General features: G+C 37.0%; 76 protein-coding genes, 1 tRNA gene and 1 pseudogene (1 of these 78 cut by a window edge). 15 read left to right on the plus strand and 63 right to left on the minus strand.

Annotated elements, in window-relative coordinates:
* Positions 1-316, minus strand: partial view of a 2-succinyl-5-enolpyruvyl-6-hydroxy-3-cyclohexene-1-carboxylic-acid synthase gene (gene menD / locus GLP24_RS06180; RefSeq protein ID WP_232615693.1) — the 5' end (the start) only. 1,418 nt of this gene lie to the left of the window's left edge; only the first 316 of its 1,734 coding nucleotides appear in the window; it begins with the start codon at positions 314-316; its stop codon lies off the left edge, out of view.
* Positions 313-1,647, minus strand: a complete 1,335-nt coding sequence (locus GLP24_RS06185; RefSeq protein ID WP_407951492.1) for an isochorismate synthase — start codon at positions 1,645-1,647, stop codon at positions 313-315. The genes menD and GLP24_RS06185 overlap by 4 nt, the downstream gene beginning before the upstream one ends.
* Positions 1,648-2,040: 393 nt before the next feature.
* Between GLP24_RS06185 and GLP24_RS06190 the strand changes: the two genes are divergently transcribed.
* From GLP24_RS06190 to GLP24_RS06200, 3 genes are all read left to right on the plus strand, one after another.
* The gene (locus tag GLP24_RS06190; protein ID WP_101768603.1) at positions 2,041-3,255 is read left to right on the plus strand and encodes a pyridoxal phosphate-dependent aminotransferase; all 1,215 of its coding nucleotides are present in this window, start codon (positions 2,041-2,043) and stop codon (positions 3,253-3,255) included.
* Between the two features lie 181 nt (positions 3,256-3,436).
* Positions 3,437-4,021, plus strand: coding sequence for a 5'-deoxynucleotidase (gene yfbR, locus GLP24_RS06195; protein WP_152653055.1), 585 nt, complete (start codon positions 3,437-3,439; stop codon positions 4,019-4,021).
* On the plus strand, positions 4,021-5,388 hold the full coding sequence (locus tag GLP24_RS06200; protein ID WP_232614104.1) for an anti-phage deoxyguanosine triphosphatase: 1,368 nt from the start codon (positions 4,021-4,023) through the stop codon (positions 5,386-5,388). The genes yfbR and GLP24_RS06200 overlap by 1 nt, the downstream gene beginning before the upstream one ends.
* 286 nt (positions 5,389-5,674) lie before the next feature.
* Here the strand turns inward: GLP24_RS06200 and GLP24_RS06205 are convergent.
* Together GLP24_RS06205 and GLP24_RS06210 are read right to left on the minus strand one after the other, a co-directional pair.
* Positions 5,675-6,819, minus strand: a protein-coding gene (locus tag GLP24_RS06205) for an IS3 family transposase (protein WP_232615694.1) whose coding sequence is annotated in 2 segments (ribosomal slippage) — positions 5,675-6,555 and positions 6,555-6,819 — 1,146 coding nt in all. Because the reading frame shifts where the segments join, the coding sequence is not laid out codon by codon here.
* A gap of 121 nt (positions 6,820-6,940) precedes the next feature.
* Positions 6,941-7,567: a tRNA-uridine aminocarboxypropyltransferase gene (locus tag GLP24_RS06210; RefSeq protein WP_232615695.1), complete on the minus strand. Its 627-nt coding sequence runs from the start codon at positions 7,565-7,567 to the stop codon at positions 6,941-6,943.
* 10 nt (positions 7,568-7,577) lie between these two features.
* Between GLP24_RS06210 and rrtA the strand changes: the two genes are divergently transcribed.
* A complete protein-coding gene (gene rrtA / locus GLP24_RS06215) occupies positions 7,578-8,126 on the plus strand; it encodes a rhombosortase (RefSeq protein ID WP_227990269.1) in 549 nt (182 codons plus the stop codon).
* Positions 8,127-8,197: 71 nt separating this feature from the next.
* Here rrtA and GLP24_RS06220 read toward each other — a convergent pair whose 3' ends face one another.
* The 8 genes from GLP24_RS06220 to GLP24_RS06255 form a co-directional block, all read right to left on the minus strand.
* Positions 8,198-8,500 carry a ComEA family DNA-binding protein gene (locus GLP24_RS06220; RefSeq protein WP_373322839.1) on the minus strand — a complete coding sequence of 101 codons (303 nt, stop codon included), beginning with the start codon at positions 8,498-8,500 and terminating at the stop codon, positions 8,198-8,200.
* Positions 8,501-8,629: 129 nt separating this feature from the next.
* Positions 8,630-10,522 carry a peptidylprolyl isomerase gene (gene ppiD / locus GLP24_RS06225; RefSeq protein WP_232615696.1) on the minus strand — a complete coding sequence of 631 codons (1,893 nt, stop codon included), beginning with the start codon at positions 10,520-10,522 and terminating at the stop codon, positions 8,630-8,632.
* 435 nt (positions 10,523-10,957) lie between these two features.
* Entirely contained in the window at positions 10,958-11,230 is a 273-nt protein-coding gene (hupB, locus tag GLP24_RS06230) for a nucleoid-associated protein HU-beta (RefSeq protein ID WP_045027685.1), read from the minus strand.
* Positions 11,231-11,453: 223 nt separating this feature from the next.
* Positions 11,454-13,817 carry an endopeptidase La gene (gene lon / locus GLP24_RS06235; protein ID WP_101768596.1) on the minus strand — a complete coding sequence of 788 codons (2,364 nt, stop codon included), beginning with the start codon at positions 13,815-13,817 and terminating at the stop codon, positions 11,454-11,456.
* Between the two features lie 197 nt (positions 13,818-14,014).
* On the minus strand, positions 14,015-15,298 hold the full coding sequence (gene clpX, locus GLP24_RS06240) for an ATP-dependent protease ATP-binding subunit ClpX (protein ID WP_101768595.1): 1,284 nt from the start codon (positions 15,296-15,298) through the stop codon (positions 14,015-14,017).
* A 112-nt stretch (positions 15,299-15,410) separates the two neighbouring features.
* Complete coding sequence (gene clpP, locus GLP24_RS06245) at positions 15,411-16,034, minus strand: ATP-dependent Clp endopeptidase proteolytic subunit ClpP (protein ID WP_045027680.1); 624 nt, start codon at positions 16,032-16,034, stop codon at positions 15,411-15,413.
* Positions 16,035-16,139: 105 nt separating this feature from the next.
* Complete coding sequence (gene tig / locus GLP24_RS06250; protein ID WP_101768594.1) at positions 16,140-17,438, minus strand: trigger factor; 1,299 nt, start codon at positions 17,436-17,438, stop codon at positions 16,140-16,142.
* 449 nt (positions 17,439-17,887) lie between these two features.
* Positions 17,888-17,964 (minus strand) — tRNA-Arg (locus GLP24_RS06255).
* 340 nt (positions 17,965-18,304) lie between these two features.
* Here GLP24_RS06255 and folD point away from each other — a divergent pair.
* Positions 18,305-19,162: a bifunctional methylenetetrahydrofolate dehydrogenase/methenyltetrahydrofolate cyclohydrolase FolD gene (gene folD, locus GLP24_RS06260; protein WP_232615697.1), complete on the plus strand. Its 858-nt coding sequence runs from the start codon at positions 18,305-18,307 to the stop codon at positions 19,160-19,162.
* Between the two features lie 79 nt (positions 19,163-19,241).
* Here folD and rfaH read toward each other — a convergent pair whose 3' ends face one another.
* Positions 19,242-19,745, minus strand: a complete 504-nt coding sequence (gene rfaH / locus GLP24_RS06265) for a transcription/translation regulatory transformer protein RfaH (RefSeq protein WP_101768592.1) — start codon at positions 19,743-19,745, stop codon at positions 19,242-19,244.
* A gap of 452 nt (positions 19,746-20,197) precedes the next feature.
* On the opposite strand from rfaH, the gene GLP24_RS06270 reads away from it, so the two are divergent.
* Positions 20,198-21,592, plus strand: coding sequence for a peptide MFS transporter (locus GLP24_RS06270; protein WP_101768591.1), 1,395 nt, complete (start codon positions 20,198-20,200; stop codon positions 21,590-21,592).
* 84 nt (positions 21,593-21,676) lie between these two features.
* On the opposite strand, the gene GLP24_RS06275 is transcribed toward GLP24_RS06270, so the two are convergent.
* Positions 21,677-22,726 (minus strand): response regulator, encoded by a 1,050-nt coding sequence (locus GLP24_RS06275; RefSeq protein ID WP_101768590.1) that lies wholly within the window; start codon positions 22,724-22,726, stop codon positions 21,677-21,679.
* 345 nt (positions 22,727-23,071) lie between these two features.
* On the opposite strand from GLP24_RS06275, the gene GLP24_RS06280 reads away from it, so the two are divergent.
* Entirely contained in the window at positions 23,072-23,956 is an 885-nt protein-coding gene (locus GLP24_RS06280) for a LysR family transcriptional regulator (RefSeq protein ID WP_232615698.1), read from the plus strand.
* 166 nt (positions 23,957-24,122) lie between these two features.
* Here GLP24_RS06280 and purF read toward each other — a convergent pair whose 3' ends face one another.
* From purF to fabB, 11 genes are all read right to left on the minus strand, one after another.
* Complete coding sequence (gene purF, locus GLP24_RS06285; RefSeq protein WP_101768589.1) at positions 24,123-25,640, minus strand: amidophosphoribosyltransferase; 1,518 nt, start codon at positions 25,638-25,640, stop codon at positions 24,123-24,125.
* A gap of 86 nt (positions 25,641-25,726) precedes the next feature.
* Positions 25,727-26,218 carry a colicin V production protein gene (gene cvpA, locus GLP24_RS06290; RefSeq protein WP_152653047.1) on the minus strand — a complete coding sequence of 164 codons (492 nt, stop codon included), beginning with the start codon at positions 26,216-26,218 and terminating at the stop codon, positions 25,727-25,729.
* A 64-nt stretch (positions 26,219-26,282) separates the two neighbouring features.
* Positions 26,283-26,945: a cell division protein DedD gene (gene dedD / locus GLP24_RS06295; protein WP_152653046.1), complete on the minus strand. Its 663-nt coding sequence runs from the start codon at positions 26,943-26,945 to the stop codon at positions 26,283-26,285.
* A gap of 63 nt (positions 26,946-27,008) precedes the next feature.
* Positions 27,009-28,271: a bifunctional tetrahydrofolate synthase/dihydrofolate synthase gene (folC, locus tag GLP24_RS06300; RefSeq protein WP_152653045.1), complete on the minus strand. Its 1,263-nt coding sequence runs from the start codon at positions 28,269-28,271 to the stop codon at positions 27,009-27,011.
* Positions 28,272-28,474: 203 nt separating this feature from the next.
* Positions 28,475-29,392, minus strand: a complete 918-nt coding sequence (gene accD / locus GLP24_RS06305) for an acetyl-CoA carboxylase, carboxyltransferase subunit beta (RefSeq protein ID WP_101768585.1) — start codon at positions 29,390-29,392, stop codon at positions 28,475-28,477.
* A gap of 226 nt (positions 29,393-29,618) precedes the next feature.
* Complete coding sequence (gene truA / locus GLP24_RS06310) at positions 29,619-30,398, minus strand: tRNA pseudouridine(38-40) synthase TruA (protein WP_101768584.1); 780 nt, start codon at positions 30,396-30,398, stop codon at positions 29,619-29,621.
* Between the two features lie 363 nt (positions 30,399-30,761).
* Entirely contained in the window at positions 30,762-33,857 is a 3,096-nt protein-coding gene (locus tag GLP24_RS06315) for a FimV/HubP family polar landmark protein (protein ID WP_232615699.1), read from the minus strand.
* Positions 33,858-34,167: 310 nt separating this feature from the next.
* On the minus strand, positions 34,168-35,181 hold the full coding sequence (locus tag GLP24_RS06320) for an aspartate-semialdehyde dehydrogenase (RefSeq protein ID WP_152653043.1): 1,014 nt from the start codon (positions 35,179-35,181) through the stop codon (positions 34,168-34,170).
* Positions 35,178-36,353, minus strand: a complete 1,176-nt coding sequence (locus GLP24_RS06325) for a 4-phosphoerythronate dehydrogenase (protein ID WP_232615700.1) — start codon at positions 36,351-36,353, stop codon at positions 35,178-35,180. The genes GLP24_RS06320 and GLP24_RS06325 overlap by 4 nt, the downstream gene beginning before the upstream one ends.
* Before the next feature lie 20 nt (positions 36,354-36,373).
* A complete protein-coding gene (locus GLP24_RS06330; protein WP_232615701.1) occupies positions 36,374-37,540 on the minus strand; it encodes a nucleotide sugar dehydrogenase in 1,167 nt (388 codons plus the stop codon).
* Positions 37,541-37,904: 364 nt separating this feature from the next.
* Positions 37,905-39,119: a beta-ketoacyl-ACP synthase I gene (gene fabB, locus GLP24_RS06335; protein WP_101769348.1), complete on the minus strand. Its 1,215-nt coding sequence runs from the start codon at positions 39,117-39,119 to the stop codon at positions 37,905-37,907.
* Between the two features lie 342 nt (positions 39,120-39,461).
* On the opposite strand from fabB, the gene mnmC reads away from it, so the two are divergent.
* Positions 39,462-41,651, plus strand: a complete 2,190-nt coding sequence (mnmC, locus tag GLP24_RS06340) for a bifunctional tRNA (5-methylaminomethyl-2-thiouridine)(34)-methyltransferase MnmD/FAD-dependent 5-carboxymethylaminomethyl-2-thiouridine(34) oxidoreductase MnmC (RefSeq protein ID WP_232615702.1) — start codon at positions 39,462-39,464, stop codon at positions 41,649-41,651.
* Between the two features lie 1,154 nt (positions 41,652-42,805).
* Here the strand turns inward: mnmC and GLP24_RS06345 are convergent.
* Positions 42,806-43,096 (minus strand): GIY-YIG nuclease family protein, encoded by a 291-nt coding sequence (locus tag GLP24_RS06345; RefSeq protein ID WP_232583611.1) that lies wholly within the window; start codon positions 43,094-43,096, stop codon positions 42,806-42,808.
* Complete coding sequence (locus tag GLP24_RS06350) at positions 43,089-44,462, minus strand: MBL fold metallo-hydrolase RNA specificity domain-containing protein (protein ID WP_232615703.1); 1,374 nt, start codon at positions 44,460-44,462, stop codon at positions 43,089-43,091. The genes GLP24_RS06345 and GLP24_RS06350 overlap by 8 nt, the downstream gene beginning before the upstream one ends.
* Before the next feature lie 230 nt (positions 44,463-44,692).
* Here GLP24_RS06350 and GLP24_RS06355 point away from each other — a divergent pair, with 230 nt between their 5' ends.
* Positions 44,693-45,571 (plus strand): alpha/beta hydrolase, encoded by an 879-nt coding sequence (locus GLP24_RS06355; RefSeq protein WP_232615704.1) that lies wholly within the window; start codon positions 44,693-44,695, stop codon positions 45,569-45,571.
* Positions 45,568-46,212 carry an N-acetylmuramoyl-L-alanine amidase gene (locus GLP24_RS06360; RefSeq protein ID WP_232615705.1) on the plus strand — a complete coding sequence of 215 codons (645 nt, stop codon included), beginning with the start codon at positions 45,568-45,570 and terminating at the stop codon, positions 46,210-46,212. The genes GLP24_RS06355 and GLP24_RS06360 overlap by 4 nt, the downstream gene beginning before the upstream one ends.
* A 169-nt stretch (positions 46,213-46,381) precedes the next feature.
* Here GLP24_RS06360 and galU read toward each other — a convergent pair whose 3' ends face one another.
* The 18 genes from galU to GLP24_RS06450 all read right to left on the minus strand — a co-directional run bounded on the left by galU (position 46,382) and on the right by GLP24_RS06450 (position 64,904).
* Entirely contained in the window at positions 46,382-47,332 is a 951-nt protein-coding gene (gene galU / locus GLP24_RS06365) for a UTP--glucose-1-phosphate uridylyltransferase GalU (RefSeq protein WP_331254162.1), read from the minus strand.
* Between the two features lie 30 nt (positions 47,333-47,362).
* A complete protein-coding gene (locus GLP24_RS06370) occupies positions 47,363-47,749 on the minus strand; it encodes an acyltransferase family protein (RefSeq protein WP_232615706.1) in 387 nt (128 codons plus the stop codon).
* A 43-nt stretch (positions 47,750-47,792) separates the two neighbouring features.
* Positions 47,793-48,365 carry an acyltransferase family protein gene (locus GLP24_RS06375; RefSeq protein ID WP_232615707.1) on the minus strand — a complete coding sequence of 191 codons (573 nt, stop codon included), beginning with the start codon at positions 48,363-48,365 and terminating at the stop codon, positions 47,793-47,795.
* A gap of 14 nt (positions 48,366-48,379) precedes the next feature.
* Positions 48,380-49,159, minus strand: a complete 780-nt coding sequence (locus tag GLP24_RS06380; protein ID WP_232615708.1) for a glycosyltransferase family protein — start codon at positions 49,157-49,159, stop codon at positions 48,380-48,382.
* A gap of 9 nt (positions 49,160-49,168) precedes the next feature.
* Positions 49,169-50,212: a glycosyltransferase family 4 protein gene (locus GLP24_RS06385; RefSeq protein WP_232615709.1), complete on the minus strand. Its 1,044-nt coding sequence runs from the start codon at positions 50,210-50,212 to the stop codon at positions 49,169-49,171.
* 15 nt (positions 50,213-50,227) lie between these two features.
* The gene (locus tag GLP24_RS06390; RefSeq protein ID WP_232615710.1) at positions 50,228-51,070 is read right to left on the minus strand and encodes a glycosyltransferase family 2 protein; all 843 of its coding nucleotides are present in this window, start codon (positions 51,068-51,070) and stop codon (positions 50,228-50,230) included.
* Positions 51,070-52,146, minus strand: a complete 1,077-nt coding sequence (locus GLP24_RS06395; protein WP_232615711.1) for an EpsG family protein — start codon at positions 52,144-52,146, stop codon at positions 51,070-51,072. The genes GLP24_RS06390 and GLP24_RS06395 overlap by 1 nt, the downstream gene beginning before the upstream one ends.
* Before the next feature lie 72 nt (positions 52,147-52,218).
* A complete protein-coding gene (locus tag GLP24_RS06400; protein WP_232615712.1) occupies positions 52,219-53,340 on the minus strand; it encodes a polysaccharide pyruvyl transferase family protein in 1,122 nt (373 codons plus the stop codon).
* A gap of 6 nt (positions 53,341-53,346) precedes the next feature.
* The gene (locus tag GLP24_RS06405; RefSeq protein ID WP_232615713.1) at positions 53,347-54,360 is read right to left on the minus strand and encodes a glycosyltransferase family 2 protein; all 1,014 of its coding nucleotides are present in this window, start codon (positions 54,358-54,360) and stop codon (positions 53,347-53,349) included.
* 1 nt (position 54,361) lies between these two features.
* Entirely contained in the window at positions 54,362-55,888 is a 1,527-nt protein-coding gene (locus tag GLP24_RS06410) for an MATE family efflux transporter (RefSeq protein ID WP_232615714.1), read from the minus strand.
* Positions 55,889-55,906: 18 nt separating this feature from the next.
* Positions 55,907-56,464, minus strand: a complete 558-nt coding sequence (gene rfbC, locus GLP24_RS06415; RefSeq protein WP_232615715.1) for a dTDP-4-dehydrorhamnose 3,5-epimerase — start codon at positions 56,462-56,464, stop codon at positions 55,907-55,909.
* A gap of 20 nt (positions 56,465-56,484) precedes the next feature.
* The gene (gene rfbD, locus GLP24_RS06420) at positions 56,485-57,378 is read right to left on the minus strand and encodes a dTDP-4-dehydrorhamnose reductase (RefSeq protein WP_232615743.1); all 894 of its coding nucleotides are present in this window, start codon (positions 57,376-57,378) and stop codon (positions 56,485-56,487) included.
* A gap of 13 nt (positions 57,379-57,391) precedes the next feature.
* Positions 57,392-58,264, minus strand: coding sequence for a glucose-1-phosphate thymidylyltransferase RfbA (rfbA, locus tag GLP24_RS06425; RefSeq protein WP_232615716.1), 873 nt, complete (start codon positions 58,262-58,264; stop codon positions 57,392-57,394).
* 69 nt (positions 58,265-58,333) lie between these two features.
* On the minus strand, positions 58,334-59,392 hold the full coding sequence (gene rffG / locus GLP24_RS06430; RefSeq protein WP_232615717.1) for a dTDP-glucose 4,6-dehydratase: 1,059 nt from the start codon (positions 59,390-59,392) through the stop codon (positions 58,334-58,336).
* 51 nt (positions 59,393-59,443) lie between these two features.
* Complete coding sequence (gene wecA / locus GLP24_RS06435; RefSeq protein ID WP_232615718.1) at positions 59,444-60,532, minus strand: UDP-N-acetylglucosamine--undecaprenyl-phosphate N-acetylglucosaminephosphotransferase; 1,089 nt, start codon at positions 60,530-60,532, stop codon at positions 59,444-59,446.
* Between the two features lie 313 nt (positions 60,533-60,845).
* Positions 60,846-63,023 (minus strand): polysaccharide biosynthesis tyrosine autokinase, encoded by a 2,178-nt coding sequence (locus GLP24_RS06440; RefSeq protein WP_232615719.1) that lies wholly within the window; start codon positions 63,021-63,023, stop codon positions 60,846-60,848.
* Between the two features lie 216 nt (positions 63,024-63,239).
* On the minus strand, positions 63,240-63,680 hold the full coding sequence (locus GLP24_RS06445) for an arsenate reductase/protein-tyrosine-phosphatase family protein (RefSeq protein ID WP_232576600.1): 441 nt from the start codon (positions 63,678-63,680) through the stop codon (positions 63,240-63,242).
* 81 nt (positions 63,681-63,761) lie between these two features.
* Positions 63,762-64,904 carry a polysaccharide export protein gene (locus GLP24_RS06450; protein ID WP_232615720.1) on the minus strand — a complete coding sequence of 381 codons (1,143 nt, stop codon included), beginning with the start codon at positions 64,902-64,904 and terminating at the stop codon, positions 63,762-63,764.
* A 632-nt stretch (positions 64,905-65,536) separates the two neighbouring features.
* On the opposite strand from GLP24_RS06450, the gene GLP24_RS06455 reads away from it, so the two are divergent.
* The 4 genes from GLP24_RS06455 (at position 65,537) to GLP24_RS06470 (ending at position 71,128) form a co-directional block, all read left to right on the plus strand.
* Entirely contained in the window at positions 65,537-66,517 is a 981-nt protein-coding gene (locus GLP24_RS06455) for an OmpA family protein (RefSeq protein WP_232615721.1), read from the plus strand.
* A 57-nt stretch (positions 66,518-66,574) separates the two neighbouring features.
* Positions 66,575-67,462, plus strand: a complete 888-nt coding sequence (locus GLP24_RS06460) for a hypothetical protein (RefSeq protein ID WP_232576597.1) — start codon at positions 66,575-66,577, stop codon at positions 67,460-67,462.
* 92 nt (positions 67,463-67,554) lie between these two features.
* Positions 67,555-69,687: a YjbH domain-containing protein gene (locus GLP24_RS06465; protein ID WP_232615722.1), complete on the plus strand. Its 2,133-nt coding sequence runs from the start codon at positions 67,555-67,557 to the stop codon at positions 69,685-69,687.
* A 451-nt stretch (positions 69,688-70,138) separates the two neighbouring features.
* Positions 70,139-71,128, plus strand: a complete 990-nt coding sequence (locus GLP24_RS06470; RefSeq protein ID WP_232615723.1) for an OmpA family protein — start codon at positions 70,139-70,141, stop codon at positions 71,126-71,128.
* Between the two features lie 382 nt (positions 71,129-71,510).
* Here GLP24_RS06470 and GLP24_RS06475 read toward each other — a convergent pair.
* The 16 genes and pseudogenes from GLP24_RS06475 to GLP24_RS06550 form a co-directional block, all read right to left on the minus strand.
* Positions 71,511-73,424, minus strand: a pseudogene (locus tag GLP24_RS06475) (polysaccharide biosynthesis protein).
* Positions 73,425-73,542: 118 nt separating this feature from the next.
* Positions 73,543-74,721, minus strand: a complete 1,179-nt coding sequence (locus GLP24_RS06480; protein WP_232615724.1) for a DegT/DnrJ/EryC1/StrS family aminotransferase — start codon at positions 74,719-74,721, stop codon at positions 73,543-73,545.
* A gap of 9 nt (positions 74,722-74,730) precedes the next feature.
* Positions 74,731-75,357, minus strand: coding sequence for an acetyltransferase (locus tag GLP24_RS06485; protein ID WP_232615725.1), 627 nt, complete (start codon positions 75,355-75,357; stop codon positions 74,731-74,733).
* A complete protein-coding gene (locus GLP24_RS06490; RefSeq protein WP_107213470.1) occupies positions 75,354-75,950 on the minus strand; it encodes a sugar transferase in 597 nt (198 codons plus the stop codon). The genes GLP24_RS06485 and GLP24_RS06490 overlap by 4 nt, the downstream gene beginning before the upstream one ends.
* Before the next feature lies 1 nt (position 75,951).
* Positions 75,952-77,073, minus strand: coding sequence for a glycosyltransferase family 4 protein (locus tag GLP24_RS06495; protein WP_232615726.1), 1,122 nt, complete (start codon positions 77,071-77,073; stop codon positions 75,952-75,954).
* The gene (locus tag GLP24_RS06500) at positions 77,070-78,167 is read right to left on the minus strand and encodes a glycosyltransferase (RefSeq protein WP_232615727.1); all 1,098 of its coding nucleotides are present in this window, start codon (positions 78,165-78,167) and stop codon (positions 77,070-77,072) included. The genes GLP24_RS06495 and GLP24_RS06500 overlap by 4 nt, the downstream gene beginning before the upstream one ends.
* Positions 78,168-78,216: 49 nt before the next feature.
* Positions 78,217-79,143, minus strand: a complete 927-nt coding sequence (locus tag GLP24_RS06505; RefSeq protein WP_232615728.1) for a glycosyltransferase family 2 protein — start codon at positions 79,141-79,143, stop codon at positions 78,217-78,219.
* A complete protein-coding gene (locus GLP24_RS06510) occupies positions 79,130-80,302 on the minus strand; it encodes an O-antigen polymerase (protein ID WP_232615729.1) in 1,173 nt (390 codons plus the stop codon). Before GLP24_RS06510 ends, GLP24_RS06505 begins: the two co-directional genes overlap by 14 nt.
* A gap of 1 nt (position 80,303) precedes the next feature.
* A complete protein-coding gene (locus tag GLP24_RS06515; RefSeq protein WP_232615730.1) occupies positions 80,304-81,530 on the minus strand; it encodes a flippase in 1,227 nt (408 codons plus the stop codon).
* Between the two features lie 3 nt (positions 81,531-81,533).
* Positions 81,534-82,076, minus strand: coding sequence for a dTDP-4-dehydrorhamnose 3,5-epimerase (gene rfbC, locus GLP24_RS06520; RefSeq protein ID WP_232615731.1), 543 nt, complete (start codon positions 82,074-82,076; stop codon positions 81,534-81,536).
* A 20-nt stretch (positions 82,077-82,096) separates the two neighbouring features.
* Entirely contained in the window at positions 82,097-82,987 is an 891-nt protein-coding gene (gene rfbD / locus GLP24_RS06525; protein ID WP_232615732.1) for a dTDP-4-dehydrorhamnose reductase, read from the minus strand.
* A gap of 13 nt (positions 82,988-83,000) precedes the next feature.
* Positions 83,001-83,873 carry a glucose-1-phosphate thymidylyltransferase RfbA gene (gene rfbA / locus GLP24_RS06530; protein ID WP_232615733.1) on the minus strand — a complete coding sequence of 291 codons (873 nt, stop codon included), beginning with the start codon at positions 83,871-83,873 and terminating at the stop codon, positions 83,001-83,003.
* Position 83,874: 1 nt separating this feature from the next.
* A complete protein-coding gene (gene rfbB / locus GLP24_RS06535; protein WP_232615734.1) occupies positions 83,875-84,954 on the minus strand; it encodes a dTDP-glucose 4,6-dehydratase in 1,080 nt (359 codons plus the stop codon).
* A 28-nt stretch (positions 84,955-84,982) separates the two neighbouring features.
* The gene (locus GLP24_RS06540; protein WP_232615735.1) at positions 84,983-85,852 is read right to left on the minus strand and encodes a Wzz/FepE/Etk N-terminal domain-containing protein; all 870 of its coding nucleotides are present in this window, start codon (positions 85,850-85,852) and stop codon (positions 84,983-84,985) included.
* A 115-nt stretch (positions 85,853-85,967) separates the two neighbouring features.
* The gene (locus GLP24_RS06545; RefSeq protein WP_232615736.1) at positions 85,968-86,225 is read right to left on the minus strand and encodes a YfcL family protein; all 258 of its coding nucleotides are present in this window, start codon (positions 86,223-86,225) and stop codon (positions 85,968-85,970) included.
* A 15-nt stretch (positions 86,226-86,240) separates the two neighbouring features.
* Positions 86,241-86,792, minus strand: coding sequence for an elongation factor P hydroxylase (locus GLP24_RS06550; protein ID WP_101769317.1), 552 nt, complete (start codon positions 86,790-86,792; stop codon positions 86,241-86,243).
* A gap of 314 nt (positions 86,793-87,106) precedes the next feature.
* Between GLP24_RS06550 and GLP24_RS06555 the strand changes: the two genes are divergently transcribed.
* Positions 87,107-87,724: a trimeric intracellular cation channel family protein gene (locus GLP24_RS06555; RefSeq protein ID WP_101769316.1), complete on the plus strand. Its 618-nt coding sequence runs from the start codon at positions 87,107-87,109 to the stop codon at positions 87,722-87,724.
* A gap of 197 nt (positions 87,725-87,921) precedes the next feature.
* Here GLP24_RS06555 and aroC read toward each other — a convergent pair whose 3' ends face one another.
* Together aroC and GLP24_RS06565 are read right to left on the minus strand one after the other, a co-directional pair.
* Entirely contained in the window at positions 87,922-89,007 is a 1,086-nt protein-coding gene (gene aroC, locus GLP24_RS06560) for a chorismate synthase (RefSeq protein WP_045039953.1), read from the minus strand.
* Between the two features lie 29 nt (positions 89,008-89,036).
* The gene (locus GLP24_RS06565) at positions 89,037-90,119 is read right to left on the minus strand and encodes an acyltransferase family protein (protein WP_232615737.1); all 1,083 of its coding nucleotides are present in this window, start codon (positions 90,117-90,119) and stop codon (positions 89,037-89,039) included.
* Positions 90,120-90,413 lie beyond the last annotated feature (294 nt).

Here is a 90,413-nt window from a genome sequence, read left to right on the forward strand (position 1 = left end):
TTAAACCAGTTTCAGCCACCGCGGGTAATAAATTCGCTACCGCTGTACCTGATGTCACAATAACTGCGACCGGAGATTGAGATGCTTTAGCTAAACCTAAAGCTAAAAAACCCAAACCTCTTTCATCAAAATGGGTATGAATGGTCAGTTGGGTTAGTTTTGCCGCCGCCAACGTTAATGGTGTCGAACGAGAGCCTGGTGCAATGCAAACATGTTGCACGCCAAGTCTCATTAATTCTTCAAGCATTAAACTTGCCCAGCAACCATTTAATGCTGCGCGGTATGGTTGGCTGGTTGTTAATGATGGCTGTGTCATGCGCTTTTATATTCCATCTTATCGATACTCTTACCGTCATCAGAACTAGGCTGTTCAAATAAACTGCATAAAGTTGATGTTTTACGATCAAGTTCTTTCCATTCACTATCAGCAACGGATCCAGGCACAATACCCGCGCCAGCAAATAAATGTAGATCATCGCCGCTGATCATTGCACTACGGATCGCAACACAAAATTCACTGTGTTGTTGACCAATATAGCCCACAGCACCGCTATACCAACCACGGGCAAAGGGTTCATGTTCCGCAATAAAATGTAATGCGGCATCCCGAGGTAAACCCGCGATGGCAGCTGTTGGCTGTAAGCTGTCAAGTAAATCGGCGCTCAATACCGCATCATTGAGTTGACCATCAATGCTACGCTTTAAATGCTGCACTTTACGTAACTGCACTAATTCAGGCACAGGAGCAACATTCATCGACTCACACTGTGGTATTAAACGTCCAACAATATCATCAACCACTAAGCGATTTTCATAGCAGTTTTTAGTATCGGCTAACAACCATTGGGCTAATTGTTGATCTTCTTGGATATCAGCGCCACGGCCAATCGTGCCTGCCAGAGCTTCCGTTTGTAAAGCACGATCATGGCGTTGAAATAATCGTTCTGGTGTTGACCCAACAAAACAATGCTCCGCATCTAATGCCATCAAAAAATGAAAACTATTACTATTACTACCACGACTCGCTTTGAGTAGTTGCGCGGGTAATACTGGGTGGTCTAGCTGCAACGTTGTCCGTCGAGCCAACACCACTTTTTCAAATTCATCGTTGGCAATACCTGTTAATGCTTGTTCAATCATGGTTGACCAACCTGCAAAATCAGGGCTATAACTACGGCTTAAAATACGACTATCAATGTCTGTGACCACCGCTGGATTGATGGCGATTTTTTGCAGCATCGCTAACATTCGAGGTTTATCGTCACTCATATTGGCAGCAAGATGCCATTCACCATCGAAACGAATAATTTCAAGTAATGGCAAAAAGAAAAAAGAAGAAAGACAACGACGATTGCGATCAGTATGAACATCAAAAGAACGTCCACCCCAGACTCGCTGATCATCCGTAATAACTTGTTCCGCAATTAACGGATCAGTAAACGTTTTGATCTGCCCTAAAGCAACCACTTCTTCACGACAATCTCGAGATTGCCAATAAAATTTAGGAAATAGAGACTGAGCATCCATCCAATCAATTAAATCAGTATTTGCAGGCAGTTCTAGTTTTACTAGTAATCGTTGAGTTGTTACTGATGCTTGTTTAATGTTAGCAATCAATAATGCAACGGCTTGTTGTAACGCAGTCAAGATAACCTCGCTCAGCTAAATATCACCAATACGGCTCATCCCTGGCTGAAAGATATGCCAATCATGGACATACTTGATTCTTTGCTGAAAAGAATCATTATTTCAATGGTTATCTAACGAGACAAGCATTGATTATCAGCAAAGAATAATGATTTGGGTATTCTACCTCACTCGATAGCATCTGACTAATGAAGTAACGTCATTCCTTTTGGCTATATTTCAGCATAAATAGCTGAACCTTAACCATAACTCTAGTCGATAACACAGCCAGTATGGGTTTGAAATAACACAAAAAACTATTTTACAAAATTTTATGCTAAAAGGTGTTCCTTTAAACTGGTTTTATAGTGTAATTTGTGAGGATACCAAAAATCATCATCAGGAAAGTATTATATGCAAAATTTCGGGATGTCATCCAAGCTCAATAATGTTTGTTATGATATACGTGGTCCCGTTCTTAAGCATGCTAAACGCATGGAAGAAGAAGGCCAAAAGATACTTAAACTTAATATTGGCAATCCAGCGCCATTTGGGTTTGATGCCCCTGATGAAATTCTGGTTGATGTGATCCGTAACTTGCCAACATCGCAAGGTTACTGTGATTCAAAAGGTATTTACCCTGCACGCAAAGCCATTGTTCAACATTATCAAAAATGTGGTTTATTAGACATTGACGTTGAAGATGTTTTTATTGGTAATGGTGTATCAGAATTAATTGTGATGGCGATGCAAGCATTGCTCAATCATAAAGATGAAATTTTAGTCCCTTCTCCTGATTATCCATTATGGACTGCTGCCGTGTCACTTTCTGGTGGTACTGCGGTGCACTATACCTGTGATGAGCAATCTGATTGGTATCCTGATCTTGATGATATCAAGAAAAAAATCGGACCACATACGCGTGGTATCGTACTGATCAACCCTAATAATCCGACAGGCGCTGTTTATAGCCGTGAATTTTTATTAGAAATCGTTGAAATTGCACGTCAGCATAATCTGATTATTTTTGCCGATGAAATCTACGATAAAATTTTGTATGACGGCGCTAAGCACACTTCAATTGCACCATTAGCGCCTGATGTGTTTTGTATTACGTTTAATGGCCTCTCTAAATCATACCGCGTGTGTGGTTTCCGTGCGGGTTGGATGGTACTTTCTGGCGCCAAGCATAAAGCGAAAGGCTATATTGAAGGCCTAGAAATGCTGTCTTCTATGCGTTTATGTGCCAACGTACCGATGCAACATGCGATTCAAACAGCATTGGGCGGTTATCAAAGTATCAATGAATTGATTTTACCCGGCGGACGCTTATTAGAACAACGCGATAAAGCGTATGATTTATTGACTCAAATCCCTGGGGTTTCATGTGTAAAACCTAAGGGTGCGCTGTACTTATTTCCAAAATTAGATCAGAAAAAATTCAATATTGTTGATGACCAACGCTTTGCTATGGATTTCTTACTGCAAGAAAAAGTCTTAGTGGTTCACGGAACGGGCTTTAACTGGAAACAACCGGATCACTTCCGTATTGTTACCTTGCCACGAGTTGATGATCTTGAACTTGCAATGATCCGCTTAGAGCGCTTCCTGCATAGTTATCGTCAATAGCAACGATTACATAACTACTGTCATAATAATAACGGTAGGTAATACCCTATCATTAGCCTCGATTCCTGTCGGGGCTTTTCTTTATCTGTACTGTTAAACCCTACGTAACTAATTCCCCCACCAACGAACCAGTATTGGTATACTCAAGTCATCAGTATTTTAGCTATAAGGGAACTATCCCATGGAAAAAAGCCATTTTTTTGCTCATCTAGCGCGGATGCGTTTAATTCAACGCTGGCCATTAATGCGCAGTGTTGAAACTGAAAATATTTCAGAACACAGCCTTCAGGTTGCTTTTGTTGCTCACGCACTGGCACTGATTAAAAACCGTAAGTTTGGCGGTAATGTTAATCCTGAACGTATCGCTTTATTAGGCATGTTTCATGATGTCAGCGAAGTGATCACGGGGGATATGCCAACACCGATTAAATACTTCAACCCAACAATCGCCGAAGAATATAAAAAAATCGAACTAGCTGCGGAACAAAAGCTGCTGTCAATGTTACCGGAAGAGTTTCATGATGATTATGCACCGTTACTTGATAGCCATAAGCTCGATCCTGAAAATGCAGCCATCGTTAAACAAGCTGATACTTTATGTGCTTATCTCAAATGCTTAGAAGAATTAAGTGCAGGGAATCACGAATTTACTAAAGCAAAGAAACGCCTTGAAGAAACCCTCACTGCGCGTAAAACACCAGAAATGGACTATTTCCTCACCATCTTTGCCGATAGTTTTAATTTGACGCTAGATGAGATCAGCTAATGACGGCCTTTATTATTGATCCTTGCTGGCAACAACGTCACAGCGACGAACAAAAAATGCGTCGTGATGATCACCGTTCTGCCTATCAACGTGATCGCGCGCGAATCTTACACTCAGCAGCGTTTCGTCGTCTGCAAGCTAAAACCCAAGTGCATGGCGCTGGCAATCACGATTTCTATCGTACCCGCTTAACCCATTCCCTTGAAGCTTCACAAATCGGCACTGGCATTGTGGCTCAACTAAAATTAAAACAGCCGCAATTTCATTCGTTATTAGCCTCAACCAGCTTAATGGAAAGTCTTTGTCTGGCGCATGATATTGGTCATCCTCCATTTGGTCATGGTGGTGAAGTTGCATTAAATTACATGATGCGTAATCACGGTGGTTTTGAAGGTAATGCACAAACCTTTCGTATTGTCACCTTACTAGAACCTTATACCGAACATTACGGTATGAATCTCTCGCGACGTACGTTATTAGGGCTACTTAAATACCCAGCATTACTAAGTCAAACCACCGCAACTGAACGCGCCGATGATGTGGTTAATTTCCGTCATTTAAAAGCCAAACTATGGCATCCGGCGAAAGGCATCTATGATGATGACAAAACGGTTTTTGATTGGGTGTTAGCACCATTGTCTGAACATGATAGACAACTGTTTAAACAAATGCGTAATCACGCGCCATTACCGCATCAGCATAATAAAACCCGCTTTAAATCACTTGATTGTTCAATCATGGAGTTAGCCGACGATATTGCTTATGGGGTCCATGATCTTGAAGATGCCATTGTGATGGGTATTGTGAATCGTGATCAATGGCAAGAAGCGGTGGCATCAAAAATTGCTGAATGTGGTGATCCGTGGTTAGAACAACGTATTGGTGAAATAAGCGAACATATGTTTGCTAGCCATCACCAACGTAAAGATGCTATTGGCGCGCTAGTTAATGCTTTATTGACCTCAATTGAAATCGCGCCAACACTGCAAGATGGCTTACACAGTTTTGAAGAGCCACTATTAAAGTGGAATGCATTTCTGTCGCCCGCAATGGAAAAATCGCTTAATGTACTAAAACAATTTGTCAGTGATTATGTGGTTAAAAAACCTGAGATTCAGTTACTAGAATATAAAGGCCAGCAATTAATCATGGAATTGTTTGATGCCTTTGCGTCAGATCCTGAACGGTTATTACCAGAGGCTACTCGTCAACATTGGCAACGAGCAGTAGATAAAGGTGATAATGATATGCGGATCATTGCCGATTATATTTCAAGCATGACCGATGGCTTTTCACAGCGACTTTACAATACCCTATTTCAACCCTCAATCATGATGGAAATAGGCAGTGAGGGGCATGGAGTTTAGTGAGAGACTCTACGACGCGCAGGTAATAGATTCCCTATCTCGTTCGTAACCTCACTGTAGGGAATGACGGGGTTGGGCTTTGCATTCACCAGCCCATTATTCACATCTCGGAAGTTGAAGCACGAAGCTATCCATGATCTACTAAAGGCGTGATTGAGCCTTAAAGACGCCAGTGAATACATAAACGCTACAACACGCGGGTAGTAGATTCCCTATCTCGTTCGTAACCTCACTGTAGGGAATTGTAGTGGTCAAGTAAAACTGTACACCTTTATAGGTGTTTAAATTAAGCGGCGGCTTCCATCATCACTAGTGATAAATAGTTGTTATAACTATGGCCCCGTTTGGTATTGTAATGCTGCAATATATATTTGAGTGTATCTCGTTCTGCTTCTGCATAATTGTTATAGCACTCTTTTGGCATCCACTCCGTTTTGAAACTTCTAAAAAATCGTTCCATTGGGGCATTATCCCAACAATTTCCACGTCGACTCATGCTTTGTGTTAGTTGATATTTCCATAATGTTTGTCTGAATTGAAGACTCGTATAATGACAGCCTTGGTCTGAATGAAACATCACATTTTGTGGTCGCCCACGGCTTTCGTAAGCTATTCGAAGTGCTGCACAGGTTAAATCACTATTTGGGCTATCTGAGCACGCCCAGCCCACAATTCTTCGAGCAAATAAGTCCATAACAACGGCTAAATACAACCATTTATTGCCAGCCCAAACGTATGTCACATCGCCACACCAAACTTGATTCGACGCTTTAACATTAAATTTTCTACTTAATAAATTTGGGGCTATTTTAGAGACATCTTCAGATATTTTATATTTATGTTTATTCGGTTGTTTACTCACAATACCGAGCTCTTTCATTAAGCTAGCAGCTTTATATCGGCCAACATTTTCACCCTGTTGACTAAGTTGACCTGCTATTGTTCTTGCGCCAGCAGAGCCTCTGCTACGACTATGAATATCAACGACTTTCTGACGTAGCAATGCCTGTTCAGGCGTTATTATTCCTCGATATTTAAGTCGATAATGATAGCTACTACGAGGTATTTCAAATAGCTTACATAGTGGTTTTATTGAATGAGGCTCTTTTGATAATGCCGCGATCAAATCTATCGTTTGATGCTGTCCTGCATTAAAAGAGCGGAAGCTTTTTTTAGAATATCGTTCTCCCACTCAATCTGTTTGATTTTTGCTTCGAGCTCTTGAATACGTTTTTGTTCTGGCGTCATTGCCTTCGAACTTGGTGTTATTCCACCATGTTCTTGCTTTAGCTGAGCAACCCAGCGACTCATTGCGGTATATCCGACACCAACAGCATTACATGCTTCTTGTATCGTGTAGCCTTTATCGAGGACTAAATTAGCAGCATCATGCTTGAATGCGACTGAATAAGTTGTTCGAGGTTTTTTCATTATGTACACCATTTTGATATTAGGAGTATTTTATCCTATTTAGATGTACAAGTTCATTAAGCCACAACAATTGACGATTATTGAGCTCTAATACTCGCAAACTCGTTCCTGCTCTTCCTCGTTACTTCTTCCCTCTTTCGCCCAAATAATTCTTCTCAAATACCCCGTGCGGCATATGCTTGATCTGAAAATCTATCATGTGATTAAAGGTTGCTAACAACGGCGCAAATTTATCACCATCAGCTTCAAATGCAGACAAGGCTAAATACCCGGCCTCTACCGTTGATACACCCTGCTCTTTAGATGATTTACGAATACGGTAATTACCGCTATCAGCATTGTCTAAATTAACCAAGGGAAGGTGATGTAAATTTGTTGCAAGCAACCACATCTTATAAGCTTTTTTCCACGTACCATCTAATAAAATAACCGTTTGTAGACGTTGCTTATTCGCTGTTGTTGCAACGGTTGAAATAGGTATTGAACCTTCACCAGGATAAACAACATACACATCACGTTCAGGATCCGCCAATAAGCTGTTGAGTTCATCATTATCAGAAAAATCTTCTCCTACCCAAAGTCGGCTATTTGGTAAGGAAAGTGATAATATTCTTGCGGTACCTATTGCGCGTTTAATTTCAGATGGGTGCTGTAAAATCCAAATTTCCGTTGTTGCTGTGATGTTTTCAATCCAGTGGCAAATACAGGCTTTTTTTGCCTTACCACAGTATTCACAATACCGACTCATTGAGGTTGCCTTGTCTATTCGCAATTACATTATTCTCGCATTAATTATAGGGATTATTGCTCAAATCCCACAACTTCAACCACTGTTAGTATGGGATCGCCAAGCGATACTCAATGGCGAGGTATGGCGGATCCTAACAGGAAATATCACCCATACCAACTGGATCCACCTTGCTATGAATGCAGGTGCATTTGCTATTATTAGCTTTATTTTTCGCGCTCATTTTAATTCACACCATTACAGCTTATTAATTTTAAGCCTCAGTACTATTATCGGCGTTGGCTTATTTGCCACGCAAATTAGCTGGTATGCTGGCTTCTCGGGCGTATTACATGGCTTATTTGCTTGGGGAGCCATTCGTGATATTCAAACTAAAACTAAAGGCGGTTGGTTATTATTCTTTGGTTTGATAGTTAAAATAAGTTGGGAGCAATGTTTTGGTGGCTCTGCGAGTTCAGCTGAACTGATTGGGGTACAAGTCGCAACCCAAGCCCATTTAATGGGTGCTATCTCTGGTGTAATTATTGCATTAATCACAACACCAAGAAATAAAGCCTAGAGAATAACAATAATACAAAAAACGACAGGCGCGATGCCTGTCGTAATAGATAAAACTCGAATTATTAATAATTACAGCTTAATTCGATTACGGTTTTTATCTACTGTTGAAGTACCAATACCTTTCACTTTCTCAAGATCATCAACAGATGCAAACTTGCCATATTTAATTCGATATTGAATAATGTTTTCTGCTTTATCTGGCCCAATTCCTACCAATAATTTATCAAGCTGTTCAGCGTTGGCATCATTTATATTAACTATAATATCAATACCTTTGTGCTGATCTGGATTAGCATAACTTAACGGTGCTAATACTAATGTTCCCGCTACAATGATGGCTTTAAACAACTGATATTTTATTGTCATATTCATTCCGTTTCTCGTTTAGGTGAATACGAATAATATGCAATAAAGCCAGTATTGTAATAACAATCACTAAAATTTAAGCAAAAAAAAGACGGGGCGCACAAGACGACCCGTCTATTTACATTACAATTTCAATTAATCTTTCGATGAGTCTTGCATTGGGTAGCTAATCTCTGCTGATTCACGCAATGTTTTCAGCGTAGCAGCAAGATCTTCTTGAGCAAACATCTGCCCAATTTGCTCTGCAAACTGACCATTTATTTTTTCGCCAGCCAACTTCATGTTAACAACTTTATCAAGTGCGATAATTTCAACATTACCGTTGTTATCACGAGCCATACCATAAGTTGCCTTATCTGCCGTTGGTTTAGGTAAACCAAATGCTACATTTGAAATGTTCACCTTTGGACCTGAACGATTAATTGTTTGTTCGCCAGAGAAGCTTAAACCATCTTTAGCAACAATATCATTCTTACCTTTACGAAGGTCAGCGATAATCTCATCAGCTTTAGCTTGTGCTTGTTGTTCACCTTTTTGGCTCGCAACCATTGCATTCACTTTTGCTGCAACATCTTTAAATGGTAACACTGCTTGAGCACGAGCATCATCAACACGCACCACAATCACATGTTCAGGACCTAACTCAATCACATCAGAGTTCATACCATCATCATGAACTTCTGGACTTTGTAGTGTTTCTTGAACTTGCTTATTAGCTAATGCGCCTTTCTCTTCTGCTGGTGTTATATACCCAGTATGAATGATTTTTACATCTACGGCTTCAGCGGCAGCATCTAATGAATCTGGAGATTCAAAAGCAACTTCAGCTAACTTGCTTTTAAGCTTGTAGAAATGATCAGCGGCTTGCTGCTGTTGTAGTTCAGCAATAATTGTCGCTTTAACATCTGCAAATGGTTTCACTTTTCCGACTTTAATACCATCAAGTAAAATGATGTGGTAACCAAATGATGATTTAACAAGGCCTGACATATCACCCGGTTTTGCAAGAGCAAAAGCTTCTTGTTCAAACGCAGGATCCATCATGCCTTTAGTAAACCATTCTAGTTTACCGCCATCTTTAGCACTGAATGTATCATCAGATGATTGTTTGGCAACTTCAGCAAAATTAGCGCCGCTCTGTAACTTGGCAAGTAGCGCTTCAGCTTTCGCTTTAGCTGCCGTTGTATCACCTTTTACTAAGATATGGCTAACTTCACGCTCTTCTGCAGAACTGAATTTAGTTTGATTATCTTTGTAGTACGTTTCAGCAGCTTGCTCTGATACTTTAATATCTTTAGTTAAGCCTTTATCAGAAAGTTCGACGTAAGATACTTTGATTTGTGCAGGTCGAGTAAACAAGTTAGGGTTTTGGTCGTAGAAATCTTGCGCTTCTTTATCTGTTACTTTTACTTTTTGAGTAAAGTCAGCAAGGTTTAGCGTTAATGTACGAACAACACGTTGTTGTGACTCAAGTTTACGTAACTCATCAGCTTCGTCTGTCAATACAAAGTCACTGCCTTGTAATGCTGCTAGGAATTGCTGACGTAGCATGTCTTTACGGATCGTTTCTGCAAACTGATCAGGGGTAAAACCAGCACGACGTAACGCCATATTGTATTGCTCGTTATTAAATACACCACTAACGGCAAAGGCTGGCATCGCAAGAATTTCTTGTTTAACTTGTGCATCACTGACACTCAGACCAAGTTTACTAGCACGTTGTTGAATTAATTCATCATTCACCATACGGTCTAATACACTTTGACGGAATTGCTTCACGTAAGTAGGATCGCTCATCAACGTTGAAAAATAATCGCCCATACGCTGTTGCATACGGTTACGTTCATTTTGATAAACTTGCTCAAACTGACGTTGGCTAATGTCTTTACCATTAATCTTTGCTGCAATTTGCTCATTTCCACTCGCCAGATAACTACCGACGCCAGCAAATACAAAAGATAAAATAATTAGGCTTAGAATAATCTTAACCCAGATGCTGTTAGCGCCTTCGCGCAATCGCTCCATCATGATCTGCCGTCTCTCCTACTGTTCGATCTGGCTCGGTTTCGAACTACTATCAAATTAATGCACAATGCTACCGACATCACCATGATGACAGCACCATACTATTTACTACATGTTATATAACAACAACTGAATAGATACTGCTATATCAATGACCTTGTTTTAATTAACTTAGCCTTATCAATATAGATAACCTGTGACCGATAAGCCACACACAGCACTGAGAATTGTTACATAAACTCAATTAAACAACATTTATAATGAATATCTCACATGATATTTATTGTGGGCTGCTGTTATGAGGCCATCTTATAAGTAAAAAAAACGCATCAACCGATGCGCTTTTATCGTACCGAATGAGTATACCCTTTTCGGTCGCAATTTTTAAGCCATGAAAACATGACTAAATAATGGCATGCCGCCCATTATTTCTATTTTTTAGTTTACAGAATCTTTAAGCGCTTTACCTGGCTTAAAACCAGGTACTTTTGCAGCTGCAATTTGGATCTCTGCACCTGTTTGTGGGTTACGGCCAGTACGTGCTGCACGCTCACGAACAGAAAAAGTACCAAAACCAACTAACGCAACTTGATCACCCTGTTTTAACGTTTCAGTGACAGTTTCAATCAATGCATCAAGAGCACGGCCAGCAGATGCTTTAGAAATATCAGCACTTTCTGCGATTTTATCAACTAGTTGAGTTTTGTTCACAATTAGATCCTCTTAATGAACCTTGATTACAACGCTATATTCAAATATATACTCACGTAACGTAACCAAATAGAAAAACATTATTACCTTGATAAGCCATTATACATCGCTATCAAGACTTGAAATTAGTTCGCATAACGCGATTAGATGTACCTTATAGCCACACAAAAAAACGCTGACAAGGTTTTTAATCCTGAAAGCGTTTTTTCTTTAATTAATTTAGCTATAGGTCACTATTTTGTACATTAACTAACTCAATGCCTGTTGGATTATTCTGCAATGCCAACATAAGCACTTCATCAATCCAACGTACTGGACGTATTTCCAAATCAGCAATAACATTCTCAGGAATTTCTTCAAGATCACGTTCATTTTCTTTTGGAATTAACACCGTTTTAATACCACCACGGTGAGCGGCTAATAGTTTCTCTTTCAAGCCACCAATCGGTAATACTTCACCACGTAACGTGATTTCACCGGTCATTGCAACATCAGCACGTACAGGATTACCCGTTAAGCTTGATACCAATGCAGTACACATTGCGATACCCGCACTTGGGCCATCTTTTGGTGTCGCGCCTTCAGGAACGTGAACATGAATATCGCGTTTTTCGTAAAAATCGCTCGCAATACCTAATCGGTCAGCGCGACTACGTACTACTGTCATTGCTGCCTGAATAGACTCTTGCATCACATCACCTAAAGAACCGGTGTATGTCAGCTTACCTTTACCAGGCATAGACTCAGTTTCGATAGTTAATAAATCACCACCAACTTCTGTCCATGCAAGACCAGTCACTTGACCAACACGGTTACTTTCATCAGCTTTGCCATAATCGCAACGCTGCACACCTAAATAATCTTTAAGATTATCTTGGCTAATAGAAACGTGCTTGATGTCTTTATTTAATAAAATTTCTTTTACGGCTTTACGGCATAGTTTAGAAATTTCACGCTCAAGACTACGTACGCCAGCTTCACGAGTGTAGTAACGAATAATACCCATTAATGCTGAATCTTCAATCGTCAACTCACTTGGTTTTAATCCATTACGTTGGATTTGTTTATCAAGTAAGTGATTCTTGGCAATGTTTAGTTTCTCGTCTTCGGTATAACCAGAAAGACGAATAACTTCCATACGATCAAGCAACGGCCCTGGAATATTCATTGAATTCGACGTTGCAACGAACATTACATCAGATAAGTCATAATCAACTTCTAAGTAATGGTCATTAAACGAACTATTTTGCTCAGGGTCTAATACTTCTAGTAATGCTGAAGCGGGATCGCCACGCATATCAGAAGACATTTTGTCAATTTCATCCAATAGAAATAGTGGGTTTTTCACTTCCACTTTTGCCATTTTCTGAATTAACTTACCCGGCATCGAACCAATGTAAGTGCGACGATGACCTCGAATTTCCGCTTCATCACGTACGCCACCTAATGCCATGCGCACGTACTTACGTCCCGTTGCAGCAGCAATAGATTGACCTAATGAGGTTTTACCCACACCAGGAGGACCGACAAGACAAAGAATAGGACCTTTAAGTTTATTAACACGGCTTTGAACCGCTAAATACTCAAGAATTCGTTCTTTAACACGATCTAAACCATAGTGATCAGCATTAAGAATTTCTTCCGCCTTGGCTAGGCTCTTCTTCACTTTAGAACGCTTATGCCAAGGCACACTTAACATCCAATCGATGTAACCACGAACAACGGTTGCTTCCGCTGACATCGGTGACATCATCTTCAGCTTTTGTAATTCTTGCTCAGTTTTTTCACGCGCTTCAGTCGGCATCTTAGATGCTTCAATCTTTAACTTTAACGCTTCAAACTCATCTGGCACGTCATCTAGCTCACCCAATTCTTTCTGAATGGCCTTCATTTGTTCGTTAAGATAATACTCTCGCTGACTCTTTTCCATCTGCTTTTTAACGCGTCCACGGATACGTTTTTCTACTTGTAACAGATCGATTTCAGATTCCATCATTGCCATCAAGAACTCTAATCGCTCTGTGATATCAACAACTTCAAGTACTTTTTGCTTATCCGCTAATTTCAATGGCATATGTGCTGCGATGGTATCAGCCAAACGCGCAGCATCATCAATGCCATTTAAAGATGTTAATACTTCTGGTGGAATTTTTTTATTAAGTTTGATGAACCCTTCGAACTGGCTTATCGCTGTTCGAACAAGGACTTCTTGCTCACGCTCATCCATTTCTGGTGTAACCAAAAATTCAGCATTTGCGGTAAAAAACTCATCATCAGCAAGATCTTCAACTTTGGCACGTTGTTGGCCTTCAACCAACACTTTTACCGTACCATCAGGTAATTTCAATAATTGAAGAATCGTTGCAACAGTACCAACATCATAAAGATCAGTGATCGACGGTTCGTCTGTGGCTGCTTCTTTTTGAGCGACCAACAGAATCTGTTTATTGTTTTCCATTGCCGACTCAAGACAACGAATTGATTTTTCCCGGCCCACAAACAATGGAATAACCATATGAGGGTATACCACTACATCACGTAGAGGTAGAACCGGGATCTCAAGGCGCTCGGAACGCTCCAGGTTCATATTCTTCTCTCTTCCTATCCATACTAATCGTATTAAATAACATAACTGGATACAGCATAGTTACTTAATACGATTAGAGTTAGCTTATATTGAGTATATGGGGGTAAAGCATCAAGTTTCAATGTATGAAATGTCAGAAAATAAAAAAGGAGGCAAAAGCCTCCTTTTTTTAGCTTTTATGTGCAGATATTGAACACTTACTCAGCACTTGCCGCTTCTTGTGTTTCTGTATTTTCGAAAATCAGTAATGGTTCTGATTCACCGTTAATTACAGACTCATCAATAACAACTTTACTGACACCGTCTTGAGACGGAAGCTCATACATAGTGTCAAGTAATACTGCTTCAACAATAGAACGTAGGCCACGTGCACCTGTTTTACGCGCCATTGCTTTTTTAGCAATCGCAATCAACGCTTCATCGCGGAATTCTAATTCAACGTTTTCAAGCGCTAATAATGCTGCATACTGTTTAGTAAGGGCATTTTTAGGCTCTCGTAGAATCTGAACTAACGCATCTTGATCAAGTTCACCAAGCGTTGCGGTAACAGGTAGACGACCGATGAATTCAGGAATTAAACCGTATTTCACCAAATCTTGTGGTTCAACTTTCTTAAACAAATCACTTAATGTATCTGTTTGGTCTTTTGAACGTACATCAGCACCAAAACCGATACCAGTACCTGTTGCTACACGTTGCTCAACCACTTTATCTAGGCCTGCAAATGCACCACCACAGATAAATAAGATCTTAGAAGTATCAACTTGTAAGAACTCTTGTTGAGGATGCTTACGACCACCTTGCGGCGGAACAGAAGCAACAGTACCTTCGATCAGTTTCAGCAATGCTTGCTGAACACCTTCACCGGATACATCACGTGTAATTGATGGATTATCTGACTTACGAGAAATCTTATCGATCTCATCAATGTAAACAATGCCACGTTCGGCTTTGGCTACGTCATAATCACATTTTTGCAGTAACTTTTGAATGATGTTTTCAACGTCTTCACCAACATAACCAGCTTCAGTTAATGTTGTTGCATCAGCCATTGTAAACGGAACATCAAGCATACGCGCTAATGTCTCAGCCAATAGTGTTTTACCACTACCAGTAGGACCAATAAGTAGGATATTACTCTTACCTAATTCAACGCCATCACTACTTTTATCGCCATTACGTAGACGCTTATAGTGATTGTATACAGCAACAGCCAACACTTTTTTAGCATGTGATTGACCGATGACATAATCATCTAAGTTATTACGAATTTGTTGTGGAGTCGGCAGCTCGTCGCTATCGCTTTTTGTCATCACTTCTTTAATTTCTTCGCGAATAATGTCGTTGCATAAATCAACGCACTCATCACAAATATAAACAGAAGGACCAGCAATTAGCTTGCGAACTTCATGCTGACTTTTGCCACAAAAAGAGCAGTAAAGTAGCTTGCTGCTACTTCCCTCTTTGCGCTTATCTGTCATTCGCTAACCTCTTTATTGGGGTATCCCATCATTGTCATGTCTTGAGTGTATAACAAGTCGACTTATTTTGCTTTACTAAACCCGCTTCGCGAATTGCAAAATAAAACGCCTTTTAATCACGCTTACTCAATACAGAATCAACTAGACCGTACTCTACTGCCTGATCTGCAGACATAAAGTTATCACGATCGGTATCACGCTCAATAATCTCTAACGGTTGACCCGTATGCTCAGCCAATAATCCATTTAAACGTTGTTTAATCGTTAGGATTTCTTGAGCATGGATTTGAATATCCGATGCTTGGCCTTGGAAACCACCCAATGGTTGGTGGATCATCACGCGAGAGTTAGGTAGGCAATAACGCTTACCTTGAGCTCCGCCTGCCAATAGGAATGCACCCATTGAACATGCTTGTCCCATACATACTGTACTTACATTTGGTTTAATAAACTGCATGGTGTCATAAATTGACATACCTGCAGTTACAGAACCGCCTGGAGAGTTAATGTAAAGGAAAATGTCTTTGTCTGGGTTCTCAGACTCCAAAAATAGCAACTGGGCTACAACTAAGTTAGCCATATGATCTTCAACCTGACCGGTTAAGAAAATCACACGCTCTTTTAGGAGACGGGAATAAATATCGTAAGAACGCTCACCACGAGAAGTCTGCTCGACCACCATAGGTACCAGTGCATCCATAATCGGTGACATGCCGTTTTGTGCTTGGTAGCTCATAATCTTATTTCCCTAAAATAAATGGCCCGAATGAAAATATTCACACGGACCATTGTTAGCAGAAGACTTGAGATAATGTCAAATCTCTACAGCAATTTCAGTAAATTAAGCAGCAGGATTCATTAGATCGTTGAAGCCAACTTCTTTATCTGAAACCTGAGCTTTAGCTAGAAGTGCGTCAATTGCTTGCTCTTCTAGAGCAACGTTGCGCATATTATTCATTAGCTGCTCGTTGCTTGCGTAGTATTTAACTACTTCAGTTGGATCTTCGTATGCAGAAGCCATTTCAGCGATGATTGCGCTAACACGCTCTTCATCTGCTGCTAGTTCTTCAGCTTTAATTACTTCACCAACTAATAGACCAACAACTACACGACGCTTAGCTTGTTCTTCGAACAATTCACGTGGTAGTTCAGGCATGTTCTTAGCATCGCCGCCAAAACGTTGTGCAGCTTGCTTACGTAGTGCTTCGATTTCTTGATCGATAAGCGCTGTAGGAACTGTAATGTCGTTTTGTTCAACAAGACCGTTAAGAACTTGATCTTTAATACGACCTTTAACAGCTTGCTTAAGCTCACGTTCCATGTTCTTACGAACTTCAGTCTTAAGACCTTCAACAGAACCATCTTCAACGCCGAACTTAGCAACGAACTCTTCAGTTAGTTCAGGTAGCTGTTGTGCTTCAACTTTATGAAGAGTGATAGCAAACGCTGCTGACTTACCTTTTAGGTTTTCTGCATGGTATTCTTCAGGGAAAGTTACTTCGATAGTAAATTCTTCACCTGCTTTATGACCAACAACACCTTCTTCGAAACCAGGGATCATACGACCTTGGCCCATAGCAAGTGCGAAACCTTCAGCTTTACCGCCGTCGAATACTTCGCCATCGATAGTACCAACGAAATCGATAGTTACACGGCTATCTGCTTCAGCTGCTGCTTCAACATCAGTCCAAGTCGCTTGTTGCTTACGTAATGTATCTAGCATGCCGTCAACGTCAGCGTCAGTTACTGTAACAACTGGCTTCTCAACAACAACTTTATCTAGACCAACAAGTTCGATCTCTGGGAAAACCTCAAAAGAAGCTTTAAACACTAAATCTTTACCTTCAGCAATTTCTACTGGAGTAAAAGTTGGTGCGCCCGCTGGATTGATCTTTTCTTTAACGATAGCTTCGATAAAGTGACGGTGCATTACTTCACCAAGGATGTCTTGACGAACAGAAGCGCCAAACATTTTAGCAACCATTTTCATTGGTGCTTTACCTGGGCGGAAACCGTCGAAACGACGAGTTTTAGCAATTTTACGTAATTCAGCAGCAACTGCATTTTCAATGTTTGCAGCAGGCACTGTAATAGTTAGGTGGCGTTCTAGACCTTCAGTGGTTTCAACGGTAACTTGCATTATATTTAACCTCAAAACTTACTCAGCTTTTCTGAGTGGTGTTGCCGAACAGCCATTTACTGACGGTGGCATCCTTTCATGTTACAGCTCGAAAACCATAACGCCTAAATTCTTTCTTCAAGATTCTGATAGTAAGTAACCTACTTATCAGAGCGCGCTATTATAACGACACGTAAGCGTGACGTCGAGGTAGATACCTTTAAACGCGAGCGATCTTTTCAACTCATTACAAGATAAGGGCTATAAATATCATTTCAAGGGGAAAAATGAAAAAAATCGCTCTAAAACCGCTTTTTTTAGTTTAAATGTTGGAAAAATGAACTAATTAGGAAAAATTTCAGCAATAATGTATTAGAAAAATAAGAGAAAGATAATTGTAATAGTAGAAAAAAGAGTATTGATAAAACTGAGAAATTACAACGAGAAGAAAGAAAATAACGAGGAGTTAGTGGTGCGCCCTGCAGGATTCGAACCTGCGACCACATACTTAGAAGGTACGTGCTCTATCCAACTGAGCTAAGGGCGCATCATTAATGTAACTTGATGTTACGCCGCGAATTATACGTAGCTATTATATAAGGTCAATCCCTTTAGTCTCTTTTTTATGTTTCAAGCAACTGACTGGTTAAAGATACAACAATAAGCCAATCTTTGAGGATATTTTCAAGGTCAACAAAAGCTCACTCTAATTATTTACCCTCATTCTTATTACAATATTTCCTGACCAATCATCTATAAGGCAACAACATCACAATTCTATATAAAAGATAAAACTAAATAGCAATCGTTTGCTCAATAGCTATTCCATTTATAATCTGCCACAATATTGGCGTTGATACGTTCAACCAATACAACAAAGGATCACCATGAGCGCTCAAATTATTGATGGGAAAATTATCTCCCAAACTGTACGACAGGAAGTTGCCGCTAGAGTAAAAGCACGCACCGATGCCGGATTACGCGCACCAGGTCTCGCTGTTGTTCTCGTCGGCCATGATCCAGCCTCGCAGATCTACGTTGCCAGTAAACGTAAAGCATGTGAAGAAGTCGGGTTTATTTCAAAATCATTTGATTTACCAACTACGGCATCTGAACAGCAATTACTCGATTTAATTGATGAACTCAATCAAGATTCGACGATGGACGGTATTTTAGTTCAATTACCGTTACCTGCAGGCATGGACTGTACCCGTATTCTTGAACGCATTAATCCAGAAAAAGATGTTGATGGGTTTCATCCTTATAACGTCGGTCGCCTCAGCCAGCGAATTCCTAAATTACGTTCATGTACTCCCAAAGGCATTATCACGCTACTTGAACGGTATAATATTGAAGTACGTGGTAAACATGCGGTTATTGTTGGTGCATCAAATATTGTCGGACGCCCAATGACGCTAGAATTATTACTGGCTGGTGCAACGACAACAACGTGTCATCGCTTTACGCAAGATCTAGAAGGTCATATTCGCCAAGCTGATATTTTAGTCGTTGCAGTAGGCAAACCTAATTTTATTCCTGGCAATTGGATTAAAGAGGGGGCAACAGTCATTGATGTAGGTATTAACCGCCTTAAAAACGGTAAGCTATGCGGTGATGTTGAATTTGATGTCGCTTGTCAACGTGCAAAACATATTACACCTGTACCTGGCGGTGTCGGACCAATGACGGTAGCCAGCTTAATTGAGAATACATTGCTTGCTTGTGAGCAGTACCACTCAGCATAAATTAATGATATATAACTAATATATATCATTAATTAATACACAAAAAGCGAGTAATCATATACTCGCTTTTTTATTGTTGTTAATCTTTATTTTTAATTAAATCAGTATTTTCCACACTAACTTTCACTTGTTTACCAAGTAAATTAATCAGCATAAATGACCGTTTTTCACCATCAGCTTCCTGATAAATTGCATCAAGACCTTTAAACTTACCTTGCTCTAAGATTAGTTTATCGCCCTGTTGAGGTAATGATTCAAACATATGTTCATATGAATTATTATCTTCATTGAGCATCAAATTATAAACAAGTTCTTCGCTAACAATTTGTGGCAAGGCTCCTTGACGAATAAAGTCAGCTACCCCACGGGTTGACCGTACGGTCGTAAAACTTAATTGTTCAGAATCAAAAGTAACAAAAACATAGCTTGGAAATAGTGGTTCAAAGCATTCACAGCGCTTACCGCGTACTATTTTTTCTACCACAACCTGAGGGTAATAACATTCAGCCCCTTGACGATCAAGATTGATCACTGCGCGCTCTTGTTCGCTACGCTTACAATAAAGTAGATACCAATCTCTCATTATCAACATCAACCTCAATAAAATCTTAACTTTAATTAGTATATACAAAATCAATACTGATTTATATCTTCACCCAAATCCTATTTTTTACAACACACAACTGTCTTTTTATTCCATAGATATATATTCACACGATATTATTGACTAATATTCGACTCTGAATTTGTAACATATATGAATATTCTCAACTGGTAATATAAGCATCTAACATAAGATCTAAAAACAATATAAAAACCTGAATTAAAGCAATATAATAGTGTAAGATACATCTTTAAGTGATGAAATTTAATTTTTCATAACTGAGCACAAAATACACGAACACTTATTTATCAGTGATTTATAATGTTTTATTATTGTTGGTTAAATGTAAAAACTTGCAGTTAAATATATTGTGCTTTATAAACCTATATGAAATAAGCAAACACACTAATTAAAATAAAATAGAGAATCCTATGAGTCATAATAGTAGTGGTACCCTTCTGGGCCACCCAAAAGGCTTGTTCCTTTTATTTGGAACAGAGCTATGGGAACGCTTTTCTTATTACGCGATGCGAGCAATTCTGGTTTTATATCTAACAGATAAAACCATTAATGGCGGTCTTGGGTGGACCACAGAAGAAGCACTTAACTTATACGGTATCTACACTGGCTTAGTTTACTTTACCCCTCTTATTGGTGGTTGGATTGCCGACAATATTTTAGGTCAACGCCGTTCGATTATCATTGGTGGCATGTTAATGGCGATTGGCCAATTTACACTAGCATTGCCTCACAGTGTGGTTGATCCTCATTCAGTTACCGCCTTCTATGTTGGCTTAGCTTTCCTTATTGTGGGTAATGGTTTATTTAAGCCTAATATTTCAACCATGGTTGGTGACCTATACCCTGAAGGTGATCATCGTCGTGACGGTGCTTTCACTATTTTCTATATGGGTATTAATATTGGTTCATTGTTAGCCGGTATTATTGCAGGTACCGCATCTGCTGTTTACGGTTGGAAAGCAGGCTTCCTATGCGCAGGTATAGGTATGTTAATGAGCTTATTAACTCAACTTTTCTTTGCTCAACGTTACCTGGGTGATATTGGTAAAGTACCTGCTGCCGTACGTGATGCAGCAAACAACGCAAGTGGTAAAAAAGAGCCGTTAACTAAAATTGAACGTGATCGCTTGAAAGTAATTTTAGTGATGTCTACTTTTGTTATCGTATTCTGGGCTGGCTTTGAACAAGCTGGCGGCTTAATGAATATTTACTCGCAAGAATACACTAACCGTATGATTGGTAACTTTGAAGTACCAGCTGCATGGTTCCAATCACTGAACCCATTCTTTATTATTTTATGTGCTCCGTTACTTGCTGCACTATGGGTTAAAATGGGGAAAAGCGAGCCAAATTCACCCGTTAAATTTGCTTTAGCGATGTTCTCTCTTGCGCTAGGTTTTGCGTGTATGATTGGTGCAGCGTTAGAACAAAATGGCGATATGACCGTTAAAACATCAATGATGTGGCTAGTCGGCGCTTATTTCTTCCATACAATTGGTGAACTATGCTTATCACCTATTGGCTTATCAATGATCACTAAATTAGCCCCACTTCGTCTTGCGTCATTAATGATGGGTGCATGGTTTGGTGCTAACGCAATTGCAAACTACATTGCAGGTGTTGTTGGCGCAAGTATCGGTGAAGCAGGTCCACTAGCGATCTTCTCTGGTATTGCGATTACAGCGGTTATTGCTGGTCTATTGTTACTCTTGTTCTCTAACAAGCTAATTTCATGGATGCATGGTGCAGAAGGCGCTGTGGATAACGATGATAATGAAGTTAAACCACAACCTGCTAACGCTTAATTGTGACTTTAACTAAATAAAAAGAGGATGCGTAAGCATCCTCTTTTTTATTTTTATCTTTTCTCTGGTAATACATATATACACTTATGTCACTGTTTCAAAATTAACACTAAAATTAGCATGATTAATATCATTCAGTGACAATCGCCCACCAGCATCTGTCATGGATAAAATCACCAATGGATTATCACAGGCCTGCTCACCCAGCCACTGTCCAGCAGCTATCATTACACGCTGCTCACCAAGGTGTAATTCCCCACCAAGACCTGCCGTAATAAGGTGTAATTGCTTTTCTGCTAAATTAAACACCCCAAATAAGCCTTTTACTGGCGTCGCATAACCTGAAGACTGTAGCCCCAATTCTATTTGCGCCACTAAGTGTTGAACACTGCTTAAATAGTTACCTTGCTGACGTAAGAAATCATTAAAACATGCTCTAATCAATAATGCTGTCGCTGTGCTATTTTCACCACCAGAACTGGTGTCAACCATATAAAATGCTAATTGGCCATCAATCAACCAGATATAATCAAAAATAACCGGTGATATTTCTGCTGCTTGTAAAGCACGATAACTGAGTTTCCAACGTCCACAACGAGATTGAAGATCAGGCATTAACCCCATTAATAAATCGCGAGCGGCTTGGGGATTACTTTTTAATTCTGAAATATGCCATTGTAATTCTTCTTCGACTAAACCTGCATCATCACCATCAATGACCCAACGCTGAGAAAAATCTTGTTGTTTTTGTCTAGCGCTGTCTTGCATTTTTAATACCGACACAATCGATGATTTCAGCGTCATAATATTATCAATAGGCTTAATTAAAAAATCTTTAACGCCCAAGCGTAATGCCTGAGCAACATCAGTCATATCTCCAGTACCTGAAATCACAATCACAGGCGTCATTGGATACTGTAGTGCAACCTCTTCAACAAACTCCATTCCCGTCATTACTGGCATCGATAAATCACATAATAATAAATCAGGGATCTCATCTTTTAGGGCTCTTAATCCGACCAATCCATCTTCCGCTTCTCGCACCTGACAACCTTGGCTATTTAAAAAGCCAACAATCATGGTTCGAAACACAGGATCATCTTCTACGATAAGTATATTTTTCCCTTTAAGCAAAAGTGTCTCCTTTTTCATAACTACATTTATGAGTGTATAAGCTAAAATTAACAACACCAACTACGATCACTAAACTTTATCATCACACCCATTTTTAAAAGCTAGCAACCACTAAAGCATAGCGAATAGTTTACATCTAATAGCTCTTTTCTATGTATTATCAAAATATTTGTTCTATAAATAGAGATGAGTTCAAACTCTATCAAAATTTATAAATAAATCCGCCTCAGGCCAATAACCATAAGAGCTAACATATTTTTATTGAAAATACATAACAAAAGGGGGTGAATTTGACTCGTTTTGTTATACAATTACCCATTATCAGTTTTCACAAATGACTTAGATATGAAACTTGACGATCTAAACCTCTTCCGCATGGTTGTGGAAAATGGAAGTTATACAGCAGCATCACGTAAGACACAGGTACCCGTTGCGACGCTAACACGCCGCATTCAAGCGCTTGAAGAAGGCCTTAACATTCGCCTTTTGAATCGTCATGCTCGAAAACTGTCACTGACTGAAGCTGGTCAGAAGTTTTATCATGATTGTGCCCCATTATTACAACAGTTACTGGATACTACTGAGCATATCAGTGAAGAGTGTAAAGGCGCTGCAGGTAAACTACGCATTGCAGCACCGACCAATATCACTAAGGTGATGTTACAGCCGTTGTTAACTGCATTTATGCTAGAACATCCGGCAATTAGCATTCAACTGTTTATGAGCAATGAACCTGATCAACTTGATCCAACCGATTGGGATGTTATGTTCCGTGTTGGTCCTCAACGCGATTCAACGCTTATTGCACGCCGCATTAACGAAGTAAAAGATATTCTGGTCGCTAGTCCTGATTATCTAAAGAAAAACCCAGAACCTAAGCATGCTCAGGATCTACATGAACATACATTATTGAAAGGTAATCCGCTGTTACGCTGGCGTTTAACTAATCAAAATGGCGAGACAGTTACAATTAACGAACGCGCACGCTTTGAAGCAAGTGAACTTAATGTCATTCGTAAAGCATGTAGTGCAGGTCTTGGTATCACACTAATGCCAAATGTAATGTTAGAAAAACACATTGCAGCGGGTGACGTTGTACAAGTACTTAAAAACTGGTCTGCTAACCCACGTGACGTATATTTGATTTATAACCACCGTGATTACCAACCAGAGAAACTACGTCTATTTATTGATTTTGCAAGTCATTACTTTGATCTTGAAAAACACTAATTAGAAAAATTAGTCCCCAAAAAAACAGAGAAAAATGCCGCCAAATAAATTAGGAGCGGCATTTTCGTTTATGATGACCATTAACTATCAAAAAAACACAAATCCAGACCAACAAAAAAGCGATAGATATTCATCTATCGCTTTTAGCATTATTTAGACTGTAAAATTACATTCCTTCGTTATACATCTCAAGGTTAACTAAATCTTGGTGTAATTCAGACTGCAATTTTGAACCTTCATTGCGTAACGCATCGAGATAATCAAGATAGTGTTGATCAACATCACCCGTCACATAATTACCATTAAATACTGACGTTTCAAACAAAGTAATATCAGGGTTACCTTCCGCGACAGCAGCAACCAAATCACTTAAATCTTGAAAAATCAGACCATCAGCGCCAATTAATTTACTAATTTCATCTACTTCACGACCATGAGCAATTAACTCATTGGCACTGGGCATATCAATCCCATACACGTTAGGAAAGCGAACCTCAGGAGCAGCAGAGGCCAAATAGACTTTCTTTGCACCTGCATCACGCGCCATCTCAATAATTTGCTCAGAGGTGGTTCCACGAACAATAGAGTCATCCACCAGCAGTACATTTTTATCTTTAAATTCAGAACGGATAGCATTTAATTTACGGCGAACTGATTTACGACGCATTTGCTGACCCGGCATGATAAACGTACGGCCAACATAGCGATTCTTAACAAATCCTTGGCGATAAGGTTTATCTAGCGTACGGGCAATTTCAAGCGCGCTATCACAGGATGTTTCCGGAATGGGAATAACAACATCGATATCAATATCAGCCCACTCTCGCTTGATTTTTTCACCAAGCTTAGTACCCATTGCTAAACGCGCACCGTAAACTGACACTTTATCAATAAATGAATCTGGACGTGCAAAATACACAAATTCAAATATACATGGATTAAGCTGTGGATTGAGAGCACATTGCTGAGTATGAAGCTCACCCTCTAACGTAATATAAATCGCTTCACCCGGTGATACATCGCGTACAAAATCAAAACCAACCGCATCTAATGCGACTGACTCTGACGCTACCATGTATTCAATTTTGCCGTTTTCTTCACGCTGACCTAAACACAATGGGCGAATGCCATGAGGATCACGAAAAGCAATTAATCCATGCCCAATCACTAAAGCAACAACAGCATAGGCACCTTTAACAATGTTATGTACGTCGCTAACCGATTTAAATATATCATTTGGGCTAATGGGGTAACTTTCGCTATGCGCAAGTTGATTAGCAAGCACATTCAATAAAATTTCCGAATCGGACGTCGTATTAACATGCCGCTTTGTGTGTTCAAACAGCGTTTCTCTAATATCAGCAGCATTGGTTAAATTACCATTATGCGCCAAAGAAATACCATAAGGAGAGTTAACATAAAACGGCTGAGCTTCAGAAACACTTGAGCTTCCTGCCGTTGGATAACGTACGTGTCCAATACCCACATTACCTTGTAAGCGCTGCATATGTTTAGCTTCAAAGACATCACGAACTAAACCATTCGCTTTACGCAGACGGAAACGATTGCTTTCTAAGGTACAAATACCAGCGGCATCTTGGCCGCGATGTTGTAACACTGTAAGTGCATCATAGATAGCCTGGTTTACCGGGGTTGATCCCACGATTCCAACAATACCACACATTCCCTTAACCCTCGTTCTGCATAAAATAACAGCTACTAACATTACTATTTATAACAGTAACGTCAGCAACCGCAGTTAATCTTGCACTATTTAATGCTATGTAAAAAACTAGAGCTCTCTTTGATATATTCGAAGAACCATTCAATTACAGCACCAAATTGAGGTATTAACTCAGATTTTTTCCACCATTCTGAGCTAGATAATCCTGTAAAGGTGTCAATAAAGAACAATACTGCCGCCACAATAAGCACGCCACGAACGGCACCAAAAACAACCCCTAAAACACGATCTGTACCAGACAAACCGGTTTTCTGTACTAATTGACCAATAACGTAGTTTACTACTGCGCCAACAATCAATGTCGCAATAAACAGTACTGCAATCGCACTACCATTACGCAACATCTTGTCACTGAAATTGGTAAAATAAACCGCCAATTCCATATAAAAATTACTGGCGACAAAAAATGCGGTAAACCAAATTACTAATGACAGTGCTTCTTTAACAAAACCGCGAATCAAACTTACCATTGCTGAGAAGCAGATCACGCCCAATATTACATAATCAATCCAGATCATTGTTGTTATTGCTCGTTGTGTTGATGGGTATTCTAACAGAAAAAACGCTTACGCAAACGTTTACCTAAGGATTTATTGCATCAAATCGGTTCAATTTACCATTTAAGCCAGTAATTTTTTTCAATTCTGCAATTTGCCCCGTTAGCTTAGCTTTTGATACATCAGGACCAACAACAACCTTTACATATTGACCTGGCTTAGCATTTCGAGGGATTAATTGTGCTTGATAACCGTTCAAACGCAGTTTTGCTACCAGCGCATTGGCGTTATCAAAATTACCAAACGTTCCCATTTTAATTACCCATGCCGAACGGGTTGCTGGCGTTGGTTTATTAACAACAGGTGTCGGTTTTTTCACGACTGGCGTTGGCTTTACAACCGGCTTTACGATTGGTTTAACCTCATGCTTGATATTATGTTGTGGCTTTATTTGTGGCTCAGCTGTCGCATTATTATCAGTTTCAATGGTATATGTTTCATCACCCGTTGAAACAGATTTATCTGTCGTTGCTGTTACAGGTTCTTGAGGTAACACAACATCCGCATTTTCAGGTTCAGGGATCGTTTTTGCTTCACTTTCTCCCCCCATTTTGGGCTGTAATGGGATACTCGCAAACTGTTCTTTATAATGTTCTTTTTTACCATCGAAAAAATCGGGTAGAAAAATAACGCCTACCACGACTAAAATAATGGTTCCAATTAGTCGATTTTGAAATTGACTCGCCACAATGACTCCTGTTGATATCTAAAAAGAGAACACTGCACAATCACAATGTACTCTCTGTCTGTTCTACAACTTTAAATGCGTGGTTATTTGACCGACAGTGTAAAACGAGCCAAACACGATTACTATATCGTCAGCGCTTGCTTGTGTTAAAGCTTGGTCAAAAGCCACTGTTGGGCACTCAAATCCACGACAACCTGTTGGTAAATGCAATAATATCTCATCAGCGACAGCCGCACGAGGCCCTTTCAATGACGCAGGATACCAATAATCAACGCTTGATCGCATTGCAGCGACAGTGGCTGCAATATCTTTATCGTGCAACATTGCGACCACAGCATGGACTTTATTTTTACCTTCTTGCGCTTTTATGCAAGCAAGCTGAGTAGCAAAATACTGCGCAGAATGTGGGTTATGTGCAACGTCCATAATAATTAACGGTTGTTCGCTAACACGTTGCATCCGCCCAGGAAGGCTCGCATTACGTAGACCTTCAATAATATTTTCATCACTAATATCAAGATCGGTGACAGCTAATGCCATTAACGCCGTTGCCGCATTAGGCAATGGTAAACTTGGCAAAGGTAAATCAGCCAACGCAAATGCACCTGCTTGCCAATGCCAACGGTCAGCCTCTACTTGATAATCGAACTGATACCCGACTTGATAAAACTCAGCCCCAATATCATCAGCATGTGCAGGCACTGTCGCTGGCGGATGCGGTTGACCACAAATTGCAGGCTTACCACCACGGTAAATGCCTGCCTTTTCATAACCAATAACGTCGAGGTTATCGCCAAGCCAATCAACATGATCAATCGCTAAGCTAGTGATCACACACACATCATGATCAACAATATTAGTTGCATCTAATCGCCCGCCTAAACCGACTTCTAACACCACCACATCGACTTGATGTCGTTTAAATAACGTTAGCGCGGCTAAGGTGCCAAATTCAAACAAGCTTAAACTGGTTTCACCACGCGCCGCTTCCACACTCGCAAATGCCAAGCAATGTTCACTATCATCAAGTTCTTGATTATTAATTCGAACACGTTCGTTATAACGCACTAAATGCGGAGAGCTATATACCCCAACTTTATAACCTGCTGCCAATAAAATGGCTTCAAGCATGGCACAAGTAGAGCCTTTACCATTGGTACCAGCAACAGTAATAACACATGGTGCAGGCTTAATAAGATCAGCCTGTTGCGCGACTAATTGAACTCGGTCGAGTCCTAAATCAATTGCGCTAGTATGAAGTTGTTCAAGATATTTTAGCCATGTTGAAAGCGCGGCTGTCGCTTGCGGAGGGGTCAATCCTGACATTTAAAATCATTCACTTGTAGTAACGTACTGAGTCATTAATTTACCACTGAATGACCAATAATTTAATCATCGAGTACAATAAATTAGTGATTCGGTCTAGAAAACGAAAATGCCACTCTAATTACATCAATTAGAATGGCATTTATTGACATTAATCGTTGTTATTACCGTTAACTAATAACACACGATTAAAGTTGGAATTTTTAGTCTTGTTGTTCTGCTGCAGGTTGTGGCTCTTCAGGTTTACTGTCAATAGAAACCACTAATGGTGATGCTTGATTCATCATTTTCGCCATTAAACCTGCAATACGTTGACGCATTTCACGACGATCAACAATCATATCAATCGCACCATGCTCAAGTAAAAACTCACTACGTTGGAAGCCTTCTGGTAGCTTTTCACGTACAGTTTGCTCAATAACACGTTGGCCAGCAAAACCAATCAATGCTTTTGGCTCACCAATATTAATATCACCAAGCATTGCAAGAGAGGCTGATACGCCGCCCATTGTTGGATCTGTTAATACAGAGAAGAATGGTAAACCTTTCGCAGATAAACGCTCTAACGCAGCACTGGTTTTAGCCATTTGCATTAATGCCATTAACGCTTCTTGCATACGAGCACCGCCACTAGCAGAGAAACAAACCAATGGACAGTTTTTTTCAATGGCAGAATCAACCGCACGTACAAATTTAGTCCCAACCACTGATCCCATAGAGCCACCCATAAAAGAGAACTCAAAGGCACAGGCAACAACAGGTAGACCAAGCAACTCACCGTTCATCGCAATTAAAGCATCTTTCTCGCCTGTTGCTTTCTGGGCGGCTGATAAGCGATCTTTATATTTCTTAGAGTCACGGAACTTAAGCTTATCTTGCGGCTCAAGTTCAGCTGCAATTTCCACTTGCGTATCAGCATCAAGAAATGTTTCAAGACGACGACGCGCTTTCATACGCATGTGGTGGTCACATTTAGGACAAACTTCAAGATTGCGTTCGAGATCTGCGTGATACAGAACCTGATCACAAGACGTACATTTCGTCCAAACGCCTTCAGGGATTGATACCTTGCGCGAAGATACGATGTTACTTTTCGTTAGAATCTTTTCAAGCCAGCTCATGAATGACCTTTCTTTTTTATTCTTCGGCCAATAATGACTGAAGAGACAAATTCATTAAATATTATCTATAGATTAAAACATAATCTTATTAATCTGTAGATAAAAAACTGGTATTACCTTTGATCGTCATGATGATGTTTTTGAGTAAAAACATCAGTACACGTTAAAAACAGCCATAACATTAGTAACTGTAGACTAAACATTTAACCTGTACTGAACAAATGGCTTACAAAAATAACGGACCTAATGCCGAGCGAGGTAAATTATACTCCGCAGGATAATCAACATCGACTAAATATAAGCCGGCTGATTTTGCTGTTGGACCAGCAATACGACGATCTTTTTGTTCAAGTACCCATTTAATCCAATCCGGCTGTTTTTCACCTTTGCCGACTTTGATCAAGCTACCTGCGATATTACGTACCATATGATGCACAAACGCATTGGCTTTAATGTCGATAACAACGTAATCACCTTGGCGAGTCACAGTTAAATGTTCAAGTCGACGCCACGGACTGCGTGACTGACATTGGCTAGCACGAAATGATGTGTAGTCATGTTCACCAATTAAATACTGCGCGGCTTCATGCATTTTTTCTTCGTCAAGATGACCATGGTAATGGCTAACACCTTGTTGAAAAATAGCCGGACGCACTGAATGATTATAAATCACATAACGGTAGCGACGCGCGGTAGCAGAAAAGCGGGCATGGAAATCTTCATTAACTTCATGTGCCCAACGAACAGCAATATCTTTAGGAAGATAAGCATTTACACCCATCGTCCATGCTATCATTTTACGGTCAATATCAACATCGAAGTGAACCACTTGTCCGGTGCCATGAACACCAGTATCGGTGCGTCCAGCACAAAAAACAGCAATCGGCTGATTAGCAATGTGTGACAACGCTTTTTCTAAACGTTCTTGAACACTATCCACATCTACTTGACGCTGCCAACCACAATATTTAGCACCATCGTATTCTATACCTAACGCTATTCGCATAATCTCACTTCGACTTAATTCAACATAAACACACAGGCGATATTATTTAAGCGCCTGTTCAAAACAGAGGGTGAAGTATAGGGGATGGTGCAACAAAGGGGAAGCAATGGCGAGTTCTCAGCCCATTATCCGGGATCTACTCACCGCGTGATTGAGCCTCAAAGACACCAATGAAAACACGCTAAAACGCCACAGAAAATACTGGCTCTACAATGCGTGGGTAGTAGATTCCCTATCTCGTTCGTAACCTCACTGTAGGGAATGACGGGGTTCAGGTACAAAAAAAGCGACAGGCTTTCACCCATCGCTTTTTATCTCGAAACTCGAAACCTCGTCCCTGCTGTTCCTCGTCCCTAAATATGCCTAGTTCTTCACTTTAAACTTATCCAGTAAGGCATTCGCTTCCGCTTTTGTGTCACCCTCACCTTTTAAAACGATATCTTGCAGCAAATCAACTGCACCGCCAATATCATTCATTTCAAGATAGGCCTTCGCCAGATCCAACTGACCCGCATATTCGCCGGCACTGTCGACATCAAATTGACGAATATTAGCAAACATATCAGGAAACTCTTTCAAGCCAACATCAAGGTTTAATGGTTTCTCATCTGGATCTTCTTGATGATAATTAGGATCGTCAGCTAACAATTCATCAATGCTGATATAATTAGATAGCTTAGCCGTCGCTTTAATATCTTCTTGCGCTAAATCCGGTTGTTTAGACCAATCTTCACGCTCAAGTTCAGGCTCAGCGACCATGCTTTGCCAAACAGCAGCGTCATCTTCTGCTAATACATCTTCATTATCAGCAATCGCGCTATCAGCTGTTACTGCTAGTAGCTGATCTCGCTCATCATTATTAAGTCCACGTTGCGGCGTAACCACAGCAGAATCTGAACCATCAAACAACAAAGCATCCATATCTAAACCAGCAGAATCAGCTCGATCTTGTTTAGCTTCAGGTGATTGATCAACCTCAGATGTCACATTTTCAGATGCTGATTGTGATTTGAATCCACATTCAATCGCGTACTGTTCTAACTCATGCTGCTCTTCAAATGAGGCAAATAGCGCTTCATTTTCATCAAACTCCGGTAACGTTCTGACATCAATATTATCAAACGCATATTCCAGATGACGCGCAGTATCAAACGGGGAACAATCAGACTCAGCATTAGCACTATCATTCTCAGTAGCTGCTGGTTGACGATGCTCAGCCGCTTGTGCCGCTAGTTGCAGTTGACGAGCTACATTATCGATAGCGATTTGCTCATCAATATCTGAACGCTCATCCATTTGTTCTAATGGTAATGCTTGCGGATCATCAAAAGCTGAGTTTTCATCAAATTCAGGTAAATCATCCAAACTTAGCGGTGTGTTATGTACAGCATCCGTGGCTGGCAGCGCTGACATTTCATCTTCAAAATGATCAAATGCTGCTTGCTCATCGAAATCAGGCAGATCATCAAGATTAAACGCTGTTGCAGTCGAATCTGCAGCTAACAGTTCATCTAATAAATCGGTACTATTTTCATCAAGCTTAATTTCAGACGTTGTTGCTAATTTATCATTGTCATCAGCAAGCAGTTCATCTAATAAATCAGTACTGTTTTCCGCTAATTCAATATTGCTATCAAATGGCTGATCATCTTCACCCGCAACTAAATCATCTAATAGTTCAGTGCTACCTTCAGCAAATAATGATTCATCATCACGACTCTCTTTATGGGGAGTCATTGACATTATGTCAGGCAGATCATCGTTAAACTGGGTAAATAAAGCATCTAATTCATCTTGAGAGACTACAGTTGTACCCTCTAATTCAGCAGCAGTAGTGCCTTCTAACTTATCTACGTCTTGGGTTGATGTTTGTGCTTGTTGTAAGATCTCATCTAATAACGCTTGATCAGATAATGGCTTATCGATTTCATTATCATCTTCAGCTGATGCTGATGAAATAGTCGCTTCGTCGTATTCAGATAAATCAAAATTAGTATTATCTTCTTCACTCAGGGATTTTTCCCATAACGCAGCAAGTGCTTCATCTGCACTAGGCTCTGGCTTTGCATCAAGCTCATCCAGCGCACGCTCCATGTCTTCCAGACCAATAGCGTTATCGTTAGAGACTGAGATAGTACTAAGGTTATTATCAAATGTATTGCTATCAAAATCAGTATCAGTCGCAATGATTGCTGATTGATCAACATTACTTTCTGTAGTTTTAGTACCGTCAGCTACATCCTCGGTAATAACCGTCGCACTATCGTTTTTATTGATAACCTGATGAGGCTCGATATCTGCGAACAAATCATCATCAGCAAATAAATCATCAAGATCGTCATCATGATCAGTGCCCATCAAGTCAATGGGTGGTACAACAGCAACAGTATTATCACCATCACTTATAGGCGCAGGTAACGTGGGTTGTTCAGGATCTTCTTTCTTACGACGGAACAACAATAATGCTAATAATGCCGCAATTAAACCACCAGGAATAATGCCTGCAGCAGCCAGTGCCCACGGATTATTCGTCAACCGATCAAGCCATGTTTCAGGTGTTGGTTCTACCACAACTTCTGGTTGCTTTTGTTGTTCTAGAAATGACACCATTTGTTGGCGAATACCATCACTTTCAGTCACTTGATCTTTTAATGTCGCCATATCTTGCTGCATAGCAGATAACCGTAACCGTAATGCATGGTTACTTTCTACTAGCGCATTCATTTTAACATCAGCAACATCAACTTGTGGTTGTGCTGGTTTCGCAGGAATAATCGTCTTATTATCCCCATCAATAGCTAACGCGGCACTGTTTACCGCTGATGCCGAAGTCGTATCTTCAGGCTTAACTAATGCTTCAGTTGATTCCGTTTGAGGCGTTGCCACCTGTGGCTTAGGCGATAATTTAATCACTTTCACGGGGGTTTTAACAGCCATTGATGACTGCTCTGCCACTTGCTGATCAGCTAAACGTCTCTTTTTTAATGTAGTCGCATAAGGCGCACGTAATTGATCGGCTGCTAATTTTCGACTAACAGAACTAATACGCTGCTGTTGAATTTGATCCATTGTTGGTAATTTTAAATAACTACCTGGTAATAACGAATGGATATTATTATTTTCAAAAGCATCATGGTTAAGATCGTAGATAGCACCAATAACTTTAAAAATAGAGACATCATTATTTGGCAAATGGCGTGACGCAATACCCCACAACGTTTCATTTTCATACGTTGGGCCATAATTATGTGCCATTGCTGACGATGTCGAAAACTGTTTTGTCGGTACGTCTAGTTGGCTCGTGGCGGTATCTCGGTTAAGAGTTGCGTACGAGCTGTCTTCATTCGCGGGACCTACTATACGTATAGTATTTGCATTCACTACCGGTAAGTAAGAAGAAATAGTAACAAAAGCTACTGGTAGTACCATACGTTTAAGTATTTTTGGGATGTTAGACACTGCCTACATTCCTCTTTGGCAGAGATAAAATTGCTCGACATCGTATACAACGACTTCGAAATAATAGTTTCTTGATGATAACAATGTAGTCATAACGACCACTATCAATAACGCTTAAATAACTACATTTAAGCACAATAAGCGTCATATTATGTCAAGTTATCAGCAAAAGAAAAGCTAGCAGCTAACGAAATAAAAAAGCGACAGGCTTGCACCCATCGCTTTGTTATTTTGTTAGCAAGTTTGCTCGCACTATTCATGTTGATACACAGTAATAACGCGATCTAGACCTTACTTTTAATACGGCTAATTACAAATAATCTGCAATCAGCTTTTCAGCGATTTGAACACTATTGGTTGCTGCACCTTTACGGACGTTATCAGCGACAATCCACATGTTAAGTCCACATGGATGACTGATATCTTCACGAATACGGCCGATCATTACATGATCTTTACCAACGGCATCTGTTACTTGTGTTGGGTATTCATTATTAGGGAATACTTCAATACCGTCAGTATTTTCAAGTAAGTTAATCACATCATCTAATACGATGGGTTGATGCGTTTCAACATGTACTGCTTCGCCATGACCAAAGAATGATGACACACGCACACACGTTGGGTTCACACGAATACTTGAATCGCCTAAAATCTTTTGCGTTTCCCACACCATTTTCATTTCTTCTTTGGTGTAGCCGTTGTCCATAAACTCATCAATCTGTGGAATACAGTTAAATGCAATTTGCTTATCGTAAGCTTTGGTTTCAATTGGCAAACCATTAAGCAATTTTGCTGTTTGCCCTGCTAGTTCATCGATGCCTTTACGGCCTGAACCAGAAACAGACTGATAAGTCGCAACGTTAATACGATCAATACCGTAAGCATCTTGAATTGGCTTCAGCGCAACTAACATTTGAATCGTTGAACAGTTAGGATTAGCGATAATGTTACGGTTACGATAATCTGCAATCGCTTCTGGGTTCACTTCTGGAATAACCAACGGTACATCATATTCGTAACGGAATTCAGAGGTATTATCGATAACGATAACACCTTGTTCAGTGGCAATAGGTGCCCAATGGCGTGATGCTTCCGCACCTGCTGAGAACAAAGCAATTTGCACTTGGCTCCAGTCGAAATCTTCTACATCACGAACGCGCTTTGATTTACCTTTAAAACGTAACGCTTTACCTGCGCTACGATCACTTGCCAGCAAGTAAAGATTGCGAACAGGAAAATTACGTGCTTCTAGCACTTCGACCATAGCTTCGCCTACTGCGCCTGTCGCGCCAAGTATTGCGATATCATATTCCTGACTCATTGAGTGACCTCTACTACTGTAAAACCTAATTTAGCCAGCGACTCTACCGCAAACTCGGCCTTCGCCGCTACTGTAATCGCACTATATTCACGTCGATCCCAGTAATTTTTACGCATTAGATCAAATGCGGTGGCCATTTTGCGGTTATCGTCACCAGCTGCTAACATTTCACGACGGAAAATACCGTCGTCTTTACGGACATCATAAACTAACTGGATCAAGCTAAATAACGTTACTTCGTCCCATTGTCTGCTTAATTGCACTTGCGGTACAGGCGCAATCGGTAATAAATCACTCGCTAACGCATGGTGTTTACTACTCAAAAACTGACAAAAACTGTTAAACACCATCGTGGTTCCACGCGCTTTACCTTCAAGCCCATATCCTGCCACATGGGGAGTCGCAAACGCTAATAGCGGTAATAATTCCAAATCAACTAACGGTTCTTGCTCAAATACATCTAACACGGCGGTTAATGTTTTACCTGAACCATTGGTTGCAGCTTGTAATACTTGTTTTAGGGCCTGATTATCCACCACAGGACCACGCGCTGCATTGATTAAAATCGCATTTGGCTGCATCGCTGCTAGAAAATCAGCATCCACTAAATGATGGGTTGGATAATCGCCATCACGTGTTATCGGAGTATGAGTAGTGATCACATCACACTCTGCCAATAAACGCTCAAGTGAATCAAACTGACGCTTATCACCTTGTGCTTGCTTTAGCGGATCATTTAATAAATAACGAATACCGAGCGCATCAAGACATTTGGCTAAATACGTTCCTACGTTACCCGCACCGATAATACCGATAGTGCGATCAAATATAGAAAAATCCTGTTGCTGGCCTAATACCATCAAGCTACTTAATACGTATTCTGCAACGCCTACTTTGTTACAACCGGACGCTGCGGTAAACGTAATACCCTTTGCGGCTAATAAATCCTGATCGACATGATCTTGACCTGCGGTTGCGGTACCCACAAATTTAAGTTTGTCGGCTTTAGCAATAAGATCTGCATTCACTTTGGTTACAGAGCGAATCATTAAGGCATCAATACCCACTAAATCATCAGCGGTTAAAGTACGTCCAGGTTTTGCAATAACGTCACCTAACTGGCTAAATAATTGCTGAGCATACGGCATGTTTTCATCGATAAGGATTTTCATTAAGGCTTTCCCTGCTTTACTTAATCAGCGCCGAATAAATCTCGGGTATAAACTTTATCTTGTACGGCTTCAAGTTCGATCGCCATACGGTTAGACACAATAACATCAGACATTTCTTTAAAGGCGTCGAAATCTTTTATCACTTTAGAATTAAAGAATTCATCTTCTTCAAGTACCGGTTCAAATACCACTACTTCAATGCCTTTGGCTTTTATGCGCTTCATAATACCTTGAATGCTTGATGCGCGGAAATTATCAGATCCTGATTTCATGATTAAACGATAAATACCAACAATTTTAGGCTGTTTCGCTATGATGGAGTCAGCAATAAAATCTTTACGAGTAGTATTCGCATCAACAATAGCACCAATAATATTATTCGGCACATCTCGGTAATTAGCACGTAACTGCTTGGTATCTTTAGGCAGACAGTAACCACCATACCCAAATGAAGGATTATTATAATGGTTACCAATTCGAGGATCTAAACCAACACCTTCAATAATTTGACGACTATCTAAGTTTAGCGCTTCAGCATAACTATCAAGCTCATTAAAATAAGCGACCCGCATAGCAAGGTAAGTATTTGAAAATAACTTAACCGCTTCAGCTTCTGTTGATTCAGTAAATAACACCGCGATATCTCGTTTTTCCGCGCCTTGCTTTAAAAGATTTGCAAATTTCTCAGCGCGTTCTGAACGCTCACCCACAATAATACGCGAAGGATATAAGTTATCATAAAGGGCACGACCTTCACGTAAAAACTCAGGTGAGAACATAATATTATTAATACCAAATTGTTGTTTGATACTTTCAGTATATCCAACCGGAACCGTTGATTTGATAACCATCATCGCCGTTGGATTTTTTGCTATAACATCTTTAATCACCGCTTCTACTGAGCTGGTATTAAAATAGTTAGTGATTGGATCATAATCTGTTGGGGTTGCAATAATCACAAACTCAGCACCATCATAAGCATGTGTTGCGTCAGTTGTGGCAACAAGGTTCAACATTTTGTGTTGTAAAAAGTCTTCAATCTCCTGATCAACAATGGGAGATAAACCTTGATTAATAAGTGCAACTTTCTCTTCGATAATATCAAGTGCTACAACTTCGTTATGCTGTGATAACAAGACCGCATTAGACAAACCAACATAGCCTGTACCTACGACAGTAATTTTCATTACTCACCCCAATAAATTAATGTGTAAGTAATGATTATTCACTGCTTACTTATTATGACTTAGTTTAACTGAAAACAATTTAGAAAGAAAAAATCTCAAGCTATCTACGATCTATTTACCGCATGATCGAGCCCAAAAAGCACCAGAAAAAACACGCTAATATTCTACGGAAAACACGAACTTTACGACGCGCAGATAGTAGATGGCAGATTCCCTATCTCGTTCGTAACTTCACGGTAGGGAATAACGGGGAGATTTAGACACAAAAAAGCGACAGGCTTTCACCTATCGCTTCTTATTTACGCTGTGATTCTCAAAAAACGAAATCTCGCTACTCGAAACCTCGTCCCTCGAAAACTAATTCTTACGCTTCGTATTTCTTGATGACTAATGTTGCGTTTGTGCCACCGAAACCAAAGCTATTAGACATAACAGTTTTAAGTTCAACATCGCGCTTTTCAGTTACGATATCAAGACCTTTAGCTGCTTCATCTAGGTTTTCAATGTTGATACTTGGCGCAACAAAGCCGTGCTCTAGCATTAACGTTGAGTAGATAGCTTCGTGAACACCAGCCGCACCTAGTGCGTGACCTGTCATTGCTTTTGTTGCAGAGATTGCAGGGCTATGACCACTAAATAGCTCTTGAATAGCACCAAGTTCTTTTAGATCGCCAACAGGTGTTGATGTACCGTGAGTATTGATGTAATCAACAGGACCATCAAGGTCTTTCATTGCCATCTTCATACAACGTACCGCGCCTTCACCTGATGGAGCGACCATGTCGTAGCCGTCAGATGTTGCGCCATAACCTACGATCTCGCCGTAGATTTTTGCGCCACGCGCCAATGCGTGCTCAAGTTCTTCAATAACCACCATACCGCCGCCACCAGAGATAACGAAACCGTCACGGTCAGCATCATAAGTACGTGATGCTTTTGATGGATCATCGTTGTACTTAGTAGACAACGCACCCATTGCATCAAACATCATGGTTAGTGACCAATCAAGTTCTTCACCGCCACCAGCAAACACAACATCTTGCTTGCCTAGTTGAATAAGCTCAACTGCGTGACCAATACAGTGTGCAGATGTCGCACATGCAGAACTCATAGTGTAGCTAACACCGCGAATTTTAAACGGCGTTGCTAAACAAGCAGAAACTGTTGAGGACATAGTACGCGGTACCATGTAGGGACCAACACGCTTAACGCCTTTCTCACGAATAATATCTACTGCATGATATTGGTTGTATGATGATGCACCACCAGAACCAGCAACTAAACCTGTACGCTCGTTAGATACTTGATCTTCAGCTAGGCCAGAGTCAGCAACCGCTTGCTCCATTGATAGGTAAGCAAATGCAGCAGCATCACCCATGAAACGCATTTTCTTACGATCAATGTGCTCTGAAGGAATGATTTTCAGATCACCCCAAACATTTGAACGCAATTTCATTTCAGCGAATTGCTCAGAGTAATTAATACCTGATTTGCCTGTTTTTAGGGATTCTAATACTTCAGCAACGTTGTTACCGATACTAGATACAATACCCATGCCTGTAATTACGGCTCGTTTCATGATGAATTCCTACTGATATTAATGGAAATACCTAGTCATTTTATAGAACAACAACTGCCCTATATCAATGACTAGAATACGTCCCAAACGGCTTTAAAATCTGCGTTCACATTCGCTCTTCGTTAGCTACAGCGAACGAAAACACGCGATATTAAAGATGTTTGGGCCGATAATGCCTAATTTAACTTTCTCATTACAACAAACAAAAAAGTTAATGATTATTTAGTATGAGAACTATAACGGCTTTGCTACTGAAAAGTGGTCAGCTTTCCTGTATTTCAGGTACAATCTAATCAAAATTGCCCTTCAATCGCATTTAGAGCCCATAATTGATGTATTTTTATGCATAAAGTGGTGACAAAATGCTCAGCAGCTAAACAAGAGGTTCGTTTGTCTCGTCCCACTTCTGTAAAGTCCACACTTCGAATTAACAATGCCATCCTTAATTGGAACGACGTAGGTAGCCCATTATCGACTGACTTTGACGATATTTATTTCTCAAATGACGATGGACTAGAAGAATCACGTTATGTGTTCATCAAACAAAATGGTTTACCTAAACGCTGGCATGATTTTGATCGACGTCGATTTGTAGTTGCTGAAACAGGTTTTGGTACTGGGCTTAATTTTTTCGCGTTATGGCAAACATTTAAAGCCTTTCGTGAACAATACCCACAAGCAACCACCAAAGAATTACACTTTATTAGCTTTGAAAAAGCGCCAATCACTAAACAAGATCTGCTCAAAGCACACCAAGTATGGCCAGAACTGGCTGAGTTTACTCAAAAGCTTGATCAACATTATCCACCAGCCGTTGCCGATTGTCACCGTATTGTGCTTGAAGACGGTATGATCACCCTTGATTTATGGTTTGGCGACATTAAAGACTGTATGCCTCAAGTTTGGATCGGCAATGACGGTATTGTTGATGCTTGGTTCTTAGATGGTTTTGCGCCAAAGAAAAACCCTGAAATGTGGAACCAAGCCATCTTTAACGGTATGGCTAACATGGCACGATCTGGATGTACGCTTTCCACCTTTACGGCCGCGGGGTTTGTTCGTCGAGGTTTAAGTGACGCTGGCTTTGATATCAAAAAAGCCAAAGGGTTCGGTATTAAACGTCATATGACAGTGGGCACTGTTATAAAAAACCACCAGCAAGCGAATTTTAAGCCTTGGTTTGCGCGTAGTTCACAACAAGCACCTCAATCTGAGCCCAACGATATTGCAATTATTGGTGGTGGTATTGCCTCCGCCACTACCGCTATCGCATTGATTCGTCGTGGTCAATCCGTCAATTTATATTGTGCAGATAGCGAATTAGCTCAAGGCACATCAGGTAATCGTCAAGGGGCGGTCTATCCCCTCCTTAATGGTGAACATGATTCACTCTCACGCTTTTTCGCACCAGGCTTTATTTTTGCACGTCAATTTATTGAACAAGCAGCCCAACATTGTCAGTTTGATCATGATTGGTGTGGCGTCACTCAATTAGCATGGGATGAAGACGGCAAAAACCTCACCGAGGCTGAAAAACAACACGCACTCACCACTAATAATAAAATATCAGCGCGTCAAACTCAAAAATTGGATTGTATGTTGGCTGGTGGATTTCCAACATCGTTAGTACAAGGTTTGAATGTAGAACAAACACGAGCCATCACCGGTGTTGAAACGAATTGTCGCAGTGTTAATTACCCGCTTGGTGGTTGGTTATGTCCGCAACAATTAACTCAGGCATTAATTGAATCAGCAGTGAAGACAGGCAAACTGACATTACACCTTAATAGTGATATTACGGCACTTGAGCAAATTGAAACCGAGAATAATCACCACCAATGGCAGTTAACGTTAACTAATGGCACAACGGTTAATCACACGACTGTTGTGGTGGCGAATGGTCATCGCTTAGGTCAATATCCACAAACAGCCCCGATTCCAACCTCATCAGTACGGGGTCAAGTTAGCCATGTACCAACGAATACGCAATTATCCAAACTTAAAACCGTACTTTGTTATGACGGCTATTTAACCCCAGCCAATACCAATACTGACATCCATTGTATTGGTGCTAGCTATACTCGTGATAATTGCGATCTTGATTACAATAAAGACGATCAGCAGCAAAACAAACAACGGTTATTGGATAGCGTTCCCGCGACAGCACCATGGGCGAGTAAAATTGATGTTGATGCATTAGATCAACCCTCACGCGCACGCATTGGCGTCCGTTGTGCCAGTCGTGATCATTTACCGTTTGTTGGTAATGTGTGTCGTTATGATGATTTGATTAAGCAATATCGTGATTTAAGAGATAACCAGCTTTACGCTCAGAATATACCTGTTTATAAGAATTTATTTGCGATTGTCGGATTAGGCTCGCGTGGGTTAAGTTCAGCGCCACTGCTAGGTGAGTTATTAGCATCACAGATCTGCGGTGATCCATTACCACTACCACACTCAGTGCTTGATGATCTCCACCCAGGACGAATGTGGGTACGGAAATTAGTGCGTGGGAAAGAGGTTAAATAGCGGTTTCGAGGTGCGAGGACAAAGCAGGGACGTATAAGAGTAGAAGCTAAAACAATACTGCCTATTATTCGTCATCTCGGAAGCTGAGGGACGAAGCTATCCGCGATCTATTTACCGCGTAATTGAGCCATACAGACACCAATGAATACAGTTACTCTACGACGCGCTTATAGTAGATCCCCTATCTCGTTCGTAACCTCACTGTAGGGAATGACGGGGTGAGGCTTAGCATTCATTATTTCAAATACCGTAGCCTATTATTCGTCATCTCGGAAGCTGAGGGACGAGGCTATCCGCGATCTATTTACCACGAGATTGAACCATACAAACACCAGTGAATACAGTTACTCTACGACGCGCTTATAGTAGATTCCCTATCTCGTTCGTACCTCACTGTAGGGAATGACGGGGTGAGGCTTGGCATTCATTATTTCAAATACCGCTGCCCATTATTCGTCATCTCGGAAGCTGAGGTACGAAGCTATCCGCGATCTATTTACCGCGTGATTGAGCCATATAGACGCAAGTGAATACACGCTAAAATCCCACGAAGAACATAAACGCTACGACGCGCGGAGGCAGATTCCCTATCTCGTTCGTACCTTACTGTAGGGAATGACGGGGTGAGGCTTGGCATTCATCATTTCCCATACCGCTGCCTATTATTCGTCATCTCGGAAGCTGAGGGAACGAAGCTATCCGTGATCTATTTACCGCGTGATTGAGCCATACAGACGCCAGTGAATACAGTTATTCTACAACTTGCGGATAGTAGATTCCCTATCTTGTTCGTACCTCACTGTAGGAAATGACGGGGTGAGGCTTGGCATTCATCATTTCCAATACCGCTGCCTATTATTCGTCATCTCAGAAGCTGAGGTACGAGGCTATCCGCGATCTATTTACCGCGTAATTGAGCCATATAGACACCAATGAATACAGTTACTCTACGACGCGCGGAGGCAGATTCCCTATCTCGTTCGTAACCTCACTGTAGGGAATGACGGGGTAAGGATTGGCATTAAAGAAACCAATGAATACAGTTACTCTACGACGCGTGGATGGTAGATTCCCTATCTCGTTCGTAACCTCACTGTAGGGAATGACGGGGGTTGGGTTCGTACATTCACAGTAAAAAATAACAGGCTTGGTTATCACAATAAGCTATCGTACAAATCTAACCACTGTGGATTATTCTCCGTAATTAATTGCTCCTTCCATGAACGACGCCACTTCTTTAGTTGCTTTTCTCGCGCAATCGCAGCGTGCATGGTGTCAAATACTTCATAATGCACTAAGTGGTGTACTTGATACTTTTGCGAAAAACCAACCACCACATTATTTTTATGCAGCCAAATACGGGCAACTAATTGGCTAGTTACCCCTATATAAAGTACTGTTTTCAACTCTGAAGTTAAAATATAAACCGCAGGCTCTCTACTCACTCGCGGCTATAATCACCGTCGCTTCTGGTTTCACTTTTCGTAATTCAGTCGCTAAAGCGGTTTGTGCCTCTAAATCACCATGCACGACTTTAATCACTTGTGGACCTTGCTCAATATCAGCCACAAAACTCACAAGATCTTCTTGCGCAGCATGGGCCGAATAGCCTGACAATTGATGAATCTGTGCCTTAACATCAACTACCTTATCGTCAATTTTAATCACTTTTTCACCATCCACTAATGCGCGTCCGGTGGTGCCTTGGGCTTGATAACCTGCAAAAATCACATCGGTACGTTTATCAGCTAATAAGGCTTTTAAATAATTCACCACTCGCCCACCAGAGCACATACCGCTCGCGGCAACAATAATTGCAGGCTCTCCTGAATGTTGAAGTCGATTTACCAATTCAATATGATCGGCATGGCTATCAATAGTAATGCATTGATCAAAGGCGAGTGGATGCCGCCCCATATAACGCCTTTGCTTTGCTTCTTTGGCCCATAGCTCATGAAAATAGCGATATTGTTCCGTCACCTTTTGTGCCAGTGGCGAATCTAATATTATTGGTAAACGTTTCCAAACCCGTTTAATGGTTTGATCTTCATTAGGATCAACATCAACCTCTGCAATAATATTTTCAAGATCAAATAATAATTCTTGGGTACGACCAACACTAAAGGCAGGAATAATAATCGCCCCACCATCTTGTAATGAACGCTCAATAATCTGTTTTAATACTCGTTGTCGATGTTCAAGCTGGTGGTGAGGTTTATCGCCATACGTACTTTCAATTACCAACGTGTGCGCAGATTTCGGAGCAATAGGATCGGTTAATAATGGCGTATTTTTAGGTCCAAGATCACCACTAAAAACGACAATTTCATTGGTTGGCAATTTGATTTCAATATAAGCAGAACCCAGAATATGCCCCGCAGGTCGAAAACGGATCTTAACTAGCTCGCCAGTCGGTAACACAACTTGCGCCCAGCAATCATAAGGCACAGGACGAATTCGCTGATGTATTAACGCTAATGCCTTTTCACACTGTTTTTTATTGAGCCCTAACTGAATTTTAAGCCCATCTTCCAACATTAACGGCACTAATGCAGCAGTTGCTTCGGTGGTATAAATCGGGCCAGAAAAGCCTGCGGCAAGTAACCACGGCAAACGCCCAATATGATCAATATGGCTATGAGTCAGTAATAACGCAGCCATCTTATTAATATCAAATTCAATATCTAGTGTCTCACGGGCTTCTTTTCCCTGAAATAAACCACAATCAATTAATAAGCTATTATCACCAATAATAAGCTCATGACATGATCCCGTTACTCCTGTTTTCGCACCATGATGAACAATCTTCACCTCTCTCTCCCCTACCTATAATCAATAAGAGTTCTATAATGACAGCGCACAGATATTGTTAGAAATGTTAACAAGTAGAAATAAGAGGCATTCGCGGTTAAAATGTTAATGCAATGTAACAAACATTACGTTGTACTTAATGGATCACAAAAAAACACCTCAACATGTACAATCAAAGACAGATTAAATGTAATAGCCCTCCGATGACATATTAAGAGAGCTTACCGATTATGTACCCGATCATTATTGCGATTCATGGCCGAGGAAATAAACTGCCAACCACAACCTTAAGTGCACATTGGCAGCAAGCACTTAAACATGGCTTACAACGTTATAATCAATCACAGCTACATCCTCAGATTGATTTTAAAATGGCCTATTATGCTGATCACTTTTATCAACAACCATTAGTGCTATCAGCCTCCACGACCACCGCGATTCCACATATTTACACCATTAAACCGTTACCAGCACGTAATAGTAACCATAATAATCAACTGCGATTAACGACCACTAACGCCTCTCTGTGGAGTGCTAAAATTGCAGAATGGATGGAAGATAAATTCAATGTGTTTTCTTTTATTTCAAAACCGTTTTTAAAATCACTGTTACCTGACATTCATCATTACTTTCATGATAAAAACTATCAACAAGCTGTCGAACAACCATTAATAAAACTGCTTAATCAATATCAACATCGACCGATTATTTTACTCAGCCATTCAATGGGTACTGTAATCGCTTATAACGTACTGCATCAACTTAGCCGCCAAACGACGCCACCACAAATTAGCACATGGTTTACGTTTGGCTCACCACTTGGGCTTACCAGTGTCAAAGGCTTTTTACCCAAAATAACCCAACAACAGAGCGTTAAAAAATTAGCGACGCCAGATTGTGTCACCGAGCAATGGATCAATGTCAGTGATAAAACCGACATCGTATGCATCGATCATGATTTAAGTGATGATTACCTTGCTAATCGCCATCAAATAAAACCTCAAGATTGTTATATCACCAATGATTATCCGGGTAATTCACACAAATCATATGGTTATTTATGGAGTGATGTTATCGCGAAATATGGAATACCAAAGGTGACATTATGAAACCCTTTATATTATTAGATCCCGGTCATGGCGGCATTATTAATGGTGTTTACCAAACCGCAGGCAAACGCTCACCATTATGGTCGAACGGTAAACAGTTATTTGAAGGGGAATTTAATCGCGCCATCACCCAAGGCATAAGCCAAGCACTAACCTTACACGACATTGAAAATAAAATTATTGTGCCAGAGCTAGAAGATATCAGCCTTCGCACCCGCGTTAATCGTGCCAACCATTTAGCCACCCAATACCCTAATCACCAATGCTTACTAATTTCAGTCCATGCCAATGCTGGCGGTGGCAAAGGGTTTGAGGTTTATACCAGTCACGGTCAAACCACTAGCGACACCATTGCCGATCATATTGCTCACGCTTTTACGCAAGCATTTCCTAATAAGCCACTACGAAGTGATTACAGTGATGGCGACAGTGATAAAGAGCGCGGCTTTTATATGTTAAGAAAAACTCACATGGCGGCGGTATTAACCGAAAATTTCTTTATGGATAATGAAAGCGAATGTTGTTTAATATTAATGTCACCAACAGGCCGACAGAAAATTATTGATTATCATGTAAAAGGGATTTTGGAGTGGGTACAGCAGGAAAAAGAAAAAAGAAAAAAGGTGAGAAAGAACAAGTAGAGCAAGGGAATACAGGCTAGTTTTTTATAACACCCAAATAATATCAATGTGATAGGTATTAATTCCGACGAGACTCGACTTAAATTCGATAACGTCTTTGATGATCACCACATACAAAAACGCCCATATTAGCGAACCAATACGGGCGTTTAATTAACAATAATCAAAATCAAATTTTCATCGTTGATTTTAACGGTGTTAAATCAAGAGACTCAGCAAACGATACTTCATTTAACGATTGAATATACGCACTAAACGCTTCGCCTAAGACTTTATCACGCATCGCATATTCAACAAAGGCTTTGGCATAACCAAGCTTATCACCACAATCATGCGAACGGCCTGTCATGTGGAAAGCTTCAACGGTTTCATCTTTCATCAGCATATCAATAGCATCAGTTAGTTGGATCTCATCCCCTGCCCCTGGTGGTGTCATTGCTAGCTTATCCCAGATGTTGTGAGATAAAACATAACGACCTACAACAGCAAGGTTAGACGGTGCATCTTCAACCGCAGGCTTTTCAACCATACGTGTCATAGGGCAAGAGTCACCGCCTTTAAGATCAACACCGTTACAGTCAACCACTCCATACTTAGACACATCACTCATTGGTACAGCTTCAACCATAATTTGGCTGGCCCCTGTTTGCTCAAAGTGCGCGATCATCGCGGCGAGGTTTTCTATTTTTTGATCAGCGGTGTATTCATCTAAAATCACATCAGGCAACACCACTACAAATGGCTGATCGCCAATCAGTGGTTTAGCACACAAAACTGCATGACCTAAGCCTTTTGCTTGCCCTTGACGCACATGCATAATCGTCACGTCTTTCGGACAAATTGCTTTCACTTCATCTAGCAACTGACGTTTAACACGCGCTTCTAAAGTCGCTTCTAATTCAAAAGAAGTATCAAAGTGGTTTTCAATCGCGTTTTTAGAAGAATGGGTAACAAGAATAATTTCTTTAATACCCGCATTCACACATTCATTAACAATGTATTGAATAAGTGGCTTATCAACGATTGGCAGCATTTCTTTGGGAATAGCTTTGGTTGCGGGTAGCATACGAGTGCCAAGGCCAGCGACAGGGATGACTGCTTTTTCTATTTTGTTGTTCACGAAAGACCTTCTTTAATAAGTAGATAAATATTAGTTAACACAATGTGATACTCGCCCCTTATTATTAAGAAACTTACTCTCTAATAAATGCCAACTCATGTAAGCTAAAACTAAAACTATCAACAATGTTTTAATAATGGCTGAATTGGGGTTTGAAAATTCATTCATGCTCATCATCATTTGAATAACTGGGAAATGCCATATATAAATACCATAGGATAAATCTCCTATACTACTTTTGACTTTCACAATAGGGATACAGAAAGCGATGAAAAAAACTATAACACCAACAGCTATGGGAATAATAAATTCATAATCAGAATATAATAATAATACAGAAAAAGGAGTCGCTGCAATTATTATTTTTTTATATAATGGATTAGAAATATCGATGAAATTAAAAAAAGCACCAACCATAAAATAAGACATTAAAGAAGGTAATTGATTATTTAATGACTTATTAATATGATAATTTTCGATTAGAAAACAAATAAAATAAAATCAAAGATAGCATATAAAATGCTATTGTTAATTTTTCTTTAGAATAAAACTTATGTAAATATCCATATATAATTGGAACAGATATATAAAACATAACTTCAATTTTTATCGTCCACAGAGAGCCATTTATTGAATTATGATATCCAATCCCACTAAAAACACCAGGCAAGGATGGTTGAAGATAATTAAAGAAAAGCAGATTAGATAACAAGTACTTTACCCCACCGGATAAGTAGTCATCTATACTAGAGGTTGTTAAGAATAAACCTGTAAAAAAAGAAACCATGATAACAGTAAAATATAATGGATATATCCTCATAAATCTAGATTTTATATAAACTTTTAAATCTTTATTTTTAAAATAACTTTTAGTTATTAGATAACCACTTATAACAAAAAAACATTTGACAGCAAAACTACCAGAAAAGATTAGTAAATAATCTATATTAGCTAGTACTCCTATATGATAAAACACTACCATTATAGCTAATAAAAGTCTAAGTAAATTAAAATTATTTTGAACTGACTTCATAATGCACATAAAAATTAAGACTTAATAGTTGACGAAAATTTTGTTATCTTTTTTTTAGATAATAAGAATCTAAGTACGCTACAAATATGCCAATACAAATGCTTTGAAAATAACTTTCTATTAGCATGTTTAGCATAATGTAATGCTTTCACTTCAGGATAATAAATAATTTTACAACCTTGCATATAACTTCGATAACAAATATCTATATCTTCACAGTACATAAAATATAATTCATTAAATCCTTTTAACTTTTTATAATGTTCAGCAGTAAACGCTAAAAAATAACCCGCAGCCCAATCAACATTTTGAGCTTTATTAATTGCACTTTTATCTATGATTGAATCATTACCTAATCCTACAAAAGAGAATATGAATTGTTTAATTGTTGGAAATTTTCTAACCGAATTATCATATATACAAAAATCTTTATCTTTAAACAAGTTTATAGCTGCAAATTTCATCTTATTTACTATCATTAATGACTCTAGCTTATATAACTCAGACTTTTCAATATACACATCTGGATTTACAACATAAAATAAATCATCATCTTTCATATTAAGATTTGATATACAATAATTAAATATATAATTGTTATTACTACCAAATCCCAAATTGAAATTATTATCTATATGGTGAACATTCCTATAACAACTTAAGAATGAAAAATCCTCACCTGGAATATTACTTTTAATGATGATGTTGAAATCATCACTTAGCTTTTCTAAACAGTTTATTTTTCTTATTAAATTTTCATGTCCATGAGAAATAACAGCGATAAAAATAGCCACTTTAACCCCTTACTTATTTACAATATTAATATATAGCTTCTGATATTTTTCAGACATTACAATATCTGTATAATCTTTTGAAAATTTCATATTTATGTTTTTAGATAATGTATCAGAATTATTAACCGCTTTTTCCACTGCTAAAGATAAAGATTCAATGTCACCATAATTATAAAATGATATTTCATCATTACTAAATACTTCTTTTACAACATCTAAAGAAGAACATACGATAGGAAGACTATGTGATGCAGCTTCTAATAACGAAAGAGGCATACCTTCAGAGTGAGATGTCATAATAAAAATATCAAACACACTCAAAAACTTATTAACATCATGTGTTTTTTCTATAAAAATGCAACGTGAGTATACTTTTTTATTTTTAGCATAACTTTTAATATTTTCAAGTTCAGGACCATCTCCAACCAAAATAAAAAAATATTTATCACCACCTTTATAAGTCAATAAATCAATAACTTGATTGAATCCTTTCCTTTTTACAATATTTGCACATGCACCAAGAAAAATACACGTTGAATTGTCTTTTTTTATTTCTAAAATCTGCTTATCCATACTGATATCATCAGTCAAAACAGGCCGGCCATTATAAATAACAGAGTAATTCTTTATGAAATTATACTTTTTCCTTTGGGTATTCGTTAAAAAAACAACTTTATCTGAAAATAAAAGGACACTCTTCCATAAATAACTTATAAAAACACTAATTATTTTCCCATGAGACATTTTTAAATCATTTTCCATATCAGAGTGTAATGTTGATATATGCCTCTGTATAGTCGAACGATTTATGAAACAAAATAAATCAGGTCTTAATAAGTGAGAATGTACAATATCATAATTTTCAAAATTAATTCGTGAGAAAAAGGAGTCAACTTTAATTAATTTCACTTTTGATGAAAAGTTAATTTCTTTTATTTCATCAAAATAAAAAATAGAAACATTCCAAGACATTGGAAGATTATCTATTATATCTTTAATTACTATCACTGGCCCTTTATTAGCCAATGATGTAATAACAAAAGCAATATTCATAAATAAAAACACTTACTAATTATGAGAGAAAAATCCTTTGACTTTTCCAAAAAATGTATAATAATGATACTTAATCATTACAGGGTTAAATTTCAAAATATATAAACCAAATCCTACTATATTCTTCAATAAAGAATAAGAAACAAATATATATGAATACTTATATTTTTTATATAAGTATCCAACACTATACATATGTGTCTTAGCTCTTTCTATGACTAATTTTGAATCTCTTTCTATCGGTATATCGTGCCTAGAGACTAAGTCTGGATCATAAATTACTAGTATATTATTTTCCATTGCACGCAGTGGAAACTCAATATCTTCACCTGCACTAGTTAATGTTCCTGACCCTAAACCTAGCTTTTCATCAAATCCACCTAACTCAATATAAATACTTCTCTTAACACATAAACTTATAGAGGAAACTCTTTTCCATATGTTATATTTATCACAACTACCTTTATTCCTATCAAATCTCGCAATGTTTATATTGTTATGATTTGCAGCACGAAAAGTTAATATATCTAAAGAACCAATTTTTTTATTTAGTCTAGATATAAATGATTTATCGTACCAACAATCATCATCGGGGAATAATAGGTACTCGCCAATAGCTATTTTTACACCTACGTTTCTAGCTCGAGATAATCCTTTAGGACTAGTGGTGAATTTAATTTCTAGTTGATTTTTATACACCTCAAATAAATTATCATCGATTCTAGGTTTAGTTTGATCCACAATAATTAGTTCAAAACATTTTTCAGTTTGAATAAGAATACTATCTAAAAATCTTTTTAATAAATTAATATCAGGATTAAGTGTAGCAAGTATAAGACTATATTTTATTTTTACCATTAAAAAAACCCCAAATAAAGACCATTTGTTATATTTCTAAAAAAAACATTCATAAAAAACATTACAATATATAAAAAAATAAATATCCAGCCAATCAATATCCGATTTTTTACCGCGTTTTGAATTATCATTGGTACTAGTATTAACTCAGAAATAGTTAATATTGAAGATATCCTTGCAGCTAATATTGCGATACTTGAAAAACTGATAAGCCAACAAACTCCAATTAAGAAATAACAATAGTAAGTACTATAAAGCTTGTTATTAGAAAAATAATATAAAGCTAGAAAAATAATTATTATTTGTTTTATTGTATTTGGATTTAAAAGTCCAAGATCATAGTTATATAAATTCCATTCAGTATAGTTATTAACCCCATTAGGAAGGATACCTAACAAATTGGAATATTGAATAATTACTGCTGGTATATTGAAAAAATAAAATGAAAATGATAATAATAAGAGAATAAATGATATTTTTTTAAAATTATCTCCTTTAAAAAACAAACTAAAAGTATATGGAATCAATGCAATAAGAGCGGAAGAATGAAAATAGCCAGATAATACTATATATATAAATGCCATCTTATTCTTTCTATGTGCCTGAGATGATATAGCAACTAAAAGTAAAGCACTTGCTAATCCAGCTCTTATCTGTATCATTTCTTTATTTAAAAATGCATGTGCAAAATAAATAAAAACAGAAAAAAATGCCAATTTACTATCTTTTGTTATAATATAAAAAACAGAAAAAACACTTATAAATGCGAATGTGACAAAAGTTGCATCTAAAGATCCCGTATTACTATAAACAAATCCAGATAAAAGTTTAAATAAAAAATCGCCATGAATATTATTATATTCACTTATTGGTAAGATAGCTGATTGCTTTATAATCTCAGAATATGCAATATAATCATTGCTTGTTAAGTTAAAACCAGCAATTACAATTAGTAAAAAAGCAACGATAAATAGAATGGATTTTGAACTGTAATCAAAATTCTTATCAATTAAATTATATAACTGAAGCAGAGCTCCAATTAGTAAAATAGAAAAAATCAAGTAAAATAATATCATTTATACCGCTTTAAATTAAAAATTGAAAACCGACTAAATAAAATTTATTACCTAATCGGCTAAAATATCAAGCTATATATTTTTCTTTAAATATTCTTTTGTTATATTCCTTAATTTTTCTAATTCTTTTTGCTCATCCTTTATATTATATTTTGGATTTATTTTATCAAACTTATCACCAACTTTAACTAAACAATTTTTTATATTAAGCTTACTTAATAATGATGATTGCCTATCATCCGCGCAACCTAAATCATTTACAACTGAATACATTGGTATACCAAAATTTGCAGCAAAAGCAGTTCCATGAAATGATGATGTAACAACATATGATGCATTTTCAAAAAGTTGTAAAAAATGTTCTACGGAAATATCTGAACAATTCTTATATTTAATACCTTGATTACCTGGGATATCAGTAAAAGAATAAACTTCTAACCCAGTTTCTTTCTGAAGTTTTAACAATAATTCATAGATATATGGACGAGGATCAAAAGAATGAGTTATTAAGTAAAAAATTATGTATTTTTTCCCTTTATATATTTCTTTCTTATTTTTTGAAAAATCAGACCACTCTTTAAAACTTAGAGCCAATGTAGGATCTAAAGTTACCTCAGCAAAGTTACCGGTTAGTTCCTTTATAACTTTATTTGCATTAGAGTCTCTAATTGAAATTTTTGAATATTCTTTTAAATATTTCTTAAAGTCACTTATATATATATCAGAAAGCGAATTATCAGCCATACTTGCTGAAAATGATATTTTCTTTGATTTAGGAGGAGAAAAAGCTAGCAAAAAAGTATTATCTCCTCTTGTATGTTTTACATTCCAAGTCTGATCACTTCCAGTTATATATGTATCATACTCTGGTGGATTATTTAAAATCTCTTCAGGTGAATTATATTCAACAGATAAATCTAAGTAATCGTTAATAGCATTTTCAATACTTTTTCTTTTTCTATGACTCTTTAATAGACCTAATGGATAAATACGGTCATGTATAACAGTCTTAATATTTCTCAAATCAGGTAAACCGTTATTATATTGCCATTCATTCGGAAACTTATAATCTATGATCTCACAGCAAAAACCCATATCATTAATAATTTTTTGAGTGGCATAAGTTTGTAAAAAAGAACCATAATTAATAACACGGTGCATTGTTATTACACCTACTTTTTTTTTTACTTCCATAGTATTTTAAGAATTCCTCTTTAAACGTGATAATAAATTAGTAATGATTAAGCCAAAAGATGGATTTAAAGTATATATAAAAATTATTAACTTATTTCTGATAGAGATATCTGATTTTATAACGCTAAGAAAATTATTTCTTAGATATTTTTTATATTCTTTATACTCTTTAATATACTTTTTCCGTGTATCCGTTATAACTATAGCTCTTACAGTTGCATATATTGTTAAATAACGGTGCAAAAATAATGCTATATCAATCCCATTAGATTTAACAGTTAATTCTTTTTCAATTTTATCAATAGCTTTTAAGGCATTAATATATTTATTAACGTTTAGTACAGTAGTAGCGCTTTGGACATTATCCTTACGATAATAATATACCTTCTTAGTTCCTAAACTTACCTTACTTGATAATTGAGCAACATTAACAATAAAATTTAACCCTTCTCCCATATATAAATTTTCAGAAAAAGATATTTCCTTATCTAGTAAAAACTTTTTCTTATATATTTTATTCCAGCATCCTACTTCTACTTTACCAGGATATAGCAATAACTCAGTTGCATCTTCTGGTGTTAATATCTTTTCTATTTCTGAATTACAACTTTCGCTACAACTCGTTGGATATACATAACAATTCTTTGATAAAGCAAATTCAGAAGAGTCTTTCTGAATTAGATTAAGCATATATCTAATATATTCGCGGTCAAGAAAGTCATCAGCATCGACAAAAACTAGATAATCCCCTTTAGCTTTACTAAGTCCAAAGTTTCTTGCTTTACTAACCCCACTATTAACATTATGATAAACGAAAACTCTTTTATCCATTTCAGAGAAAGAATCAGAAATTTCTCCTGAATTATCCGGACTTCCATCGTTTACTAGTATTATCTCTATATTTTTATGGCTTTGCTCTATTAATGACTCAATACAAGATGCTAAATAATTCTCAACATTATAAATTGGAACAATTATTGATACGAGTATATTTTCATTGTTACTATTATTTATATTCATATTATTTCATTCTAAAAATCAAATTACTAATTGATTTCTTTTCATTCGAATTAAGAGACAAGAAGTAAAAAATAAAAGGATAAGTTATAAACATACTCAAGTATACGAATAACCAACTACTATTAATTAAATAATTATGATAAACATAATATACAAAAATAGATGGTATACTCAATGATAATATTGTTTTTAATATACACACTTTGAAATATTCAATTATTTTAACGTCAGTATAAATAGAAAAATATTTTATCTTGATAATGCCTGTTATTATTTCAACCACAATTAGCATTATAAGTACATCGTTGATATTACCATTATACTTAAGAATAAAATAAGATATTGGTAATATTGTAAAGGCTATACTTCCAATGACTATCTGAAATCTTTTTATATTTCCTATAGCTTGAATAGCTGAATTTATTCCCACTGTTAATTGATTGATCATAGTAGCTATTAATAAATATATACATATGGTTACAGTAAATTCAGGTACTTTCTTCAACCAAATGGATAAAACATCATTCATTACAAATAAGGATGGGATAGATACTATTGAAACAAGAAAAAAGCCTATTTTAGATGCAAACATTGATATATTAATAGTTCTTTTTTTATTCCCCATCCCCTCACTTTTCATAATTTGGGGGTTCATCGCTCGTAATAAAGATAAAGAAAGTTCTTTAATTTGATTATTGACCTGAGATGCAACACCAAATGCAGCATTTACTTTAATACCTAAGAAAATATTAAAAATTACATTTAATCCTTGAGTATTTAAAACATAGCAAATATTAGAGTATATATTCCAAATTGCAAAATGTGACATTTCCTTAATCAAAGGTACATCTAATTTTTTATTTTTTATTTTACATTCATTATATTTATAAAAACAAAATAAAGCATAAGCAATAAAGGCTAGAAAGCTCATTATGAAAATGCCCTTCGAATATATAATAAGTCGTTCTTCTTGTGAACAAAACCCTATAAAATACGCCAAAAATAACTTAAAAATAACTTGTAATAGCAAGATTAATGAATCATAAAGTATATTTTCATTTGCATAAAGAACAGCAACAAACGGAACAGAAATAATATTAAAAAACAGTCCTAACAATAAAAAATCATATAAAATTTTAGCTACATTAATAAAGCTTTTATCTATGGATAACAAATTATTAAATATAATATCTTTTGTTACAAACAAAGTTAATAATGTAATTATAGCTATAAACAAATGTAATATAGCACTACTTTTAAATACATTTCGCTGTTTTTCTTTTAAATTTCCTCCCTGATAATATGACAAATATCTTTGAGTTGAAGTTGCCATAGCAGAATTTACGAATGAAAATAATGTTATCACCCCTGAACTTATAGTAAAAACACCATATCCTTCAACACCGAAATTATTTAATAGTATTCTTATAGTAATAAGAGATATTATTATCTGTATAAACATTCTTATGTAAATAAATATTGTATTTAATGCTACTCTCTTTTTAACATCTACTTTAATTTTTTTCATTTAATTTATATCAATCTATTACAAACACAGATCCAATTTCATAGATAATAATAAAGACGTACTATTTTTATCTTTTTCTGACATTAGTGGCTGACTAGATATTGGCCATTCAATAGAAATCATCGTATCATCCCACTTTATTGAATGTTCAGCACTTGGATTATAGTAATCAGTACATTTATAAACAAACTCGGCTTCATCACTCGTCACATAAAAACCATGTGCAAAGCCTTTAGGGATCCATAACTGACGCTTATTTTCAGCAGAAAGATAAACACCAACCCACTTTCCAAACGTTGGTGAACCTTTACGGATATCAACGGCAACATCGAACACTTCACCCGACACAACTCGAACTAATTTTCCTTGAGTGTTCTCAGTTTGATAATGAAGACCACGCAAAATACCCTTTTTAGATTTAGAGTGATTATCTTGAACAAATTGAGTTGGTTTACCCGTAACTAGCTCTTCAAATTTATTTTGGTTCCACGTTTCCATGAAGAAACCACGTTCATCACCAAAAACATCTGGCTCAATAATTTTTACATCAGGGATATCTGTTTCAATAACTTTCATTGTTATTCTCTATCTTATTTTTAAGCGTAATCACTGAGGTGATTTAATGCTGATTGCCAATCGCTTGCTGGGATATTAAATACTGTTGTTATTTTTTGTGTATTTAACTTTGAATTAGCTGGGCGTTTCGCTGGCGTTGGGTAATCTTCAGTTTTAATCCCCTTTACGTCAGGAGATTTAACTAAAACATTTTGTTCAACTGCTTTATCAAAAATAACTTGCGCGAACTCACACCAACTAACATGCGGCATACCAGAGAAATGATAAATACCATAATTCTCAGTATTAAATGTATTTTTTGAATCAGTGATAGTTTTCGCTATTGTAATTAATGCCACAGCAATATCACCTGCATAAGTTGGTCCACCAAATTGATCAGCAACAATACCTAATGAATCTCTTTGCTGCGCTAAACGAAGCATGGTTTTAACAAAGTTATTGCCATTCTCTCCAAACACCCATGCGGTACGTAAAATAATATGGCGGGAGCAAGCATTAATAACCGCGTATTCACCCGCTAATTTACTTTCACCATATACACCTTGTGGGTTCACTGGATCAGATTCGCTATATAGTCCCTCTTTATCACCCGCAAAAACATAATCTGTTGAGATATGTAATATTGCAGAACCAACTTGCTCTGCAGCTTGCGCGAGATATTTAGGACCATCTCGATTAATAGCATAAGATAATTCAACCTCATCTTCTGCTTTATCAACAGCAGTATGAGCCGCAGCATTAATGATAATATTAGGCTGAAACTCATTAATAGTTTTTATTACGTCTTGCTTAGAGGCAATATCAAGTTCATTTCTATCAACAGCTAAAAATTCAATCTCAGGACAAGATTGTAGCTGTTTGACTAAACAGCTACCTACTTGGCCATTGCTACCTGTAATTAATACTTTCACAATGTTCATTCACTTCTTATTTTTCTTCAGAAACAACACGCATTAAATACTGACCGTATTCATTTTTCATCATTGGTTCAGCTAACAACTGTACTTGCTCTGTTGTTAACCAACCATTACGCCATGCTATTTCTTCTAAACAAGCGACTTTTAAGCCTTGGATATTTTGTACCGTTTCAACGAATGAAGATGCTTGTTGTAAGCTTTCATGAGTACCAGTATCAAGCCATGCAAAACCACGCCCTAATAGCTCTACATTTAACGAACCATCATTTAAGTACATTTCATTAAGTGTCGTTATTTCAAGTTCACCACGATGTGATGGTTTAACTTGTTTAGCCATTTCAACAACACGATTATCGTAAAAATATAATCCTGTTACTGCATAGTTGGATTTAGGCTGTAGCGGTTTTTCTTCAATAGAAATTGCTTTCATATTGTCATCAAATTCAACCACACCAAAGCGCTCAGGATCTTTAACTTGATAACCAAATACAGATGCACCATGTTTACGGGAAGCAGCATTTAATAATGTTTGGCTAAATGATTGACCATAGAAAATATTATCACCAAGCACTAAACAAACACTGTCATCACCAATAAAATCTTCACCAATAATAAATGCTTGCGCTAAACCATCAGGAGAAGGTTGAATCGCATATTCAAGATTAATACCAAAATCAGCACCATCACCTAATAAGCGACGGAAACTCTCATTATCTTCAGGCGTGGTGATAATTAAAATATCTTTAATACCTGCTAACATTAAAGTTGATAACGGGTAAAAAATCATTGGTTTATCGTAAATAGGTAACAACTGCTTTGAAACACCACGAGTAATTGGGTAAAGACGCGTACCAGAACCACCCGCTAAAATAATGCCTTTCATAAATAGAATCCGAAGTTATAAGTCTCAGGTTGAAGAGGAAATATCAACCCAAGATAAAAAATAAATGTATTAGTTACCTAAACGCTCACGGTTATATGAGCCATCTAATACTCGGCTCCACCATTTTTGATTGGCTAAATACCATTCAACGGTTTTACGAATACCAGATTCAAAAGTTTCAGCCGGTTTCCAGCCAAGTTCACGGGCAATTTTAGAAGCATCAATTGCATAACGCACATCATGTCCAGGGCGATCGGTTACGTAAGTAATTAAATTTTGGTATTCAGTTACGCCTTGCGGTTTATTCGGCACTAACTCTTCAAGTAATAAACAAATTGTTTTTACCACTTCAATATTGGCTTTTTCATTATGACCACCAATATTATACGTTTCACCAATTTCGCCTTTGGTCACTACGGTATAAAGTGCTGATGCGTGATCTTCGACATATAGCCAATCGCGAATTTGCATACCATTACCGTAAACAGGCAATGCTTTACCGTCTAACGCATTTAAAATAATTAACGGAATCAATTTTTCAGGGAAATGGTAAGGACCGTAATTATTTGAACAGTTAGTGACAATCGTTGGTAAACCGTAAGTACGTAACCATGCGCGCACTAAATGATCGCTTGATGCTTTAGAGGCTGAATACGGGCTTGATGGCTCATACGATGTTGTTTCAGTGAACAAGTCATCAGTGCCTTCCAAATCACCATACACTTCATCAGTAGAGATATGATGGAAACGAAATGCTGATTTACGGGTTGCATCTAATTGATTCCAGTAAGCGCGAGTGGCTTCTAGAATGGTATAGGTGCCAACAATATTGGTTTCAATAAATGCCGCAGGACCATCAATTGAACGATCAACGTGACTTTCAGCGGCTAAGTGCATAACAGCATCAGGTTGATGCTCAGCAAAGACACGATCTAACTCAGCGCGATCACAAATGTCAACCTGCTCAAAGGCATAACGATCATTACTTTCAACGGTAACTAATGATTCTAAGTTTCCCGCGTAAGTTAATTTATCAACGTTAACAACACTATCTTGAGTATTATTAATAATATGACGAACAACGGCAGAGCCAATAAAACCTGCGCCACCTGTAACTAAAATCTTCACTGATAATCCTTAATGATTGATTTTATATAAATGAGAATTAAACGTTAATAATTAATGCTGTTGAGGATTATTGATTGCCGCTTCTTGACGCCCAAACAACTTATTGACCCAAGTCGTAATACGCCAAATATGATTAATCGCAGTAAAATAGACTGCAAACATCACTAAGAAGCTAATAAACATCGTTGATTCAGCGACACCATTGATATCTGCGACAATACCGACAACGGCACAAATTGAGGCTAATAAACAGATCACAAATAATGTCATCAATGATGATAACCCCATGCGCTGGCAGATATGGTGTAAGTGCTCACGATCAGGTTTGAATGGTGAATGGCCTTTACGAATACGACGGATCATAATGGTTGCCATGTCCATTAGCGGGATCGCAATGATCCATAATGCCGTTACAGGTTTAAAGGCATCAATGCTTGGCTCTTGCGTGCCACGAATGAGCATCCAGATCACCGAAAAACCGATAAACATGCTACCCGCATCGCCCATAAAGATCTTAAACCGACGCCCAAGTGGGTAGCCAAGGTTAAGCATAATGTAAGGTACAAGTGCAGTAACAATTAGAAAACAAATCGTTGCTAAATATTGATTATCACTTAGGTAGAAAACAGTACCTAAAGCGGTAAAAGTAACTGATGCTAAACCGCCTAATAAGCCGTCGATACCGTCAACCATATTAAAAGCATTGATGGCAGCAATTACCGCAATGATGGTGATCAGAGAGCCAAAAAATGCATTAAGCTCAATGCTGTCACTGCCCATCAAGTAACCTAAATAGTGCAGGCTGTGTCCACCGCCCCAAATCATCGCTAATGAAATGCTTGCTTGCACAATTAAGCGAATTTTAAAGCTGATATCAAAGAAATCATCAAACGCGCCAAGAACAATTAAAACCGCCGAGCATAAAAGGTAGAGTTCAAGGTTAGAGCTAATAGGTAAAAAGAACGTCAGGCCGATCAACAATGATAAATACACCGAGATCCCACCGACCAAAGGCACTACCCCTTGATGTAACTTACGGGCATTGGGTTTATCAACTAAACCAATTTTTTTTGCTACTTTTCGCATGATAAATAACGTGACAAACGACGTTATGAAAACAAACAGATAAGCATTATACATAACGGCCAACTTTATAATAATAAGGTGTTAGATAAGATAGTCAGTTGTTGTTACTTTTAATTCAATCTTTGCTTACAATAAAGACCCCTTTTGTTTTTACCCTGTAACCTATTGATAAAATATTGATTTTATGATTTTTAGGCACAAAAAAGCACTAACCGTTAGGCTAATGCTTTTTTATTAAACGCGTTTGTAATATGGATTAGAAGAATGTTTTATTCTCTCGCCCTATAATCTTAAATAAATCTACAACACGTGGTGAGTAGATTTCCTATCTCGTTCGTAACCTCACAGTAGGGAATGACGGCTATATTTACTTCTTATCATTCACATAACTATATTGGTAATAACCATAATTACCATAGTAGCCACTCGCTTTACGAACTACGGCATTGAGTATGAAACCTTTTACTTCAATGCCATTTTGTTCAAAGCGTTGTTTACTTATTTCAACTTCTTTAACGACACTTTTCTCAAAGCGACCAACCATTAACGTAGTACCAACATGTGCGCCCACAATAGCAGCATCGGTTACGGCTAAAATCGGTGGTGTGTCGATTACGATCATATCGTAATTAGCCGATGCCCATACCATTAATTCACTAAAACGTGGGTGCATTAATAATTCAGAAGGGTTCGGTGGAGTGTCACCACGACTGATAAAATCTAAATTATCGATACCCAGTTGTTTAATTATATCAGTAATATTTTTCTGACCACTTAAGTAATCGGACAAACCACACTTATTACTGGTGCAAAATTGTCGTTCCATACGGCCCTTGCGCATATCGGCATCAATCACTAATACACGTTGGCCTGTTTTAGCAATAACCGCTGCCATGTTGGCTGAAACAAAAGATTTACCAATCTCAGGGCTTGGACCAGAAATCATTAGTATATTATTTTTGGCTTCCATCATCGCAAAGTGCAAGCTAGTACGTAAGCTACGTAATGCTTCGATAGATAAATCAGCAGGATTAGATATAGCTAATAAAGTTTGCTTAACTGTCATTGTATGCTGATTTTTATTCTTTTTATTTAGATTTGACTGCCAATCTGACATTGGAATAGACGCATAAACAGGTAAGCCGATTTGTTCAATTTGATCAGGACTTTCAATACCTTTACGTAACGCGGCACGTAATAAAACGATAGCAACAGATAACATACCACCCAGTAATGTTGCTAATACCACAATAAGCGATTTTTTCGGTTTTACTGCTTGTGAATATGCTTGTGCATTATCAAGAATACGGACATTGCCGACAGTGCTTGCTTTAACAATGCTTAACTCTTGTACTTTATTAAGCAGTTGTACATAAATCTGTTGGTTAACTTCAACATCACGCGTTAAACGTAATACTGCGCGTTGTGTCTTTGGCAATTTCTCTATACGTTTATTTAAGCGAGCTTTTTCTGCCAGTAAAGTTTTACGCTTATCCAATAAAGAAATATACGCGGGGTGTTCTTTAGTATAAAGCTGTGAAATATCACTTTCTTTAAAGGTTAACTGGTTTAGTTGTGCCTCTAACGTCACCATGGTATCTAAGGTTGTTTTTGCTTCTAATGGTAAATCAACCGATTCATTCTGTTGGCGGTAACGATTGAGTTTATCTTCCGCTATTGTGAGTTGTTGCTTAATTTTTGGCAGATGTTGCTTTAAAAACACCAGACTATTTTCAGCTTCAGCTGAATTACGAGCCACATTTTGTAGAAAATAGGTTTGACTAATATCAGTTAAAATATTTTTAATTTTCGCTCGGTTTTCACCTGTTATCGATAATTGCAAAATACCAGTTTGCTTACCTTGTTCAGCAATAGATAGCCCTTTTTGTAATCCTTGAATTGCATTCAAACGGCTAATTTTACTAACACTAAATGTTGCGCCATCAGCCCCTACTAACTGGGTTACAAATAAACTATAACCGTTATTTGTTGCTAATGTACCAACTTTGCCATTAAGTAATTCACGGCCGTCACGGTTTGCTAAGCTATATTCACCTTGAGTACTATTAGTGATCGTTAATACATCACTCGTTAACGCAACAGTATTCTCTGGCACAGTAAAACGAGAAACTGAAATTTGATGGCTATCACCTAATAAACGCGCTAAACCTTTACCAAAAATAGGGGTATAAATAGGGGTAGCAACAGTGGTTAAGTTTAGCTTATCAACCGTATCACCCAATACCATCCGCGATTTAATGATTTCAATTTCAGTGGTCGAACTTGATTCAGCACCACCAAACATTTCAGCCATATCTCCACCAAGGGCTGGCATACCTGTGCTTTTTTGTTCAATCTGAATTAAGGCATCTGCTTTATAAATAGGGGTGGCTAATAAGGCGTAGCTGATACCAATGCAGGCAAAAATAAAAGTAGTAATAATAATTAGCCATCGGCTATCAATTAAAATACCAAACAGTTTACCAAGATCAATCTCATCATTTCCTGAAGAAATATTGGATTGGAGATTTTGAGCAATACTCATTAAGTAAAGATTCCGATGTTAAATGTTTAAGGGATGACGACAAGTAAATAATCGACTACCTATAATAATGGAGGTTATTATCCGTCATCTCGGAAGTGAGGTACGAACTATCCGCGATCTACTTACCACGCGATTGAGCCTGAAAGACAACTGTGAAAACAGCGATTCTACAGCCCGTTGATAGTAAATTCGCGATAAAGAATGAAACTTAAAAAACTATATCTTCTTCGCCCAAGCTTCTGCTGCTTGCGCAATCAAGCCATAAGCATGATCAAATGCTTCTTTACTTTGACGATATGGATCGGGAATATCTTGTTGCCTAATCCATTGTCCAAACAGCATCGTTTTACCACGAGCTTCTGGTGCAATACGAGTTACAGCGTCGATATGACCTTTTTCCATAACCAAAATCAGATCATAATCACGACATAATTCACTCGTCACTTGCTGTGCCTGATGACCTTCAAGTGAGTAACCATGAGCCAATGCCACTTCCGCTGCCATTTTGTCAGCAGGTTTTCCCGCTAAACCACTTTTTTCAGTACCAACACCCGCAGAAGCAATCTGTTTATTGGGTAATTTTGCTTGTAGAATACGTTCGCCTGATGGTGAGCGACAAATATTACCCACACAAACAACAAGAATTTTATTGAACATAGAGAAGGTTCGAGTAAATAGGGTTTAAGGGACGAGTAAAAGTAAGATTTAAGGGACGAGGAAGAACTCGTCCCTACACACTTACTTCAAATTCATGTAGTAGTTCATACCTTCAGAAAGGTTATTAAAACTAGTAATAGTTGGTACAAGTTGTCTAATAACACGATTCCAACGAGCAATTGGAGCCGCGGTTACATAAACGATATCGTAAGGCTGTAACTCAAATTCAGTACCAATAACTAATGCCGTTGCATCTTTAATATTCAATTGATAAATATTTGCTACGGGTGCGTCTTTTTTTACATCTGCATTTTTATTAGCTCGAATAACAAATACGCCCGTTGCATCTGCTTCTAATTGATTAATACCACCAACACTACTTAACGCTTCCGTTAAACTCATGCCTACACGATCAATTTTTAATAAGGTTGGTTTATTAACTTCACCCATGACAAATACTTTTTGAGAATCATCACGCGGAACATGAATAATATCGCCACTTTTTAATAATCGATTTTGCATTAAATCGCCACGTTGCATTAATGCATATAATGACAGTGTTTCATCTTTGCCATTGCGCGTTAAAGTGACATGACGCCAATCCGCATCTTTGGCAATACCACCCGCTTTATTAATTGCATCAAGTAACGTTAATGGTACGTTTGAAATAGCTTGTTGTCCGGCAACCTTTACTTCACCAGTAACGTAGACTTTCTGAGAACGGAATGAAGCTACGTTTACATCAACTTGTGGTTTTTCAATAAAAGCGGCTAGACGTTGCGCTATTTCACTACGAATTTTCGTCACTGTTTTACCCGCAACAAACACTTTACCGATGTAAGGATAAAAAATAGTACCATCGGCATGAACCCAGTTACCCGCTTCACTAGCACTTCGATAAGAACCCGCTGGAATAGTCAGTTCGGGATGATCCCAAATAGTGATATTTAAGATATCGCCGGGACCAACATGATATTCATAATGCGATAATTTTTTTTCTAAGGCTGGGTTTGTCTGTGCAGGGATAGATCGGACACGATATTCATTAATATTATTTATCGATAAAGGATAAACATTCACTAATTGAGAAAGATCCTTCGTCGGAATTGTTGATGGCGCAATTATTTTCTTACCATCAAGACTCAAATTAGAACCTGGTATAGCGCACCCTACTAACATGGTTGATGCTAATACAGTTATTATAATTTTTTTTTGTAATGCCATTTTAAATTCACGATAAATAATAAATGATAGATGATAATTAAATCACTATGTCAATAAGTCATTAGCCAAGCTACCGCCCTAAAGTTACAGCTCTTCAATTGCTATAAAAATTCAAATTATGCTGTTTATTGTGAACATTTAAAGACAGAAATAATTAATCAAAATAAACGTGAGTATAGTAATGACATCGGTAGCATAAATAAAGTATTCCTTCTCATATTTCATGATCAATATCACGTTTAAATAGAATTTAATTGACATAAAAAAAACACATCTCACAAACGAACAAAAAACGAACAAAAAACGAACAAAAAGATAATAAAAGACTAATGCCGTAAAAATATAAATGATGATTTATATTTTTTCATATTTTATTGATATAAAAAACAACAATATATATATGCACCTATAATATATAATTAATACCTATACATACTATAAGTAAAATAAAAAACGGTCAAAAATGTTACAAATTTATCACCAGCGCCAAATATATTAGAAGTAAATCACAACAACTACTAATACCATCGATAAGCAACATTATTCATTTATTACATCAACATCTATTGCTTATAATCGCTAATAATTGCTTTGCAATTTAATTTTTTAATTTAACTATGGGTGGTCTTAGAATGAATAAATTACTTCTTGTTTTACCCCTTACATTAGCCATTTCAAATACTGTAAATGCGGCAACGGATAATCCGTTTTATGTAGGTGCGCGAGTTGGTGTAAGCCATATTTCAGATATGGATAAAGCCGTTACTAATGTGACAGGTTTTGATAATGATAATTTCGCTGGCGGTGTGTTCATAGGTTATCAAATCACACCATGGTTCGCAGTTGAAGGCGGCTATACACATTTAGGTAATGCAGAACTTAAAGATGTAAATGGTAGTTATGAAGCTCAAGGTGGCGATTTAGTGGGTAAATTTTCTTACTCATTAAATAATAATATCGATTTATTCTTAAAAGCAGGTACTTATTATTACGATTGGAATGCTATTGGCGCGGGTGTGCAAAATAGTGATAACGACTGGTCAGCAACCGCAGGTGTTGGTGCTGAATACTTTATTAATAAAGACATTTCTACACGCATTGAATACCAATATTACAATGATGTAGGTGGTGTTGATATTCACTTCGGTGGTGTTTCATTTGTTTATCACTGGGGTGCTCCAGCTGCCGTTATCGTTGCTGAGCCTGTTTATATTGACCAAGTAACGGTTGAAAAAGTAGACGCTATCACACTGACGGTACCGTTCGCTTTTGATAGCACATCAATCACAACTGGTGACGCAAAACATCTTGTTCCTTTTGAAACGCGTTTAAATGCACACCCAGATAATACTATTATTATCGTTGGTCACACTGATAGTACTGGCTCAGAAGAATACAACATGGCACTTTCTAAAGAGCGTGCTGAAGCGGTAGCTAAAAAAATTCGTGTTCATCTAAATGTTGATGAAAATCGTATATTAAGTGAAGGTCGTGGAGAGTCAGATCCTGTTGCTTCAAATGATACAGAAGCAGGCCGAGCCGCTAACCGTCGTGTAGATATTATTGCTCCAGCAATTGATGTTGAAACTGTAACTAAAGTTATTGCGGAGTAAGCATTAACTTAAAAAAACCAACTAAATCAACATTATTAATTATATTTAGGGACTAAAATGAAAATTAAATTATTAACAACAATCATTGCTGGCGTATTGCTTGTAGGTTGTGGCGGCAACGATAACAGCGTCGATGATGGTGGAAAAAACACCCAAACATTACAAGCGTTTGATCCTGCAATTATCAATATGATTGTAAAATACAACTGTAATGATCAAACAGGTGCATTAACATCACGTACAGCTCACAATGGTAAAATAACAACAGAAGACAAGAATATTACTGAAGATCCATCAATTTGTTCTTTTACTTTTACTGGTGATGAAAACACGAAAGATGTTACTAATGGTAAAAGTATGGATAAAGTAACATACACTGTACCTAAAGGTTTAGCGCAAAAAGGTCAACTCATCACAGCTTCACCATTAACAACTTACCTAACCAAAAAACTTAATGGTGCATTATTTACAGTTGCTGCTGCAACAGAAGCACTTGAGGAACTTGGTTTAGATGAATTAGTTAATAGTGGTTCAATCACTGATATAACCGCTTTATTTTCAGATACTGAAACTGTAATTAATGCACTACCAAAGGATAGTAAAGATCGTGGCATTCTAATGGCAACCACGATGGTATTATCAGATACCTTAACAGCACTTCCTCAAGATGCACTTATTACAGAGATTGCTGACGTAACAACAAAAATCACAGCATCAGTTACAACTGAATATCCTTTCTACCCAGCAGTTGGTACAGATACACCAACTGATGAAATCATTTTCCTTGACGTAAAAGAAACAGCAACGAATGTACAAAAAGATCCAGAAGCTAGTGTAACGTTACCTCCCAAAGTTCCAGCAGTTCCAGTACCAGATGAAACTAAACCAGTACCGCCACCAACAGGTGGTACGGGTGGCGATGACGGTCAAAATCCTAACGGTTAATTCTTAATATTCACTCTTTATTGTAATAATAAAAAGGCACCTGCATTAGGTGCCTTTCGTGATTTAATTCTTTCTCTACACGGATGTCTGTTATGCGGCCCCAATTGTCAATTCCACTCTCTCTATTAACTCTAGCCATCACAGCGAGCTTTAGCTCTATTGCTCAAGCATCTTCAGTAGATAATTTACCGTCAAGTCAAAGTTATACCGGTTTGATGTTTATCCCCAATGCTCAAGTTATTGATCATGGTGATTTTAACCTCTCTTTTCATCAAGGGATCCCTTATAACAACAGTATTGCTAGCTTAGATGATTGGTTTTTTGCTGCTGGTGTTTTCAAAGGCTTAGAGGCCGGAGGGCGAATTGTAACTAATACTTATGATTGTAATGGTTATTTTGATACTCATTGCGGGATTCGCGATCTTTCGGCATCATTCAAATATCAACTGCCCTTTGTTTATAATTATACGGGGATAAATTTAGCTGTCGGTATTCAAGATTTAGGCGGTGAAGCAAATAATTTTGATACTAAATATATTGTGGCAGATAAAACCTTTGATAATTTAAATCTACGATTAAGTGCGGGTTATGGCCAATCAAATTTAGCCTTTGGAATTATGGATGGTCCTTTTGGTGGCGCAGAATGGCAACCATTACCTTTTATACAAGTCATTGGCGAGTATGATGCCAGTAAATTTAACGCTAATGCTAAATTATTTACACCTGAGGGCTTATTGCCTCATGGTATTCAATTAAGTATTGATTATGAACTTTACACTGGTCATAAAAATAGTGACCAATCAGTATGGGGTGTTAATGCTGCTGTTCCGCTATTTGGCTATAAAACTAATAAACGCCAACACTTATCTGTTGATAATCAGCAACACCTTCAACACGCTATAAACCAACAATTAGACAACCATAAAAACAGTAACTTGCAAAGCTTAATGGCAGCATTAAAAAATGATGGATTTATTAATCTTCAACTTGGTAAACGAGACGGCAAGTTAGTAATAGCTCTTGAAAATCGTCGCTATAACCATAATCCAATGGATGGGGTTGGGGTTGCATTAGGTCTTATTGCTGCAAACACTAGTACAAAAACCTTTGCCGATTTTGCAACAACAGCAAAACTAAAAGAGGAAGATAAGCAACACGTTGAGCTAATCATGTTAACTAATAGTATTCCAATGATGACCATTAACGGTAATATGTCGGATTATCGTCAATTTTTATTAACAGGCGATCATAACCCATCACTATCTTTCAATAGCTATAATGCTAAAAATCAATTTAACCAAACACAATGGTTAACTCAAAAAGAAAATAATGGTTTTGGTCGTAGCCAAATAATATTATCTCCTGAATTAGCACATCGAACAGCAACTGAATATGGCTTTTTTGATTACTCTCTCGCGCTTGGTACGAACCTATATACTCCACTATGGCAAGGTGCAGCACTTGATATTCGTCATACTTTACCGATAAGCGAAAGTGATGATTTTAAAGCAGGCGAAATTTGGGGTAATTCAGCCTACGACAATGAAATAGATCGTATTTTCTTACATCAAGCATTTAAATTATCACAAAATATAATGACTCAATTTAGTGGTGGCTATATGTATGGTAGCTATTGGGGGGGGATGAATGAAACAAATTGGTTCTCACCTGAAGGTAAACATAGCTTAGGATTTAAAATTAGCCAATTTAGTCATAAAGATAAGGATCAATCATTCAATAAAAAAGAAGATAAAGGTGTGCGCTTAGCTCATTATTTATATTCTCAACCTGAATGGAATTGGCAATTAGAACTACAAGGAGGGGAATTTTGGCAGGAAGATCAAGGCATCAAAGTAACATCAAGCCACTGGCTAGGCGATGCTCGTTTAAGTGCTAGTTATTTAACATCAAAAGCTCAAGGTAGTAATGATTATGAAAATTTCTTAAGTTTAAGTATTTCATTCCCATTAACACCATGGCGAGATATGAAACCTGGCTATATTCAAGTTCGAGGAATCGATCAATTCACCTATACATTACAAACCCGTGTCGGTGCTGATGGCCATAATAATATTAATACCGGCCTTGGTGGTTCAAATGATTTACAACATAATCTTACACGTCAATACCAAGGGCAAAATCGTTTAACTAAAGCGTATTTTAACGCTAATATTCAACACTTACGTAATGCCTATATCCGTTATATAAAAGACGTTGAAATGTAACTCTTACATAAAATTCGGCAGTTGCCCCTTTAACTGTCGAATTTCCTCTCTTATAAATTAATAGCAATAAAAACACTTATCTCATTAACTACTTATAATTATTCACACCAAAACATCAATGCACAGCATTTAATTACTTTTTAGTGTTAATCAGTAAAAATACACAAAAAGCTGTACTTCATATAAATAACCATTATTTCCCCTTCTGTAATATACCAATTTGACATATAAAAATTCTCAATTAACAATTTGTTACAAACTAAATGGCAAATAAAATAAAACACCGTTTAATTGCTATACCATTCAAAAAAAATGCATTAGTATGTTTGAAAAATACATCAAGTTGATATTTGCTATTAGGTAATATCAACAATAAGTACTGTCATAGAATAGTGCGATTATTACCGGCTTAAGTCGGATTTATTACAATTAGGAAAATACGGCAAATATTATGAAAAAAACTTTTCTAGTACTACCTCTTGCTCTTCTTGTATCTGGCGCAGTAAACGCAGCGACAGATAACACATTTTATGCTGGTGCTCGTTTAGGTAATAGCTTTTACGATCTAAAACACAGTGAAGGCATTAACCTAGATAACGAAAATCTAGCTGGCGGTGTTTTCATGGGTTATAAAGTAACACCATGGTTTGCACTTGAAACTGGTTATACACACCTAGGTTCAACTACAGTTGAAGGTACTGATGCAAAAGTACGCATTCAAGGTGCAGATATTCTAGCTAAATTCTCTTACAACGTTACTGAAAATGTAGATCTATACGTTAAAGGTGGTACTTACTACTACGACGCACATATTAAAAACCTAGGTGATGAGAAATCTCATGGCTGGGCTGGTACTGCTGGTTTAGGTATGGATTACTTCATTACGAAGAACTTATCTGCTGGTCTTGATTACCAATACTACCACGACATTAAATTAGGTTCAGACAAGACAGAGAAAACTGATGTTCATTTCGTTGGCGCAACATTAGCATACCATTGGGGCGCTCCAGCACCAGTCGTTGCTCCAGAAGTTGTTTATGTTGATCAAGTATCTGTAGCAACAATCGAAGAGCTAAAGCTAACCGTTCCTTTCGCATTCGATAGCACTACAATCACGGCTGGCGACGCAAGCAAATTAGCACCTTTCGAAGAGCGTCTAAATACATACCCAGACGCAACAATCACTGTTGTTGGTCACACTGATAGCAAAGGTTCTGAAGCATACAACCAGAAACTATCTCAAGAGCGCGCAGAAGCTGTTGCTAACGCACTACGTACTCACCTAAATGTTGGTGCAGATCGCGTTCTTAGCGAAGGTCGCGGTGAGCTAGATCCAATCGCATCTAACGATACTGCTGAAGGCCGTTCTGAGAACCGTCGTGTTGACATCATCGTTCCTGAACTAAACGTAGAAACAGTAACTCAAGTTGTTGCTGAGTAATTTCTACTGCTAATTAAGGTTAGTACTGCGTATTAAATACGTAAATATGTACTGATTAATAATCCGCTATAACTTCACCGTTATAGCGGATTTTTTATGGGCGAAATAGGAAGAGACAGATTATTAGGGCCAAATAGCTAGAGGGAAAAGGACGAGAAAGTGCGTGGTTCGAGTTGCCAGTATTAAGAGCTAATCATCACCTGGATAATTGATGGACATAATTATTTGGGATCTAGTTACCGTAAACTTAAGCCTTATATTTAGATTACATTATATTTTTAGCGTACAAATAATAGATCCCTTATCACCTTTATGGAAAAAAAAAGCCTAACACATATAATGCGCTAGGCTTTTTTTGAATAAACAATATTTGAATTATTTCTTAATTATTTAATTGCTTACGCTTCCAAACAACATCACCAATACCATCACTTGGATTAAAATCTGTTGGCGCTTCCATCAATATTTTGCGGATTTTTTCATGATCAAAGTCATGACATGCAATATCTAATTAATCAAGAATTTGTTGATATTCCACTAATGATAAGAAACGCTCATTCGCCGTCATAATTCGGCTATGTTCTGTTTCATTAACATTATCACCAATCAACAGTTCTTCGTATAACTTTTCGCCAGGGCGTAATCCAGTATATTTAAACTCAATATCACCGTAAGGATTTTGCTCTGATTTTATCTCTAGACCAGATAATTTCACTAAATTTTCAGCCAAATTAACTATTTTTACAGGTTTCCCCATATCAAGAACAAATACATCGCCACCCTTCCCCATAGCTCCAGCTTGAATTACTAACTGAGCAGCTTCTGGTATCGTCATAAAATAACGGATAATATCGGGATGAGTAATAGTAATTGGTCCACCTTCTTTGATCTGGCGCTTAAACAACGGGATCACTGAACCAGATGAACCAAGTACATTACCAAAGCGCACCATACAAAAACGAGTACCATGCACTTTTAAAGCTTCTTTCTCAGCTAAGGCCTGTAAACCAAGTTCTGCCATACGTTTCGTTGTACCCATAACATTCGTTGGTCGAACGGCTTTATCAGTAGATATTAATACAAATGAAGATACGCCTGCATTAATTGCGGCTTGAGCTGTATAAAAAGTACCAAAGACATTATTTCGTACACCTTCGACAACATTATATTCAACCATTGGTACATGTTTATATGCTGCCGCATGATAAATTGTATTAACCTTAAATGTTGTCATGATAGCTTCAAGACGGTTAATACGTTGTACTGATCCCAATAATGGAATTAATTCAACATCTAAACCACGTTTGGCAATATATTCTGATAACTCTTTTTCAATGGTATATAACGCAAATTCAGATAGCTCAAATAATAATAATGTTTGTGGTTGATTTAATATTATTTTTCGACATAATTCAGAACCTATCGAACCACCGGCCCCCGTCACCATAACTACTTTGTGCTTAATGTTCGCTTCCATTAATTGTTCATTAGGTTGCACAGATTCACGACCTAACAGATCTTCAATAGGCACATCATGTAGCTGATCTAATGAAACATTATCATGTACGATAGCATCAAGATTAGGAATCGATAATACTTCGACAGGAAGATCGACGAGTGCAGTGACAATCGCTTTACGCTGACTACGTGTTGCACTTGGCATAGCTAATAGAACTTGCTTAACATCAAATTTAGCAACTAACCGTGATAACTGTTCTCGCTTATATACTGTTAAACCTTGTAATACATTACATTGCAATTTTTTATTATCATCAATATAAACCACAGGATTTAGTTCATCACCTTGACGTAATAAATTCACCAATTGACGCCCAGCAACTCCTGCACCATATATGATGACATTAGGTTTTCGCTTCATTTCAAGCTGAGCAAAAAATACGCGAATAGAAAATCGTGCTCCACCTGTTAGTATAAATAAGTATGCCAAATAAATAATAGCGACCGTTCGCGGCACCCAAATACTAAAAAAATACGTGGTAAGCACAAAAACAACAGTTGACACTAGAGAACCAATAGCGAGTGTAAATACCGCATGTACGCTTAAATAACGTAAAATAGCACGATAAAAACCGATTTTAATAAAGCACGTAATAGTTATCACTGATAAAAATGACACTAAATACAAATAATCAACACTATAAGTTTGATCAAACTCACCAAGACGAGTCCAAAAAGCCCCCCAAAAAGCAATTTGTATAAAAACAAGATCAATACAGACGCTTATAACTCGCTTATAAGGTCTAGGAATTGAGAAAAAAGCATCAATAATAGCCATACATCCTCAGAAAATAACATTTACTTATCTTATATTTTATTAAATATTATAGATGATAAGTTATATATAAAATAAAAGCGGCAACATGCCGCTTTATTTAAAACTACAATTAATATATTTAATTACGTGATGCTTTAGTTAAAACTTGCTGAATAACCACACATGTTTTTTGTACTTCTTCTACTGTTAGTGTTGGATGTACTAAAAACATTAGACTAGTCTCACCTAACTCGATGGCATGTGGTAAACCATGCTTTGGACGCCATGCTGTATTATCAAACGCTTTTTCTTTATATATTTCAGAGCAACTACCTTGATAAGCAGGAACACCTAATTTTACGATTTCATCGACAATACGATCTCGGCTCCAACCTTCAGCTAAAAACTCAGGGCGAATAAACATATAATGCTTATATTCAGCATGTTGACTATATTCAGGTACAATAACTGTACGAATAATATCAAATTTAGCTACAGCATCATCCAATATTTTACCATGTTGATGACGTTTTTGAGTCCATTCTGACATTCGCGTTAATTGAATACGACCAATAGCACCCTGCATTTCAGTCATACGCCAATTTGTACCAAAAGACTCATGTAACCAACGGAAGCCAGCTGGATGTTGACGATTATAGATAGCATCATAGCTCTTACCATGATCTTTATAAGCCCACATAGTAGACCAAAAATCATGATTATTAGTAGTAACCATGCCTCCTTCACCACCAGTGGTCATGATCTTGTCTTGACAAAATGACCAAGCACCAATATGACCAATGGTACCAACAGCACGACCTTTATACATTGCACCATGTGCCTGAGCACAATCTTCAATAACATAAAATCCATACTTTTCAGATAACGCCATAATGTCATCCATTTCTGCAGGCATTCCTGCTAGATGGACAACTATTACCGCCTTAGTTTTAGGACTTATTACCGCTTCAATTGACTCTGCTGTAATGTTTTGGCTGTTTAAATCAACATCAGCAAAAACAGGATTTGCTCCAGCAGTAACAATTGATGATGCCGTTGCTAAAAATGTACGTGATGTGGTAATCACTTCATCTTCAGGTTGTACACCAATAGCTTTTAATGCCAGATCTAATGCTAGTGTTCCATTACCTAATGCGATCGCATAATCGCATCCGACCCACTCAGAAAATTCTTTTTCGAACTGACGACATTCAGTACCAGTCCAATAGTTAACTTTATTAGATAATAAAACTCGACTTACAGCATTGGCTTCTTGTTCTGTAAACGACGGCCATGGTGAAAAAGGGGTGTTAAGCACAATAAGCTCCTAATTATTCGTTATTTCTCTTGCTGGCGTACCAACAACTTTTAATTCATTTGGTATATCATGGATTACCGTTGATCCAGCACCAACAAATACATTTTCACCAATATTTATTTGCTGGATAACAGTAGAACCAATTCCTATCCATGCTTTTTTATCTACTTTCACCTCACCGGCAAGAGCAGTATTAGGACAAATATGGACATGGTCATTAATAAAACAGTCATGTTCTATTACTGAACTACTATTAATTATACAGTTATTGCCTATAACTACATCTGGATTTATCACTACATTAGCCATAATGACAGTACCATTACCGATTTTTGTTCTTGTACTTATAATTGCTCGTGGATGAATTAATGAAATAAAATTAGCATCTTGAGCTACCAACGTTAAATATAATTTAGCCCTTATTTCATTATTACCAATAGCAATAATCACACCATCATAGTCAACAATACTCTTATAAAGAGACTGGATATTCCCCACAACAGTATAATCACTAAATTGCGTTAATGTCGGCCAACGATCATCAAAAAAGTCTAACGATGTCCATCCATTTAACTGAGCAATTTCAGCTACGACTTTGCTATGGCCTCCAGCCCCAACAATCGCTAATTTTTTCACTCTGGCTTTGTCCCTTTAAACGGTTCAATTGTGACATGCCCATCAGCGCTAATACCATCTTTTACTAACACTTTCTTAACTGTTAAGAATAGAATTTTTAAATCTAAAATAAATGCTTGATTATCAACATACCAAACATCTAAATCAAATTTTTGTTCCCAACTAATAGCATTACGACCATTTATTTGGGCCCATCCCGTTACACCAGGCCGTACATTATGACGACGTTGCTGGTGCTGGTTATAAAGTGGTAAATACTGCATCAACAATGGTCTTGGCCCAACAAGACTCATATCACCTTTTAATACGTTTAATAATTCTGGTAATTCATCCAAGCTACTATTTCGTAGCTTATGACCAAAAGTAGTCATTCGCTCTTCATCTGGTAATGCATTACCATTTTTATCAACCGCATCACGCATTGTACGAAATTTGATCATCTCAAATGGCTTACCATTTAATCCAGGACGCACTTGACGAAATAGCACCGGAGAGCCTAATTTTTTCCTAATAAAATAAGCAGTAATAGCAATAACAGGTGATAATAAAATTAACGCGATAATAGAAACAATAATATCGAATAGACGTTTCATACTAAACATACCTTTGATAGATATCGATAACCGAACTAACGACATCTTTTTCTGTATAATTTTTTTTGATTTCTTGTAACCCTTTACGCCCCATTGTTAAGCGTAATTCTGGGTTTTGAATCAGCGTTGTAAAACCTGCAACCCAAGCCTCAGTATCATTATATTGAATTAACTCACCACAACCTGATGATAATAAATCATTACAACCACGAATATTGCTTGCTATGATTGGACGCTCAGCACACATTGCTTCCATAATACAACGTGGCAAGCCTTCCCGTTGAGATGATAAGCATACCACATCAGTGGCTGAGATTAGATCTTGTACATCTTTACGGAACCCAAGAAATTGAACATCTTCAGTTAAGTTTAAATCTTTAACCAACTGTTCCAATGCTTTTTTTTCGGATCCAATACCAGCGAGTATATATTTAAAAGGAGTCAGTTGTTGCTGTTTTACTATCGCTAATGCATGCAATACTTGCTGTTGGTTTTTATTCTTATTTAGCTCTGCCACTTGCAGAATCACAAATTCATTATCAACATCAAGTTGCTGACGTTTTTGTATTCTCGCATCAGCATTAAATTGATATAAGCTTTCATCAACACCAATACCGTATATCTTTGTAACTTGATCTCTCGAAGCTATCTTTTTATCAACTGCAAACTGGTAATCTTCATTATTAATAACAAATAAATGATCCGTTTTAAATGAAGCTATTTTTTCTGCTAAGTAAAAAATAAAATTCTTAAATTTGGTATTCGTGTTTATATAATGAAAACCATGTGCAGTATAAAATACTTTAGTGTTGCTTAACCCAATAGCAGCTAAACGGGTTAAAAAGGCCGCTATTGGTGTATGTACATGCACAACATCATAAGCGTTCTGTTTTAGCAATTGTCTAACTTGTAAAACAGAAGAAAACAACTGTTTTATTTTTAATGGATTACGACAAAAATCAATATTATAAACATTATCATGTGCAGCAATAACTTCTGGGAAATCATTTATTCCTTCTGCTGCAGCATCAACCTGCCATCCTAAAGCTTTAAATGCTGTTGCATAAGGCAAAAGAAATGCATTTAATGTTGTTGCGACGGTGGTAACTTGGAGTATTTTCACTCAGCCTTACTCCGATTATATAAATTCATATATTGCTCAACAACAAAATCCAGGGAATACTCATCTAAGATACGTTGTCGTCCTTGCTTACCTAGTCGCAGTAATTCTTGTTCTGGTTTGCTCAAAACCTCAATGATTCCTTTAGCAAGATCATCTGAATTCTCAGGGGCTACGAGTTTACCAACATTCCCAACTACTTCTTTGACACCACCACAATCTGTCGCTACTACAGGTCTTTCGCAAGACATGGCCTCAGCTACAACCAAACCAAATCCTTCAAAGGATGATGATAAAACAAATAGGTCACTTGCTGACATTATTCCAGGGATATCACGATTTATACCAATAAATTCAACAACGTCAGTAAGGTTTAATTCATCAACTAACTGTAATAACTTATCCTTTAATGGGCCATCACCAACAATTTTAACTTTAACATTTAAGTTATTAGCCACAATAATGGATACAGCGTTAAGTAAATTGGGATAATCTTTCGGTAAATTAAGGCTCCCAACAGCAACAATTAATTTATCTTTATCATTAAGACCAAATCGTTTACGATATTTAATTCTTTTTTCAGTACTAAACATAAACGTATTAGTATCAATGCCATTTAATACTGTCCTCATCTTTTTTGCAGGAACAGCTCCTAATTGTATAAATTTATTAGCAGCTTCTTGACTAACATTTGTCGATATATCAGCTAAATTATCCGTTATACGATAAGCAAACATACGTAAGCGTCCACCTTCGTTGATACTATGAGCAGTGCATACTAACCGAGGAACCTTTGTTGTTAATCGTACTAAACGTGATAATAAATTGGCATGTATCATATGGCTATGAATAATATCAGGTTTAAATTCTTTCACCAGCTTTGTCAATTTAAAATAAGCGGATAAAAAATCGCTATAATGGCTAACACCAAGACACACCAGTTTAATATTTTCATTTTTAGGTGTAACTATTGCGTCACCAAAAGCATAAGTGATTACAACCTCATGCCCTTGGTCTACATACTTATCGGCTAGGTTCACGACTAAATTTTCAGCACCACCCATGCCTAAACCAGTAATTACTAATAATATTTTCATTCTTATGAACGCTCTATTATAATAGTTATATTTAACAATTATAAATTAACTATTTATTTATCGACTTTTGAAATATTGTTTTAAATAACAATCTAAACTTATATTGCCCTAATTTAAAACCGTTTTTATTTATTATCTTCAATCTATTAAATAATGATAGGTTAGGGTATTCAAAATAAGCATTAAATAATTTTTTATTTTTTATTGAAATTGAATCTTTATAAAATTCATAAAAACATTTTTTTTCATCATAATGTAATTTAGTTAAAACTGCACCATCAGTATTTAATACTCGTTTTATTATACTTTTAATATCATTCTGATTTACATTTCCTGTAACATTTCTATCATGCTGGCGATATAACATTAGTTTATCGTCTAAAAAGAATACATCACCAAAAACATGAGCAATAAGAGAGGTTATATCATCATGTAAATGGAACTTTACCGTGTATTCTTTAAGCATGTTACATAGAAACTTATTAAATAATATAGAGCACCCCTGATAACCCGAGTTGAAAAATAAAAATTCATTTAAATTTTCAGCTCTAACAGTAGAAATACTTGGTAATGTAATAATACCTTTGTTGCTATTATAGCCATAAGCATCGCAATACACTAACCCTGGTACATTTTCTCTTAATTTGATGTTTGCATGTTTTTTTAAATTTTCAATCTTACGTTCAAACCAAATATCATCTTGATCACAAAAAATAGCATATTCTGATTCAGAGTATTTAGTTAATTCAATAAAGCTTTTACCTGGCCCTATATTTCCAAAATCGTCTTTAACTATAATTATTCTTGAATCAAGGTTAGCCATTTCATTAACTATTGCGACTGTATTATCCGTAGAACCATCATCACGAATGAATAGCTTCCAATTATTCTCTGTTTGTTGTTGCAACGATAGAATCTGATTTTTAATAAATTCAGATCCATTATACGTTGCCATTAAGATATCAACAGTTTGCATCACTCTTCCTTGAAATTATAAATATAATTAATAAACAAAACGTTACTTGTATATTAAGCGATAATAATGAAAATAAACTTTCTACAAAAAACTGAGTGAATAATGCAGGAAGAAAAATAAAGTATAATGCCATAAAAAAAGTATTTTTAAAATTAACACCTTTATATAACAAACCAAACACACAACCATATATTACTGAAAATACGAATACTCCACCAATTTTGAAATCCATGTAAAATGGATACAACACTGTATAAACATTTGTTAAAACAGGTATTTCAACATAAGAGAAAATCAAATTAACAGGTGTATTATTGAAGCCCAATGCATAACTTATTGCATAGAAAAATCGTAATGAATTAGCGCCAAACAATGGCGACAAATTAAAGTTAACATATCCTAATCCAACAATTGGTGAATATGTATAAATCGATAATAATTTGAAGTAATCAGTACTCGTTTTACTATCTGATCTTATTAACTGCATAAAGACCATGACTAATACAGTAAATATTGTAATGAAAAATACAGTTTTCACTGTTATTTCTTTCTTCAATATTTTAATTCCGATCCAAATCAATATTGGAGTTAATATAGCAAATTTCCCCATCACAGCTAATGCAAAAAGCGCCATCCATAACCATAATGCTATACGTTTATTTAGATTATTTTTACTTTCATATATATTTTCAAATACGAAAAGAGCTAAAATTAACGGATAAAAACGTTCAATAAGGCCAAGTGTTTGATACCCTATTTCATGCATTGTACCCAGTCTTAAATTTAAGAAAAATTGAGATGGACCACTACTTCCAACAACCCATATTCTATAGGCTAAAACGAGAGCAAGAATGTAAATAATATATTGATAATTAAATTTTATTTCTAAACTAGAAGTACATGATTCTTTAAATCTATTTGGATTCTGGGGATCGAATTTTATAAACAATATATTTGTAACAAAAAACCAGACAACCCAAGCAGTAAATACGCTATTTGTTATCGGGTAATAATCTTCATAAAAAAATATTCCAGGAACAAAACTAACGCTCCAAGCAAAACAATTTATCACAAGAGGAGAAAATAATGACATTTTTCTGTAAGATGCAATTACACAGAAAAAAACAATTATAAAAAGAGCATAAGCGGAATAGTTCATTTTATCCGATCCTTCTTGAAAAATACTCAAGGACAACAAAATCTATAATGACTCGTAGACTCCAAGCAATTGCAGCACCAACGAAGCCATATGAATGAACTAATAAAAATAATATAACAAAAAATGGTATCACTTCTGCCATATGAATATATGCTGTTAGTTTTGAATTCCCTATAGCTTGAATACGTGAAAATGGTATTTGTGCAAGCGCATTAAAAAAGAAACCAACAATTAAAATTTTAAGAACATCGGTAGAGTAGAGACCATACTCACTACCAAGCCAAAAAGTTAAGATTTCTTTAGAAAAAATAAACAATGGTATTAATATAACAAAAAGTACAAGTGCCAAACTAATATAAGCTTGTCTTGCCATTTGTTGATTATTACCTTCATTTTTACTAAAAAATGGAAAAATAGTCTTAGCTAGTGCTCCTGGTATAATACTTATTTTTTGAATCAAATCTGTTGGTGCTGCAAAAAAAGCCACTTTTTCTGCTCCCATTATATTTGATAAAATAAATCTATCAGCATATACCATTAAAGGACTAATAATGTTTGATAATGTTATCCACCCACCAAACGTTATTAATTCGTAAAACACATTCCATTTAAAACATAAGAAATGCTTTCCTAAATATTTATAACAAGAATAGAAAGCAACAAAAGATACTAATACTCGAGCGATTAATAAACCGATAATAGCAGAAAGCAAACTATTATGTATAAATACAGCAATCACAGGAAATAAAGATATTATTGTTCCGGTAAAGATTTTATATTTATTTAACTCTAGAAACTTCTGTTTTCCCTCTAAATATGCAAAAGCAACAGTACCAACTAAAAAGAAAGGTATAATAATGCTTAAACACTTTATTGCTGATGTGACATCTTCAATTTCATTGGGGGTTACATTTAATAACGTAGTTATGTTGCTAGAGCCAAAATAAATACCAATAGCAGCAATAATTGATATAAAAAATACCGAAACTAATGCTGTACCCATTATCTTTTTATCAAAATCCAATTCATCTTGAGTTGCTATTTTTCGAATAACAGCTCTTGTTATACCAGCATCAAATAGTCCACTGTAACCTAGAATTGAAAACGACAACATTAGAATACCAAACAATTCAACATTTAGCCCTCGCGCCAAATATGCCATCGCAGGTATAGATATGAGTCCTGGAATCAACATGCCAATAATATTAAAAAATATATTCTTATACATTTGTTAATAATCCAACATTATAAGTTCTAAAGCATTAGCGTCTTTTTCTGATAATACGGGGTCATTTGACAAAGGCCAATCAACTTTAATATTAGAATCATTCCAAGCTATTGATATTTCTGCTGCAGGATTATAGTAATCAGTACACTTATAAACGAATTCTGCCTCATCACTCGTTACATAAAAACCATGGGCAAAACCTTCAGGAATCCAAAGTTGTCGCTTATTTTCAGCAGATAAATACACCCCAACCCATTGGCCAAACGTTGAAGAATCTTTACGAATATCAACCGCAACATCGAAAACTTCACCAGAAACTACACGGACTAATTTACCTTGAGTATTCTCTGTTTGGTAATGTAATCCACGTAAAATACCTTTTTTTGATTTTGAATGATTATCTTGTACAAATTTCGTCGGATTACCCGTGACTAAGTCCTCAAACTTCTTTTGGTTCCACGTTTCCATAAAGAAACCACGATCATCTCCAAAAATAGTTGGTTCAATAATTTTCACATCAGGAATACTAGTATCGATAACTTTCATTATACTTCTCTAATTTAGTCTTAAACGTAATCAGCTAAATGATTTAATGCTAATTGCCAGTTACTTGCTGGTATATTAAATACTGTTGTTATTTTATTGGTATTTAATGTTGAGTTTGCAGGACGTTTAGCTGGTGTTGGATACTCTTCTGTTTTAATCCCGTTAACATCAGGGGATTTAATTAATATCTCCTGCGTAGTTGCTTTTTCAAAAATTTCTTGTGCGAACTCACACCAACTTACATGTGGTAAACCTGAAAAATGATAAATTCCATAATTAGTAGTATCAAATGATTTATTTGAATCTGTAATTACTTGTGCCATCTTAATTAAAGTAGCAGCGATATCGCCAGCATAAGTTGGACCACCAAATTGATCATTAACAATACCTAATGAGTCTCTTTGCTGAGCTAAAAAAAGCATGGTTTTAACGAAATTATTTCCATATTCACTAAATACCCACGCCGTTCGTAGAATAATATGCCGAGGACAAGCTTCCGCAACTGCTTTTTCACCAGCAAGCTTCGTTACGCCATAGATACTTTGTGGATTAACCAAATCAGTCTCTACATAAGTCGTATCTTTTGTACCGTCAAATACGTAATCCGTAGAGATATGGATCATAAGCGCACCAATCTCATTTGCAGCCTTAGCTAAATATTTAGGGCCATCACGGTTAATTGCATATGATAGTTCAATTTGTTGCTCTGCTTTATCAACAGCAGTATGAGCGGCGGCATTAATAATCACATCAGGTTGAAAAGAAGAGACATAATGACTCACCGCTTCTTGCTGAGTAATATCAAGTTCCACGCGATCAACAGCGCTGATTTCAATGTTTTTATTATTCTGCAACAATTTAACTAAGCAACTACCAACTTGTCCATTGCAGCCTGTAATCAATACTTTCATTATTACATCTCTATCAATCTTGAATTAAGCGAGTTAAATACTGGCCATATTCATTTTTCATCATAGGCTGAGCCACCTCTTTTACTTGCTTTGATGTTAGCCAACCATTACGCCAAGCTATTTCTTCAAGACAAGCTACTTTTAAGCCTTGAATATTTTGAATTGTTTCAACAAACGAAGATGCTTGATGCAAACTTTCATGAGTACCAGTATCAAGCCATGCAAATCCACGACCCAATAATTCAACATTCAATGAACCATTATTTAAGTACATTTCATTCAATGTGGTTATTTCAAGCTCACCACGGTGTGATGGTTTAACTTGTTTTGCCATTTCAACAGCACGATTATCATAAAAATATAATCCTGTTACCGCATAATTTGATTTCGGTTGTAGCGGTTTTTCTTCAATAGAAATCGCTTTCATATTGTCATCAAATTCAACCACACCAAATCGCTCAGGGTCTTTGACCTGGTAACCAAACACTGTTGCGATCCCTTGAGAAGTCAGTTTCTTAGCATGGTTAAGTTGTTGTCCAAATGATTGACCATAAAAAATATTATCGCCCAATACTAAACATACACTATCATTGCCAATAAACTCTTCACCAATAATAAATGCCTGTGCTAAACCGTCAGGAGAAGGCTGTATCGCGTACTCAAGATTAATACCAAAATCGCTACCATCACCAAGTAAACGACGAAAACTATCATTATCTTCTGGTGTGGTAATAATGAGAATATCTTTGATACCTGCCAGCATTAATGTTGATATCGGGTAAAAAATCATTGGTTTGTCGTAAATTGGTAACAACTGCTTTGAAACACCGCGAGTAATTGGGTAAAGACGAGTACCTGAACCGCCAGCTAAAATAATTCCTTTCATCTTATTTCTCTTTATTATTAGTTGTAGTACCTAAACGTTCAAAACTGTATGAACCATCTAATACTCGGCTCCACCATTTTTGATTAGTTAAATACCATTCAACTGTTTTTCGAATACCAGATTCAAACGTTTCTGCTGGCTTCCAACCTAATTCACAGGCAATTTTTGAAGCATCAATAGCATAACGAACATCATGCCCAGGACGATCAGTAACATAAGTAATTAAGTCTTGGTATTGAGTTACGCCTTGAGGTTTATTGGGTACTAACTCTTCAAGTAACGAGCAAATAGTTTTAACTACTTCAATATTAGCTTTTTCATTATGACCACCAATATTGTAAGTTTCACCAACTTCGCCTTTAGTAACTACGGTATAAAGTGCTGAAGCATGATCTTCAACATATAACCAATCACGAATTTGCATCCCATCACCATAAACTGGTAATGCTTTACCATCTAATGCATTTAGAATAATTAACGGAATCAATTTCTCAGGAAAATGATAAGAGCCATAATTATTTGAACAATTAGTCACAATCGTAGGTAAACCATAAGTACGCAGCCAAGCACGAACTAAATGATCACTTGAGGCTTTAGATGCAGAATATGGGCTTGATGGCTCATAAGAAGTTGTTTCAGTAAATAAATCATCAGTGCCTTCTAAATCGCCATAAACTTCATCAGTAGAAATATGATGAAAACGAAAAGCAGCTTTGCGGGTTTCTTCTAATTGATTCCAGTAAGCACGAGTTGCTTCTAAAATTGTATAAGTACCAACAATATTCGTTTCAATAAATGCCGCAGGACCATCAATTGATCGATCAACATGGCTTTCAGCAGCTAAATGCATGACAGCATCTGGTTGATGTTGTTCAAATACACGATCTAATTCTGTACGATCGCAAATGTCAACGAGTTCAAATGCATAGCTGTCACTATTTTCAATATCAATTAAAGACTCTAAATTTCCCGCATAGGTTAATTTATCTACATTAATAACACTATCTTGAGTATTATTAATAATATGACGAATAACAGCAGATCCAATAAATCCGGCACCACCAGTAACAAGAATTTTCATTAAAAAGCCTATTTTTTATAGTTAATAACTATTTCTTATTGTTAACAACATCTTTAATAAGAACACTACATATACCAAGCATTAATCCGAAAATCATAAAAAGAGAGTTAATGAAAATCTTTTGTGGTATTAAATTATTTATCGGACGTTCTGATTTCTTTGAGAAGTTAATCATTTCTATTTTTAATGGTGAAGTCACCAATGTAACTCTTTTGGGCTTTATTCTTTCAATAAAGATAATTGAATTTAAAAACGACTCAAATGAATTACCCACCCTATTAGAATCAAAAACCTCATAATCAGCTAAGTAATTATCAGCTATAGCTGTTATTTTTAACTTATCAAAAACATCATGAGTTAATTTTTTTTCAATAAAAATAATATAAGCATTAAGAATATCGACACTAAGTTTAGGATTAATAGTCTTAACAGTTAAGATATATTGATTACTTTTAAAATACAATAGCGAAATATGACTCGCTAGTAGATTAATAAATTTATCATCTAATATTATGCTATTAGCTTGTACATGTCTTTTGACTATATAATTTGATAATATGAATTCTTTTTTATTATCAAATGAATTAAATAAAGAAAAAAAACTTTTAAATAGATATTCATTTGAAGTTATATCTTTCAATACATTAGTTTCTTTATTAGAATAATAGGTCTCTATAAAATTTTGATTATTTTTATTTTTACCATAAACGACATGGTTATTATCAGTAAAATATACATATTCAGAGGCATTCCATAACGGTTTTATAGATAAACAATAATACCATCCAATCAGAGTAAAAAAACTGGCACTTAGCATTATCCAATTTTTACCTCGCCACAATACTTTATACATCTGATCACAACCAACTTCATCAGTTTGCTTTCGTGATAGATCCATATTTACTACTCATTTTATTTTAAATACACGCTACCGCCCTTGGGATATGCTATACACCCACAAAGCACCAACTCTAATTTTCTATTGATCAATGACAATATGCTATAACATGTTGTTATGCCATCAATTTATCACTGTATTGCTGCACTAATTGCCAATCACTTGGGTTTAGTTCACTTTTTGCATCCCGCAAGCTTTGTTTTACTTTTTGTTGCATAACAATAATATCATCAATGTCTTGCTGTTCACAATCTGCAGCGGCAAGTGAAATATGACCACGTAAATAGCCACCAGCAAACAGTTCGTCATCCGTTGCACTGTCAATATTGTCATCAATCAGCTGTAATAGCTTTTGTTCATAATCGTGGATCATGTTCTATCCTTGCGGTTAAGCATAATCAGTTAATGGGATCGGTTTGGGGAAATTAGCGGCTGTTAGTGGTGCAATACCATAAAAATCACGGAAGGTATCGGATAACATTTTGGTTCGCTCTGGAATACCGTTCGTTAAATAGTTTATAACTTGCTCACGTACTTTTAACGTAAATCCCACTCTATCAGGCTCGCAGTTACCACTTAAATTATCGCAACTTACCTGATAGTTAAATCCACAGCTGGCCGATAAAATCCATTCTATAGCTTGCGGCTTAATTTCAACCACTTCAAATGCAGCTTGTACTTCAGCACTACGTCCATCGGGTTGATACCAATAGCCATAGTCTTCTAATAAGCGTCTTGCTTCACCCGCAATACACCAATGCCCTAACTCATGCATCGCTGACGCATAATAGCCACGAGCAAAGATAATTTGATGATGAGTACGTTCCTCTGAGGCAGGAAGGTAAATAGGCTCATCGCCACCTAGTAATAATTCAGTATTTAAACGCTCTAAAAAGACCGTGTTAAACAAACGAATAAGATCGTTATAGTCATGATTCATATGTGTTTTCATTTCATTCATTTGGATACAATTTAAATTAACCAGCGAATTATATATTGTTTGAACATTTAGAGCCATTAAGTAAAAAGGTAGATCTACAACATGAGGATTATTTTACTTGATCTCTTTAATCTCGTTCGTCATCTTCCGGTAAGGAATAGCGAGAAAGCTCACATATCTACTACAAATAATAACAAAAGTGTTTTTTGCATGAATTCAATTCATCTGACACTAAATTCTTTTCATTAGAAGTTGATAACTGTCACTATTACAATACCCTATTCTTATGATAAACAACGGCCATCACAGTTATTATGCTACTTTCTATCTTATACATTATCGGTATTACTGCAGAAGCAATGACGGGCGCACTTGCCGCAGGTAAACGTCATATGGATTGGTTCGGGGTCATGTTAGTCGCAAGTGCAACGGCTATTGGTGGCGGCACAATGCGTGATATTTTATTAGGCCACTATCCACTTGGTTGGGTGGCACACCCACAATATTTAGTCATCACCTGCGTTGCTGGCTTATTAACGACAGTATTAGGTAAATGGGTCGTACGCTTTCATAAGATTTTTATTATTCTTGATGCTATTGGATTGATTGTATTTAGTATTATTGGTTGCCAAGTTGCAATCACAATGGGATTATCACCAATTATCTGTGTAGTAGCGGCAGTCATTACAGGGGTTTTTGGTGGGTTACTTCGCGATATGATCACTCGTAGCAAGCCAATGGTATTACACAAAGAACTCTATGCGTCAGTGTCTTTCCTTGCTGGCATTATATATGTCACGATGCTGCACTTTAATGTCCCTGCTGATACAACCACACTAGTAACATTGGTTGTTGGCTTTGGTTTACGTATGGCTGCTGTGTTCTTTAGCTGGAGTTTACCCGTATTTAACTTCGAAGAAGCTGAAGTGTAAAATCTTCTTCTTTAGGTGTAGAAGTTCATTAAGCCACAACAAGTTAAGGTATGAGGCTATCTGAGAGATATTTACTTTTGCTACAACAGAAAGATACTAACAAAGGGAATGACGGTGGATGGTTCGCATTCACTATAAGGAATGACGGAATAAAATTATTCCGTCATTTCAATATTAATTTACAGCGTAACCAAGCTCTAAATCTTCGGTGTTGTTGTGACTACATCTGCATTTTGACCACGGTTACGCAATAAGTGATCCATCAGCGTAATCGCTAACATCGCTTCAGCAATCGGAACCGCGCGAATACCAACACAGGGATCATGACGACCTTTGGTGATCACTTCGGCTGATTCGCCTTGCTTAGTGATGGTTTCACCCGGAATACTGATACTTGAGGTCGGTTTTAGTGCAATATGCGCAATAACATCTTGCCCTGATGAAATACCCCCCAAAATACCGCCCGCATGATTGGTTTTAAATCCTTGTAATGTCATGGCATCACGGTGTTCACTGCCCCGTTGTTCAACCACATCAAAACCATCACCAATTTCAACCCCTTTAACGGCATTGATACTCATTAATGAATGAGCAATATCAGCATCTAAACGATCAAATACCGGTTCACCTAAACCTACAGGAACATTACGAGCAACCACGGTAATTTTAGCGCCAATCGAATCACCGTCTTTTTTAAGGTTACGGATCAGCTCATCAAAGGCGTCGACTTTATCAACATCAGGGCAGAAAAAGGCATTTTGTTCAATTTGTTGCCAATCAACCTTATCTATTTTTACATCACCCATTTGTGATAAGTAAGCACATACTTCTATGCCATGCGCTTGTTTAAGGTATTTTTTAGCAACAGCACCCGCAGCAACACGCATAGCGGTTTCACGTGCAGATGATCGACCACCACCACGGTAATCACGTACGCCATATTTCTGCTGGTAAGTATAATCTGCGTGGCCGGGACGGAATAAATTCTGAATATTAGAATAATCTTTTGAACGTTGATCGGTATTTTCAATCAGTAAACCAATCGATGTACCCGTAGTTTGACCTTCAAATACACCGGATAAAATCTTAACTTCATCCGCTTCACGACGTTGAGTGGTATATTTTGAGGTGCCTGGGCGGCGACGATCAAGATCGTGTTGCATGTCAGCTTCTGTGAGTGCTAATCCTGGTGGGCAACCGTCAATAATACATCCTAATGCTACTCCATGACTTTCGCCAAAGGTAGTAACGCGAAACAATTGTCCTATGGTATTTCCGGCCATCTGTAATACTCTTAATATAATGCCAACATTTAATTTACATTATTTTTTAATTTTTTACTAACCACTTTTCCCATTTTTATCATCGGTTTTTCTATATATGTATAAGTAAACATTGAGAGTAAAATAACGACTAAAAGTACTATTGGCATTAGAAGCATATACTGATTAAATGATAAATTAGCACATAACGAAGGAAATAATATTGTATATGTTGTATATAAAACCAAACCATGAATGAGGTAAATACTATAACTAATATCCCCCAAATAAATCATAATTTTATTTTTTAATAATCCATTAAAATCAAAACCATAAATAAATAAGAAAAAAATCATTGCTATAATAAGACTTTGATAAAATCCAAATGACGTTTTAAATAAGAAAAACAATAAAAACAATAATATAAAAACAGTGCAAAATATATATTTATTATTTACATTAACACTTGTTTTTTTAATTTTAGATTCAACTAAAGCACAAATAAAACCAAACAAGAAGAATGAGAACATAACAGTATTAAAAGTCCAGTGATAAAAATAAATCACAATAGGATCAATACTTAAATAAAAAACGATAATTGCTAACACAATGAATGATAATTTTATTTTATTAAAAGAAAAATATAACAGTGGTAACATGATATAAAAGAAGCACTCATATGATAAAGTCCATGTAATCCCTGCTAACATTAAATTTGCATTATTGTTACCATTAATACTTGGAGTAACAAACATCCCCCAATTATATAGTTCGAATAAGAATGATTTAATCGGAACCTGTAAACTAAAATCAGTTATATAAAATGAATACAGTATAACAACAAAAGTTGAGAATAAATAAATAGGATAAATTCTAAAGACTCTACCTATAAAAAAATCTAACCAATTACTTTTAGTTAAAATCATTTTTTTTGTAAATAGGTATCCGGTAATGATGAAGAAAAATCCAACGCTAGCTTGTCCTAAGTGATTATAAAAATCAGATTCAGGCCTAACCCATACACCTTTGGTTTTCCATACGTATGTTATGACATAGTGATGTATAAATACGGATATAGCCAAAATAGCTCTCAACCCATCTATTGAACCATATCTACGGTTATCTTCTCGCATAAATCTAATACATTAGAATAAAATTTGATTCTATTCTAATGCGGAATAAATTAAAAGCGATAGGCTTTCACCTATCGCTTTTATTCTTTAATAAAAGAAGAACGAAGATTAAGATTCTAAGAACAAAAACAAGTAAAACATTACCGCTTACACTTCCTTGTCACTACTTTCCTTCGTCCTTTAAATATCCTACGCTAACACTTTATCCGCTTTTGCTTTACGGAATTTCTTCAGTGATACTGCAACCAATGCCGTTACTACCATACCTGTTGCCATACAGACTAAAGCAAGTAA

This window comes from Photobacterium carnosum (assembly GCF_021236965.1).
GTDB lineage: Bacteria > Pseudomonadota > Gammaproteobacteria > Enterobacterales > Vibrionaceae > Photobacterium > Photobacterium carnosum.

Coding starts and splice junctions, on each gene's coding strand:
- GLP24_RS06190 (WP_101768603.1), top strand. CDS start 2,041: ATGCAAAATTTCGGGATGTCATCCAAGCTCAATAATGTTTGTTATGAT.
- yfbR (WP_152653055.1), top strand. CDS start 3,437: ATGGAAAAAAGCCATTTTTTTGCTCATCTAGCGCGGATGCGTTTAATT.
- GLP24_RS06200 (WP_232614104.1), top strand. CDS start 4,021: ATGACGGCCTTTATTATTGATCCTTGCTGGCAACAACGTCACAGCGAC.
- GLP24_RS06210 (WP_232615695.1), bottom strand. CDS start 7,567: ATGAGTCGGTATTGTGAATACTGTGGTAAGGCAAAAAAAGCCTGTATT.
- GLP24_RS06220 (WP_373322839.1), bottom strand. CDS start 8,500: ATGAATATGACAATAAAATATCAGTTGTTTAAAGCCATCATTGTAGCG.
- ppiD (WP_232615696.1), bottom strand. CDS start 10,522: ATGATGGAGCGATTGCGCGAAGGCGCTAACAGCATCTGGGTTAAGATT.
- lon (WP_101768596.1), bottom strand. CDS start 13,817: ATGAACCTGGAGCGTTCCGAGCGCCTTGAGATCCCGGTTCTACCTCTA.
- clpX (WP_101768595.1), bottom strand. CDS start 15,298: ATGACAGATAAGCGCAAAGAGGGAAGTAGCAGCAAGCTACTTTACTGC.
- clpP (WP_045027680.1), bottom strand. CDS start 16,034: ATGAGCTACCAAGCACAAAACGGCATGTCACCGATTATGGATGCACTG.
- tig (WP_101768594.1), bottom strand. CDS start 17,438: ATGCAAGTTACCGTTGAAACCACTGAAGGTCTAGAACGCCACCTAACT.
- folD (WP_232615697.1), top strand. CDS start 18,305: ATGAGCGCTCAAATTATTGATGGGAAAATTATCTCCCAAACTGTACGA.
- rfaH (WP_101768592.1), bottom strand. CDS start 19,745: ATGAGAGATTGGTATCTACTTTATTGTAAGCGTAGCGAACAAGAGCGC.
- GLP24_RS06270 (WP_101768591.1), top strand. CDS start 20,198: ATGAGTCATAATAGTAGTGGTACCCTTCTGGGCCACCCAAAAGGCTTG.
- GLP24_RS06280 (WP_232615698.1), top strand. CDS start 23,072: ATGAAACTTGACGATCTAAACCTCTTCCGCATGGTTGTGGAAAATGGA.
- purF (WP_101768589.1), bottom strand. CDS start 25,640: ATGTGTGGTATTGTTGGAATCGTGGGATCAACCCCGGTAAACCAGGCT.
- cvpA (WP_152653047.1), bottom strand. CDS start 26,218: ATGATCTGGATTGATTATGTAATATTGGGCGTGATCTGCTTCTCAGCA.
- folC (WP_152653045.1), bottom strand. CDS start 28,271: ATGTCAGGATTGACCCCTCCGCAAGCGACAGCCGCGCTTTCAACATGG.
- accD (WP_101768585.1), bottom strand. CDS start 29,392: ATGAGCTGGCTTGAAAAGATTCTAACGAAAAGTAACATCGTATCTTCG.
- truA (WP_101768584.1), bottom strand. CDS start 30,398: ATGCGAATAGCGTTAGGTATAGAATACGATGGTGCTAAATATTGTGGT.
- GLP24_RS06320 (WP_152653043.1), bottom strand. CDS start 35,181: ATGAGTCAGGAATATGATATCGCAATACTTGGCGCGACAGGCGCAGTA.
- GLP24_RS06325 (WP_232615700.1), bottom strand. CDS start 36,353: ATGAAAATCCTTATCGATGAAAACATGCCGTATGCTCAGCAATTATTT.
- GLP24_RS06330 (WP_232615701.1), bottom strand. CDS start 37,540: ATGAAAATTACTGTCGTAGGTACAGGCTATGTTGGTTTGTCTAATGCG.
- fabB (WP_101769348.1), bottom strand. CDS start 39,119: ATGAAACGAGCCGTAATTACAGGCATGGGTATTGTATCTAGTATCGGT.
- mnmC (WP_232615702.1), top strand. CDS start 39,462: ATGCATAAAGTGGTGACAAAATGCTCAGCAGCTAAACAAGAGGTTCGT.
- GLP24_RS06355 (WP_232615704.1), top strand. CDS start 44,693: ATGTACCCGATCATTATTGCGATTCATGGCCGAGGAAATAAACTGCCA.
- GLP24_RS06360 (WP_232615705.1), top strand. CDS start 45,568: ATGAAACCCTTTATATTATTAGATCCCGGTCATGGCGGCATTATTAAT.
- GLP24_RS06370 (WP_232615706.1), bottom strand. CDS start 47,749: ATGGTTGGTGCTTTTTTTAATTTCATCGATATTTCTAATCCATTATAT.
- GLP24_RS06375 (WP_232615707.1), bottom strand. CDS start 48,365: ATGAAGTCAGTTCAAAATAATTTTAATTTACTTAGACTTTTATTAGCT.
- GLP24_RS06385 (WP_232615709.1), bottom strand. CDS start 50,212: ATGAATATTGCTTTTGTTATTACATCATTGGCTAATAAAGGGCCAGTG.
- GLP24_RS06390 (WP_232615710.1), bottom strand. CDS start 51,070: ATGGTAAAAATAAAATATAGTCTTATACTTGCTACACTTAATCCTGAT.
- GLP24_RS06395 (WP_232615711.1), bottom strand. CDS start 52,146: ATGATATTATTTTACTTGATTTTTTCTATTTTACTAATTGGAGCTCTG.
- GLP24_RS06400 (WP_232615712.1), bottom strand. CDS start 53,340: ATGGAAGTAAAAAAAAAAGTAGGTGTAATAACAATGCACCGTGTTATT.
- GLP24_RS06405 (WP_232615713.1), bottom strand. CDS start 54,360: ATGAATATAAATAATAGTAACAATGAAAATATACTCGTATCAATAATT.
- GLP24_RS06410 (WP_232615714.1), bottom strand. CDS start 55,888: ATGAAAAAAATTAAAGTAGATGTTAAAAAGAGAGTAGCATTAAATACA.
- rfbC (WP_232615715.1), bottom strand. CDS start 56,464: ATGAAAGTTATTGAAACAGATATCCCTGATGTAAAAATTATTGAGCCA.
- rfbA (WP_232615716.1), bottom strand. CDS start 58,264: ATGAAAGGCATTATTTTAGCGGGTGGTTCTGGTACGCGTCTTTACCCA.
- wecA (WP_232615718.1), bottom strand. CDS start 60,532: ATGTATAATGCTTATCTGTTTGTTTTCATAACGTCGTTTGTCACGTTA.
- GLP24_RS06440 (WP_232615719.1), bottom strand. CDS start 63,023: ATGAGTATTGCTCAAAATCTCCAATCCAATATTTCTTCAGGAAATGAT.
- GLP24_RS06445 (WP_232576600.1), bottom strand. CDS start 63,680: ATGTTCAATAAAATTCTTGTTGTTTGTGTGGGTAATATTTGTCGCTCA.
- GLP24_RS06450 (WP_232615720.1), bottom strand. CDS start 64,904: ATGGCATTACAAAAAAAAATTATAATAACTGTATTAGCATCAACCATG.
- GLP24_RS06455 (WP_232615721.1), top strand. CDS start 65,537: ATGAATAAATTACTTCTTGTTTTACCCCTTACATTAGCCATTTCAAAT.
- GLP24_RS06460 (WP_232576597.1), top strand. CDS start 66,575: ATGAAAATTAAATTATTAACAACAATCATTGCTGGCGTATTGCTTGTA.
- GLP24_RS06465 (WP_232615722.1), top strand. CDS start 67,555: ATGCGGCCCCAATTGTCAATTCCACTCTCTCTATTAACTCTAGCCATC.
- GLP24_RS06470 (WP_232615723.1), top strand. CDS start 70,139: ATGAAAAAAACTTTTCTAGTACTACCTCTTGCTCTTCTTGTATCTGGC.
- GLP24_RS06490 (WP_107213470.1), bottom strand. CDS start 75,950: ATGAAACGTCTATTCGATATTATTGTTTCTATTATCGCGTTAATTTTA.
- GLP24_RS06500 (WP_232615727.1), bottom strand. CDS start 78,167: ATGAAAATATTATTAGTAATTACTGGTTTAGGCATGGGTGGTGCTGAA.
- GLP24_RS06505 (WP_232615728.1), bottom strand. CDS start 79,143: ATGCAAACTGTTGATATCTTAATGGCAACGTATAATGGATCTGAATTT.
- GLP24_RS06510 (WP_232615729.1), bottom strand. CDS start 80,302: ATGAACTATTCCGCTTATGCTCTTTTTATAATTGTTTTTTTCTGTGTA.
- GLP24_RS06515 (WP_232615730.1), bottom strand. CDS start 81,530: ATGTATAAGAATATATTTTTTAATATTATTGGCATGTTGATTCCAGGA.
- rfbC (WP_232615731.1), bottom strand. CDS start 82,076: ATGAAAGTTATCGATACTAGTATTCCTGATGTGAAAATTATTGAACCA.
- rfbD (WP_232615732.1), bottom strand. CDS start 82,987: ATGAAAGTATTGATTACAGGCTGCAATGGACAAGTTGGTAGTTGCTTA.
- rfbA (WP_232615733.1), bottom strand. CDS start 83,873: ATGAAAGGAATTATTTTAGCTGGCGGTTCAGGTACTCGTCTTTACCCA.
- rfbB (WP_232615734.1), bottom strand. CDS start 84,954: ATGAAAATTCTTGTTACTGGTGGTGCCGGATTTATTGGATCTGCTGTT.
- GLP24_RS06540 (WP_232615735.1), bottom strand. CDS start 85,852: ATGGATCTATCACGAAAGCAAACTGATGAAGTTGGTTGTGATCAGATG.
- GLP24_RS06545 (WP_232615736.1), bottom strand. CDS start 86,225: ATGATCCACGATTATGAACAAAAGCTATTACAGCTGATTGATGACAAT.
- GLP24_RS06550 (WP_101769317.1), bottom strand. CDS start 86,792: ATGAATCATGACTATAACGATCTTATTCGTTTGTTTAACACGGTCTTT.
- GLP24_RS06555 (WP_101769316.1), top strand. CDS start 87,107: ATGCTACTTTCTATCTTATACATTATCGGTATTACTGCAGAAGCAATG.
- aroC (WP_045039953.1), bottom strand. CDS start 89,007: ATGGCCGGAAATACCATAGGACAATTGTTTCGCGTTACTACCTTTGGC.
- GLP24_RS06565 (WP_232615737.1), bottom strand. CDS start 90,119: ATGCGAGAAGATAACCGTAGATATGGTTCAATAGATGGGTTGAGAGCT.